93 protein-coding genes (2 of these 93 cut by a window edge) are annotated in these 115343 nt (G+C 40.1%); 65 read left to right on the top strand and 28 right to left on the bottom strand.

Annotated elements, in window-relative coordinates; genetic code table 11:
* From A923_RS0109680 to A923_RS0109615, 14 genes are all read left to right on the top strand, one after another.
* On the top strand, positions 1-530 hold the 3' portion of the coding sequence (locus A923_RS0109680) for a LysE family translocator (RefSeq protein WP_017221475.1). The gene continues 115 nt to the left of window position 1, outside the view; the window shows 530 of its 645 coding nt (coding positions 116-645); its start codon lies off the left edge, out of view; it ends in the stop codon at positions 528-530.
* Between the two features lie 94 nt (positions 531-624).
* The gene (locus tag A923_RS0109675) at positions 625-1428 is read left to right on the top strand and encodes an AraC family transcriptional regulator (RefSeq protein WP_017221474.1); all 804 of its coding nucleotides are present in this window, start codon (positions 625-627) and stop codon (positions 1426-1428) included.
* Between the two features lie 106 nt (positions 1429-1534).
* Positions 1535-2473, top strand: coding sequence for a helix-turn-helix domain-containing protein (locus A923_RS0109670; RefSeq protein ID WP_017221473.1), 939 nt, complete (start codon positions 1535-1537; stop codon positions 2471-2473).
* Between the two features lie 114 nt (positions 2474-2587).
* On the top strand, positions 2588-4735 hold the full coding sequence (locus A923_RS0109665; protein WP_017221472.1) for a TonB-dependent siderophore receptor: 2148 nt from the start codon (positions 2588-2590) through the stop codon (positions 4733-4735).
* 46 nt (positions 4736-4781) lie between these two features.
* Positions 4782-5516 carry a siderophore ferric iron reductase gene (locus A923_RS0109660; RefSeq protein ID WP_017221471.1) on the top strand — a complete coding sequence of 245 codons (735 nt, stop codon included), beginning with the start codon at positions 4782-4784 and terminating at the stop codon, positions 5514-5516.
* 7 nt (positions 5517-5523) lie between these two features.
* Positions 5524-6291: an ABC transporter ATP-binding protein gene (locus tag A923_RS0109655; RefSeq protein WP_017221470.1), complete on the top strand. Its 768-nt coding sequence runs from the start codon at positions 5524-5526 to the stop codon at positions 6289-6291.
* Positions 6285-7238: an iron-siderophore ABC transporter substrate-binding protein gene (locus A923_RS0109650; RefSeq protein WP_026006172.1), complete on the top strand. Its 954-nt coding sequence runs from the start codon at positions 6285-6287 to the stop codon at positions 7236-7238. Before A923_RS0109655 ends, A923_RS0109650 begins: the two co-directional genes overlap by 7 nt.
* A 53-nt stretch (positions 7239-7291) precedes the next feature.
* Positions 7292-9259 carry a Fe(3+)-hydroxamate ABC transporter permease FhuB gene (gene fhuB, locus A923_RS0109645; protein ID WP_026006171.1) on the top strand — a complete coding sequence of 656 codons (1968 nt, stop codon included), beginning with the start codon at positions 7292-7294 and terminating at the stop codon, positions 9257-9259.
* Positions 9260-9288: 29 nt separating this feature from the next.
* Positions 9289-9750 (top strand): GNAT family N-acetyltransferase, encoded by a 462-nt coding sequence (locus A923_RS0109640; RefSeq protein ID WP_017221467.1) that lies wholly within the window; start codon positions 9289-9291, stop codon positions 9748-9750.
* Between the two features lie 230 nt (positions 9751-9980).
* Entirely contained in the window at positions 9981-10514 is a 534-nt protein-coding gene (locus A923_RS0109635) for a type II secretion system protein (RefSeq protein WP_017221466.1), read from the top strand.
* 299 nt (positions 10515-10813) lie between these two features.
* On the top strand, positions 10814-11848 hold the full coding sequence (locus tag A923_RS0109630; RefSeq protein WP_017221465.1) for an efflux RND transporter periplasmic adaptor subunit: 1035 nt from the start codon (positions 10814-10816) through the stop codon (positions 11846-11848).
* Position 11849: 1 nt separating this feature from the next.
* Positions 11850-12965, top strand: coding sequence for an efflux RND transporter periplasmic adaptor subunit (locus A923_RS0109625; RefSeq protein ID WP_017221464.1), 1116 nt, complete (start codon positions 11850-11852; stop codon positions 12963-12965).
* Positions 12965-16039 (top strand): efflux RND transporter permease subunit, encoded by a 3075-nt coding sequence (locus A923_RS0109620; RefSeq protein ID WP_017221463.1) that lies wholly within the window; start codon positions 12965-12967, stop codon positions 16037-16039. The genes A923_RS0109625 and A923_RS0109620 overlap by 1 nt, the downstream gene beginning before the upstream one ends.
* 336 nt (positions 16040-16375) lie before the next feature.
* Positions 16376-16690 (top strand): hypothetical protein, encoded by a 315-nt coding sequence (locus A923_RS0109615; RefSeq protein WP_157532810.1) that lies wholly within the window; start codon positions 16376-16378, stop codon positions 16688-16690.
* Between the two features lie 271 nt (positions 16691-16961).
* On the opposite strand, the gene A923_RS0109610 is transcribed toward A923_RS0109615, so the two are convergent.
* Positions 16962-17876, bottom strand: a complete 915-nt coding sequence (locus tag A923_RS0109610) for a LysR family transcriptional regulator (RefSeq protein WP_017221461.1) — start codon at positions 17874-17876, stop codon at positions 16962-16964.
* A gap of 204 nt (positions 17877-18080) precedes the next feature.
* Between A923_RS0109610 and A923_RS0109605 the strand changes: the two genes are divergently transcribed.
* On the top strand, positions 18081-18620 hold the full coding sequence (locus A923_RS0109605; RefSeq protein ID WP_017221460.1) for an NADPH-dependent FMN reductase: 540 nt from the start codon (positions 18081-18083) through the stop codon (positions 18618-18620).
* 122 nt (positions 18621-18742) lie between these two features.
* On the opposite strand, the gene A923_RS0109600 is transcribed toward A923_RS0109605, so the two are convergent.
* Entirely contained in the window at positions 18743-19639 is an 897-nt protein-coding gene (locus A923_RS0109600; protein WP_017221459.1) for a LysR family transcriptional regulator, read from the bottom strand.
* Between the two features lie 161 nt (positions 19640-19800).
* Between A923_RS0109600 and A923_RS0109595 the strand changes: the two genes are divergently transcribed.
* From A923_RS0109595 to A923_RS0109575, 5 genes are all read left to right on the top strand, one after another.
* Positions 19801-20352 (top strand): cytochrome b, encoded by a 552-nt coding sequence (locus A923_RS0109595; protein WP_017221458.1) that lies wholly within the window; start codon positions 19801-19803, stop codon positions 20350-20352.
* Positions 20353-20417: 65 nt separating this feature from the next.
* Positions 20418-21005 carry a YceI family protein gene (locus A923_RS0109590; RefSeq protein ID WP_017221457.1) on the top strand — a complete coding sequence of 196 codons (588 nt, stop codon included), beginning with the start codon at positions 20418-20420 and terminating at the stop codon, positions 21003-21005.
* Between the two features lie 128 nt (positions 21006-21133).
* Positions 21134-23119, top strand: coding sequence for a diguanylate cyclase (locus tag A923_RS0109585; protein WP_017221456.1), 1986 nt, complete (start codon positions 21134-21136; stop codon positions 23117-23119).
* 160 nt (positions 23120-23279) lie between these two features.
* Complete coding sequence (locus A923_RS0109580) at positions 23280-23897, top strand: SGNH/GDSL hydrolase family protein (protein ID WP_017221455.1); 618 nt, start codon at positions 23280-23282, stop codon at positions 23895-23897.
* A 209-nt stretch (positions 23898-24106) separates the two neighbouring features.
* On the top strand, positions 24107-24340 hold the full coding sequence (locus tag A923_RS0109575; protein ID WP_017221454.1) for a TIGR02647 family protein: 234 nt from the start codon (positions 24107-24109) through the stop codon (positions 24338-24340).
* Between the two features lie 130 nt (positions 24341-24470).
* Here the strand turns inward: A923_RS0109575 and A923_RS0109570 are convergent, their stop codons facing one another.
* Positions 24471-26012 (bottom strand): wax ester/triacylglycerol synthase family O-acyltransferase, encoded by a 1542-nt coding sequence (locus A923_RS0109570; RefSeq protein WP_017221453.1) that lies wholly within the window; start codon positions 26010-26012, stop codon positions 24471-24473.
* 441 nt (positions 26013-26453) lie between these two features.
* Here A923_RS0109570 and A923_RS0109565 point away from each other — a divergent pair, with 441 nt between their 5' ends.
* Positions 26454-26681 (top strand): DUF6500 family protein, encoded by a 228-nt coding sequence (locus A923_RS0109565; protein WP_017221452.1) that lies wholly within the window; start codon positions 26454-26456, stop codon positions 26679-26681.
* Positions 26682-26703: 22 nt separating this feature from the next.
* Here A923_RS0109565 and A923_RS0109560 read toward each other — a convergent pair whose 3' ends face one another.
* Genes A923_RS0109560 through A923_RS0109545 form a run of 4 tightly spaced genes read right to left on the bottom strand, consistent with a single transcriptional unit; the run spans position 26704 to position 30757 of the window.
* Entirely contained in the window at positions 26704-27552 is an 849-nt protein-coding gene (locus tag A923_RS0109560) for a 4'-phosphopantetheinyl transferase family protein (protein ID WP_017221451.1), read from the bottom strand.
* 2 nt (positions 27553-27554) lie between these two features.
* Positions 27555-28508 (bottom strand): energy-coupling factor transporter transmembrane component T family protein, encoded by a 954-nt coding sequence (locus A923_RS0109555; RefSeq protein ID WP_017221450.1) that lies wholly within the window; start codon positions 28506-28508, stop codon positions 27555-27557.
* Complete coding sequence (locus A923_RS0109550) at positions 28508-30202, bottom strand: ABC transporter ATP-binding protein (protein WP_017221449.1); 1695 nt, start codon at positions 30200-30202, stop codon at positions 28508-28510. The genes A923_RS0109555 and A923_RS0109550 overlap by 1 nt, the downstream gene beginning before the upstream one ends.
* 6 nt (positions 30203-30208) lie before the next feature.
* A complete protein-coding gene (locus tag A923_RS0109545; RefSeq protein WP_017221448.1) occupies positions 30209-30757 on the bottom strand; it encodes an ECF-type riboflavin transporter substrate-binding protein in 549 nt (182 codons plus the stop codon).
* Positions 30758-30996: 239 nt separating this feature from the next.
* Between A923_RS0109545 and A923_RS0109540 the strand changes: the two genes are divergently transcribed.
* Positions 30997-32037 carry an oxidoreductase gene (locus A923_RS0109540; protein WP_017221447.1) on the top strand — a complete coding sequence of 347 codons (1041 nt, stop codon included), beginning with the start codon at positions 30997-30999 and terminating at the stop codon, positions 32035-32037.
* 88 nt (positions 32038-32125) lie between these two features.
* Here A923_RS0109540 and A923_RS0109535 read toward each other — a convergent pair whose 3' ends face one another.
* Positions 32126-33472: a magnesium transporter gene (locus A923_RS0109535; RefSeq protein ID WP_017221446.1), complete on the bottom strand. Its 1347-nt coding sequence runs from the start codon at positions 33470-33472 to the stop codon at positions 32126-32128.
* Between the two features lie 267 nt (positions 33473-33739).
* On the opposite strand from A923_RS0109535, the gene A923_RS0109530 reads away from it, so the two are divergent.
* The 7 genes from A923_RS0109530 to A923_RS0109500 all read left to right on the top strand — a co-directional run bounded on the left by A923_RS0109530 (position 33740) and on the right by A923_RS0109500 (position 42896).
* Positions 33740-34198 carry a c-type cytochrome gene (locus tag A923_RS0109530; protein ID WP_017221445.1) on the top strand — a complete coding sequence of 153 codons (459 nt, stop codon included), beginning with the start codon at positions 33740-33742 and terminating at the stop codon, positions 34196-34198.
* A 410-nt stretch (positions 34199-34608) separates the two neighbouring features.
* Positions 34609-35739 carry a methyl-accepting chemotaxis protein gene (locus A923_RS0109525; RefSeq protein WP_017221444.1) on the top strand — a complete coding sequence of 377 codons (1131 nt, stop codon included), beginning with the start codon at positions 34609-34611 and terminating at the stop codon, positions 35737-35739.
* Between the two features lie 10 nt (positions 35740-35749).
* Positions 35750-36616, top strand: a complete 867-nt coding sequence (locus A923_RS0109520; RefSeq protein ID WP_017221443.1) for a nitrate- and nitrite sensing domain-containing protein — start codon at positions 35750-35752, stop codon at positions 36614-36616.
* A gap of 145 nt (positions 36617-36761) precedes the next feature.
* Positions 36762-37808, top strand: a complete 1047-nt coding sequence (locus A923_RS0109515) for an ethylbenzene dehydrogenase-related protein (RefSeq protein ID WP_017221442.1) — start codon at positions 36762-36764, stop codon at positions 37806-37808.
* A gap of 35 nt (positions 37809-37843) precedes the next feature.
* Positions 37844-38566 carry a hypothetical protein gene (locus A923_RS0109510; RefSeq protein ID WP_017221441.1) on the top strand — a complete coding sequence of 241 codons (723 nt, stop codon included), beginning with the start codon at positions 37844-37846 and terminating at the stop codon, positions 38564-38566.
* Between the two features lie 116 nt (positions 38567-38682).
* Positions 38683-39762, top strand: a complete 1080-nt coding sequence (locus A923_RS0109505; RefSeq protein ID WP_017221440.1) for an efflux RND transporter periplasmic adaptor subunit — start codon at positions 38683-38685, stop codon at positions 39760-39762.
* A gap of 29 nt (positions 39763-39791) precedes the next feature.
* Positions 39792-42896, top strand: a complete 3105-nt coding sequence (locus A923_RS0109500; protein WP_017221439.1) for an efflux RND transporter permease subunit — start codon at positions 39792-39794, stop codon at positions 42894-42896.
* Between the two features lie 19 nt (positions 42897-42915).
* On the opposite strand, the gene A923_RS0109495 is transcribed toward A923_RS0109500, so the two are convergent.
* Both A923_RS0109495 and A923_RS0109490 read right to left on the bottom strand, forming a co-directional pair.
* A complete protein-coding gene (locus tag A923_RS0109495; protein WP_237716195.1) occupies positions 42916-43560 on the bottom strand; it encodes a TetR/AcrR family transcriptional regulator in 645 nt (214 codons plus the stop codon).
* Between the two features lie 6 nt (positions 43561-43566).
* Complete coding sequence (locus A923_RS0109490) at positions 43567-45171, bottom strand: wax ester/triacylglycerol synthase family O-acyltransferase (protein ID WP_017221437.1); 1605 nt, start codon at positions 45169-45171, stop codon at positions 43567-43569.
* Positions 45172-45731: 560 nt separating this feature from the next.
* On the opposite strand from A923_RS0109490, the gene A923_RS0109485 reads away from it, so the two are divergent.
* The 3 genes from A923_RS0109485 (at position 45732) to A923_RS0109475 (ending at position 47187) form a co-directional block, all read left to right on the top strand.
* The gene (locus A923_RS0109485; protein WP_017221436.1) at positions 45732-46223 is read left to right on the top strand and encodes an NlpC/P60 family protein; all 492 of its coding nucleotides are present in this window, start codon (positions 45732-45734) and stop codon (positions 46221-46223) included.
* Between the two features lie 3 nt (positions 46224-46226).
* Positions 46227-46769 carry an inosine/xanthosine triphosphatase gene (yjjX, locus tag A923_RS0109480; protein WP_026006169.1) on the top strand — a complete coding sequence of 181 codons (543 nt, stop codon included), beginning with the start codon at positions 46227-46229 and terminating at the stop codon, positions 46767-46769.
* 157 nt (positions 46770-46926) lie between these two features.
* Positions 46927-47187: a hypothetical protein gene (locus A923_RS0109475; RefSeq protein ID WP_017221434.1), complete on the top strand. Its 261-nt coding sequence runs from the start codon at positions 46927-46929 to the stop codon at positions 47185-47187.
* Between the two features lie 20 nt (positions 47188-47207).
* Here A923_RS0109475 and A923_RS22195 read toward each other — a convergent pair whose 3' ends face one another.
* On the bottom strand, positions 47208-48182 hold the full coding sequence (locus tag A923_RS22195; protein ID WP_017221433.1) for an EamA family transporter: 975 nt from the start codon (positions 48180-48182) through the stop codon (positions 47208-47210).
* Positions 48183-48367: 185 nt separating this feature from the next.
* Between A923_RS22195 and A923_RS0109465 the strand changes: the two genes are divergently transcribed.
* Complete coding sequence (locus A923_RS0109465; RefSeq protein WP_017221432.1) at positions 48368-49801, top strand: aminotransferase-like domain-containing protein; 1434 nt, start codon at positions 48368-48370, stop codon at positions 49799-49801.
* A 28-nt stretch (positions 49802-49829) separates the two neighbouring features.
* Here the strand turns inward: A923_RS0109465 and A923_RS0109460 are convergent, their stop codons facing one another.
* Complete coding sequence (locus tag A923_RS0109460) at positions 49830-50855, bottom strand: FAD-dependent oxidoreductase (RefSeq protein WP_017221431.1); 1026 nt, start codon at positions 50853-50855, stop codon at positions 49830-49832.
* Between the two features lie 529 nt (positions 50856-51384).
* Here A923_RS0109460 and A923_RS0109455 point away from each other — a divergent pair.
* Both A923_RS0109455 and A923_RS0109450 read left to right on the top strand, forming a co-directional pair.
* On the top strand, positions 51385-53625 hold the full coding sequence (locus tag A923_RS0109455; RefSeq protein WP_017221430.1) for an acetyl-CoA hydrolase/transferase C-terminal domain-containing protein: 2241 nt from the start codon (positions 51385-51387) through the stop codon (positions 53623-53625).
* A 16-nt stretch (positions 53626-53641) separates the two neighbouring features.
* On the top strand, positions 53642-54268 hold the full coding sequence (locus A923_RS0109450; protein ID WP_017221429.1) for a TPR domain-containing protein: 627 nt from the start codon (positions 53642-53644) through the stop codon (positions 54266-54268).
* An 88-nt stretch (positions 54269-54356) separates the two neighbouring features.
* Here the strand turns inward: A923_RS0109450 and nrfA are convergent, their stop codons facing one another.
* On the bottom strand, positions 54357-55793 hold the full coding sequence (gene nrfA, locus A923_RS0109445; RefSeq protein WP_017221428.1) for an ammonia-forming nitrite reductase cytochrome c552 subunit: 1437 nt from the start codon (positions 55791-55793) through the stop codon (positions 54357-54359).
* A gap of 656 nt (positions 55794-56449) precedes the next feature.
* Between nrfA and A923_RS0109440 the strand changes: the two genes are divergently transcribed.
* The 6 genes from A923_RS0109440 to nrfF all read left to right on the top strand — a co-directional run bounded on the left by A923_RS0109440 (position 56450) and on the right by nrfF (position 61717).
* Positions 56450-57055 carry a multiheme c-type cytochrome gene (locus tag A923_RS0109440; RefSeq protein WP_017221427.1) on the top strand — a complete coding sequence of 202 codons (606 nt, stop codon included), beginning with the start codon at positions 56450-56452 and terminating at the stop codon, positions 57053-57055.
* A 1-nt stretch (position 57056) separates the two neighbouring features.
* A complete protein-coding gene (gene nrfC, locus A923_RS0109435) occupies positions 57057-57743 on the top strand; it encodes a cytochrome c nitrite reductase Fe-S protein (RefSeq protein ID WP_017221426.1) in 687 nt (228 codons plus the stop codon).
* Positions 57740-58708 (top strand): cytochrome c nitrite reductase subunit NrfD, encoded by a 969-nt coding sequence (nrfD, locus tag A923_RS0109430; RefSeq protein ID WP_017221425.1) that lies wholly within the window; start codon positions 57740-57742, stop codon positions 58706-58708. The genes nrfC and nrfD overlap by 4 nt, the downstream gene beginning before the upstream one ends.
* Positions 58709-58803: 95 nt before the next feature.
* On the top strand, positions 58804-60681 hold the full coding sequence (locus A923_RS0109425; RefSeq protein WP_017221424.1) for a heme lyase CcmF/NrfE family subunit: 1878 nt from the start codon (positions 58804-58806) through the stop codon (positions 60679-60681).
* Entirely contained in the window at positions 60668-61210 is a 543-nt protein-coding gene (locus A923_RS0109420) for a DsbE family thiol:disulfide interchange protein (RefSeq protein ID WP_017221423.1), read from the top strand. Before A923_RS0109425 ends, A923_RS0109420 begins: the two co-directional genes overlap by 14 nt.
* A 60-nt stretch (positions 61211-61270) precedes the next feature.
* The gene (gene nrfF / locus A923_RS0109415; RefSeq protein ID WP_017221422.1) at positions 61271-61717 is read left to right on the top strand and encodes a heme lyase NrfEFG subunit NrfF; all 447 of its coding nucleotides are present in this window, start codon (positions 61271-61273) and stop codon (positions 61715-61717) included.
* A gap of 98 nt (positions 61718-61815) precedes the next feature.
* Here the strand turns inward: nrfF and A923_RS0109410 are convergent, their stop codons facing one another.
* Complete coding sequence (locus A923_RS0109410) at positions 61816-62739, bottom strand: polyprenyl-phosphate transporter (protein ID WP_026006168.1); 924 nt, start codon at positions 62737-62739, stop codon at positions 61816-61818.
* Between the two features lie 330 nt (positions 62740-63069).
* Here A923_RS0109410 and A923_RS0109400 point away from each other — a divergent pair, with 330 nt between their 5' ends.
* Both A923_RS0109400 and A923_RS0109395 read left to right on the top strand, forming a co-directional pair.
* Positions 63070-64407, top strand: a complete 1338-nt coding sequence (locus A923_RS0109400; RefSeq protein WP_017221419.1) for a sphingomyelin phosphodiesterase — start codon at positions 63070-63072, stop codon at positions 64405-64407.
* Positions 64407-65366 carry a hypothetical protein gene (locus A923_RS0109395; protein WP_017221418.1) on the top strand — a complete coding sequence of 320 codons (960 nt, stop codon included), beginning with the start codon at positions 64407-64409 and terminating at the stop codon, positions 65364-65366. The genes A923_RS0109400 and A923_RS0109395 overlap by 1 nt, the downstream gene beginning before the upstream one ends.
* A gap of 36 nt (positions 65367-65402) precedes the next feature.
* Here A923_RS0109395 and A923_RS0109390 read toward each other — a convergent pair whose 3' ends face one another.
* Positions 65403-65972, bottom strand: coding sequence for an NnrU family protein (locus tag A923_RS0109390; RefSeq protein WP_017221417.1), 570 nt, complete (start codon positions 65970-65972; stop codon positions 65403-65405).
* A 433-nt stretch (positions 65973-66405) separates the two neighbouring features.
* Here A923_RS0109390 and A923_RS0109380 point away from each other — a divergent pair, with 433 nt between their 5' ends.
* On the top strand, positions 66406-67320 hold the full coding sequence (locus tag A923_RS0109380; protein WP_017221415.1) for an alpha/beta fold hydrolase: 915 nt from the start codon (positions 66406-66408) through the stop codon (positions 67318-67320).
* Between the two features lie 72 nt (positions 67321-67392).
* Here A923_RS0109380 and A923_RS0109375 read toward each other — a convergent pair whose 3' ends face one another.
* The 3 genes from A923_RS0109375 to A923_RS0109365 form a co-directional block, all read right to left on the bottom strand.
* Complete coding sequence (locus A923_RS0109375) at positions 67393-70485, bottom strand: ABC transporter transmembrane domain-containing protein (protein ID WP_017221414.1); 3093 nt, start codon at positions 70483-70485, stop codon at positions 67393-67395.
* Positions 70486-70569: 84 nt separating this feature from the next.
* Positions 70570-71442, bottom strand: coding sequence for an MYG1 family protein (locus tag A923_RS0109370; RefSeq protein WP_017221413.1), 873 nt, complete (start codon positions 71440-71442; stop codon positions 70570-70572).
* 95 nt (positions 71443-71537) lie between these two features.
* A complete protein-coding gene (locus A923_RS0109365) occupies positions 71538-71987 on the bottom strand; it encodes an SMI1/KNR4 family protein (RefSeq protein WP_017221412.1) in 450 nt (149 codons plus the stop codon).
* A 253-nt stretch (positions 71988-72240) separates the two neighbouring features.
* Between A923_RS0109365 and A923_RS0109360 the strand changes: the two genes are divergently transcribed.
* The 6 genes from A923_RS0109360 to A923_RS0109335 all read left to right on the top strand — a co-directional run bounded on the left by A923_RS0109360 (position 72241) and on the right by A923_RS0109335 (position 80331).
* Positions 72241-73368, top strand: a complete 1128-nt coding sequence (locus tag A923_RS0109360) for a DNA alkylation repair protein (RefSeq protein WP_017221411.1) — start codon at positions 72241-72243, stop codon at positions 73366-73368.
* A 408-nt stretch (positions 73369-73776) separates the two neighbouring features.
* Positions 73777-75321, top strand: coding sequence for a pyridoxal phosphate-dependent decarboxylase family protein (locus tag A923_RS22190; protein WP_083849968.1), 1545 nt, complete (start codon positions 73777-73779; stop codon positions 75319-75321).
* A gap of 137 nt (positions 75322-75458) precedes the next feature.
* Entirely contained in the window at positions 75459-76679 is a 1221-nt protein-coding gene (locus A923_RS0109350) for a carboxynorspermidine synthase (RefSeq protein WP_017221409.1), read from the top strand.
* Entirely contained in the window at positions 76679-77830 is a 1152-nt protein-coding gene (gene nspC, locus A923_RS0109345) for a carboxynorspermidine decarboxylase (RefSeq protein ID WP_017221408.1), read from the top strand. Before A923_RS0109350 ends, nspC begins: the two co-directional genes overlap by 1 nt.
* A 53-nt stretch (positions 77831-77883) precedes the next feature.
* Positions 77884-79347, top strand: a complete 1464-nt coding sequence (locus A923_RS0109340) for a diaminobutyrate--2-oxoglutarate transaminase family protein (protein ID WP_017221407.1) — start codon at positions 77884-77886, stop codon at positions 79345-79347.
* Between the two features lie 165 nt (positions 79348-79512).
* Positions 79513-80331, top strand: coding sequence for an EAL domain-containing protein (locus tag A923_RS0109335; protein WP_237716193.1), 819 nt, complete (start codon positions 79513-79515; stop codon positions 80329-80331).
* Between the two features lie 82 nt (positions 80332-80413).
* Here A923_RS0109335 and A923_RS0109330 read toward each other — a convergent pair whose 3' ends face one another.
* The 3 genes from A923_RS0109330 to A923_RS0109320 form a co-directional block, all read right to left on the bottom strand.
* Positions 80414-82327, bottom strand: a complete 1914-nt coding sequence (locus tag A923_RS0109330; protein WP_017221405.1) for a methyl-accepting chemotaxis protein — start codon at positions 82325-82327, stop codon at positions 80414-80416.
* 379 nt (positions 82328-82706) lie between these two features.
* The gene (locus A923_RS0109325; protein ID WP_017221404.1) at positions 82707-84620 is read right to left on the bottom strand and encodes a methyl-accepting chemotaxis protein; all 1914 of its coding nucleotides are present in this window, start codon (positions 84618-84620) and stop codon (positions 82707-82709) included.
* A 307-nt stretch (positions 84621-84927) separates the two neighbouring features.
* Positions 84928-86841 carry a methyl-accepting chemotaxis protein gene (locus tag A923_RS0109320; RefSeq protein ID WP_017221403.1) on the bottom strand — a complete coding sequence of 638 codons (1914 nt, stop codon included), beginning with the start codon at positions 86839-86841 and terminating at the stop codon, positions 84928-84930.
* A 400-nt stretch (positions 86842-87241) separates the two neighbouring features.
* On the opposite strand from A923_RS0109320, the gene A923_RS0109315 reads away from it, so the two are divergent.
* Positions 87242-87922, top strand: a complete 681-nt coding sequence (locus A923_RS0109315) for a thioredoxin domain-containing protein (protein WP_017221402.1) — start codon at positions 87242-87244, stop codon at positions 87920-87922.
* Positions 87923-88190: 268 nt separating this feature from the next.
* Entirely contained in the window at positions 88191-89030 is an 840-nt protein-coding gene (locus A923_RS0109310) for an isopenicillin N synthase family dioxygenase (protein ID WP_026006165.1), read from the top strand.
* A 131-nt stretch (positions 89031-89161) separates the two neighbouring features.
* On the opposite strand, the gene cdd is transcribed toward A923_RS0109310, so the two are convergent.
* From cdd to metG, 3 genes are all read right to left on the bottom strand, one after another.
* Positions 89162-90055: a cytidine deaminase gene (gene cdd / locus A923_RS0109305; RefSeq protein ID WP_017221400.1), complete on the bottom strand. Its 894-nt coding sequence runs from the start codon at positions 90053-90055 to the stop codon at positions 89162-89164.
* A 101-nt stretch (positions 90056-90156) separates the two neighbouring features.
* On the bottom strand, positions 90157-91347 hold the full coding sequence (locus A923_RS0109300) for a class I SAM-dependent methyltransferase (protein ID WP_017221399.1): 1191 nt from the start codon (positions 91345-91347) through the stop codon (positions 90157-90159).
* A gap of 127 nt (positions 91348-91474) precedes the next feature.
* Positions 91475-93538, bottom strand: a complete 2064-nt coding sequence (gene metG, locus A923_RS0109295) for a methionine--tRNA ligase (protein WP_017221398.1) — start codon at positions 93536-93538, stop codon at positions 91475-91477.
* A 203-nt stretch (positions 93539-93741) separates the two neighbouring features.
* Here metG and apbC point away from each other — a divergent pair, with 203 nt between their 5' ends.
* From apbC to dcd, 3 genes are all read left to right on the top strand, one after another.
* Entirely contained in the window at positions 93742-94818 is a 1077-nt protein-coding gene (gene apbC / locus A923_RS0109290) for an iron-sulfur cluster carrier protein ApbC (RefSeq protein ID WP_017221397.1), read from the top strand.
* A 151-nt stretch (positions 94819-94969) separates the two neighbouring features.
* Positions 94970-95614 (top strand): uridine kinase, encoded by a 645-nt coding sequence (gene udk / locus A923_RS0109285; protein WP_017221396.1) that lies wholly within the window; start codon positions 94970-94972, stop codon positions 95612-95614.
* Between the two features lie 54 nt (positions 95615-95668).
* A complete protein-coding gene (gene dcd / locus A923_RS0109280) occupies positions 95669-96271 on the top strand; it encodes a dCTP deaminase (protein ID WP_017221395.1) in 603 nt (200 codons plus the stop codon).
* On the opposite strand, the gene A923_RS22990 is transcribed toward dcd, so the two are convergent.
* Positions 96237-96392: a hypothetical protein gene (locus A923_RS22990; RefSeq protein ID WP_157532808.1), complete on the bottom strand. Its 156-nt coding sequence runs from the start codon at positions 96390-96392 to the stop codon at positions 96237-96239. The genes dcd and A923_RS22990 overlap by 35 nt on opposite strands.
* A 14-nt stretch (positions 96393-96406) precedes the next feature.
* The gene (locus A923_RS0109270) at positions 96407-97798 is read right to left on the bottom strand and encodes a YjiH family protein (protein ID WP_017221394.1); all 1392 of its coding nucleotides are present in this window, start codon (positions 97796-97798) and stop codon (positions 96407-96409) included.
* A gap of 790 nt (positions 97799-98588) precedes the next feature.
* Between A923_RS0109270 and A923_RS0109265 the strand changes: the two genes are divergently transcribed.
* Positions 98589-100514 carry an AsmA family protein gene (locus tag A923_RS0109265; RefSeq protein WP_017221392.1) on the top strand — a complete coding sequence of 642 codons (1926 nt, stop codon included), beginning with the start codon at positions 98589-98591 and terminating at the stop codon, positions 100512-100514.
* A 122-nt stretch (positions 100515-100636) separates the two neighbouring features.
* Here A923_RS0109265 and sbcB read toward each other — a convergent pair whose 3' ends face one another.
* Positions 100637-102091: an exodeoxyribonuclease I gene (gene sbcB / locus A923_RS0109260; protein WP_017221391.1), complete on the bottom strand. Its 1455-nt coding sequence runs from the start codon at positions 102089-102091 to the stop codon at positions 100637-100639.
* A 143-nt stretch (positions 102092-102234) separates the two neighbouring features.
* Between sbcB and A923_RS0109255 the strand changes: the two genes are divergently transcribed.
* Positions 102235-103410, top strand: coding sequence for a tyrosine-type recombinase/integrase (locus A923_RS0109255; RefSeq protein WP_017221390.1), 1176 nt, complete (start codon positions 102235-102237; stop codon positions 103408-103410).
* A 58-nt stretch (positions 103411-103468) separates the two neighbouring features.
* Here A923_RS0109255 and A923_RS0109250 read toward each other — a convergent pair whose 3' ends face one another.
* The gene (locus A923_RS0109250) at positions 103469-103687 is read right to left on the bottom strand and encodes a helix-turn-helix transcriptional regulator (RefSeq protein ID WP_017221389.1); all 219 of its coding nucleotides are present in this window, start codon (positions 103685-103687) and stop codon (positions 103469-103471) included.
* A gap of 866 nt (positions 103688-104553) precedes the next feature.
* On the opposite strand from A923_RS0109250, the gene A923_RS0109245 reads away from it, so the two are divergent.
* The 8 genes from A923_RS0109245 to A923_RS22985 form a co-directional block, all read left to right on the top strand.
* Entirely contained in the window at positions 104554-106185 is a 1632-nt protein-coding gene (locus A923_RS0109245; protein WP_017221388.1) for an AAA family ATPase, read from the top strand.
* A gap of 4 nt (positions 106186-106189) precedes the next feature.
* On the top strand, positions 106190-109579 hold the full coding sequence (locus A923_RS0109240) for an AAA domain-containing protein (protein ID WP_017221387.1): 3390 nt from the start codon (positions 106190-106192) through the stop codon (positions 109577-109579).
* Between the two features lie 2 nt (positions 109580-109581).
* A complete protein-coding gene (locus A923_RS0109235) occupies positions 109582-111138 on the top strand; it encodes a hypothetical protein (RefSeq protein ID WP_017221386.1) in 1557 nt (518 codons plus the stop codon).
* Positions 111135-113591, top strand: coding sequence for a hypothetical protein (locus A923_RS0109230; protein WP_017221385.1), 2457 nt, complete (start codon positions 111135-111137; stop codon positions 113589-113591). The genes A923_RS0109235 and A923_RS0109230 overlap by 4 nt, the downstream gene beginning before the upstream one ends.
* Positions 113591-113794 (top strand): DUF2997 domain-containing protein, encoded by a 204-nt coding sequence (locus A923_RS0109225; protein ID WP_017221384.1) that lies wholly within the window; start codon positions 113591-113593, stop codon positions 113792-113794. The genes A923_RS0109230 and A923_RS0109225 overlap by 1 nt, the downstream gene beginning before the upstream one ends.
* On the top strand, positions 113795-114256 hold the full coding sequence (locus A923_RS0109220; protein WP_017221383.1) for a hypothetical protein: 462 nt from the start codon (positions 113795-113797) through the stop codon (positions 114254-114256).
* A 2-nt stretch (positions 114257-114258) separates the two neighbouring features.
* Positions 114259-114849 carry a 4Fe-4S single cluster domain-containing protein gene (locus tag A923_RS0109215; RefSeq protein ID WP_017221382.1) on the top strand — a complete coding sequence of 197 codons (591 nt, stop codon included), beginning with the start codon at positions 114259-114261 and terminating at the stop codon, positions 114847-114849.
* A 439-nt stretch (positions 114850-115288) separates the two neighbouring features.
* On the top strand, positions 115289-115343 hold the 5' end (the start) of the coding sequence (locus tag A923_RS22985; RefSeq protein WP_017221381.1) for a hypothetical protein. Its footprint extends 83 nt past the window's final position; only the first 55 of its 138 coding nucleotides appear in the window; it begins with the start codon at positions 115289-115291; its stop codon lies beyond the right edge, outside the window.

Raw genomic sequence — 115343 nt, 5'->3', positions numbered from 1 at the left:
TACCGCATGTTTTCGGTGCCACCGTCGCGTACGCTTTCATCATATTGTTGCTTGGTTTTGGTTTAAACCAAACGCTAGCGCAATTTCCACAAATTACCGATATTTTAAAATACCTGTGTGGACTGTATTTGTTGTTTATGTCATTCAAAATTGCCACCGTAGTACCTTTAAATGTAACCGAAGGAACAGAAACGTTAAAAGGGATGGGCGATCTTAAACATGATTCTAAAATAGAACAACCGCCAGCGTTTATCGACGGGGTATTATCACAAGGCTTAAACCCGAAAGCATGGTTAGTATCTATGTCAGGCGTAAGTATCTTTGTGTCTGTGCATGCACAATCCACATTCTATTTACTTGTGTTCACCGGGATATCATTTATTGTATGTTTTATCGGTATCGCAACTTGGGCTGCAATGGGTCATGTCATCCGAGACCGATTATCAACGCCGTCACAACAAATAAATTTTAACAGGATGATGGGGCTTTTACTCAGCGGTACTGTTGTGTCGATGTTTGTGGGTCTGTAGTAGTGATGTTAGCGAAGCCAATAGACTTGAGATAAATAGACTTGAAATAATAAGCTTGAAAAAATAGGCTTGATAATAGACAAGGATGAATGTCATGAAGCAGGACAAAGCCGTATTCTTCAAACAAAGTAAAGTGTTGCCATTTGTCGAAATGCGCCAAGCATCACGTTCGAATGCTTGTTATCAAGGACATACTCACGATGAGTTTTCATTTGGTGTGATTGATACTGGCATTGCTGATTACAACAACTTAAAGCAACATAATAGTATTGGTCAGGGCGATACAGTGACCATTAATCCAGGTGATATCCATTCATGTAATCCAGCTGAAGGTGATTGGTCTTATCGCATGTTATTTGTTGATACTGGTTGGGTTGGTGAGCTGCAAGCTGAGATCAGTGGCATAGACAGTATTGATTATTCCCCCTTTACCAATCGTTATCTACGTAGCCAACAAGCGTATGGCAATTTTGACTCGTTATTCACCAATTTATTACTCGAATCTAATCCGTTATCGGCAGAAACATTACTGATAGAATATATGCAGCGGCATTGGTTAACGAAAAATAGAGAGAAATCCGCCCCGACACATGTCCACAGAGTAAAAGAAATGATTGCTGACCAGCTTGATATCAATCATTCACTCACCGACCTTGCTCACGAATCAGGGCTAAGTCGCTTTCATTTAATTCGTACGTTTAAACAATTTTATGGTTTGTCACCGCATGCATTCCAATTAGACGAGCGAATTAAGTGTGCGAAGACATTACTTAAATCTGGGCACTCTATTATTGATACTTCCAATGCATTAGGGTTTGCAGACCAAAGCCATTTACAACGAAACTTCAAGAAACGCTTAGCCGTTACGCCAAAACAATATCAGTCATTTTTTGTTTAATGCTTTTTCAGGTTGTCATTTATTGCACAAATGAGAATTATTCTTATAATAGATTTTATAAACTCTATTTTTCCCTCGGTTATTGACCAAAGGTATTGTGCGTACGATGCAAAAAGAAAACCAAAAACAAGTGAACCGTTTTACCCGCATCGAAAAGTTGTTGGATTTTATCAATGAAAACATAGACCAACCGTTATCAGTTGAAATTTTAGCGGATAAAAGCTGTTGGTCACGCTGGCAGTTACAGCGCGTATTCCACCTTGAAACTGGATTGAACCTCGCACAATATGTTCGAGAATTGAAACTGAGTTTAGCTGCGGAACGTTTATTAGGCAGTAAACATCGGGTTGTTGATATCGCGTTAGCGCTCGGGTTTAGTTCTGAAGTGAGCTTTAGTCGTACATTTAAAAATATGTTTTCACATTCACCTATAGCGTATAGGCGTCGTGGTCAACGGCTTGGATTACGCACACCCATCAAGCTCTGTTCTCGCGTGTTAGATAGTTTTGATTTGGCGGCCAGATTATTACAAATCCGTATTGAAACACGTCCGGAATTTACGCTTCACTGTACCTCTGGTGTTATTTCAGGGCTGTTTTCATTAACGCCTAATTACCAACAACAAGTCCCGCTTATTTGGTCTGAGTTTGTCGATAACTTGCCTAAAGCTGAAATGCTGTCCTTATTGGATGGAAGTTCATCAAAGGCGGATAATATAGAGCTGATTGGTGTTGTCGGTGTCATTCAAGCAAAAGATGATATTGATGCGATCCCTTATTGGGCCGGTTGTACCGCGGATTCTTTATGTGGTTCTACATCATTAGATACGATTACTGTACCTGCACAAGAGTACGCAGTCATACCTTTCACTGGTCCAATTAAACAATTAGAACAAGTACTTGCTTGGTTGTTTTCACACTGGCTACCGGATTCAGATTATGACAGTATTGATGGCTATGAATTGGAGATCTATCCGGCTAATTATGATCCTGAAGACGCTACTTCTTATATGGAATATTGGCTACCAATCGAACCTCGACGTTAAAATAATTTGAACTTTTCAATTCTTGCACCAAATCGTTAATCTTTTTTCTAAATCTCTCTATACAATGCAAACGATAATTATTATCATTTGCATGAATTGAGATTTGGAGTCCGAATGTTATACCAACCTACTCGTATACTATCCCCTGTGGCGTTTGCCATTATCTGTGCTTTATCTAGTTCGGCATTTGCTGAGCAGTCTATTAGCGATAGTGCTAATTCTAGTACTAGTAATAATACTGAAGAAAAAATGACTGTTTTTGGGAAAGCATATAGAAATACCGCGACCAAGACGGCATTAGCGCCGATGGATACACCGCAAGCGATTACTGACGTAGACAGAGAAACGCTTGATTTACGAGGCGTGAAGTCTGTTGCTGAAGCATTGCGATATGTACCCGCTGTTAATACAGAGTTAAGAGGTGGTGCTGTTTCTCGATTGGATTTATTTAATATTCGGGGCTTCATTAATTATCAGAACTTTTATGACGGCTTACCGTTGATGTTTAACGGTTGGAATTTACAACCGCAAATTGATTCTATTGCACTTGAGCAAGTTGAAGTCTTTAAGGGACCGACCTCGGTCTTATATGGCAATATTCCCCCTGGTGGCATGGTTAACCTTATTGCCAAATCACCACAACAAGAACAGCGTACCGATGTGACGGTGACTGGTGGTAGTTCTAACCACAAAGAGCTTTCTGTTGATTCTACAGGTCAGATTGCAGATTCAAATTTATCTTATCGGGTAGTTGCTTTAGCACGAAAGAAAGAGGGACAAGCTGATACTTCTGAAGAAGAGCGTTATGTATTTTCACCTTCAGTGGATTGGCAGGTATCTGATAAAACGTTAGTTAATTTCAATGTTTATTATCAAAATGATCCATCGGCTGGTATTTACACGTCAGTACCTGGGGCGGGTAGTGTATTAGCAAATCCGAATGGCAAGCTTGATTCAAGCACTTTCACTGGTGATGAAAATTGGAATACCTATGAGCGTGAAGTATTGATGCTCGGTTATAAAATTAACCATGAGTTTAATAATAACTGGGCTTTCTTGATGAATGCGCGTTTTATGGATGCCGATGCTTACCAAGAAAATACCTATAACACGGCGTTGCAGAGCGATATGCGCACTGTTGGTCGTAATGCCTACCTTACCGATGAAACATCAACAAGCTTTGTTATCGATAATCAAGTTTCTGGGCGTTTCAATACAGGCGTTCTCGAGCATAACGTATTATTAGGCTTTGACTATCAACAACTTGATTCGCGTATTATTTATAAGGATGCGAGTGCGCCCTCGGTTGATGTGTTTAATCCTAATCATCAACAAATTGACGGTAGTTCGCTTAATTTCACTTACACCACTGATTTTGATCTAGAAAGTAATCAAGTCGGGCTTTATGTACAAGACCAGTTGGTATTAGGTAATTTAGTTGTGATTGCTGGTGGCCGTTATGATGAATATGAGCAGACATCAAAAGACCATGCTTCAGGTGCTGATACTGCCGCAGCCATTAAACAAGATAATTTTGCGTTCCGTTTAGGCGGTTTGTATAACTTTGATAATGGTTTAGCACCTTATGTTAGCTACGCGCAAAGTTTCGAACCTGTCGTGGGTGCTGATCGCCATGGTAATGCTTTTGTGCCGTCAACGGGCGAGCAGTGGGAGGCAGGTCTGAAATATGAATCTGCAGACATGAGCAAACGTTTTGTGGTGTCATTGTTCAATATCACCAAGCAGAACGACTTGACGCGTGATCCAAGTGGTTCACCGTACGATCAAGTTCAAACGGGAGAAACGCAATCTAAAGGTGTCGAAATTGAAGCTAATATCATGCTGACAGACAATATTGACCTTGCGACGACTTATACCTACATGGACATGGAAGTGACTAAAGATAGTACTGGATTAGAGGGTAAAACCCCGATTTGGGTGCCTGAGCACGCTGCTAATGCATGGTTAAATTATTATCTTTATAACGGAGTTGCTGCAGGTACGACTATCGGTACGGGCATCCGTTATGTGGGCGAAACACAGATTGATGCACTTAACACCGATCAAGTACCTGATTACACCTTAGTAGATATGTCTATTTCTTATGATCTGTCTTACTTAAGCGATAGCTTGGATGGTTCAAGTGTGTCTGTTGTAGCGAGTAACTTGTTTGGTACGGAGTATTACTCTTGTTATGACTCAAACAATTGCTGGTTCGGTGCTGAACGTAATATTACCGCCAATGTTAAATTTAGTTTTTAACCCGTAACTTCACTTTTAACCCGTAATATGAATGGAGCGAGATGCAATGCCTGAAGAACTCATGTCACTAGATCGTGATGCTGATATTCAGGCTGTGAATTATACCCAATTTTTTCAAACAGCTTTATCTATCAGCCCTTTATTGAAAGGGGTGTTGGAAAGCCCAGAAAAAGCACCGTTTAATCCACAGCTAAACAACCAAATGGCAATGACGCAGTTGTATGATTATTGGAGAAACACACACCCAGAGGCTGGTTCTGCGTATTGGTTAACGCGAGGTTGGACGATGCTGATATGGCAACCATTATACCTCGCATTCATTGGTGCTTATGGCATACAGGGAGTTCCTAAATTAAGTTTAGTCGGTCAATTTCAGGGCGGGAATGGCATAGTCGCAGGGTTTAGTTTGACTAAAAACCGATTATTTACTGGTGAATTACAGGCGCTAATTAATTATGCAGGCAGCGAGTTAACATCACTGTTTACCGCTTTACGGGAACAGTTTTCACAGCAATATCGTTTACGCCCTGGTTTTGTGGCGCATTTGTTGGCTGACAGCGTATTGATTAACCTTATTGCATTTCAGCAATTACGCACCGATTTAGATGTGTATCAACAGGCTAAGTTGTGGTTTTCAGCGCTCGAATTACCAGATAAATACTTAAATGCTCTTTATAAAGAACCTAGGTCTAACTTATGGTCAGTTAAACGAATTAGCTGTTGCATGCATTACCGTCGTGACGATGGTGAGCTGTGTGCGAATTGCCCAAAGAATAAATAGGATACAAATGTTTGAATTAAAAAACGTTGTTGTTAACCGTGAAGGGCGCGACATATTGTCGATCGATAACCTCTGCATTGATAGCAATGAATTTACCGTGATCCTCGGACACAATGGTTCAGGTAAATCGACACTTGCACAAGTATTGGCTGGTCAACTTAAGCCTGATAGTGGCCAAGTGAAGTTTTCAGCGCAAATGATGACGGAGCTATCTACCAGATTGCTTGCGCAAAAAATAGCATTTTTACCTCAACGTTTACCTGAGGTGGCAGGGTTGACTGTTGAAGAGCTTGTGCGATTAGGCCGATTTGCTTGGCGTGGCACATTTGGCCGCTACAACCAACAAGACTCAGATATTATCACCACGGCTATGCAGCAAACCAACACTGCGCATTTCAGCAAGCACACCGCGGATACCTTGTCTGGTGGTGAACGTCAACGAGCATGGATTGCGATGTTATTGGCACAGCAATCCCAAGTGTTGATTTTAGATGAACCGACCTCTGCACTTGATGTTAGTCATCAATATGATTTGTTGTCGCTGCTGCAATCGCTTAACAAAGAAACTAAACAGGGGATAATTGTCATCTTACATGACATTAATCTAGCGCTAAGGTTTGCGACACAGGTTGTTGCGTTAAAGCAAGGCAAAGTGAGTTTTACTGGCGATCATAGAGTGCTATTAGATTGCCAGAATCTATCTGATTTATATGGCACTGAAATTACATTAATCGATCACCCTAGCCGAGACGAAAAGGTTGCTGTTGTATGTTAATAAGACAAAGAATAATGCAATGTATTAAAGTATTTATGACGACAGTATTGGTCGTTTTCCCGTTATTTTCACAGGCCGAAGTAACGGTAACAGATAGCCAAGGTAATAAGACATTACCGGACTACGCCCAACGAGTCGTGGTGCTTAATTGGGACCTAGCTGAGCAGATCTTAGAATTAGGAGTGATCCCGGTTGGTATGCCTGATATTGCCGGTTATAGAGAGTGGGTTGTTCAACCAACTGTACCTAATGAAGTACAAGACATCGGTACGCGCGTTGAACCTAATTATGAAAAAATAGCCTCGTTAAAGCCTGATGTTATTATTATTGCATCTCCTCAAGCTGATTTACAAAATCAGTTAGCGAAGATCGCGCCGGTATTATTTTATCAAACATTCAGTGCCTCGCACGATAATGCGCAAGCTGCATTAGATAACTTTAGCTATTTAGCGGGCGTGGTTAATAAACAAGATATTGCTGAAAAAAAGCTTGCTGAGATGAAGAGTAAGATCCAAGCGTTGAAGTCACGCTTATTACTTGCTTATGATGGAAACTTACCCGCAGTAACCACAATGCGCTTTGCAAGTACTACATCTGTGTTCCTGTACGGTGGCAATTCAATGGCTGAGTATGCATTAGATCAGCTCGGTATAAAGCCTGCCTTAGATTTACCCTCGACTCAATGGGGAATCGTCCAAAAGCGTATTTCAGACCTGCATACCATCACCGATGGCACGGTATTGTATTTTAAACCATTTGATCAAGAAGCGGCATTATCACGTTCTCGATTATGGACTTCGATGCCATTTGTACGCGCCAATCGCGTTAATAGTGTCGCGCCAAGCTGGAGCTATGGTGGTGCTATGTCGATTAAGTACACGGCAGAAGCGATAACTGAGAGTTTATTAGAATTAGCACCTACACAGGTTGATGACGTAAACCAGTAGTGCTTAGTTTGTTTAGTATTTACTTATAAATAATTTGTTATACGGGAAGAGAGATGTTGAGGTATTTAATGACAGCGCTGGCACTTATGCTTGCGCTGTTTTTATCGTTACAGTTGCAAACTGATATGACGATCACGAAACAATACGCATTAATAGCGGGCCTCGAGCCGCTCGAATTTGTTGAAGTTGACTTTGTTTATGCCGTGCTACCAAGATTAGTTGTTGCTATGTTAGTCGGCGCAAGTTTGGGCTTAGTCGGTAGTTTGATGCAGCAATTGACACAAAACCCTTTGTTATCACCTCTCACATTTGGTACATCTTCTGGTGCTTGGCTGGCGTTAGTATTAGCCGCCGTTTTTTTCCCTGATTTAGGCGTTGAAAGTAATACTATGTTTGCCTTGGTTGGCGCGCTATCAGCAATGGCATTAGTATTATTCATCACGGGCATAAATAATCTATCGGGCTTGCCTGTTATTCTGGCAGGTATGGCGGTGAATTTGTTACTTGGTGCTTTCGCGACAGCCGTGATTTTACTTAATGATCAATATGCTAAAAACTTGTTCATATGGGGCGCGGGTGATCTTGCTCAAAATGGCTGGGATTGGGTGCAATGGCTAACTCCAAGAATGTGCGTTGGCTTCGTCATTTTAGCGGTTGCGCCAAGAGTACTCACGTTAATGCGGATTGGTCAGCAAGGCGCTACTGCCCGTGGTTTGAGTATTATGCCTCAATTTTTGCTGTTATTACTTTTAGGAGTATGGTTAGTTTCCTCGGCAATTACCGCCGTTGGTGTGATCGGTTTTGTTGGTTTATTAACGCCGAACATTGCGCGGTATTTAGGTGCTAGAACGGCTCGGGATGAGCTTTTTTACAGCTTATTATTAGGCGCTCTATTTTTAGTATTAACAGATGCATTCGCGGTTTGGTTAAGTAAATTCACGTTGGATTTCATACCGAGTGGCACGGCTGCTGCCGTTATTGGCGCGCCTGCACTAATCTGGTTTAGCCGCAGCGCAGTCAAAGCGCAAGATCAAATGGTATTTCGCTTACCTCAAGGTATTAGTTATCTTAAAAAACGTGTAATAACGGCGATATTGGTTGGCCTTATTAGTTCGATACTGCTTGCGAGTTTGTTTGTTATGAAAGAGAGTAGCTGGTTGTTTTCATGGCCTGATGCATTTTCTTGGTCTATTCGATGGCCGCGTATTTTAACATCGTTAGCTGCAGGTGCTGGACTTGCTGTTGCTGGTACTATTTTGCAACGCTTGATTCATAACCCCCTTGCTAGCCCTGATATTTTGGGTATATCTGCAGGCGCTATTTTTGCGTTGGTATTTGCTAGTATGTTTTGGGGTATTACTATTTTTGAAGCAGGCCCGTTAGTTGCTTTTTCTGGTGCGATGGGGGCGTTATTGATTATCTTGCTACTTGGCAAAAAACACGATTACTCACCACCTAAACTCATTCTTACTGGTATCGCGTTGACTGCCTTAATTGAAGCCTTTGTGCAATTTGCATTAGCGCGAGGCAATGATGATGTTTATGGCATCCTCGTTTGGTTGGCCGGCTCGACTTATAGGGTAAGCGCCGAACAGTCGGTTACACTCGCATTTAGTGTGACGCTGTTATTACTGGTCGCATTTTCATTGTCACGCTGGCTCACATTAATATCTGCGGGAAGAGATATGGCATTTTCACGTGGTTTAAATGGTTCTGTTGCCTTTGTTTTATTACTTTGTTTGGTTGCCTTATTAGTCGCGTTTGTGACAGCCAACATGGGACCCGTTGCATTTATTGGCTTACTAGCGCCGCATATGGCAGCCATGTTAGGCGCTAAAAGTGTCAAACAGCAGCTTATCGTAAGCGCCTTGATTGGTGGTTTTTTAGTACAGTTCTCTGATTGGCTAGGTCAAGTGGTGTTGTATCCCGCACAGTTAGCTGCCGGCATTTTAGTTTCTATTATCGGTGGTAGTTATTTTATTTTATTATTGATTAAAGGACGTGTAAGTAATTATAATTAAATGATTATTTATCATAATAGGGAAGTGACATGATTTTAAGAAAAGCAACGGTAAATGACATCGATGGGATAAGTCAGCTAATTTCTACGCTGGTTATACAATATATTTTTCCGACTTGCAGCAAAGAGGGCGGTCAGTTAATTTTAAATTCGATGACACCAAATAATATATTAGCTTACCTTAAAGCTGGTTATGAGTATCATGTTGCGGAGATAAACGCTGAACTCGTCGGCGTCGTCGGCATTAAAAATAACAGCCATTTATATCACTTGTTTATTGCTGACTCCCAACAGGGTAAAGGACTATCAAGAACGCTGTGGGAGATGGCTCGAGATGTGTGTTTAGCGAATGGTAATACAGGCTATTTCACGGTTAACTCGGCTTTAAATGCGACAGGGGTGTATTTAAAATTTGGCTTTGAACCTACTTGTGGAGTTCGTGAAAAATTCGGTGTTAAAGATATGCCGATGGAATTGCATGTTACTCGTTAATTGATGCGCGATGAAGAACCGTTAATTATATTACGCTTTTAGAGTATTGAATTATTTTATTAACAAGTTAAAGTATGTAACAAATTAAAGATGCGTTAAGTAAGTACTTAGCCCCTTAAAATTTTTAATTCATTTTTAATTCATTTTTAATTCATTTTTAATTCATTTTTAATTCATTTTTAATTCATTTTTAATTCATTTTTGATGAAGTCAGAATAAGTTGTTCTATTATGAGAAATAATAACGGTTTTACATTAATTGAGTTAGTGATAGTTATCATTGTATTAGGTGTTTTAGCGGCGACTGCAATTCCAAAATTTATCAATCTACAACATGATGCTAGCCGTGCTGTGGTCCAGAGTATCAGTGGTACATTAAAAACCGCGATGGACTTTGTGAATGCGAGGAAAGAAATTGATAATGCAGATTTGAAAGTCGATTATAACGGTAATACTATCACGCTGGAAAATGGTTATCCCACGCCTGATGCTACACAAATGCGCTATTTATTGGATATGGATTTACCAACTAGTAATGCATGGACATTCAACTGGTTAACAGTACCTTGTGATGACTCTGAATTTTGTATTGTTGGTAATCGTGGCGTCGGTGACCAAGTTCCTGATGCACCGGGATTTGACTCTGGAAGTGCGGTATTCTTTTGGCCAAATGGCTATGTTCTCGATAGTTGTTTTGCTTATTATGCTAACTTAGAAATAGATGGAACCGCGCCTATCATAGGTTTTGTCGATACTGGTTGTTAGAGTTTTAATTCAATAGCAATAGCAATAGCAATAGTAATAGCACTAGCCCAGACTAGTGCCTCTTTTTTACCTCATTCTTCAAAAAGTTAATCCTCAGAGAACTATCTGTCATTAAAATGGTCTGTACTGCTTATGTTGGTTATTTCCATACGTGGATTATTGGGTGTTATATATGCGTATAATAGATAAGTCATTGTAAATACTATTTTAAAGGCTATAGTTGAGTAATAGTTTATTATGACTAGTCGGCTTGTATGCAAAGCATCACTAATAAGACAGGATATTAATAGGATGATTATATGAAGGGAATTATGGCAACGGCCGTTATTACTGGCTTATTACTTTCGGGTTGTAGCGAAGAACAGGTCGTTATACCCGAACCCGATTCACGGCCAGTGAAGCTGCAAGCAGTTGATGTTGGAATTAAAGATACGTTTCGAACATTCCCCGGCGTAGTTGAAGCGGGCGATAAAGCCGTACTTGCCTTTCGCGTTTCGGGCGTTATATCGTCGATGGACGTGAATCCTGGCGAGAACGTAGTGAAAGGGCAAAAGCTTGCTAGCTTGAACCAAGACGAGTTCTCATTACAGGTAGAACAAGCCCAAGCTAATTATGAACTCGCCTCTGTTCAATTTAAACGTGATGCTAAATTACGTAAAACCAACGTTGTTTCAGAACTCGCATTCGATACTTCTAAAGCTAAGCGAAATCAAGCCCAAGCGACACTAAGTAAACAAGAATCTAACCTGAGTTATGCGACATTGGTTGCACCTTATGATGGTACTTTATCATTATCGTTAAAAGAAAATCATGAATATGTCATGGCAAAAGAAGCGGTGGTTCACATTCAGCGTGCCGGTATTATTAACGTCACATTCCAATTACCTGAACAGCTACTCGCACGTTTCAATAACGACTATAGCCGTAGCCCTACCGTTATTTTTGATACAATTCCCGGTGTAGAGTTTCCTGCACAGTTTAAAGAAATCGATACCGAAGCGAATGCGACCAATTCAAGCTATAAAGTAACTTTATTTATGGATCGCCCTGAAGGTAAAAATATCCTTCCCGGTATGGCTGGTGCGGTCCGTATTGCACTGCCAAAAGGTAATTCTGGCGCACTCTCTCCGCAAGCGCTAATGAAAAAAGGTGATACATATTATGTATGGCAGATCGATGATCAAGGCATTGCTCATAAACGCGAAATTGAATTAGATGAAAATGGACGTGTGTCTAAAGGTCTGAATGATGGTGACAATGTCGCAATCTCTGGCGTTAACGAATTACGTGAAGGTCAGAAAGTAAGATCTTGGATCAAGGAACGAGGACTGTAACATGCATAAATTACCCTCTATCGTGATGGCGCTTGGTGTGATAACCGTATTACAAGGTTGTGATAAACCGATTATAGAGCCAAGACAAAAAGTACAGTTAGTTGAAATCACGACCGTTCAGCTAGCTGAAGATTCGGCGAGATTATCGTTTCCTGCAATCGCAGTTGCTGCGGATAAGTCTAACTTGTCTTTTCGTTTACAAGGCGAGGTTATATCGGTGACAGTACGACCAGGTGACCAAGTCGAGGCCGGACAGATTCTTGCGCAACTTGACCCGACTTATTACCGTTTGGAAGTAGATGATGCTCAAGCTGAGTACGCGATTGCAGACAGTCAATATAGCCGTTCGGCTAAACTGGTTGATCAAGGTTATATTGCACCATCACAATTTGATGAGCTTAAAGCACAACGTCGTATTGCCAAGGCAAGATTGGATATCGCTAAACTTAACTTGAGTTTTACGGAACTCAAAGCACCAATCACCGGTATTATTTCCCATGTGCCGGTTCAACAATTTGAAAATGTACAAATTGGTCAACAGGTGATGAATATCCATAGTACAACGAGTGTGGATATCCAATTGCAAGCGCCGGATATTATTTACTCGAAAAGCTCAGCGACTAAAATTGAAGAATCGCGACCTGGTGCTAAGATTATTACCGCCGATGGTCATGAATATAGTGCCCATCTAAAGGAGTTCACCACTGAACCCGATCCTAATATTGGTTCATTCGTTATTACGCTCACGATGCCAATGCCGACAGACAGATTTATTCTCGATGGCATGGCTGTTGAAGTGCATGCTGATGCGCAAAAATTAAATATCTATAAGAAAGATGAGCCCTTTATACCATTCGAAGCGATTGTAAATGAAGATGGTGACGACTTGAGTTTAACGCAGAAGTTCGTTTGGGTTGTTAAGAGTGATAATACCGTGAGTAAACGTCAAATTGTGACAGAGAAAGTGGTCAACAATGGTGTGCGTTTAAGTTCTGGTTTAGCGGTTGGCGAAAAGGTTGTGATTGCTGGTGGTAATCGCTTACGTGAAGGTCAATCAGTTAAAATACTCGATGAATCAATAGCTCATTCAAACAAACCGACAGAGGCTGGACAATAATGAAACAAGATATCGCAGCCTATTTTATTAAAAATAAAGTGATCAGCTGGATGCTCACACTCATCTTCTTAATTGGCGGTTCGATGGCCTTTTTCGGTCTCGGCCAATTAGAAGATCCTGAATTTACCATTAAAGATGCAATGGTTGTTACTTCTTATCCTGGCGCTACACCGTTACAAGTGGAAGAAGAGGTGACTTACCCGCTGGAAAAAGCTATTCAACAATTAACCTATGTCGATGAGGTTAATTCCATTTCCAGCCGTGGATTGTCACAAATTACAGTGACGATGAAAAACAATTACGGCCCTGATGATTTACCACAAATTTGGGATGAATTACGCCGTAAAGTCAATGATATCAAATCACACTTGCCACCAGGCGTTGCTGAGCCATCAGTTATTGATGATTTTGGTGATGTTTACGGTATTTTACTGGCGATAACGGGTGACGGTTATTCTTACAAAGAACTGAATGATTACGTTGATTATTTACGTCGTGAGATTGAACTGGTTGACGGTGTAGGTAAAGTTTCAGTAACCGGTGTACAGCAAGAACAAGTCTTTATTGAAATGTCGATGCAGCGTTTAAGCAGTTTAGGTATTTCGCCATCGACTATTTACAATACGTTAGCAACGCAAAACCTCGTATCAAGTGCTGGTGCTATGCGCGTTGGTTCTGAATATATCCGTATTCATCCAACGGGCGAATTTACTGATGTTGATGCGCTTGGTGATTTGATCATTACCGACACGGGTGCTCAAGGACTTATTTACTTACGTGATGTAGCGACGATCAGCCGTGGCTTTAAAGAAGTCCCTGATAATCTGGTCACTTTCAATGGTAAAGTCGCGCTGAATGTCGGTGTATCGTTTATTTCTGGTGTGAATGTTGTTGAAATGGGTAAAGGCGTTTATGCGCGTTTAGCTGAGTTAAAAGAACAACAACCAATTGGTATCGATATTGATGCGGTTTATAGCCAGCCTGATGAAGTAGATAAATCAGTGAAAGGATTCCTCGTGAGTCTGGGTCAAGCCATTGGTATTGTTATCATTGTGCTGCTGCTATTTATGGGCGTGCGCTCTGGTGTACTTATCGGACTGATCTTATTGCTAACTGTATTGGGTACGTTTGTATTCATGAACTTGATGGGCATTGATTTACAGCGTATTTCACTTGGTGGGCTGGTTATTGCACTGGGTATGCTGGTGGATAACGCCATTGTCGTGGTCGAAGGTATCTTAATTGGGGTCCAGAAAGGTCGAACTCGCCTGCAGGCTGCAACCGATATTGTCACCCAGACTAAATGGCCTTTGTTAGGCGCAACCGTTATTGCTGTTACTGCATTCGCCCCAATTGGTTTATCTCAAGATTCAACGGGTGAATATACCGGAACGCTATTTACTGTTTTACTTATCTCTTTGATGTTAAGTTGGTTTACTGCGATTTCTATTACGCCTTTCTTTGCTGATATGTTCTTTAAAGGCATGAAGGTTGATGCAGATAGTGCCGAAAACGACCCATACAAAGGGATAGTGTTTGTTACTTATAAACGAATATTAGAAACGTGTATGAAATATGCGTGGACAACGGTGTTCTCATTAATCTTGATGTTAGTTGTTAGCTTGTATGGTTTTACCCAGTTAAAACAATCATTTTTTCCGTCATCAACAACACCTATGTTTATGGTTGATGTTTGGTTACCGGAAGGGACTGATATTCGCGCAACCAGCGAAAAACTGCGTGAACTTGAAATCATGGTCAGCAGCAATGAAAAAGTAGCGCATGTATCTTCAAGTACAGGTAAAGGCTCTCAGCGCTTTATGCTAACTTATTCACCAGAAAAAAGTTATGCGTCTTACGGTGAATTAATTATTCGAGTGGATAGCTACGATGACGTCATGCCAATGATGGCTGAGGTGAGCGAGAAACTCGATTCTTTGCATCCAGATATTGAATATAAACTCAAGCGTATCGCATTAGGTCCTTCTTCTGGTGCTAAAATTGAAGCGCGTTTAGTAGGCTCAGATCCAACGGTATTACGTGGTTTGGCACAACAAGCTATCGATATTATGCGTGCAGACCCTGGGGCATTTTATGTGCGTCACGATTGGCGTGAACGAACTAAAGTGATTGAACCTGTCTTTAATGAAAGTCAGGCACGTCGTTATGGTATTACTAAGTCAGATGTTGATGATTTACTGCAAATGGCATTTTCTGGCCTTACGGTTGGTCTTTATCGTGATGGCACGAGTTTATTACCTATCGTTGCTCGCTTGCCTGAAAATGAGCGTGTGGATATCAGTACGATTGAAGGCATGAAAATTTGGAGCCCAGTACTGAAAGGTTATGTGCCGTTACAGCAAGTGATATTAGCGGTTAATGTCCGTTGGGAAGACCCAATTGTCGTGCGTAAAAACCGTAAACGTATGCTTACCATTTTTGCTGACCCTGATCCATTAGGTGAAGAAACGGCTGCGACTTTACAAAAACGTATCCAACCGTTAGTAGAAGCAATGGATTTCCCACCGGGCTATTCGCTCGAATGGGGTGGTGAATATGAATCATCAGCAGATGCACAAGCATCGTTATTCCAGACGATGCCAATGGGTTATCTGTTTATGTTCTTAATCACTATTTTCTTGTTTAACAACGTGAAAAATGCGGTGATTGTATGGGCGACGGTACCACTGGCCATTATTGGTGTGACGATGGGGCTACTCGCCCTTAATACACCTTTTGGTTTCATGGCGTTACTCGGTTTCTTAAGTCTGTCAGGGATGCTGGTTAAAAATGGTATCGTATTACTTGATCAGATTGAAATTGAGATCCACAGTGGTAAAGAAAGATATGAAGCGGTTGTTGATGCTGCAGTGAGTCGTGTTCGTCCGGTTTGTATGGCGGCGATTACGACAGTATTGGGCATGGTGCCGTTACTACCGGATGTATTCTTTAAGCCAATGGCAGTGACCATTATGTTTGGCTTAGGGTTTGCGACTGTACTAACTTTACTTGTTGTACCTGTACTTTATCGCATGTTACATCGCTTAAAAGTACCTGAGGTAGTGGGTAAGTAATACCGACCATTTTCTTTAATAATAATAAAAACAAGCGCCTATATGGCGCTTGTTTTGTATGTGTGTGTCTTTTTTACTCTCAAAAGAGAGTATATGATCACCACCTCATAGAGTCGTCAAATGATTTTACCCTTGTGGTTGCCTTTAGTGGCATATTTAATGCGCCGATGAACCGGCGCAGCAGTCACAGCCTTGTCATTGTTCTGACCGCCACGGTCGCAATAATCGCCTTTTTGAGTGGCAGTTTTATACTACTTTTTGTTATTATATGAATAACAAAATAAATACATTCATACATTCATAGATACATCGGTGAGCAAAATAAAAAAATCAAAAATGTTTAACACTATCGGAACAATTCTTATTATTCTATTTGTAATTGTTTATTTAAAAACAGATTTAATTCAACAATTAACTGCATTTACGGCTTCATTTTCAGTTGCTCAGCACATGCTTGCTGGTGTGATTCTATGTGTCGGTCGATTAATATTTGGGTTTTTAACTGCTATCTACTCGTCAGTGCTTGGCGAATATACTTGGGCTGACGGTATCAACATTTTCATCCTAAGCTGGTACGACAGTGTTGTTATTGCTATTAAATTTTGGGTTCTAATGTTTGTTCTATTCATATTTAGAATCGGCACACTATAATTAATAATTAATAATTAATAATTAATAATTAAAATAACAACAAAAAGCACTCAAATGAGTGCTTTTTATATCAGAAATGTAGAATAATATTATTATTTTGTTTTTTTATCCGACATTCCACACCCCGTTTTATGCATAAATTTGTTGATATGTGGGCCCATACAATCAATAATTATTCGATTTCGCACTTTAATATTCAGCACTAATTGCTGCTCTTCTGAGACAGTTAAAATGTCGATACCTTGAAAGCAGAAGAATACCCAACGAACGCTCAAACTATGTTGTCTTCTGACAATTCTGCAGTGACAAAGTCAATGAAGTGCCTTACCTTTGAAGAGACGTATTTACGACTCGGGTAAATCAAGTAGACATTGATTTCTTGATGTTGATAGTCATTAAACAATTCGATTAATTTACCCGTTTCTATTTCATCGCCAAGATTAAAGCGAGGCATTCTGGTGATCCCGTGCCCTGCAAGGCATAAAGATAGCTCCATTTCAGAGCTGTTAGTTAGAACTCTGCTTTCGACTTGGATCTGGTGTTGCTGGCCAGAGCTATGCTTTAAAGACCAAGTATTAGGTTGTTTCAGGTTGCTGTAACTAATGATTTTATGTTGCGCAAGGTCAGCGAGTACTTGTGGCGTGCCATGTTGTTGCAGATAATCCGGTGAGGCTATTGTGACACCGTAAGAGTTGAATATTCTCTTGCTGATGAACGTTGAGTCGTCTAGCTGCGCAGAGCCTCGGATGAGTACATCAAAGCCTTCTGTGACCATATCGACTTTACGGTTATCTAAATCTAACTCGAGGTTAACTTGTGGGTAGAGGTTTAGAAACTGTGAGAATATGGTTTGCATCCGAGAATTACCAAAACTGGTCGGGCAGCTGACGCGTAATGTGCCTTTAGGCTCTAATTGACGGCCGTTTAGGGTTTCTTCTGCTTGCTCTGCATCACTCATTATCTGTTGGCATTGTAGAAAGTAGATCTCGCCTTCGGGCGTCAGGCGCAGTGAGCGAGTGGTTCTGTGCATGAGGCGCACGCCAAGTCTCGATTCTAGTTTATTAATTTCTTTACTAATATAGGAAGTAGAATGGCCACTACTTTGAGCGGCTAGAGTAAAGCTGCCCGTATTGACGACTTCCACAAATATGACCATGCCGTTGAGCAGTTGCGCGTTATAAGCCAAATCAAATCCTTTTCTATTAGTATGTGAATAACCCCCATCTTAGTCAATTAAGAGTCATATGGAAATAATCATTTGCCATTCATGCTATTAATCTTTTGCTATGCTTACTCTATTATGAACTTATCAAGTTTGCATGCGAGACAGTAGTTAAGAATAGCAAACGTATAAACCGCATTTACAAATCGAATTTTAAAAGGAATCACCATGAAAGTTTTAGCATTAGCAGCAAGTAACAGTCGTCAATCAATTAACAAGCAACTCGTGAGTTATGCAGGTGAGGTATTAACGTCAAAGGTGATCACCAATGCTGAAGTTGAAGTGATTGATATTAATGACTTTGAAATGGCGTTGTATAGTATTGATCGTGAAACAGAAAGCGGTATTCCACAGCAAGCACAAGCGTTTTACGACAAAATAGGCAGTGTTGATGCGATTATCATTTCGTATGCAGAACACAATGGTTCATATACCGCTGCATTTAAAAACTTATTCGATTGGACTTCGCGTATTGATCCAAAGGTCTATCAAGGCAAAAAAATGCTTATGTTAGCGACTTCACCTGGTCCCGGTGGCGCAGGAAGTGTATTAGCGGCTGCAACAGGATCTGCACCTTATTTTGCTGGCGAAGTAAAAGCCTCGCTTTCAGTGGGGAGTTTTTACGATAATTTTGATATGGAAACAGGTCAATTACGCAACGAAGAAATACAGACACAGCTCGAAGATGCACTTGCTACGTTAAAATAATCTGCTCGTGAATTGGTTGATATTAATCTGTGTTCGACATTTAAACGCTTGCTTATAAAGATAATAAGCAAGCGTTTTTTATTCGCGAGAAACTATATTTCTGGCTAGATTTCGTCAATCTTCTATCTAGCGTCCAAAGCAGTTAAACTTTCTAAGCGTTTAAGCAAAAATTCATAAAAACACTTCACGCGGGCGCTGTGCTTTGAATCTTTATGATAAACAAACCACATAGCCTCTTCAGAATCTGGTGAGTTTAATACCACTTGTACCAATGATGGGTATCGCTTGGCTTGATGCTCCCCGATAGGCCCAATCCCCATTCCTGCAATGACAGCTTGGCTTACATCCGGAAAGTGGCTGCTCTGAAATACAATCTTGTCTTTATCAATATGTTCAACGATATGACGCACAAAAGGGATCCGATACTTATCTGGTGTCGGCAAGACCCACTGGTGATCATTGAGTGTACTATTTGTTGTCGGTTGGCCAAATTCTTTAACGTACTCAGCAGAAGCGTAATAATTTGTTGTAAAATTCGTTAACTTTTTGACAATTAAATCTGTGCCGTTTGGCTTTGGACCAACGCGTAAAGAGACGTGCGCAGCGCCAGATTCTAATGGCACTATGTCATCTGTCGACAATAATATAATACGTATTGCTGGATAGATGTCTCTGAAAGCCTTTAATGCAGGTGCTAGCTGTGAAGAATAGGAACTGATGGTGGAGATACGTAGCTCACCGCTAATATTACTTTCTACATTCTGTAGCTGATGCTCTAGTTTACTAAAGCGGGTTATTAGGCCGGGCAATTCCGCGAGTAAGATCGCACCTGCGTCTGTCAGTTTATAACCACGCTGGTGCCGAAAAAATAATTTAACTTCCAAGGCTGTTTCGAGCTGATTAATACGTCGTAGTACGGTCGCATGGTTGATATTTAGCGATTTACCTGCTTGGCTTAAGCTACCATCAATGGCAACTTGATACGCTATTTTGTAATCATCCCAAGAAATGTTTTTCATATGACCATTCTTTGTTAAGTGGTTGTTGGCTAATTAAAAGGAGCTTTTAAATGGCTGAAAAAGTTCTGTGCATTTATGCACAATAGTTTCGCATTAATCACTATTTTTTAATAGTCACAATCACCGTATTATTAATGAACTGATGTAGGGGACATATTCGAATGTTAAAAAATACGAAAACGGCTTATGGCTGGGTAGCCATTTTATTGCACTGGCTTATGGCACTGACCATTTTTGGCATGTTTGGCCTAGGCTTATACATGGTAGAGCTGACTTATTACGATGCTTGGTACAAAGGCTCACTCGATTTGCATAAAAGCATCGGTATTCTGTTACTTGGTCTATTATTTATCCGCACACTGTGGCGCTGCATTAATATAAACCCTGACAGCGCTGATGAACATGCTAGCAAATTTGAATTGAAAAGTGCGCATTTAGTGCATCTCGGTCTATACCTGCTTATGTTTACATTAATGTTAACAGGGTACTTAATCTCGACAGCAGATGGCCGTGGTATCAACGTGTTTGAGTTATTTACGATACCCGCAATCCCATTCTCTATCGACAACCAAGAAGATATTGCAGGTGACATACACGAGATTTTGGCATGGGCGTTAATTATCTTAGCTGGCGTCCATGGGTTAGCCGCGATTAAGCACCATTTTATTAATAAGAATAATACGTTAGTACGTATGTTTAAAGTCAAAAAATAGTAACCGACTGTCACTTTACGCATTGTAAAAATCAATTAAATATAAAAATAATGAAGGATTATCAGATGAAAAAGCAAATCTTAGCCGCTGCCATTGCAGCAAGTTCACTATTCGCCGCAGTGGCACCAAACGTAGCGCAAGCTGCTGACTATAAAGTTGATGTTGCAGGTGCGCATGCTTCTGTGCAGTTTAAAATTAAGCATTTAGGTTACAGCTGGTTACTCGGTCGTTTCAATACATTTGACGGTGGTTTCTCTTATGATGCCAAGTCACCAAATGCATCACAAATCAACATGGTTATTGATACTGCAAGTTTAGATTCAAACCATGCTGAACGTGATAAACATTTAAAAAGTGATGACTTTCTAGATGTGAAAAAATTCCCTAAAGCAACATTCCAAAGTCAAAGCATGGCATTCACGGATGCACATAATGGTACAGTAACAGGTGATTTCACGCTTAAAGGTGTTACTAAAACGATTACTTTCCCTGTGACTAAGATTGGTGAAGGTTCAGATCCTTGGGGTGGCTACCGTGTTGGTTTTACTGGCGAAACGGATCTTAAATTAACTGATTACGGCATTACGACTAACCTTGGTCCAGCTTCTACTCATGTTCAAATGACATTGAATATTGAAGGTGTTCGCCAATAAAATAGCCTATTAATATAAGCCAGTAGCTACTTAAATGATAATGTAGTTACTGGCTTTATTTTATTTGGGTTGGCATGGTATTATTTATTCAATAGAATACAGGCTCTTGGTATTACTTGGCGTAGATAATGAAGATAATTAAATCGGTTAGTATTATTTTAGTCGTAGGGGTTAGTCTATTGCTATTTATGCTGCGTCCATTTGGCTTGTTCGATAATCATCTGCCTGTTGAAGCAAATACCACTGTGGTATTTTCCCCTGACGAATTACTTGCAAAATTACCTCATGGTAACACTTTACTTGAAATTCTCGATCTCTCTCGATTTGATGGTGATGAAGCGTTAATCAAAATTAACCTACTGGCTGAACAGCGCACATTTAAAGACCATCCTCTATACCAAGCTTATTATTTTATGGCCATGAATAACATCATGTTACGTTTAGGTCGTATTGATGATGCTTTCACTTATGCTACACAATTACTTCTTCTCGCTGAACAAGAAAATTTGCAATGGGTAAAAGCCAGCGCCTTATCAGAATTGGCAATAGAGCGAACCAAACGTGGTGATCTTGATACTGCACTCGACTATTTAAATGAATCAGTAAAGATTGCAAAAGAGATTAATGACGAAAAACTCTTAATCAAATCTTATAATTCATTGGGTGTGATTAGTATTCTGTCCAGCGAATATGGCAAAGCGCAAGACTATTTTCATCAAGGTTTAAAGCTAGTCGAGACAAACCCAAAGCATTTATATCATAGTAAAATTATCGGTAACTTAGCGGTTATTTATATTTACTTAGAAGAGTGGAACAAGGCAATTGCGTATATTGATCAGGCAAAGGAAATATATCGCCAAGATAAACGCTTAGAGCCTGCGATTATGTCGATCTTGTTGACGAATGAATCTAATGTCTATTTCCGTTTAGGTGATGCCATAAAAGCGCGTCAGGCTTATGTTGATGCTAAAGAAACACTCGAAAAAGATTCCAGTACAAGATTACAGGCCATCGTGTTAAACAGTCTATCCAATGTGCTTTATCTAGAACAGCAATACGAATCTGCAATCACGGAATCTGAACGTTGCCTTCATTTAGCAGGGATACAAGATTTACCCTTGCAACGCGGCCTTTGTTATAAAAGTAAAGCGCACAGTAATATGGCGTTGGGCAACTATAATGCAGCCATTGAAGATCTAAATGCCGCGATTAAAGAAAATAATAAAATAGCCCACACCGCTTATATTACCAGTACCCAGAAGCTGTTATCCGAAGCATATGAGAAGTTAGGTAATGATGGCGAGGCTTTGAAGTATTTTAAGCTGTATTATTTAGGTGACAAGGAAGTATTGTTTGATCAGCGCCAAAGCGAATTATACCTGCTCGAAGAATCGTTTAATGCTGAAACATCTCGTAATGAACTCGCGCTGTTAAAAACCAAGAATGAAATACAAGATCTTGAGTTAGAGACACAAACACTGGTGACTCGGGTTATTTTGGGCGTGACATTTTGTGTTTTGCTAGCCCTTGGTTATGTTCTTAAAAAGAATCTCGACATTAAGAATAAAAACCAATTATTGCAGTATTCAAATAGCAACTTAGTCGAGTTATCAACAAGGGATGCATTAACAGGCTTATATAACCGCCGTTATTTTGATTACTTCATACAGCGTTTAAGGCAAGGTCGTTCCACTTCTCGAGATTCAAGCTTTACCCTCGCAATTATGGATCTTGATCATTTCAAAGCGGTTAACGATAATTATGGTCATGATGTTGGCGATATCGTTTTAATTGAAGTTTCAAAACGTTTCTTGTTGAATTTACCGTCATCAGATTTAATTATTCGTTGGGGTGGGGAAGAGTTTATCTGTGTTATTGAAAATCAAGGCGATATAACAAGCCTACAAACGTTAGAAAAAGTGTGGTCGGCAATAATAGATGAACCTGTATCGACACCAGCAGGCGACATTAATATCACATTATCAATTGGTGCTGTCACTGATATTCCAGCTGCAGAGTTCATGGCTAGCCACACTGAATTACTTAAACGCGCCGACGAACGGTTATACAAAGCCAAGCACACGGGTCGTAATCAAATTATCGCCCTAGATTAAAGTCCGACATATACAGTTACCTATGCATTGGGCTTTGTATGTCGTTTCCTATATGGTTTTATGCAGAGTTTTAAGCATAGTTTTATGTATAGTGTTATAAATAGATTTGTAGTATTTTGCTTTCTCAGGTAATTACATAATACTTTCGGAGTTAGGGTACATGGCGAGCATAATTTGTTTTGGTGATAGCATTACACGCGGTGAAAGTGACGCTGTCTATGGTGGTTGGGCAGACCGTATTAAAACGCGACTAATTAAACAATTTTTGGAAACAGATCAAGACAGAGTAAGTGTTTTTAATATGGGTATTAGCGGTGAAACCACTGATGGTCTGATACAACGTTTTCAACCTGAATGTGTGACTCGGCTCAGTGCTGATAATAACAATACCGTGTTATTTGGTTATGGTGCAAATGATCTAGCTTGTGAAGACGGTGAGCATCTTGTCGTTATCGGCTCTTATATTCACAATTTAAGCCACTGTATTGAGTTTGCGCTTGAGAAAGGCGCTTCTGTGGTATTAATCAATGTGACGCCAATCGCCGCTCATCTTGATGGTATTCCCAATATCAATCAGCGTATTCGCGATGATGCAACAATCAATCATTATAATAAGGCCTTATTAGACTTGTCTGTGAAGTACGATGTGGCATTAATTGATGTTTACACGCCATTTAATGCGGATAAAGAAGCGTACCTAACGGCTGATGGTTTACATCCAAACAGTGCGGGTCACGCGTTGTTATATGAAGTCATTACGTCGTCTTTATTATCATAACCGGACTATTTCAGTATCAATTGGCGTTAAATAAACAGTAAGTGTTGTGGAATGTAGGTAATTGCTTGAATTGTGACCTACACTAATCTCAAGTGTACGTTTTATTGAGGTTTTTTTTGATCTATACCTACTTACGCTATTATTAATTTTGCAATCTTCTTTGAAGGCTCTATGATGAAACTTCTCCTATTTAAGAAAAGCGAGCAATTATGAATAATTATTCTGATACACTGTTTGAAGAAATGAAATTACTGGCTAAATTCCCAACAAAATCTCACTTAGAAGGCATTAAGGTTCACAATGAAGCCGGCCCTTCAATTGTCAGTGCTGCGAAATCACTTTTTGATAAAGGTCTTATTACACGAGACGATGGCGGTTATTTAACTGATAGCGGTATTGAAATTGCAGACCACCTACACCGTGTTTTAGCACCATTAAGCTAAAATAAATAAGGCGATTGGCTCAAGCAGTTAGTCGCTGTATATGTCGACCAACTTCTTGAGCTATCTACTTCTACTTCTACTTCTTATTTTCCTAGTTATCTATTCCTTACTTCTCACTGACTTTACTTATTTAAGCTGTTTCACATAATCGTGAGTCTTCATGGTCAATGTTAGAGCGAGAGCTTATTTTTGTCGCATTGCTGGTCATATTAGCAATCGCATGAATACTTTCTTGCTTGATATTTTGATTACTTTGCGACGATGATAATAATTGAATATGATCTGTTACACTTTCGATTGCGCAATCCAATACTTCATTTTCAAGTGCAGCAAAAGCATCTTCAATATAATCCGCTAATTCAGTTAAATCAGGTAATGCAGATCGACAAGCAACCAATCCCACGTGAATCGAACCGTTGTAACTATAGAGGGTTATGTTGAGTGACATACCCGGTGGTAATACAGAGATAGGGAAGCACTTCTCCATTTTAGCGCCCATCATGTATAAGGCTTTGCTTGGTCCTGGCACGTTAGAGATTAATACATTGCCCATTGGTGGCAAGATGGTATCTAAGTTTAGTAATTCACTCGCAGCGGCTAAACCTTGGCTTGCTAATGTATAACTGGTTAACGCTTCTTTGGTTAACAGTTTCGTTTCACTTTTCAGCTTTTGGCATGACTCTTTGACTGTCATTAATCGTGCTAATGGACGTTCACCTGCGTAGGCTAATTCAACTAAACTAATCGCAACTTGGTTATTTGATTCTGTGTCTGACGCATCACGTAAACTCATTGGCATTTGTGCAACAAGCGGTTTTTTAAGCACAATATTACGTGTTTCTAGGTAGTTATGGATCGCCATATCACAAATGGTGACTACCACGTCGTTAATCGTTGCGCCTGTGACACGACCGAGTGTTTTTACACGTGCTAATGGTAGTGATGTCATTGCTGCTCGGCGCGCACGTTTTGGACTGACTGAAAACGGTGTTTTGGGTGCCATGAAGGGTGTCGGCATATCCGCTTTATACATAGAGGTTGCTTGAAACAGTAATTTGGTTGTTAGTTTAGTCAATGACGGTATTGATTTTACGTGCCCTGTGACTAGTTTTGAAGTCTCAGAGAACAATGAAAATGCACTTTTCGGGGTACGTTCTTTTTGTCGGCGTTCTACAGCCCAAAATGCGGTCATTGGTGATTCGGCATTTTTGCTTAAGTAAGCCATCAATAGTTGGTTTGCTTTTGCACCGTCAGTAAATGCATGGTGGACCTTAACGTAGATAGCAAATTTGTTATCTGCTAAACCATCAATAAGGATCATTTCCCACAATGGACGGTTACGATCTAGCAAGGTTTCATGTTGATGTTCAACAAAGCTGAGTAGTTGATTGTCATTACCTGGTTGTGGCAACATGGCGAAACGCACGTGATATGACAGGTCGATATTATCATCTTCTTGCCAGAAATATTGGCCGGTAATTTGCTTTTTTAATTTTTGGTTGAACGGTTGTTTAATATCTTGTTGTGACATTAAGTTATCAAATAGGTCTCGACTAAAGTTACCAGGATAATTTTCTGGTGTTGAGAAGATTTGTAATCCTGCAACGTGTTTTGGGCTTGTTACTGATTCTGTGTATAAAAAACCCATATCAACTAACGTGAGTGCTTCCATAGTCATTTCCTATTTTCTTAATGTGATTGATAGTTTGCGTCCGATGAGTCGTACCGCACATATCATCACATTTGATGTTATGACTTACTGTCACGGATGTTAAAGTTATGTGTATACTACAGTAGTACTCATAAAGGAATATATCATTTTGACATTAATTTACCCAAACGACATATTTACGTGACTGATTGGCATGATTTTAACTGACTGAATCGAAAGGTTTTAATGTGGTATCTGATATGTTAATTTAATACTTTGTACTGGTTTTTCTAATAGTTAGATTAAAAAGGATTATTAATCTAACTCAGCTTGTTAAAACGGTAATGTTATGGGTAACTTCTCACTTGCTAGTTTTTAATGCTGATTGGTTATTTTTATAAATGGCATAGATTAGAATAAATGACGGCGTCATTGTCTAGGTTATAAATTGGAATAAATATAATGAAAGAAATACTAAGAAAAAAAATAATAACGGTTTGTGAGAAAAAAATAGCACAGAAGGGAACAAACGTGGGTCTATCATTTTATGCATTTTTCGCGAACAAGAATGATGATCCAGTGTTATTAATGGAAGCTGCTACATGGTGGATAATGACGCATAAACTCGATCATTTTGAGAAAGCAGTGAAGATAAAAGCCCTGGTGGAATCAGACATAGTTAATAGTTAATAGTTAATAGTTAAATGGAATTCTAATTCGCGTTTAAGGTTACGTCAGGACTAAAATCAGTTGTTTCAGTGATTTTAACTAGCGGTGTGGTGTTAAAAAATCGCATTTTATAGTGGGTATGTTGATTATTAGCTTTCGCGCGAACAGACAGTGCTACCCGATGAATGGTATTGGGGTAAAAGAGCCAACTACGCCAGATACTAGCATCATCAATACGGTGAGCAGAAAAGCTTAATTGAATGTCATCAATACAGCCACGTTTTACCTGTGGATGTTTTTCTTGCGAATGCTTATCCGGTAGAGTGAAACTGAAGTCTTTCAACGGAATAGATAAACCCAAGCCCCATGCTTTGATGTATGACTCTTTTAACGTCCAGTAATCAAAAAACCGGCTAGTTTGCTGCGTCGTTGATTGCATGAGCAAATCATTAACCTCAACATCCGAAAAAGAGTATTTAGCGATACTCAATACATCACTGGTACGCAGGGTGTTTTCTACATCACACCCTATATCATCACTAAGCATGACGGCACAAATTATCAAGTTATTGGTATGACTAATGTTAAAGCGTAATGGCAGGGGGGGATTAACAATTTCAGGTTTGTCTTTTTCACCTTTTACAAACAGCCAATCTTCTGGTGATACATCTGCGTAGTGTGATAATAAGTCACGGACAAAGGCGCGGGTAATTAGCGCACTGTGACGGTCTTTTTCAAACCGAAAACGTTGTTGCTTTGTCGTTTCGTCTGCGGATAATAGCTGACTATAAGCACGTAATAATTCAGGTTGCTGGATAGTTTGCGGATCAACTGACCATAAATGAATTTCATTTGTAGTGAGGGTGAGCTTATCTTTTACGCCGCTGTGCATAATTAGAATGGATACCAGAATAATTCGGTTGCCATAACACGCTTGATAATCGCTAGCGTTACGACCAAGACAATTAACCCCATTACAGTGTAGTCTTGCTTGGTCATTGGTTTTAAGCTGTACCAAGTACGTTTGTTGTTATGACCAAAACCACGTAGCGTCATTGCATTTGAGATCTCGTCTGCGCGATCTAAGCTAGAGAAGATCAATGGTCCTAAGATCTTGGCGACATTTTTAATACGTGACAGCACGGATACATTCTTCGATAAATCCACGCCACGTGCTTGTTGGGCATGCATGATATTGACGAAATCATTTTTAACATCCGGTAAATAGCGCAATGTTAAGCTAACCGCATAGGCAATTTTGTAGGGTACACCGAGACGATTTAAACTTGCAGCAAACTCAGTAGGGTGCGTGGTAAACACAAAAACTAATGCAATTGGAAACATACTGAAGTATTTCAGGGTGACCGTCAGTAAGTAATATAACGTTTCTTGTGTTAGGGAGTAATCACCCCATAACGGTAATAACACTGTGCTTGAGCCAATATATTCAACGCCTTGCTGTGGTGCTAACAAGAACATGAATAAGGCATTAATACTAAGCACACTGGCTGTGGCAATTAATAATGGTTTATAAACTGAAAACGGTACTTTAGTTAATTTAAGTAACGTGCAGCCAGTAATAATAAGCGCGAGTATAAGGCGTAAATCAAATGTGGTTAATACCACTGTTACCCAAGCTAAAAACAATACAAACTTAGTGACCCCATTAAGCTGATGCAGAGCTGAGTTGGTATTGACATAGTTAATACCAAAATCAATTTTCTTGGTTTTATTAATACTACTTTTATGCTTTTTCTTAATGTCGTTATTAACTGTGTTTTTATTCATATTGCTTTTATTAGCAGCGCTTTTATTAAGTGTGCTTTCGCTATTAGTGTTGTTCTGCATTATGACGGTGCCACTTCAGATTTAATAAATTGCTGCATAAAACCATCTGTATTTTCGATACCGACCGCATTAGCGAGGGTATACAGACTGGTTATTTTTAAATTCGCACGGTCAAGCAGAGTAGGGTCACTGAACACTTGTGAAACAGGTGCATTGGCAATCAACTTACTTTCTGCGATCACAACTGAACGCGTGGTGTACTCTAATACGAGGTGCATATCATGAGAGATAATGAGTACTGTAATGCCCAGCGTTTTGTTCAGCGTTTTAATGAACGACAGCATCGAGGTATAGTTACGATGATCTTGTCCCGCTGTTGGTTCATCTAAAATCAGCAATTCTGGCTCGAGTGCTAGGATAGATGCAATCGTGACACGTTTTTTCTGACCGTAACTTAGCGCTTCAATTGGCCAATGACGATATTTCATCAGACCGCATAAACCCAGTACGTGCAGTACTTTCTCTTGAATAAATGCGTCATCGTGGCCACGGTTACGTAGACCAAAGGCTATTTCATCAAAAATCATGTGATTGGAGATCATGTGATTTGGGTTTTGCATCACCACGCCGACCTTTTGAGCCCGCTCAAAGATAGAGAGGTCAGCGATATCTTCACCGTTCAGCTTAATTTGACCCGCATCAGGTGCTATAACGCCCATGATCAACTTAGTGATGGTTGATTTACCCGAACCGTTCTTACCTAAGATAGAAACAAATTCACCGCGATTAATACTAAATGAAATCTCTTCAAGGGCGTTCTTTTCGCCAGTGTAAGAATACGTTAAATCATTTATTTCAAGTAATTTATCTGCTGCTTGTGGCTGCACGATAGGTGCTTGTGCATTAAACCAATTGGTTAATGGTGTTTGGTATTGCTGTAGATCCATTTTTTCGATATAAGCTGGATTATCTGCAACGGTAATAGGGCAGTTCGCCGCTTTTAATGCCGAGATATACAGTGGTTCGCGGATACCATGAACCTGTAGTAAGGGCGATACGATTAATTCATCAGGCGACATATCGGCAATGATTTGGCCACGTTCCATTAAGATCACGCGGTCGACATGACAGTGGAGTACATCTTCGAGACGATGCTCGATAATGATAACCGTTTTGCCTGTGTCTTTATGCAACTGGTCGATAATCTCGATGGTTGCTTTACCTGTTTTTGGATCTAGGCTGGCCAATGGTTCATCAAATAACAAGATGTCAGTATCGTCAACCAGAATACCAGCGAGTGATACGCGCTGTTTTTGACCACCAGATAATGCATAAGGTGAATGATCGAGTAAATCATCAAGATCAACCATCGCGGCCGTTTTCTGTACGATAGGTAACATTTCGGCTTGAGGAATCATGTCATTCTCAAGTGCAAATGCAATATCTTCACCAATACTTAAACCAACGAATTGGCTGTCTGTGTCTTGCAACACAGTGCCTACCGATTCGCTATAGTCTTGCATGCGTAACCCCGATACAGGCGTATCATTAATGGTTAAGCTGCCAGACATCTCGCCTTTTATAGCATGCGGAATCAGGCCGTTTAAGCATTGTCCAAGGGTCGATTTACCACTTCCACTTGGACCAATAATGACAATTTTCTCTCCTTTCTCTATCCTTAGATTTATGCCGTTGAGTGTCGCTTTATCTTGCGAAGCATATTTAAAAGAGAAGTCAGAAAATTCGATGGTCATTGTTGATTAACCCTCGGTCAAATTGCGGCTTTGTTTCTTACGCTTGGCAAATGCAGTCAGTAAGATGTAGCCAACAACAGCGATTAATATCGTGTTACCTGCAGCAATAATGGTTAATTGCGTCATTACTTTGGTAAACGGTTCTGCATAAAGCACTGTATCGAGTAGTGCGGATACACCGTAACCGACAGTGTTACCGACTAAAGCAAGTACAACAAAGAGCGCCATGTCTTTCATCGAAAACTCGCCTTTCTCTAAACGACCTTGTGTCAGTTTAGGGAACAAACCGATGATAAGACCAACGATACCTGAGCCTAATACCCACGTTAACCAAACACCCCAGCCAGAGAATAGATCTGTAACCCAATGACCGATAAAGCCTACTAAGAAACCAACTAATGGACCAAATAAGACCGAGAAGAGTGCAAGCACTGCCATCGCAGGTTTAAGTGTCGTGTTTGCAAACACTGGAATACCAAACATTGGTAGTCCGCCGATGCCATATAAAGCAGCACCAATTGCAATCACAACAACGGTTTTAGCTGAAAGATTCATAAAAAGCCTTGGGGTAAATTAATACGAAAAATTAAAGGTGCGAATTATAGCGGAATACAGGTTATTAAGGAAATAAACTTGAGGTGGTTTAGTCTTTATAGGTACTTAACCTTCGGTACTGTTTAGTTATACGCCAATAATGCCGCCTAAATATTGGTTATTTAATAATGACAATAAGGGGGTTATGATTGAAGCCTATGATATTCAACTGCTGTAGCTGGATCTGTAAGGGAGTAAACATGAATTTAAAACCAATAAAAACCGCTATTATAGGTTACGGATTTTCTGCAAAAACATTTCATATTCCTTTTGTTAGTCACTTGGCTGAATTTGAGCTAACTGCAATCAGTAGCAGCCAACGTGAAGCGGTTACAAACGATTTTCCTGAAGCTGAACATTTCTTAACAGCCGATGCCTTATTACAAGAGTCAGATGCGGAATTAGTGATTATCACTGCGCCAAACGATGTGCACTTTTCATTAGCTAAAGCGGCGTTGGAACAGAACAAACACGTTATTATCGAAAAACCCTTTGTTATCGACGTCGCAGATGGCGAAGCTTTGATCGCATTAGCGGCAGAAAAAGGGTTGATTTTAAGTGTCTATAATAACCGTCGTTGGGATGGAGACTTCCTCACCGTTAAAAAGCTAATTGAAGACGGTAGTTTAGGCGAGGTTAAATGTTTTGAATCCCATTTCGACCGCTTTAGACCGGAAGTACGTCAGCGCTGGCGTGAACAATCGAGCACTGGTGGCGGCATACTATTTGATTTAGGCCCGCATCTCATTGACCAAACATTGCAGTTGTTTGGATTACCCAATGCGATCACCGCGCAATGCTTAATCATGAGAGAAGGCTCTACAAACATAGATTACTTTAACCTTGTATTGCATTACCCAGACCACATTGCCACGTTACATTGCGATCTGTTCAGTGCTGCACCCAATAAGCGTTTTAGTGTCAAAGGCAATAAAGCGAGTTATGAAAAATACGGCTTAGACCCACAAGAAGATCGTTTAAAAGCAGGCGTTGTGCCGGTCGATGCAAGCTGGGCAGATGAAGCACCTGAGCAATATGGTCATTTATATACTTTAGATACAGTTGCAACGGTGCAGACTGAACGTGGTGGTTATCAACATTACTTTCAGGCAATGGCAGCCGCTATAAATAGTGAAGGCCAAGCACCAGTGAATGCTGAAGATGCGTTGTGGAGTATTAAGTTGATTGAATTGGCGATGGAAAGTAGTCGCTTAGGTCAGACTTTAACTGTGCCGAGATAGGCTTAATTATTTTGATGTTGACGGCGCCATACCGATACTTATTCATAGTTATCGGTATGGCGCGTTTAGTCTGATTTCGAATGGTAACTTATAGCAGTAAGATAGTCCCCAATCCTAAGAACACCACAAAACCCATGATGTCAGTCACTGTTGTCAAAATAACAGAACCTGACAATGCCGGATCAATTTTCATTTTATCTAGTGCCACGGGTACTAACACACCAGCGAATGCGGCAGTAATGATATTCGCTACAATCGCTAAGCCAATAACGATACCGAGCATGACATCGTTAAACCAGTAAGCTGTCACTAAACCAATCACTAATGACCACAGAATACCATTGAGGATTGCGACTTTGAGTTCCTTGAATAACAAAGGCTTCATGTTCGCCATCGAGATATGCCCCAATGCTAAACCACGGACAATCAAGGTTAAAGTCTGGCTACCAGCGATACCGCCCATGGATGCAACTACTGGCATTAATACTGCCAACGCAACAACTTGCTGGATCGTCGCTTCAAACATACCGATGAACCAAGATGCTAAAAATGCGGTTAGCAAGTTTATACCCAGCCAAATAGCACGATTCTTAGCACTTTTACGAACGGGTGAAAATAGATCTTCGTTTTCATCGAGACCCGCTGTTGCCATTATTTGTGATTCAGCATGTTCGGCTTGCAGTTTATAAGCGGCGCCAATATCTAAACGCCCGATGAGTAAACCGCCAGTCGTAATAACGGGTAATGCGGACTCATTACTTTGCGCCACTTTGTCTGCGGCAATGTAGACATCTTCATTGGCGTTTAAGGTGAGATAATCCTCTTCAATTAACTCTGCCACGCGTAATAACGGATCTGCACCAAACAATTGATTGATACGAACCACCCCCTGCCAATTACCGCGGTTATCAACGAGAAAAACCACGTTACAATGTGATGAACTGCTACGGCGAATTAATCTTAATACTACTTTTATTTTGGTTTTAGCCGGAACAACAAGTGGCTGATGATCACACCAATGTCCCACTTCGTCATCATTAAACTGTTGTGCCGCCGAGTAGTGCGATAGCTGAGTTTCATCCATCTTCGCCAGCACGGTTTCAAGATGGTGATCGGGAATGATATCTTGTAATTCAACTAATGTGTTGGCATCAATATCAGTGAAAAGTGTCAGTAATTCTGCATGTGTTAATGAATCAACAATAGACTCACCCGCATCTGCACGCATCTCGACTAGTATCGGCAGTTTTATATCGGCAGATATTTGTGCCCAGGTTTCTAAACGTTCTAAAAAGGGCAGAGATTCTAACAATAAGGCCATATCGACAGGCGACGTTTCATGCTCAAGCTTTTCAATAAAAGCTTGCTGCGCTGATGTATCAAGATTATTTGTTAGGAGTTCTTCAACTGCATTTTGAACGTCATTTTCTGGCATCGTCCGACCTTATATGTCGATGGTATGGTTATATTAGGTGGGATTATCAACCTTAAATGATTATAGGTAAATAGTTTTTGTATAAAGTTTCATTAGGATACATAAACGATGTTGATGAATTATATCTGCAGTATTTATCGAATAGAACAAAGTAGCGGCTGTTATAATTATTAAGTTTGCGGGGAGCAAACTATACTTTATTTGCCATAAACAGGATTAAGTGGAATTAACGTCTGTTTTGTCGAACTGTAATCGGAGTACCATAATATGAAATATTTATTATTAAGTATGTTAACAGCCGCCGCGTTAACCCTCAGTGGTTGTGAATCAGGTGTTGACTCGCCAAGTGGATTTAGTCTACCTGAGGGGGATGCTGACAGAGGTCAATCAGTGTTGGTAAAATATCAATGTTTATCATGTCATCAAATGGAAGGTATTACACCGACCGATGTTGTAGATAACCCTGAGTTATCCGTTAAGTTAGGTGGTAAAACAAGTGGCATTAAAACCTATGCGGAACTTGTTACTTCAGTTATTAACCCGTCACACAAAATCGCCAAGGGTTATCCAAAATCCACATTACAGGTGGATGGGGTATCAAAAATGAAAAGCTATAATGATGTGATGACCGTCGGTGAATTAGCTGATCTGGTGTTTTTTCTGCAGTCTAGCTATGAGTTGACCCCGTATCCAAGAACGCAATATCGTTATTACGAAACGCTGTAACGTCGAAACTGAGTTTGCTTATCTCCCACCTAACTAGCGGTGTTATTGTATGCACTAGTTAGGTGACTCTACCGGGCTGTCATTCCTGTTAGGAAGGATAGTTATCTAACCTCTTACACCATTCTCTTGCACTATTTTCATGCACTCTCTTCATGCACTATAAATGTTTTCCATTGCACCATTATGGCTCTCGCGACAGCATGTCTTACAATATCGGTGACACAATGTCATCTTAATCAGCTGTATATTTCGCTAATTCATCGTTAAAACACCGTTCAAGGATAAGTTAAGCTATTAATTACTGTTTGCTTTAGATCCTTTATCGAATAAATATTTTTCTAAAGCTGGTATCAATATTGCTGTGTTAATAGTGTATTCATCGCGATTAAATCATATTTAGAAGGCGCCCTATGAAACTCTTACTTTCCGGATTTTTCTCCAATAACATGATTGTCTCAACTGCATTGTTAATAGGTGCAATACTGTTATTTAGTTATCAGTTTTTTATTGCTGGCTGCTTATTACTTGGTGGCGGCATTTGTATTCATGTTTTGTTATTTCAACAAATTAAGCAAGAGCAAAAGGTGCTGCTCACTGTATTAGCCGTTAGTCAGCAAGGTCAAATGAATACAGGTATAAATACGTTGTTAGCCGACAATAATATCGTCATGTTCTTACCCATATTGACGGCCATTATTGAGTTTAACAAACAGAGAAAACGTGATTTCAACGAGGTAAATAATCAAAATTTAGAAATTGGATATTCTGCTAAAGAGCTAGCGAAGAATGCAGATGAAACAGCGAAACAGTCGGATGTTCAACATCTTAACTGTTTAACAACAGCTACTGCTACAGCGCAGATTAATGTGAGTTTAACGGATATATCACGACGAATTGAAGATATTAACCATGCCGTGATAGACGCTAAAGATAATTGTCAGCACAGTTTTAAAACCTTGGTTGATAGTAAACAGCAAGTCTCGCAAGTGAATGATGTCATCATCCATACGCAGCAGAGCTTGCAACAACTTAAAGAAAAGTTAGATACGGTGATTTTGATGTCGAGTGTGATTAGCGAAATGGCCGCACAAACGAATTTACTGTCAATCAATGCCACGATTGAAGCCGCAAAAGCAGGGGAATACGGTAGGGGATTTTCTGTTGTTGCCGGTGAAATGAAAATGTTAGCGCAGCGTAGTCAAACATCAGCGCAGACTATTACTAATAAGACCAAAGAAGTAACCGAAAATATGCACGCTGTAGAAAGCTATATGCAAGATGCTATTGGGCATATTGATCAAAGTGGTGTTCAGGTTGAGTCTGCTTGTGAACATCTTAATAATATCGTCAACATGACCGAAAATATGGCGGTTGATATTGACGGTGTTGCTGTTGCAACAGAGCAACAAATGTATGCGCTTAAGGATATTACTCAGGCGGTTGAACAACTTACGGAGCTTGCTGCACAAAACAGTCATATGTCGATACAGCAAGCTAATGTTGCTAATCACCTTCATCACATCACTCGCATTATTCAATAAGGAGATTAATATGAACAATACTATTCTGATTTACGGATTAACTATATTAGTCAGTATTCTACTTATTGCTATGAGCATTTATTTGATTAAAGCTCATCAATGTAATGCATTACGGAGCCAACAAATAACGGGCTTTAATATAGTGACTCGGTTACGTGAATTACTCTCGCATGTACAGCAGCATCGCGGTATCAGTAACGCGTTACTGAACGGTGATGTGAGTTTGACCAGCAGATTAACGCCGTTAACGTTAAAAGTAAGTAATAGTATTGACGGTATTAACAAAGAATTTAAAGCCGGGGATGTTGACGAACAATTACAACCCTTGCCACGATGGGAATCGATTACAGAGCATTGGTCGCGACTATCGACAAAAACGAATCAATTAACGAGCGCAAATAATTTACAACAACATAATAAATTGATCCTTAATATATTATATTTTATTGATGATATTGCTGAACAACATCAAATATATAAAATTGTTGATGCGCAAGGTGAAGCGATGCGTCACATGTGGTTGGAGCTCTTGTTTACGGCAGAGAATATAGGCCAAATCAGGGCCATTGGTACCGGTGTGGCGGCGGCGAATACATGTACGAGCGTTGAACGTATTCGGCTAAATTATCTGTGCCATTCATTACAGCAAAGTTTGGACGATGGACTAATGTTAGCAAACAGCGAACAGATACGGCAATTATTACACGTTGTCGTACAGCAAGTTACTATCGCGGTACCGAGTATAAAGGCGGAAGAATTCTTTAATCTTGCCAGTATTTGTGTTGAACAAATATTGCAAGAATTTGATAAACAGTTGCAACAATTTGAACAGATAATAATGCCTAAAAACGAAAACAGAACTACTGTCCGCGATTAGATATTGGGGTTCTCTATGGTGACAGTTTGATTCATATCAAGAAGCATTGGATTATAAATCATCGTTAAACGGAACCGCTATTTATCTACTTATTATGAACTATGCTTTTAGTAACATTTTGTTTAGACATAATAAGGAAAGTAACATGCGCTTACCTCTCTCTTTCTTATCTATTGCTATCTCTGCAGTGTTGTTTACACCGTCTACCTTCGCTAAAGTTGTCGGTACGCTCAATAATGTCGAAACGGATGCTTCCATTCTGATTGATGGTGTTGTCGATACCGCATGGTCAGTAGCGCCTATACTAAAGGTTAATATCAACAAAATACCTTATCAGCCTAACAACGGCTACGAAGGTATCAAGCAAACCACGTATACGATCCAGTCAATGCGCAAGCAAGGAGATATCTACTTTCTTATTCAATGGGATGATCCGACAGAAAGTGTGAATCGCTTTCCATGGATGCAGCAAGCTGATGGTAGTTGGCAACAACTGATGAATAAAGATGATACTGGCCATGATAATACTTATTATGAAGATAAAATGGCCATCCTCTGGAATATCAACCTAAAATCTTTTAAGAAAAAAGGTTGTGCAGCCGCTTGTCATATGGCGAAAGATGGCATGCAGAAAGGCATTGCTGATAAAGCGCCTGGGCGTAAATATACAAAAGCTGGCACGACGATTGATATGTGGCATTGGAAAGGTGTGCGCTCAAACCCTGTTGGCCAAGCGGATGACCAATATATTCATGATAATACCGACCCGAAAGCCAATAAAAATTGGGGGCGTTCTGGTGATGCAAAAACCGGTGGTGGTTACAACAATAATGTCAAAGATGGCCAGCCGATGTTTGTACAAACCGACCTAACGAATGAATCAGTTGTGGTTCTGGATGCTAAGAAAATGCCGCTTGATTCAAGTTGGCAACAGACAAACCGTATCCCAGGTATTGTCACTGCGCCGTTTACAGGCTCGCGGGGTGATTTAACGGCTAAAGGGGTTTGGAGTAATGGCATGTGGACGTTGGAGATACGCCGCGCTATGGTGACGATAGGTAATAAATCGAGTATCCAAGATGTGCAATTTACCGATCTTTCTAAAGCCTATGATTTTGGTGTGTCAGTATTTGATAACTCGCAAATTAATCATGTTTATCACGACGGTGTACTGCAAATGCGCTTTAAATAGTGGCGTTATGCTTACTGATAAAATGAGGAGTTGATGTGGATATTAAAGCGTTGAATCTAGCCTCTCGATTAGCTATTTCTGGATTATGTCTATCCATTTTATACGGTATATTGTATGCCGCGATGGCCATTTCACTTAGTACGACGGGTCAGATCGCTCAAATTCCTAGTCTGAACACGGTGCAGCAAAAGTACGCAGGCATTGCTATTGTTAGTGCAATGAAAGGCTCAATGTATGATCATGTTTCTGATGATGATTATATTGAGGTCGTGAAGGACTGGGTTGAAGCTGGTAGCTCGCAGGCGCTCTATGATACTGACATCGCGCCAATTATGGATGAAGACTGTACAGCTTGTCATAGCCTAGGTTCAACCATGACAGACGCGATGACATCGATGCCATTAACAACTTATGACGAAGTAAAGGCGTTGACCAAAAAAGGTATTCCTTGGAACAAGCTCGCGGTGGAAACGCACACTCACTTATTCGCGATTAGTATGATGGTGTTTATCCTTAGCATGTTGCTATCGATGACACATGTCTTCGATTGGATAAAATACGTGTTGATAAGTGCTGCATTCCTTGGCTTGTGGGGCGATGTGTTATTTTGGACGTTAGCTAAATTTGTTGGCTTTGTTGGTTATTTAATTCCGCTGACCGGTGGATTACTTATCAGTGGACTAGGGGCGATGGCGGTCGTGGTTTTAGTCGATTGCTGGTTCAGGGTGCCTTGGATTAGTAAACGCGAAAACAGTTAAATTTGTGTGCAGAGAGAGTGCCGAGAGAGTGCCGAGTGTATGAAAGAATGTATGAAAGAGTCTTCGAGTTATATTTTTCTGAGTTGACGACGATTTAGATTGATAGGGGAGTGGCAATGCGATTTTACTTTTTACCGTCATCCTTGTATGTTTTATTACTGGTATTACTCAGCCCTGTCATACTCCACGCAGCGCCTGACAAAGAGCCCGAAACCCAAAAGTCAGGGCCGCCACCTATGCTGGTGGAAGTTAGCCTCATTACCCGTGGGACTGCAGAGCCGATGGTCGAATTAGTCGGGAGTATTCGTTATGCGCGAGTCTCTCGGGTCGCTGCCGAGATTGGTGGCATTGTCGAAACGATTCACTTTACCGCCGGCGCTAGAGTCAAAGCGGGCCAGCCTTTGGTAAAACTGCGCTCAGACTTACTTGAAGCTAGGCTTGCTGGGACACGTGCCAATTATCGTCAGGCTCAGCTTGAACTCGAACGTGCGGATAAAGATTTACGTCGTATCAAAGCGTTATTCGCCGATAAATCTGTTTCCGAATCCCTCTATGATGAAAATTATTATCGCGTACTGGCGCAGAAAAAACGCGTCATCGCCCTCAAGGCAATACTTGACTATCAGCAGTTACAGATACAAAAAACCCAAATCAATGCACCGTTCGACGGCTTGGTTCAAGCAAAACTGACAGAGCAAGGAGAGTGGGTTGCTGCCGGTGGTAAAATTGCCGTGATTGCTGATGATCAACAGCTAGAGGTTGAAGTCGATGTACAGCGACATCTGCTAGACTTTTTAGATACTGGTCGTCAAATTGTAGTTCGCAGTGCTGGGCAAAATTATACCGGCTTGTTTATGCATTTTCTACCTCAAGGTAATGTCGCGACACGGAGTTTCACTGTCAAACTAAAGCTAGAGCAAGCGCGAGGCTTAATTGCTGGTATGCAAGCATACGTTAGTTTACCCAGTGGCTCTAAAATCGACAGTTTGCTGGTGCCAAGGGATGCGGTTATTAATCAGTTTGGTAAACAGGTTATTTTTCTAGCCGTTGATGGAAAAGCCAAAATGGTTACGATTCAGATCTTAGGTTATCAAGGCATGCTCGTTGCTATAAAAGGGCCTGAACTTACAGATTTACAGCACGTGGTTACCAAAGGTAACGAACGCATACACGACGGTCAAGCGATACGTTTTTAAGCTGAGCGCCCATCACACAGAGATCGTTTATGGATATTATCCGCTTCTCAATGCTAAAACCTGTCACCATTCTTGCTGGTATTATCATGTTGCTCATGTTTGGCGTCATCAGCCTGACACGCTTACCTTATCAATTAAGTCCTACGGTGATCGAACCAGAGATACAAGTAAAAACCAGCTGGCGTGGGGCAACGCCTTACGAGATTGAGCGTGAGATCATTGAAGAGCAGGAAAATACCCTCAAAGGTTTGCCCGACTTAATCGAGATGGAAAGTGAAGCGCGCAACGGTCAAGGCAGTGTTACTTTACGTTTTAAGGTCGGCACCAGTGTTGAACAGGCGTTGTTGCGCGTGACCAACAAGATCAACGAAGTTGCCTCTTATCCTGCCGAAGTCGATAACCCTGTGGTGAATGCCTCGGGAGCGACAGCGTCTCCGGTGATCTGGATGATCCTGAAAACAAAGGAGGGTAATCGACGCCCAATCCAAACTTACAAAACCTTTTTTGAGAATGAAGTTCGACAGCATATTGAACGAGTTAAAGGAGTATCTGAGCTGTTCATTGGTAGTGGTACCGAAGAGCAGATGCACGTTATCATCAGTACCGAAAAACTCGCCGCTTACGGGTTGACAATCAACGCCGTGATCGAGGTGATCCAGAGTGAAAATACCAACGTATCAGCAGGTACGTTGGGGGTCGGTCGGCGTGACTTTCGTATTCGTACCACGGGTGAATTCAAATCGGTCGCAGACATTGCGGCAGTGGTATTACGCTCGACTGGGCAACAACGGGTATTACTTAGCGATGTCGCTGAGATCCGTCAAGACTACGCCAAGAAAAATTCCGTGGTGTTGCACAATGCGATACCGGGTATAGCCATTGGTGTACGTCCGGAAACTGGCACTAATATCCTTGAAATGACCAATCTGGTGGAAGCGCGTTATCAATGGTTGAATGAAAATAGCCTTGAATCAGAAGGGCTTTATCTCGAGTGGGTTTACGATCAGCGTTTCTACATTAACGGCGCTATCGATCAGATCCAACAAAATATCATGTTTGGTGGGCTACTTGCTATAGGGGTGTTATTGCTCTTTTTACGCAGTGTCCGCGCCACCATTGTCGTTGCTACGGCTATTCCAATCAGTATTATTGGTACTTTTATCTTTCTTGATTTTTTGGGGCGTAATCTCAATGTCGTCAGTCTTGCCGGGATCGCTTTTGCTGTTGGTATGCTGGTGGATAATGCCATTGTCGTTATCGAGAATATTGTGCGTCACCGCCTGATGGGCAAAACAGCATTCGATGCCGCCTTATATGGCACCAAAGAAGTCTGGGGCGCAGTGCTCGCCTCAACCATTACGACTGTTGCGGTATTTTTACCTGTGGTGTTTATTGAGGAAGAGGCTGGGCAGCTATTTCGGGACATTGCTATCGCTGTTGTTGCTGCGGTGTCGTTAAGTTTGTTTGTATCGATATCGGTGATCCCGATGCTTGCCTATCGGTTGTTCCGCGGTCAAAAGCAGGTAGCCGTCAGCAAGCGAACGTTACTTGATAGGCTAGGTCAATGGCTGTCAAACCGAGTGATGGCGCTGGTTACACAGGCAATACGTAACTGGATGACGCGGCTGACGACTATCTGTTTACTGACTGGATTGGCAATCACATCAGTTTGGCTATTAACACCGAAAATGGAGTACTTGCCACAAGGAAATCGTAATCTAGTACTTAATATATTGATACCACCACCTGGGTTATCGACAGCTGAGCGGGTTGAAATAGGCGAGCATTTGTTTGATATGGCACTCCCGCACATCGGGGCTGATATCGATGATGTGCCAGCGATCAAGAATATGTTTTACGTCGGTGCCGAGGGATTTATCATTTCAGGGGCTATCAGTGAACACTGGGATCGTGCCAGCGAACTGCTGCCTTTTTTTACCGAACTGATCTACAGTATTCCAGGCATGTACGGCGTGAGCTTACAACCCGGGGTATTTGAGTCTGGACTAGGAGAAGGGCGAGCAATCAAACTTAATGTTAGTGGTAATGATTTGAACCAAATTGCGACCGCGTCAGCGACGCTGTTTAATATGATTAATACTCAATTGGCAGGCAGCCAGATTCGACCTATACCGTCTATTGAGCTCACATATCCAGAAGTACAAATTTTGCCAGACCATGATCGTTTACGTGCTAACGCTATGTCGACGCGTGATTTGGGGGTCGCATTGGATGTACTCATGGATGGTCGCGTTATCGGGGATTACAAACAAGAAGGCAAAAAGAAGATAGACCTGATCATGAAAGCAGATGACGGTGAGTTTGTTACTCCAGAGGCGCTTTATCAGGCGAATTTAGCCACACCCAAGGGTAAGGTCGTACCGGTGTCTTCATTAGCTAAATTGCAGCAAACCACAGGCATGGCCTTGATCCGCCATCTAGAAAGGAGCAGAACCGTTACGCTGCAAATTACCCCGCCGAAATCAATGCCACTACAAACTGCGATGGAAATCATCGAGCAACAGGTAATTCCTGATATGAACAGTATGAACTTACTCGATGGTTTGCTCGTCAATATGAGCGGAGCTGCTGACAAGTTAGTACAAACTCGTGAAGTATTGCAGTGGAATTTTCTATTGGCCATTCTTATTGCATACTTACTGATGGCGTCGTTGTTCAGTAATTTTATTTACCCGCTGATTATTATGCTAACGGTACCACTGGCCAGTGCTGGTGGTTTTATCGGTCTTAAATTATTGAATATCTTCATCGTACCGCAACCAATGGACGTATTAACCATGTTGGGTTTTGTTATTCTTGTCGGCGTGGTGGTTAACAATGCCATCTTGATTGTTCATCAAGCACTGAATAATTTTCACTCGGGGAGAATGGACTATCAGCAAGCTGTGCTTGAATCTACCCGCAGTCGTCTGCGCCCTATCTACATGAGTGCGACCACCAGTATTTTTGGCATGTTACCGTTAGTATTGATCCCTGGGCCGGGGTCAGAGCTCTATCGTGGTCTCGGTAGTGTTATTCTCGGAGGGTTGGCGGTTTCAACTATATTTACTATTTTCGTCATTCCTGCCATTTTGGTGTTTGTGATCCGGATGGAAAAACGCCCTAGTGAGTAAATACCGACTAGGGCTATTATTAGCTAAACAAACTCGTTGCTTCTACCGGGTTTTGTTCCACTTCATGCAGGTATTTAACTTTTGCTTCGCTAGAAAAATAAGGTTCAACTAACATGATAATACGCAATACAATACGCTGAGTTATCACTTGTAGATCGTAATCTTCTTCCGCTAATTGTGTATCCAACGAATTTGTCGCAATCAAGCAGATGGTATCTGCCATCGCGTTTTGCTGCGCTTCTGACATCTTGATTTCACTGCTGGTGTTTAACGACGTTAGCATCTTTAAGAAAAAGCTATGATGGTTATTGACCAAACGCATAAAGCGACGTTTCAACAGTTTGTTCTCATCGAAGATAACTTTCATATCACGATAGAAGAATGAATATTGTTGAATTAAACCGACATATATATTCAGGTATGCCCAGTAATCTTCAAACGCTTGTACATCATCTTCATAGAATGACATGAGCTTATTAATTGCCGCTTCATACTCATAAAACAACTCAGTTAATAACTGGTCTTTACCATTAAAATGATAATACAAATTACCAGGGCTTATTTCTAACGCATTAGCAATTTCAACTGTGGACACTTTTACGTGTCCGTACTGGCTGAACATCTCTAAACTACACTGTAAAATCCTGTCACGTGTTTTCATCATTTATCCCTAAGCTGATGCTGGTACAGTTTTGCTTGTTGTATCAGTGGTGATTGTGTTTTTCGCTGATGTATTCTTTACAGGTTGAATTATTTTTGTATCTAAGACTGGCGTTTTAACTTCATCTTGCTTTTCAGTATCCGCTAATATTTGTTCAATAATAGCTAAACACTCTTGTTTAATACCCGAGTTACCATTGGGCATAGTAAGCAGTGCTATTTGTTCTGTTACAGATGTTGTTGCACTTGTTAGTACTTCATTTTCAAGCTCTGTGAACGCAGAGTTTACATATTCAGCGAGGTCTGTTAAATCAGGTAACGCAGAACGACATGAAACTAAACCAACATTAATTAAGCCGTTGTAACTGTACAGCGTAATGTTCAGTGACATGCCTGGTGGTAATACCGAAATAGGGAAGCATTGTTCCATTTTTGCGCCCATCATATATAACGGTTCACTAGGACCCGGTACATTTGAAATTAGCACGTTACCCATTGGTGGTAATATGGTGTCTAAGCTTAAAAATTCGCTAACAACAGCAAGGCCTTGGCTCGCCATGGTATAGCTTGTCAGTGCTTCTTTAGTCAGTAAACGTGTTTCTTTTTTTAATTTGATACACGAATCTTTAATTGTCATTAGGCGTTCAAGTGGCGATTCACCACGGTAAGCAAGCTCAACAAGACTAATTGCTACTTGGTTATTGGTTTGCATATCACCAGCTTCACGCAAGCTCATTGGCATTTGTGCAACAAGTGGTTTCTTTAGATTGAAGTTCTTGTTTGCAAGGTAGTTGTGTATTGCCATATCGCAGATCGTGACAACGACATCATTGATCGTTGCCCCTGTCATCTTACCAATACGTTTAACACGTGATAGCGGCAATGCAGAAACAGCAGCACGACGAGCACGTTTAGGGCTGACGGAAAAAGGCGTTTTGGGTGCCATAAACGGAGTCGGCATATCTGCTTTATATACATTTGCAGCTTGGAATAACAACTTAGTTGTGAGTTTAGTTAGCGATGGAATCGATTTAACTTGATCTGATAGCTTCTTAGATGTCTTGGTAATTGACGTTAGCATGCTATCGAGCTCTTTTTCTTTGTGCTCGCGTTCAATATTCCAAAACGCCGTCATCGGTGCGTCGGTCTTTTTACTTAAATAAGACATTAATAGTTGGTTAGCTTTGGCACCGTCAGTGAAGGCGTGGTGGGCTTTTAGATAAATGGCGAATTTATTATCTTCTAAGCCATCAATCAATATCATTTCCCATAATGGTCTGTTTCTGTCTAACAGTGTTTCATGTTGATGTTCAACAAAATGCAGTAACTGACTTTCATTGCCGGGTTGCGGTAGCATGGCGAATCTTACATGGTAAGACAGATCGATATTGTTATCTTCTTGCCAGTGATATTGACCGGTAAGTTGCTTCTTGAGCTTCAAATTAAATGGCTGTTTAATTTCATCCTGCGACATTAAGCTGTCAAAGAGATCACGCGTAAAGTTACCTTGGTAATTTTCAGGTATCGTAAAAATTTGTAATCCGGCTACATGTTTAGGACTGGCAACTGTTTCTGTGTACAAGAAACCCATATCAACTAGCGTTAGTGCTTGCATGTTATCTAATCCCTATGCGGTAAATCCATAAAATAAAGTGTTTAGATACTAAGCTCTACTTTTAAGTTCGTTCTATATCTATATGGGTATATGTTAGTTTGTTGTTTTGTATTTGTAAATAGTGACAAGGTGTTAAATGTACTTTTAAGAGTATGAAAATAGTATTAAATATATTATAGATCTTGTTACTTAACTATTTTATTGCATTTTTTGTTAAATTTTTAAAATCAGAGATGTATAGAAAAAGCTTTATAAACAAAGAGGTCTGACCTGTTGATGTTAATTACAGTATGTCATGTTGGCGGTAACTTTGGTGTTATTTGTAACAGTGTTTAACAGCAGATAAAGGCCATATTGATGCATTATTATTTAATTTTTATTTGTTTTTTAATTTTTTATTCATTTATCTTGTCAATTTTGGCACAGGTTGTGAGCATTTTAACTGAGATTTTAGACAGAGAGTCATAAACGGGTTGTTATGCGCTGAAGCGTAAAGGTAGAATATCGAGAATTAAATTTAGGATTAAATATAGAGTGTTAAATACTAAGGGATACATCTCATGTTAGTTAAATCGTTTTGTTGTGCTCTATTGTTACTGTTAATGTCTGGCTGTAGTCAGAATAGTGCGATAAAACAACCCGCAAGCCCCCCAAAAATCAATGTTCCAACGGCCGAGCTTGCTTATGTGCAGGGGTTGTTGTTATCACAATATAAAGACTGGCGTGGTACGCCGCATAAATGGGGCGGGATGAGTAAGCGCGGTGTTGATTGTTCAGGTTTGGTTAAACTTACTTTTGAGCAGCAATTCGCCTTATCGCTACCGCGGACAACCGCAGAGCAAGTAAAAGTAGGTCGCTCGATCAAGCGTCAGCAATTGCGCACGGGTGATTTAGTGTTCTTTAAAACGGGTGTGAACGTTCGGCACGTGGGGATCATGGTTGATGAATTTCAATTCTTTCATGCATCGAGTAGTCGTGGCGTGATCATATCTCGTTTGGATAATCCCTATTGGCATAGCCATTACTGGCAATCAAGAAGAGTTAATTTATAAATGATGGCACAAAAATTAATTAAAGTTGTGGTTGGATCGAAGAATCCAGTGAAAGTTAACGCGTCACGTAGTGTGATTGCGCAATTGTATCCGGACAGTATTGTCGAATGTGAGGGACTAAACGCACCTTCTAATGTACCAGACCAACCAATGAATGCAGCTGAAACCCGTGACGGTGCGATTAACCGTGTTAAGTATTGTCAGCAGCATGCTGAGGCTGATTTTTATATTGCGATTGAAGGCGGTGTCGATCTGCTTGATGACGGTCCCGCTACATTTGCATACGTTGTCATTGCGTCTAAAGAGCAGCAGTCTGTCGGCCGTAGTGCTGCATTACCTTTACCTGCGCCTATTTACCAATCGTTACTTGACGGTGAAGAGTTAGGACCGGTGATGGACAAGTTATTCAAGACGGTTAATATAAAGCATAAAGGCGGGGCGATTGGCTTGTTAACCAATGGCCATGCCACACGTGAGAGTAACTATACCCAAGCGCTGACATTAGCCATGGCACCCTTTTTATACCCAGATCTTTATGATCAATAGTACGGGTCGCCAATAACGCGATGCGCTTGTAGTTTCAGGCTGTTATTTGAACGCTTTGTAATTTAATGTAAAGGTTTTTGATAAGCCCTATTGATAATAGTTCTCATTTGTGATTATTATTAGCATATAGTTTATAAGCGTTTATAGGGATAGCAGTATGGCGACCAAGGTTAATTTAAGTATATCAACACATAAACTGGCAGAGTTGATTCAAGCGGGTCACTTGTGTGTAGCAGACTTGAACTGTTTAGATGCTGAATCTAAGCAGCAAGTTTGGCAGTTGTGTTTATGGAGTTGTAACAAACGCGTGCATTGTTCTAAACCTTGTACGCAGCAATGTAACAGCGGTTATTGTGCCGATACTACAGAGCGAAAGACTGATAAACACTCAGCATTAATTGAAATTAATGCTGAGTGAGGTCAGATATTCTGTTTCAATTACTGCGATTTTATTTTCAGTCTTAGTGACTTCATAAAAGGTGCTAGTAACGGTGTGATTAAAGGTACTATCAGTGGTACTACTACACCTGCCATAATCAATGAAAACGCAATTATTTTGTTTATTTCTAATTGCTCATCATAGAAAATAACAGACCCCAATAATGCAAAGATTGGCACTAATAGTTTAAACGGACTCATCACGCTGAGCGGATACTTAATCAGCATTTTATTCCATACCCAATAGCCTAATAGCGTTGTTGGATAAGCCTGAAATAATACCGAGGCGAATGCAGTTGAGTTGAGTGAGGTGGTTAATTCGTCATAAAGATTAACGCCATTGACTAAATATGCCATTGCAAACAACGGCAGTGGTGCAAACAGACAAGACCAGGCCACAAACGCAAACATATCTTTAATCGCCAGCTTTTTAACCATTAAGCTAATGCTACTAAAGCCTATTGCCCCAATGAATGCAAATATAAAGCCCACCAAGGTAACTGAGCCGTCAGTAATATTGGCAATAAAAACCAGCCCAACTAAGGACAAGGCCAGACCAATTTTGAGACTGGTACTGATTCGTTCTTTTAGAAAAATTACGCCCATCAGCACACTAATGAAAGCACTTAATTCTAAGATGATACTGGCTATGCCTGCAGATAAGCCGGTATATATAGACATCGACATCATGCCCCATACCCCAACACCAAAAATGATGCCATAGAGTGCAATATAGAACCAACTTACATCAGGCTTACGCACAAATAGGATCGCCGGAAATGCGGCAAAGGTGAAACGTAATCCGGTTAAGACGTAGGGATCTATGTTGTCGACACCGGCCTTGATAACAGAGAAATTAAAGCCCCATAAACACGTTATCGCGACAATGATGATTAAGTGAATCGGTGATATTACTTTTCCGTATGTAGGTGATAAAGCACTTCCGTGCTTAGGTGATATTAACTTTTCGTTCATAATCATACCTCGTCGTTTTAGTGTTTGACTAGTATGTCGTGTTGCTAAATAATAAACAGATGCACTTTTTACTTATTTTTAGGGTACAGTTGTTTTGTAAAGGGTTCGGTAAAGGATTTGATAAAGGGTTTAGTAAACAAGGTTGGTTTAATCGACATCGTTCCAATTGATAGGGAAGAGAGAACATGGCAGCGCGTTACATTACAATTTCGGATAATATTATTAACGATATAGACAAGGGGGTATTACTTGTCGACCAACGCATGCCGTCGTTAAGACAGTTTACGCAGCTACATGAAGTGAGCATGACTACCGCCAATAACTGCTATCAGCGTTTACTCGATTTAGGCTGGTTACATGCAAAACCACAAATTGGTTACTTTATTACTCAGCCGCTGAATAAACAAAGCACGCCGATATACCCCCAATTTAATGCGCAAATTAGTAAGCCAAAAACCAGCCAATCCATTGACCAAGGGTTACGTGGTCCATTTTATACCGCGCAGCTGCCTGTTGAGTTATTACCTCAAGATACCTTGAGTCGCTGTTTACGCCGTGCGAGTCTGCGTGCAGGTGCAGAACTGTTTGCTTATCCCGATTATCAAGGTGATATTGCATTGCGAACTGCATTAGCCGGGCACTTTACACAACAACACTTTCCGTTAAAAGCTGATAATTTAGTGATCACTAATGGCTGTATAGATGCCGTTCGCAGTGCCATCGAAATCACCACGAATCCAGGGGATAGCATTGCTGTATCATCACCTTGTTTTAGTGGATTGCTGAACTTATTAGAGAACATGGGTAGGTTGGTGGTTGAGATCCCTTGTTACAACGCTCAGCTTGATTTAGTGCAACTTGAAGCGCTACTTCACGGCAAACGTATCGCTGCTTGCCTATTCAGTGCCAACCATATCAATCCACAAGGTTTTTGTTTGAGCAATCAACAGAAACAAGGTATTGCCGAGCTTGCCCAGCGTTACCAAGTCCCTGTGATTGAAGATGATATCTACTTGGAACTAAGTTATTCGCATACCACACCGTTACCGATTAAATATTGGGATAAGTCGGGTTGGGTATTGTGGTGTAGCTCGGTATCGAAAACCATTGCGGCGGGGTATCGTTTGGGGTGGTGTGAACCTGGTCGATTTTTTGATGCGTATTTACAGTTGCGTAATGTGCAATTTTTTGGCGTTAATAATATCGTCCAGCATACGGTGTGCGAGTTTATTAATACTGGACAATATGCCAAACACTTGAAGAAGTTAACCACCACATTAGCAGCCCATGCGCGACAGTACCACAGTGTGCTACGAGAATTACTGCCTGAAAATACCAAGATAAGTGTTGCCGAAGGCGGTATGGTTATCTGGTTACAGCTCGAAAATATGCACAGTCAAACCGTCTTTAGCGAAGCCTTAAAGCAAGATGTGCCATTCCGTGCTGGAGGTGAATTTACCACGCTTGAATATTATCAAAACTGTCTTAGGTTAAACATTGGCTGGCCAATCGTGGCGAATGAAAAAGACACGCCTGACCAACAAGCAGAAGCCCTGGCGTTAAGGGCTAAGCTGGTTATTTTGTGTGAATTGATTAACGCCAATGTTGCCGTGAAATAAGCGAGTCGATTCCTTACCGTTATCACGGTTATGCTTCGTTCAGTACATCCGTGGCAGTGCCAAGATACATTTCAGCAGCTAACAATATTGATTCATGCAAGGTTGGATGCGCATGCACGGTATGCGCAATATTGTTGGCTGTAAACTTGTTGTGTATGGCTAAACACACCTCACCAAATATCTCATCAGCATTGTTACCTATCATGCCACCACCAATTAACGTGTGGTCATCGGTATTAAAGATTAACTTGGTTATGCCATTGGTGTTGACGTCTGTATTAGCGCGACCGAGAGCGCGCCAAGGCAGATTAATCACCTGGTAATTTAACGTACTACTGGCTAATTGCGTTTCTGTCCAGCCTAACCATACAACAGTCGGAAAGCTGGTGGCCATAAAGGGCCGAGTTAATCGATCATGTTGCGAATCGGTATCGTCAGTGTCTGCGATAAATACCGCATCATAAAGGCAGTCTGGTAATGCCTTCTTTTTACTCGTGACCGATAACTGCACTTGGTTATCAATGAAATTAAAAGCACTGATTTCTGCTTGGGGTTTGATTTTGAAAAGCCGTTTCACATAACGCTGAAAGGTTTTATTGATGTCTTTGTCTAACTCTGGGAATACATCATCGCCAGTAATGATGATATCAACCGTTGCGCCTAAAGCTTGGTAGATAGTCGCTATTTCAATCGCCGCAATACCTGCACCAACAACAGCCAGTTTAGCAGGAATAAAGGGCAGGGAGATGGCTTCATTATAATGCCAAACGAGCTTGTTAGGCGCTAGTTTAAGAACATTATTATCTTGTTTTTTTTCATTTGTTTTAACTACACTATTTTGGCTGCCCACATAACGCTGACTATTAAAGTAATATAGACATTCTAGCTGGTCGAGTTTATGTTGGATGGCAGCAAGGTCGATGGTCGGTTCGCAGTAGCTAACACCTTGTGAATTTGCACCTCGAATACTGTGAATTGATTTAGCCATATGGAGTAGGGCGTGAGTTCGGACTATCGTCGTTTCGACTTTATGTGGTTGTGTTATTGCTTTCATAGCAACTCTCGTTAGCACGAAGAAAGTAATAATTTAACACATGGTTAATACCTATTTATAGGTGTTACCCTGTTATTTGTTATCCATGTCGCAATATGATTATGCTCATATGCATATCAATAACAGATAAGTATGCTGAATAGTTAAATTTAAGTAGATTTTAATAAATTATTTGGAAATTAGTTGAACGATGAAGTTGATTAACTCAGGTTGTCAGCGCATACCTTCAATAGACTACCACTTGGTTGATTTATTTTATCTGATTTAAATCAATTATTTATCGTGTATGTATGAATGTTTTATTTTCATCCCATTTGAAGGTATTACTCTCACTTTTATCTCAAAAACAGCACCTTAAACACAAATGATTCATTAACTAAGGTGTAACATTCTGTTATCAACGTTTTTGAAACAAGCGTGAAGCTTTTACTCTAAATATGACTTGCTGTTATGTTTGATTAGTCCTAGCATTATACTAATTAGGTATTTTATGGAAGCCTAATATTGCCGCTTATTAAAGGATGTGATAATGCCTGTATTAGACATTGAAGCCAAAAAAATATCAGATAAACCAGTTTTTAATTCAAATAAAGCCACCAGTAAACCTGACGCTGTTAGATTAAATGATGTTGAGAAATTAGTTGATGCGGTACTTGCTGAAGTTGGAAACCATATTGTCTTGGGACTGCCGATAGCAATTGGTAAAGCTATTACGTTTAGCAACGCGTTATATCAACGAGCAAAGGCTGATCCTAGTATCACATTACAAATTGAAACGGCTATATCGTTGGAAATCCCCAGGGCTAAAACAGATCTTGAAAATAAATTTCTTGCCCCATTTGTCAGTCGTCATTTTGCTGATGTGCAAGAACTTGATTATATGAAAGACATTAGAAACAAAACGTTACCAGATAATATTACGGTTTTTGAATTCTTCTTTAAAGCGGGTAGTTTTATAAACAACGCACAGCAGCTCAATTACACAAGTACCAATTATACCCATGCGGTTCGAGATTTAATTGATAAAGGTGTTAACGTTGTTGCGCAACTTGTTGCGGAGCGACAAGTTGATAATGTCACGACATATAGCCTTTGCAGTAACTCAGATTTAGCATTAGATATGATCCCTGTGTTAGAAGAGTTAAAGGTGGCAGAGGGCAGAAAGTTTGTCTGTGTAGGTGAAGTTAATTCTAATATGCCATTTATGCGCAACGATGCCGAAGTCAGTGCTAATACCTTTAATTTTATTTTAGAAAGCCAAGAAAAAGACTATGCATTATTTGCTACCCCTGAAGATGCGATTTCAAACGCAGATCATATGATTGGATTTTATGCGAGTAGTTTGATTAAAGACGGTGGAACACTGCAGCTTGGCATTGGTTCACTTTGTAGTGCACTAAGCTATAGCTTGCTACTCCGCCACCAAAATAATGAAGGTTATAATGAAATTTTTAATGATTTAAAAATTGCAGATAAATTTCCTATCGTGGCAAAAGTCGGCGATAGAAGTATTTTCAGCCGGGGTTTATATGGTTGCAGTGAGTTAATGGTCGATGGCTTCATGCATTTGTATCGAGCGGGGATCTTAACTCGCCAAGTCTTCTCCGATGTTTTATTACAATCGTTGCTGAATGACGACGTTATAACGACTGATGTGAGCATAAATACACTCACCACATTACTTAAGCATAAAGCCATTTCAACCGAACTAACCAAGAAGGATCTCGCTTATCTACAAGAATTCGGGGTATTTCAATCGGCAGTCACTTTGTATCAAAACAGGTTATACAGTAATGGCGAAAGTTGCACTACAGATTTGGGTCAAGCAGGTGCCCTTTTATGGGTTGAGCTGCATTGTCTCGGGGATAAACTTAAAGGCGGTATTGTTATGCATGGCGCCTTCTTTATTGGCCCTAAGACATTTTATAAAGCACTGAATGAAATGACTGAAGAAGATCATGCTAAGTTTTGTATGACAAGTGTGAAGTATGTGAATGATCTGTACGATCATTTCTTGGGTGATCAAAAAATTAAAGCGATGCAACGTAAAGAAGCTCGCTTTCTAAACTCTGCAATGATGGTGACACTGGATGGTTCAGTCGTCTCGGATGGCTTAGAAAATGGTCAGGTGGTTAGTGGTGTGGGCGGGCAGTATAATTTTGTCGCTCAATCTCATCAAATGAAAGACGCCCGATCGATTCTTAAATTACGCAGTACGTGTGTACGCAATGGTGAACTGCAATCCAACGTATTGTTCAACTATGGGCATAACACTATTCCTCGTCAGCTACGTGATATTGTGATCACTGAATATGGCATTGCAGATCTACGCAGCAAACCCGATCATATTGTTTATACCGAGTTAATTAAAATTTCTGATTCTCGATTCCAGCCACAATTGCTTCAACAAGCAAAAGACGCTGGCAAAGTGGCTGCTGATTACCAAATTCCCAGCGCATTTTGTCTTAATTTACCTGAAGCAATAACTGGTCTTTGTAACAAGTATAAGCAGCATGGCGTATTCCCTGAGTATCCACAAGGCAGTAGCTTTACTGATTCGGAATTAAAGTTGATGAAAGCCTTAAAATCGTTGAAGAATAAGGGGACGTCAAAACACGGAAAGCTTAAGTTATTGTTACAAGGTCTTACTGGTACGCAAAAAACGGCTGAAATTGAACACCTGTTAAGTCGTATGGATCTAACTAACCCCGTGCAATTTTCCGAACGTATGACCCATAATTTACTGAGTAAGGAATTAAAAAACAACTAAGTAATAATAGGTAGAAATGTTAAACTGTCCACAATCATTATCAGCAGATGAAAAATTGACTATGAGTAGACGATTGTGGACACCGTTAATATCTTCCATACTAATTGCGGGTAGTTTAGGGGGCTATTATTTATTGAGCGATTATCAGCGACTAGCGATGCAGCAAGCCGCCATCACTGATGCCCCTTTTAAACAGCTTTCTGCTTATGAAATAAGTGATAAGCGAATTCTAACGCTTCAAGACAAGCTCTATGATGATAAGCAAAATGCCAAACTTTGGTTTCAACTTGGTAATGCTTACATGTACAACGGTGAATACGATAATGCGTTGTTAGTGTTTGATTACTCTGTCCGATTAACTCCCGAGCCCACGGCAAATCTTTATTCAGCCAAGGCTTCTGCATTGTATTATTCGCAAGGTCAGCATCTCACTGGTGAAGTTCAAACATTACTGGAACGCGCATTATCACTTGAACCCAACAACCAAACTGCATTAATGATGTTAGCGGCAAATGAGTTCATGAATGTGCGTTATCAGCAAGCTATCGATCTTTGGGTACAGTTACTTGATTCAGGGCAGGAAGGTTTAGATAGGGTGTCGATTATTAATTCAATTAATCAAGCAAAGCAGTTCATTCGATAATGTCACCATGCTTATAAATAAACAATGCCGACATCACGTCGGCATTGTTATTACGTTACAGCGGACTAACAAGTCGCTTCATCACTAACTAATAAGTCGCTTCACGTTTTTCCGCTTCAGCTTCCCATTTTGGTACAAGTGTCTTCAAGAATTCTGCTTTCTCTTTGTTCATCTTGTCCATGTCCATACCTAGTGCCTGTTGTGCAAGTTCTTTGGTTGAGATATCTGGTATCTCGATTGGATCGGTAATGCCTTTTTTCGCAAGTAGACGAATTAATTGAGTTCGCGCATCTGTTGCACGGTCTAAAGCGGTGCCTAATACACGCAAGGCTACTTCTGGCGCATGCATATGCACACCATGAGATGCAATTGCATAATCCCAACGCCATTGTGCATGGCGGATATTGAGTTGGATCTCATCCATTTCAGCTTGCGTTGCGCCTGCGTCCCATGCTGCTTTTGCTTCAAAATGTGCTGCAATGATTTGCTTTTCAGCCAACAACTTCATCTCTGTTACTTGCTCTTTACGTGTTTTAACTACATCTTGGAGCATTTCTTTACTCTGTGTATGGCAGGTTGCACAGGTATCTTCGAAACGATCAAACGGGTTACCCACTTTATGATCGGTGAATACCGTACCATCAGCATTTTTCACTTTCGGCATATGGCAATCAACGCAGGTGACGTTGTTTTTACCGTGGATGCCTTCACGCCATGTTTCATAACCTGGGTGTTGGGCTTTCAACATTGGCGTTTTAGACACTGAGTGCGTCCAGTCTTTGAAGCCAATTTCGTCATAGTACTCTTCCATTTGATCAACCGTGGTGCCTTTATCCCATGGGAATTTAACGGCTTTGGTTGGACCGGTGAAGTAATACTCAACATGGCATTGACCACAAACTTGTGCTTGTTTATCCAAACGACCTTGCTCCGAAAACGGCTTGCCAATGGTTTCCATTGCACGTTCTACGTGTGGGCGGGTCAGTTTAAGTGCCGGTTCACCATTTTTGAATGCGTCGCTACGAGTATCATGACAATCAGCACAACCAATCGCATTCACCACTTCAGCACCGCCTTTAGCCCATTTACCGCTAAAGTAAGCATCTTCACCATTTTCTTCGATAAAGCGTGCTACATCAGGGCCTTTACAGCTCCAACAAGACATAACCATAGGGCCATTTTTAGCATTCGTTGGTCCGCCTGTACGCAGAGTATTACGAATATCATCGATGGCATAGAAATGCCCACGGGCTTTATTATAGTCTTTAGAAAAGCCATAACCAGCCCACATGATGACCATATTGGGATCACCTTGTAGTGCGTCTTCTAATTCTTTACTTTCACTGGTCGCTTTCCAAGTCTTGTATTGATCCGGGTGCGCTTGTTGAAACTTTTCGTTACGAGGTTCTAATTTTTCTGTTACTTGATCTGCAGCAAACACAGATGTACTCATACTAAGTAACAGTGTTGCTAATACAACGACTGCGCCTGACGTTGGTTTAAGCGTTTTATATAAACTAACCATGTTGTCTCCAATTTATAATTATTTAGATTGACCAAGCGTTGTGAGAGAGGCAATAAATAAAAATCGGAACGTAATTATATTTTTTAATTTAATCTTTATGTTCAAGTTAGACTGATACTTTTTAGATATGATTAAATAATATAAATACCGTATTTAAAATATCTTAAAATTGCTTCTCTATATATATTATTCGGTTATTACTGGCGCGTTTGTTGTTTTCGATCAAGTTATGAAATCGGTATTATTCGATTAATAAAAATTGCATGAAATTAAACCTATAAAGTGTGATCTATACACTAGATGACACGTCTTGACATTAACTTACATTTTAATAACAACTCATAATCTTTCTAAAACAGAATCTTATGCGTTTGTTGACGTATATCTCAAATATCATATTAACTCATTATGAGTACTCATCTAGGGGTGTCATATTTACACGTTTTAAAATATAGTGGCGTCGTTAAGCGTTGTGGCTGGCATTGTAAATAAGAATTATTATTAATAAGAATTAGTGTTACTCAGAAAATAAATAATAGTTAAGTTGAAATGATATTTAATTTAATAATTATTTTGTCTGAATAATTAAACTAACGAAAATTAAAATGTGTTTTTAATTAATACATATTTTTATAATTCTCATAGAAGGATGCAAAATGGGTAATGTAAAATTAGCCATACGTACAACGATTAGCTTTCTGCTCATCATATGTATCTATGGTTTGAATTTCAGTGTTGCTGCGGAGTCGTCAGACCACGATGCGTTAACTACAAGCGCTGATAGTCGACACCAAGTGACGTTTATTCGTGATAGTGATAATGCGTGTACGCAATGTCATAAAGACTCGAAAGAAACACGCCAAGGTACGCACGGTGAAAAAGCCACCGTTAAACTTGGTCGAGATCTTAAATGTGTTGAATGCCATAACACGATTGGTCCTGACCACCGCGAAAATGCCTCTCAAGTAACCACGTACTCTGCAGCGCAATCTGAAGTCGGCACGCATAAAAGCTTGCTTGATTTTGATGCGATCTTAAAAGCAACGGGTAATTGTACTGAATGTCATACATCAGAACGCCTACAAGAAAAAACCTGGGTACACGATGTACACGCTAAAAAAGCCACCTGTTCGTCTTGTCATGTGATCCATGCCGATGGTGAGAAAGAAGGCATGCAAGCGCTAGAACGTAAGGCTCAAATTGCGCAGTGCGTTGATTGTCATAAAGACTTTAACTTGATAAAAAAAGATAAGGGAGAATGACATGGCCTGTTCTAGACGTAATTTATTAATCGGTGCTGGTGCGGTGATTTTCACTACGGGTGTCGCTAAAGTCGCTTTAGCCAAAAAGTCATTAGTTGCTACGCAAGACGTTGGTGATAAACGCTACGGTATGGTTTTTGATGAAACCGCGTGTATTGGTTGTACTGCGTGTACAGATGCATGCCGTGAAACCAACAATGTACCAGAAGGTGTATCCCGTTTAACAATCGAACGGAGTGCGCCGATGGGCGAGTACCCTAATGTCGATTACACATTTACACGTGTTTCTTGTCAGCATTGCGATAATGCACCTTGTGTCACGGTTTGTCCTACGGGCGCTTCGTATGTGGATCTGAAAACCGGCATTGTAGATGTGCATAGTGATAAGTGTGTTGGTTGTGGTTATTGCTTAGCGGCTTGTCCGTATCAAGTACGATTCTTCCATCCGGAAACAAAATCTGCAGATAAATGTAATTTCTGTCGTGATACCAACTTGAAAGCCGGTAAATTACCAGCCTGTGTTGAATCATGCCCGACAAACGCATTAACCTTTGGTGATCTAAACGATCCGACGAGTGAAATAAACAAAGTCATTGCCAGTAATGCCGTTTATCGTTCGAAAATCGAGTTAGGTACCGAGCCAAAGCTGTATAAAGTGGCGGACACAAAAGGGGAGATAAAACGATGAATACATTTGTAAGTGCGTTTACGTTTGATTCTTTGGTCTGGGATTGGATCATTGCTATTTACCTATTTTTAACCGGCATGTCGGCAGGCATGGTATTAATTTCGATACATTTGAAGCGTAAGGTTATTGAAGGTAAAGCGTCTGCTAACGGTATTATCAAAGCAACGGCAATCTTAGCGCCGTTAGGGATCATCTCAGGTTTAACCATTTTGATCTTTCACTTAACCAAACCCTTGGCATTCTGGAAGATTTTAATTTACTTTAATACCAGTTCTGTCATGTCGATGGGCGTGATCTTGTTCCAAGTTTATATGATTATTTTATTTACTTGGATTGCCATTATGTTCAAGGATGAACTCGCTAACTTGCTGCAGAAATTATTCAAAGGTCGGTTGGCTTTTGTTAATCCGATTGTCGATAAACTAGCGAAACTTGAGAATGCAGTAGAACTATTGTTAGCACTGTTGGCTATCATGTTAGCGGCATATACTGGCTTTTTATTATCGGCATTGAAAACCTATCCGATGTTAAATAATCCGGTATTACCTGTGCTGTTTATCTTCTCTAGTGTGTCATCGGGTGCAGCGGCTTGTTTAATGCTAGGTATTGTTGGCTTCAAAGAATCGTTTCACAGTAAAAGTGTGCAATGGATCCACAGTATAGAACGTCCTGTTGTGGTGTTTGAGCTGTTTGTATTACTGACATTTTTTACAGGCCTTATCTTTGGTGGTGGTCAGAATGAAGTCGCAGCAATGGCCGCAATTGGCGGTGGATTCTGGGCAACTTGGTTTTGGTATGGTGTCGTTGGTGCGGGTATGTTAGTGCCACTGGCGCTTAACTTTTTTGTACCGACTCAAGCCCAACATAACAAGGCCTTTGTGTTATTAGTTACCTCGTTAAGTCTTGTTGGTGTATTAATGCTGCGTACATTTATTTTGTATGCTGGACAAATGACGGTTGTTTAATTAACGCTAAGCAAATAGTTTAAGTATTAGTTTAACTCTATGATAAGAGGGTCCATTAGGGCTCTCTTTATTCTTTATGATGAATGGATCCCTTTATGATCCCAGAAATTGGATTGTTTTCACTTATTCTTGGTACGTTGTGCGCTATTTTAGGTGCTGCTATTCCGCTGTTTGGTATTTTTACTAAACGACCACACCTTAATCGGTATTCGTGGGCATTAAGTTATGGTGCATTTGGCGCTGTGACGACGTCTATCTGCCTGCTCGCTTATAGCTTCACGCTTGATGATTTCTCTGTTACTTATATTGCTCAACATTCAAATTCTCAGTTACCGTTTTTTTTCAAAATAGCAGCGGTATGGGGCGGGCATGAAGGCTCGTTGTTATTTTGGGTATTCTCATTGTCGTTATGGTCGGCGGCGATAGCCTTTGTTAACCGCAACCATAATCAAGCATTTATCAGCCGAGTTCTCATTGTTCTAAGTTTATTAACCGCCGCGTTTGGGCTATTCACCTTATTGGCTTCGAACCCTTTTTCACGATTATTTCCGGTACCAATGCAAGGACGAGACTTGCATCCGATGTTACAAGACGTTGGGCTTATTTTTCACCCGCCGCTGTTGTACTTGGGTTATGTCGGATTTTCGGGCGCATTTGCTTTTGCTGTAGCAGCGTTAACGATGCCTGATATTAATATTCCTTGGCCACAGTGGAGTCGAGCTTGGACACTTGCAGCTTGGGTTATGCTCACCGGTGGTGTCGCACTGGGTTCTTGGTGGGCGTATTACGAACTGGGTTGGGGCGGCTGGTGGTTCTGGGATCCAGTAGAAAATGCATCATTGCTACCTTGGATAACAGGTACGGCTTTACTGCACTCTTTGATCGCCAGTGAAAAGCGGCAGGCGTTGATTAACTGGAGTTTGCTACTGTCGATATTTACCTTTAGTTTGAGTTTACTAGGCACCTTTGTCGTGCGCTCAGGGATCTTAACGTCTGTACATGCGTTTGCGGTAGATCCAACACGTGGACTCGTGCTGTTAGTTATCTTAGCCATTTGTGTGGTCGTGCCATTAACCTTGTTTATGCTACAAAGCGGGAAGATTAAACCGTTGCGGTTACAGAGCCTAGTCAGCCGGGAAGTGCTGTTTTTGGTTTTGAATAGTGTGCTAGTGGTGGCGACATTATCGGTATTACTCGGGACTTTTTATCCGATGATATTCCAAGTCTTTAATCTTGCAAGTATTTCTGTCGGTGCGCCTTTCTTTAACACTGTATTCGTGCCTCTGGCGCTATTGTGTTTTGTATTAATGACCATCGCGCCTTTCATTCATTGGCAAAAAACCAAGTTGGAAGGTCTAAAGGTTAAGTTGTTATTGGTGTGGATTTTGGCGGCAGTTGTCGGATTGCTCGCGAGTTACTTATTTAATGATAATTCGTCTGTGTTTGTCTCTTTGGTATTGATATTGTGCGCAGCTATGGTTACGTCGGCCTTTGTGGGAGGCGTGAGTATAGGGCATTTAGCCATGACGGTTGCCCATATTGGCGTTGCGGTCACAGCGGTTGGTATATTGCTTGTTAGTTATAATTCAACTGAGGTGAGCGCTAAGATGAGCCCGGGTAGTACAGTGGAACTTGGCGATCTAACCATTCATTACCGTGCTACAGAATGGCTGGTTGCGGCTAATTACACGGCTGAACAAGCGTTACTCGATGTCGTCGATGCAGACGGTAATATCGTCCAGTTGAAACCTCAAAAACGTCATTATCCAGTGCGGGTGATGAATATGAGTGAACCCGCGATCCATTCAACTTGGCTGCGCGATATTTATATCACCATGGGTGAGAAAATTGGCCGCAATGCTTATGCGATACGAATACAGCATAAAGCATTTATAAACTGGCTATGGGCTGGCAGTCTAATGATGATGCTTGGTGGTATTTTAGCGATAGGACAGCGTTATGAAAGAACATAAATTAATGCTAATAATACCGAGTCTGATAGGACTGTTGTTTGTCGCTTCAATGATGTTCGCGCTAACGGCTCAAGAAAGACAAGTAACTCCCTCGGTGTTAGTTGGTAAAGCGATGCCCGAGTTTAAGGTAAGAAGTTTAGAGTCTAAAGCTGATTGGCTAGACAATACTATCCTGAAAACGGATAAATCGTTCACCTTGCTAAATGTCTGGGCTTCATGGTGCGCTGTGTGTCAAAGCGAGCATGATTTTTTGATGAACCTAGCCAGTAAAGATAATATCCGTATTGTCGGTCTAAATTACCGTGACGACAGGGACGCAGCGAACCATGTTTTAACCATGCTTGGCAGTCCTTATGTTGCAACTATCTTTGATCCGCAAGGTCATTTAGCACTGGATATAGGCGTTATTTCTACACCCGAGACCTATCTATTGGATAAGCAAGGCATCGTGTTGTTTCGTTATTCTGGTGCATTGGATGAAGCGGCTTGGCAAGATTACTTCAAACCGTTAATTGTAGATCTAAATTAACCAAGCACTCAATCAATTAAGCAATTAACTAAACAAGCAGCAAAGTAAGGAACAAGTGAAATGAAGTTGTCATCGGTGTATGTTTTTATTGTCGCGCTGTTCGTGGTTTACCCTTTATCTGCGCAGAATCAAAGAGAAAGTAGCAGCTTATCTGACACTGAATCAACGCAATCGGTAGAGATATTTTCGTTTGATTCTATTGAGCAACAAAATCGGGCGATACATTTAGCGCGCCAATTGCGTTGTCCTCAATGTCAGAATCAGAACTTAATGGAATCGAATTCGCCGATAGCCAAAGATTTACGACTAAAAGTATATTTAATGGTGAGCGAGGGGAAAACAGATCCACAAGTGATTGATTTTATGACTAGTCGTTTTGGTGATATGGTGTTGTATAAACCTAAATTTGAACCACGAACGTATGTATTGTGGCTCGGACCTGTGTTTCTGATGTTGTTATTTGGTTGGTTAGGTTATCGTAAAGTCACGGCGTCGATAGTGGATTGATGCGGGGCTTAGTTTAGATTGATTAGTGTCGATTTTTAACGAACACCCAAATTATAAGGTTATTTGGGTGTTCGTTATGATTTTAGCCGTTATCAAAACTAGTTAGACAGTGATTTACTTGCCGTCTTTTCAAGCATTAAGATAAGCGCAATTGCAGCAAGCATAGCAACGATAGCATAAGCTAATAATGCCGGTTGGCCGGTGACTTGTTCGAAGCTAAATGGCGACAGATTACGCTCTAGCAATGGCACTTCAAGCCCACTTGAGTTCGTACGCCACGTTAATGTCTCTTTCCACGGCCATACTTTACCCAGCGTACCGATCATTAATCCAGTTAAAAACGTCAACGCGATATCGCGGTAATGTTTTAGTACCCATGTCAGCACATGCGAGAATGACAAAATACCAATGGCACAACCAGCAGCAAACGTACCCAGGGTGATAATGTCGAGAGACTTTGCTGCAGCAAGAATAGGGGTGTACATCCCTAACATCAACAGAATAAAGCTACCTGAAACGCCCGGTAAGATCATTGCACAAATGGCAATTGAACCTGCAAGTAAGATATTGATTGATGTCGGTTCAAGGTTAAGTGGTTGCAGCACGGTAATGCTATAAGCAAAACCAATACCTGCAAGCACAGCCACAAAACGGCTGACTTTCCAGAACTCGACCTGTTTAAACATGTGGTTGACCGAGATGATGATTAACCCGAAGAAAAAAGACCACAGTGGAATAGGGTGGGTGTTTAGCATCCAAGTAATAACGCGCGCTAGTGTTAAAATACTGGTTAGAATCCCTGCCAATAATACGATCAAGAATGTACCATTGATATAATCAAACGCAGCTTTTAGACCATCATTGCGGATCATACCGATAAGGCTAGGGGTAATACGACTAATACTGCCTAGCAGCGTATCGTAAATACCGGTAATGAAAGCGATAGTACCGCCTGACACACCTGGAACCACGTCTGCAGCGCCCATTGCCATGCCTTTTAGAAAGGTAGAAAATTTACTCATGATTTTACGTCTACTTTATTGATTAAAGGATAAATTTGACAGCATTATAAACTGTTTGAGTGAAAAAAATGTCATAACAGTAAATACTTTTTTGCATTTAATGAAAAGAATCTTAATCTCGCTAAATAACGGCTCGGTCATAAAATGCTTGCTGACAGCTTGAATGCCAACTTTAATTACTAATATAGCATTTACCATCAACCATCACACTTATTGCCGTTATTTTTACCCAACTGTGATATCAACTAAATATTTAATAACATTGTATATTAAATGTCATATTCTTCAATTAACCTCAAATCCGCTATATCAATAATCAAAGGATTTGATGTGAATATACTAAAAAATGTCATAACAACTACTTGCTTCACTTGTGTGATGAGCGCTACTGCTCTTGCCGACAGTGATATCTATCTGACTAATAATTCTAATCAAGCGATGTCAGTTACAGTCAACCATACCGGTTCTGATTTACTCCAAGAAGGTTCTGAGTGGCAACAACACGCACAGACACTTAAACCGTGGGAAACCAAAATGGTGCTAAGTTTTAATCGCTGGGAAGGTATAAAGTCAGGCGATAACTACCAGTTTGAAACGTTAGTGACCAATGAAAATGGTGAGTCGCTGTCTTTATTACAACAAGTGAAAGGTTATTGGTACAAATCGTCACTCGAACACGGCGCGAGTGCCAATGATCTCGCGTTGAACTGGGCGGATGATCGCGATACTTACCGCTACTTATCTCAATATAATAGCAACAGTACAAGCACTGAAATTGCGTTTAAAGCCAGTGCCACGGGGCGTTATGATGATATACATTATACGATCACGCCGCAAAAAATGGATGAGCAGCCTGAACATGATGGCAACGCGCTGAAAGTGATGTCATATAATGTATGGGCTCTGCCTGTGATAGCGTCGCATATAGGCAAACGTTTGCAGGAAATACCTGAGCATGTGAAAGGTTATGATGTACTGATGCTACAAGAAGTATTTGCTGCTGGTCGAGGTGCTTTCTTACGTGATCTTGCCAAGGAATACCCGTATCAAACCAAGATGTTAGATAAATCTGGTGTAAATGTTTACGACGGTGGCGTCACTATTGTAAGTCGCTATCCGATAGTTAACGAAGGGCAATATGTTTACCCTGACTGCTCTGGCACTGATTGCTTTGCCGACAAAGGCGTAAATTATGCTGAAGTGATCAAAAATGGTAAGGCTTATCATGTTTTAGCAACGCACACCGCGTCGTTTGATACCGATACCGCACGTGATTATCGTCAACGTCAGTTCAGTCAGATGCGTGAGTTTGCTCATACACAAAATATCCCAGTCACAGACACCGTGGTTTATGGTGGTGATTTTAATGTGAATAAACGTAAATTCCCTACGGACTATCAACAGATGTTTGTGAATCTTAGTGCTGATGAACCGGAATATGCTGGTTATACAGAGTCAACATTTGACCCTCGTATCAATGCTTTTGCTGGCAGTGCATTATCGGGTGGTAAAAATATTGAATACCTTGATTATATCGTCGTAAGCAATGAATTTGCGCAGCGTAATGAAAACATAAACACAGTGAAAGTACCCCGTACCACGGTCGCTAGTTTATGGGAACATTGGAATTTGTCCGATCATTTCCCCGTTAAAGCGGAGATCCGTTAATGCGGGTTCGGTTATTTTTGGTAAGCGCTGCCTTTGCTGGCAGTGTTTATTTTTTCATTTCGAGTGAAAATGAACTGAATGGGGATAAGCAAAGTGAAGCGGCTCCGTTATCATCTGCTCTCGCCAATTCAACATTAAAACAGCCTGGTGTAGTATCAAATACAACAAGTAAAAACATAAAATTAAGCAGTATGAAAGCAGAAGCGGCTTCGTTACTGCAATCAGCACAAGGGCAAACGTTAATAACAGCGTTAACGGCATTTTGGCAGCAATGTAATCAGGAGCCTCATTGTGATGACATGTTACTCCAACAGCAGTTGTTACTTGATGAAGATCGGTATCAGTTATTACTTAATTTTCCTGAATCTTTGCAAGAAGAACAACGCTTGATGGGTGCGTCGTTAATCAGTCACGATACTAGCTTGGCTGATAAAATAGCCAACGTTCAAGCCATTCGTGAACAAGTATGGGGTGAAGATGCAGCCTTGTTATTCAAGCAACAAGATGATTATTATGATTACCGCTTGTCGCTATTGGATCCTGATAGTCGTTTCAACCGGAGTCAGGATGCTGATGACTTTATTAGCGAATACAATAAAATGTTGGTAGAACAAGGCGATGACTTAACTCGCGTTGCTTTAAGCACTGATACCGCTAAGTATGAAGAAGCGTTGAAATTAATCCCTTCGACAATGCCAGAAGATCAAGCTGTACGTATTAAGGATGAGCTGGGGTCGCAATACCTGACTGCTAACGAGCAACAATCTATTCGTCACCGAGAGCAACAAATTGATGCCCAAAACCAGGACGTAACAGATTACCAGCAAGGATTAAATCAACTTCAGACGAACCTTTCTAATGAACGAGACACGACTAAAAAACAGATGACTAGTGCAGATTGGCACGCTTATAAAGCGGAGCAGTTGTATCAATATCGACTTAATTTTTTTGGTCCTTAAGTGCTAGGTAAACATCTCCGCCACATTCAGCTTTGCTCAAGCAGCCAATGGTATGCCGATCAAAAATTGGTGTAAATAAAGTATAAATGCACCAGTTAATACTCCGCCAACAATGATCGCGATAATGTCGTTTATGCCGTTCGGTTTAAGTCCTGGGATAACGCGTGATGTTCTCTTTTTCATCGAGATCCTCGCTGCTGCTGCCCAAATGATGAATGCGCCGAAAAGTATAATATCGGCCAACATACCGTTGACGAGTAGATGACTTAATGCCCATAATTTTACCGCGATGAGTTGAGGATGCTTGGTTACTTGTTTTATTTTTCCGGGAAGGTAAGGCGCGACAAAAAGTATCATCGCTGGCAACATCAATAAGTAAGTCAGATGCTTAAACCAATAAGGTGGAACATAGAGAAGTACAGGCTCTAATCTAAGGGCTGCATAGCCGTTGGCGATAAGTACGATACCTACAACTGATATGAGTGAGTAGATAATTTTCCATCCATTTTCGCTTTTGGTGGCCATTCTGTTTCTGAAGTCTTCGGCAATGATTGATATTGAATGAATTCCGAGAAATAGGAATAAGCCTGTGATTAAACTGAACATAAAATATTTCCTTTTAAGTTTACAAATTAAATTTCACGATAACCTTGTTTAAGATAACTAACATTGTGTGAAATCAAATTGCGCGCAATTAAAGTGAGGTGGGTTACTCATCGCAGTATTTCTGCCCGTTACGGTTGTGACAAAAGTAGCAAAATCCACAATTAAAATTAGTTTAATTTGGTGTAACTTTACATCACTTATTGGAAAGTGTATAAATGTTTTAAGTGTAGAGTCATTACTCTAATTTACGCGCTGTAAAGGAATGACAAGTGAATAAAATAAAAACACTCTTAGCTATCGTCGCTGTCTTTGCTTGTGTATTGATTGGTAAAGTGAATGTCTATGTTAAATTTATTTAATTAAATCAATAAAATAACTTAATTGGTCTTGTTAAGTAGAATTTCAAAATGAAAAATAAAATACAAGGATGCCCATGAAAAAAATTATAACCAGGTTATTGTTGATTGTACTCGTTGTACTTTCTCCCATTCTCTATGTTCTTTATACATTTGCTTTTACCGGCCCTATATCAGATGAAGAATTTCAGAAAAACCTTCCTGAAATAGTAAACAACCTTGAAGTTAAATTTGACGGTGAAGGTGACGAGACCTTAGTGTTTATTCACGGTTATCCTGACAGTTTGGAGCTTTGGGACAAACAGGTCGAGTATTTAAAAGACGATTATTCGATTGCTCGATTCACTCTTCCTGGGTTTGAGTTAGAAGATAATGGAGAAAGACCGCATTATAATATCAAGCAGATCAGAATGATTATAAACGCTTTCATCAAAGGTTTAAATAGAGACAATGTCACTGTTCTGGCCCACGATTGGGGTGCTGTTTATGCTTCTCAGTATCTTAAGAAAAATGACCTAGTCGATCGACTGGTATTATTTGATATCGGTAGCTTTGGAGCAGAAAAACGCCCAACGATCAATGTTAAATATACTTTTGCACTTGCTGTTGCTTGGACTTTACCTGAGTACCTCGGAGATAAGTTAGCATTGTATACGGCTGATAAAATTTTAAAAATTGAAGATGTAGATCCTAATAAAACCATCGCCGATTTGCGTTCAGATCCCCGTATGACTTATCCATACTGGCATTTATGGAACTCTGTATTGACGAAAAGTACAACAAAAGCGACAAAGATAGAAGATTATGGCACGCCTTTCTTGTTTATGTACGGAAAGGACAAAAAAGTCTGGTTCCATGCTAAAAGCTGGGAAGCACAGTTACAAGAACAACATAAGGGACAAGTTGAAGTTCTACCTGGCGGTCATTGGTTTATGCAATCTTCGCCTGACCTGGTTAATAAAAAGCTCGAAAATTGGTTAAACTCTAACTAAAGAAAAAATAGCTGGCCACTTGCTTACTCATTTATCGATGGTTTTGCAGTGGCGCAGTGAATTAACTTAATCCTAATCCTTTTTATCTAATTCACTGAAATCGATACCGCGTTCAATTGCAAATGCACGCATTGCACGTAGGTTTGTCGCATTTTCTGATAGATGCGCAGCAACCGAGCGTAGTAGGTTTGCTGCAACCATTGCATCATTTTCGATTACGGCGATTAACTCACTGGCACCTATGCGTAAAAATACGCTGTCTTCTATCGCAATCAAATCTAATAGACGTGGCGCGTTGTGGATGACGGCTAAATCACCGATTAATCGGCCTGGTAAAATTGCGGTTACCAAACGTTGCTCGACTGCCGTTGCTGGCCAGTATAAACCAGCGGATCCCTTAACACAGAGGTAAGAAGCATCAGCTTCTTCTCCCGCACTAAAGATCACTTGGCCCGCTTTTACTTTGTACCATTGCGCACTAAAGGCGAGTAGGCGTTGCTGTTTTAGATCAATCTTAGCAAATAATTCTGTCTGCGCGACCACCCGTATTTTTCGGTTTAAATCCTGACGCGCATCTTCATCTTGTAGATCATCCTGACGCTGTGCACCATCAATTCGGCCATCAACAATTTCAACAAACAAATCGAATTTTTCTGGATGATGAAATGTGTTTTCAATGAAAATAATGGTGGTATCAGGCATCAATTTACTAATACGTTCACGCGTCAACGCGCGGGCATCAGCATCGTGGCTCGCCAATGCACTTCGAAGGATCAGCAGATCAGGTTTTTTGATCCCCGCGCGGCTGAACGCCACACGTTCTCTGAACACTGCCGGTAAGTTTTCTCCACCTTGCGTTGTTGCCACATCATATATAGATTGTGCGACCAACCGTCTTAGACCATGTTCTGTCAAGACATCAACAACTGTATCCTCAACTAACTTTGCTCGATTACCGGCCAAACTCGAAACGCGACCATAAATGGCATTGCCAAGAACAGACATAACAGGGAAATATTGTAGCGGGTCGATTGGAATGAACAAACCACCGAATTTTTCGACCATGTCTTTAGAATTCTTTATTCTAATTTGCAAAATCTGCTCTTTAAATGCATCTGTGAACCCTGGGCCAATCTGCTCGGCGGAAAACGCAAAAGATACCGTCAGCATTAGGGAAAAATCTTCAGGGGCTAATCCGCTGTCACCAACCAAGCGTCTTTTCGCTACAATCACTCGGAGGCGATGATAAAGGTCTTCATCCATATTCAAACGGCGAAACAATGGATGGTCAGTACCGTCGGTACCAAACGTAGCTGAAAGCCCTTCGATGACAGTGGCAGACATTTTTGCAAGATAGTCAGCAATGCCTTCGTCTTGTAACAGTTGAACAAAATTATCCTCTTGTGACAAGGTTACTTGTGTCAGCACTTTTGTCGTCACAGCATAAAGCAAGTTGCTACCTAAAGGGGACACAGGATTGAATTTTTCAGGGTCAAAGGCATGCACGATATCATCGACACCTGCTTGCGTTAATCGCTTGGCTATTTCTGGGCGTAAACGCACGATCGCTTCTGCGAGTTCTTGCTGGGATTCAGGATCAAGACGCGATTGCAAACCTCGGCGCACAATTATATCGTCAGTCCCCATTGCTTCTACCAACTGGAACCACCAATCTTTAATCTCATCACACGACTGAAACCCGGCTATTTGAGGCGCTATCCAGTCCGATTCAAACGGGTCGACACTGTTACCTGCGCGTGCAGACTCTTGTTGCCAATCTGTCATATCAACCGAAATATCCGCGCCTAATGCAGGCTCATAATTAAAGGGCATTAACAGGTTTTCACCGAGCGTGCCTTGAAAAATGTGCGGATTGGAATTGGCATAGCCGATGCGATTGGCGAGTACTGTTTGATGTAAGTCATTCATGTTATGACCTGCTATCTGCACCGACCCCCTGTATGGGATTACTTCACGGGTTAATATATCAGCAAACGCAAGCGCCGCAGACTCGCTGTTGGTCTGAATCGCAACGCGTGCGCCTTTGGGGATGCTTAAGTTAATATCTTCGAGTACTGAATGGTTAAGGTCGTCACGCACAGTTACATTCTTCAGCTCAATGTCACCATGAAGACTGGTAAACGTATCAGGTTCGCCATCAAATAACGCATCGTTCACTAACGTTTTTGACGTGAAGCGTTCGGTGACGACTTCCCAGCGTAACGCCATATCTTGAGTTTGATTGTAATAAGTCAGTAATTCTTTCCAAGGTGATGATAGATCTTTGTATGCTGCAAGTGCGGCCACGAGAGCACCGACAGTGATCTCCCCTTGAATTGCCAAATAACCACCCACTGAATAGAAAAAGAAGGGGGTTAATTGATTGATGAAGTTGTTTAAGAACTTCATGAAGAATTTCTTCTGATAAATTTCGAAGCGGATACCGAACAATTTACCTAAACGATTGGAGAACAAGGACAGTCTATGACGTAATCCACCGTTAGTACGAATATCACTGACGCCAGCAGCCGTTTCGCCAATATCTGCGGCTAATTTACGTATTTCCTGAATTCTAGCTTTATTTAATAAATTAATCTGACGTTGTAACTTAGGAATTATCCATGCCTGTAAGGGAATTAGGGTGATGGATGCAAGGCCAAACCAGAAACTTTGTGCAAATAAGAAGGCAAGAATAGTTAACATCTGCCCAGCTTGAAGGATAGGGCGTGACAACATATCGCCCATCAATGATCCCATTGGTTCCGCTTCAGAAGTTACCATCGACACGAGCTCACCTTGGCTGGTGGTGCGGAAATATGAGCGAGGGAATCTTAAAATTCGAGTAACCATTTGAAAACGAAATCGTCTTAATAAGCGCTCAGCTAAGACCCCTTTCAAGGTGTTTAGCTTCATCTTCAATAAACCATTGGCTAATACTGCAATTAAAAAGCCAACACAAAGCACCATTAAAAACTCGGTTTGACTGAGTATCACACCGAGTACTGTGACATCTTCGCCCGTGCCACCAATCGCATCGTTGATGATGCGTTTAGGGAGCTCCAGCGATATGTAGAGGATCGGAAACGTTAGGAGCGTGACAGCTGATAGAATCAACTGATTTCGTTTTGAATATTTCCAGATAAACTGAAAAAGGCTCTTTTCCATTTTCGATCTCCTCTTGATGGGTTATTTATGAAAATGCTTTAATTAGTATTTTAATGGCGATGAAGCTATTATTTATCGAACGTCTTATTTTGCTTGAAGTGCCATTGTAGCCATTTTCATGATGCTTTCAAATGACGCTGCACCGGCAATAAATAAACCGTTATGGCAGAACATCGCATCATCAAGACCCGTTACGTCTTTAAACGCCTGTTCTGATAAACCGGCCCATGGTTTCGGCAGTGACTTTCTATCTTCGAATGAACCGAGTTCAACCGGTACTGCTTGAATAGTCCATTTACCAGACTGAGATGGATAAACCATGAATAAAGCTTCAGGCGCTAAGTTTAAAACCGTTGTTTTCCACGGTGTATATTGCGTTAATACAATTACTTTTGGATCGTTGGCGTTATTAATCGCTTCAGCGACAATATCTTTTGCATTAATGCCACCTGCAGCAGATGCAATGAAGCGTGTTAAAATACGCGATGCAAAAGCAACGGCTTCATCAAAACAGCCATCAAAATCACCTTCTTCTTGCCACGTAGGGTTAAACATTGAAATCGTTTGGCTAAGGCTAATGCCTTGAGCAACACCTTCAACATGACCGCAATCGATGGCGTCAATCGTAGAGACTAAACCGGCGTCGACAGAATCGGCGATCTCTTGGTTGCCTTGACATATTTCTAAGCCATATTTCTGCCAAACTAACCCAAAAGAAGAGTAGGGAATACCATTTTCGCGCTGGCCTGCACCACCACGTTGATGATGATCAAAACGACCGGTATCAGGATCATATTCACCACCGACATCGATCACAATATCAGCTTCGCCAATCACGCTTAAATCACGTGTACGGACGAGCTTGAAAGAAGGAAAAATCTGCTTCAGTGTTGCGATACTGAAAACATCATCTGCATGAAATTTACCGTTGTGAGTTGCTATTGTTTTATCATTCATTTTTATAGTGTCATTTTAGAAAGGGATAAGGAGATGTTGCACATTATATGCAACATTAAATTTTATTAAAGCTCATTAAACTATAGCCCGTTAAGCTAAAGTTCATTGAATTGGTCTAGCCATTCGGTAAACGATGGTGATACGTGCGTCACGGTACCAGCGCTATAGTCAAAAAACCATACCGGCGCATCTGCGTTGTTACGCTCACAATCGCTAAGCTTGAAACAAAACATGTTGCCCTTACAATCAGAGGCAAACAAAACATGGCCCTTTGGCATGCCACTCATTTCATACAGCTGTGAGAGTGACGCTACATCGTCTAGGCTTAAGAAGTCTTGTACTTCAGAAACATCTGAATTTAAATCGCAAATTTTAGTCAGCACATTAGGTGTGTGAACCAAGCCATAAGTAGATATTAAATACTTATATGAGTCTGGTAAAACACCTTTTAATTTTAGTTCAAGCTCTGCAATATCATCAATATTTATTGGTACCATGGCGTTTTTACTGCCCCAGTTTTTTACAAATTGATCAATGCTATTCATTTAGAAATACTCCAAGACCGATAAGGCTTATCACCGTAATTGACGATGAAAACTGTCTTATTTTTATAATAAAAACAAGATACACAGGATAGTCATATGATTCAATTAATTATTGATTTATCGATTATTTGAAAGCTGCAATCTAGAGATAGTTTAAATTTCAGTACACTTCCTATATAGTTTTATCTATACCGCTTTATTTGTATCGTTTGAACATTACCACATTGATTACCACTGGAATGAGAGTTTACTTATGGCTGAGTTATTTAAAGACGTTTATTGCCCTGCATTTTATGATCAATTTTCGGGGGTATTAGCTAAGGTATTACCTGAGTTTGATACGGTGAAGTTTAACCAGTTAATCTTTACTGACGACTTTGTAGAGTATGAATTAAAGCAGCGCATGCATCATACCGCCGCAGTCTTGCATCACTTTATGCCTGTTGATTTTAGTATCGCCGTAGACGAACTTAAAAACATCATTCAGGAATTGCGCAAGCAGGGGATTAAAGAGCAAAGTCTCGAATATATGTGCTTGCCTGCTTACATCGAAATGTATGGACTTGATGATTACGACAGCGCAATTGATGGCTTTGAATTTGTCACGCAATATACCAGCTGTGAGTTTGCCGTTAGACCTTTTATCATACGTTATACCGAAAAGATGTTAGCGCAAATGTTGGCATGGACAACACACGAAAGTCGTCATGTACGCCGATTAGCCACTGAAGGTTCTCGACCTCGACTGCCGTGGGCGATGGCATTGCCTGCATTAAAGAATGATCCAGCGCCTTTACTGCCTATTTTAACTGCATTGAAACAAGATGACTGTGAAGTAGTGAGGCGCAGTGTGGCGAATAACCTTAATGACATTGCCAAAGATAACAGTGATGTCGTGGTCAAAATTGCAACGCAGTGGTTAGGAAATAACACCCTGACAAACAAACTCGTGAAACACGCGTGCCGCACTTTACTCAAACAAGCCCAGCCTGAAATTATGGCGTTGTTTGGTTTTCAACAAGACCTGATAAAACTCACTGCAATGGCCATCACGACACCGGTCGTTAAGGTCGGAGATAAGCTTAATTTTAATTTTTCGATTGAAAATACCAGTCATAACGCCCAGAAGTTACGTTTAGAATACGGCCTGTATTACCTGAAGAAAAATGGCAGCTTAGCGCGGAAAGTATTTAAAATTAGTGAACGGGTGATAGCCGCGAACACGCAAGAACAGATTAGCCGACACCAAAGCTTTAAAGTGATTAGCACTCGGGTATTTCATTTAGGGATTCACAAACTGACTATCATCATTAATGGTCAAGAATGTGGGGTCGGTTCACGTCAAGAGGCATTACATAGTTTTGAACTAATAGAAAGTTAGCGTTCAAAAAACGTAAATATCTTTATATTTTGTTATTTATACGGTTGTTATAACCAAATAAGACTGTATTTACAGATTAATTTATAATAACCGTGATATAAATCGCTTGCATCCAAATTACATTTAAATTACATTATCGCCACTAAATCGAGCTCCTCGATTATTTTGTTTTTATATGGACTTTAAAAGACAGTGATACAAATCATTAATCACACATTTCGTATTTGCCTACCGTACCTCTGATCTCTGATTAGCGCGAGCACTTTACAGTTTCGCCTAAAATCTAGCTTTTTCTCTCGGTTGCCCTGCGCAACTAACTTGTTCGTTTGTTCTGTGCTCCGCTTTTAGATTCTGCTTTTAGCGCGACTTAGCTCTCGAATATGCATTTTTTTATTTAAAATTTGAAGAATGATGAAAAACTCAAACCAAAATTCAAATCACAACAGTGATTGGTCTGATGTATTTGTACATCTAGATCCGCAAGCACAGCCGCATTATCTAAACGCTATCGAGCATTCTGCCCGCGAATTATCTGCGATGTTTACCGCGATTAACGCGCCGTATTCTGGACTTGAACCTGCGCAGTTAAACGCACAAATCATGGCGATGCCGATTGGTAAAGCGCCGATTGCACCGCTGGCAGCCATCATCACCAACAATGTTAATCTGATTGGTAAAAATTCAATTATCGTGCAACACCCGCACTGTATTGCTCATTTACACACGCCGCCGTTAATCCCTGCACTGGCTGCTGAAACTATTATTTCGGCACTTAACCAATCAATGGATTCATGGGACCAAGCATCTTCTGCTACTTATGTAGAACAGAAAATGACAGATTGGTTATGTGAGCTATTTGGTTATGACCTTAAGCAATCAGCGACCAACAATGGCGCTGATGGTGTGTTCACTAGTGGTGGCACGCAAAGTAACTTGATGGGTCTGTTGTTGGCACGCGATCGCGCTGTCGAGCAAATCTCAGGTGAAAGCGTTCAGAAAGACGGCTTACCAAGTTACGCGAAGAAATTACGCATTCTGTGTTCACACACAAGTCATTTTACCGTGCAAAAGTCAGCCTCGTTAATGGGCTTGGGTGAACGTGCAGTGATCACTGTCGCGACTGATGAATTCGGTTGTTTAGACATTAACGCACTGAATGCAACGATTGCTGACTTACAGTCACAAGACTTGATGCCGTTCTGCGTGGTTGGTACGGCTGGCACCACAGACCTTGGCGCGATTGATGATCTGCAAGCGATTGCGGCGATTAGCGAACAACACAATATGTGGTTCCACGTTGATGGCGCTTATGGCGGCGCATTGATCTTAAGTTCACACAAAGATCGTTTGGCTGGTATCGAGTTGGCTGATTCAATCAGTACTGATTTCCACAAGTTGTTCTTCCAACCGATTAGCTGTGGCGCATTGTTGATCCGTGATAATCACAACTTCAAATACTTATTACATCACGCTGATTACTTAAATCGTGAAACTGATGAACTACCAAACTTGGTGGATAAATCAATTGCCACGACGAAACGTTTTGATGCGTTGAAACTGTTGATGTCTATGCAAGCCTTGGGTACGGATAAATTTGGTGCGATGTACGATCACCTTATCAGTCTGACTCAAAATGTCGGCGCGTTAGTGACTGCAACTGACAAGTTTGAATTGTTGGCTCAGCCACAACTAAGCACTGTGTTGTTCAGATATAACGATCTAATAACAAGCAGCGCTGTAAGCACTGAGCGTGAAGAACAAATTAGCATGATCAATCAGCGTTTACGTTTAGATCTGTTAACAGCAGGGCAGGCGGTATTAGGCGAAACCAAAATTAATGGTTATACCTGTCTAAAACTGACGATTTTAAATCCATGTTTACAGTTAAGTGATTTTGAAAGTTTGTTTAGCAAGATAGCTGATTTTGCTGCAGAGCAAGATTATATCAAATAGCTTAAAGTTTATAGAAAGTAGCTTAAAGTCATTTAGAAATAAATAGGTTTAGAAATAAATAGAACAGTGGTTGATGTGTTTCGAATAGATCAGCCATTTATAAAATAACAATTAAAGAATAAGTTTAAGGAATAGATATGTCTGTATTACAAATTGGTGCTGGTGGTGTTGGTTGGGTTATTGCGCATAAATGTGCTCAAAACAATGACGTGTTTGGTGACATTACAATCGCATCACGCACAATCGCTAAATGTGACAAAATCATCACCAGTGTTCATCACCGTGACAACTTAAAAGACAAGACTCGCAGCTTGGTATCTCGTCAAATCAACGTTGATAACAAAGATGAACTAATTGCACTTATCGAAGAAGTAAATCCAGACCTAGTAATCAACGCCGGTCCTCCGTGGGTAAACGTAGCGATCATGGCTGCATGTGTTGCGACTAAAACCGCTTACCTAGACACATCTGTTGCAACTGATTTATGCAGCGAAGGTCAGCAAGTACCTGAAGCTTACGATCCACAATGGGCATTCCGTGAAGACTTCGTAAAAGCCGGTATCACAGGTATTCTTGGTGCTGGTTTTGATCCAGGCGTAGTAAGCGTATTCGCAACATATGCATACAAGCACTTATTCGATGAAATCGACAGCATCGACGTAATGGATGTAAACGCAGGTGATCATGGTCAACGCTTTGCAACTAACTTTGATCCAGAAACAAACATGTTAGAGATCTTAGGCGACTCGTTCTACTACGAGAACAAAGAATGGCATCAAGTGCCTTGCCACAGCCGCGTAATGGAATTTGATTTCCCGGTTGTTGGTCAGCAAAAAGTTTACTCAATGGCGCACGATGAAGTACGTTCATTAGCTGAATTCATTCCTGCAAAACGTATTGAATTCTGGATGGGTTTCTCTGATAACTACCTTAAATACTTCAACGTAATGCGCGACATTGGTTTATTAAGCCAAGTGCCTGTTACTACTACTGACGGTATTACGGTTGAACCACTGAAAGTATTAAAAGCGATCTTACCCGATCCAACATCACTAGCGTCAGGTTACACGGGTAAAACATGTATCGGTACATGGGTTCGTGGTACTAAAGCAGGCAAGCCACGTAGCGTATTCGTTTACAACATTTGCGACCACGAAGAAGCATATAAAGAAGTTGAGCATCAAGCGATTTCTTACACAACTGGCGTACCTGCAATCACTGCAGCACTACTTTACTTCCAAGGTAAGTGGAGCGATGTTGGTTTGTTCAACGTAGAACAACTTAACCCAGATGACTTCTTAGACTTGATGCCGCGCATCGGTCTAAAATGGGAAGTTCAAGAGCTGGACTGCGAGTAATGTCGGCGCTTCTAAAAACACCGTATTTCATGATCCATGAAGATAAACTGCTGCGCAATCTTGAGATCTGCAAGCAGTTAAAAGATCTATCGGATGTGAAATTGGTATTGGCATTGAAGTGTTTCTCTACATGGGGAACATTCGATACCATCAGCAGATATTTAGACGGTACAACCAGCAGTGGTCCGTATGAAGTGCAGCTAGGCCACGAGACGTTTCCCGGTGAAACACATGCTTACAGCGTGGGTTACAGCGAAGATGACGTGATCGCGGTACGTGATATTGCCGATAAGATTATCTTTAACTCGGTATCACAACTAGAACGTATGCAACCTTTGTTGCCTGCTTCAAGCAGTGTTGGTTTACGCATTAACCCTGAAGTGAGTTATGCAGGGCAAGATCTCGCAGATCCTGCACGTGCTTATTCGCGCTTAGGTGTTAAAAAAGCGGGACTAACAGTTGAAACTGTCGCTAAACTTGATGGTTTGATGTTCCACATGAATTGTGAAAACAAGGATTTTGTTGCTTATAACACTATTCTTAACACAATTTCAGAGCAGTTTTCAGCGCACTTAGATCAAGTATCTTGGGTGAGTTTGGGTGGTGGGTTGTTCTTCACTTATCCGGGTTATCCGGTTGCTGAATTAGCATTAGCACTGAAAGCCTTTGCTGAAAAACATCAAGTTCAACTTTACCTTGAACCAGGTGAAGCGGTTATTACGGATACCACAGACCTTGTGGTATCGGTATTAGACGTTGTTGAAAATGATAAGAAAACCGCAATCGTCGACAGTGCGACTGAAGCACATCGTTTAGATACGCTTATCTATAACGAGCCTGCGAGTTTTGCTGAAGCAACAGAAGATGGTCAGCATTCTTACATTATTGGCAGCTGTTCATGTTTGGCAGGGGATATATTTGGTGAAGCCAATTTCCCACAGCCATTACAAGTCGGCGATCGTCTAACGATTAAAGATTCAGCCGGTTACACCATGGTGAAACTGAACTGGTTCAATGGCCTAAAAATGCCAAGCATTTATTTTCAACGAGCGGCGATTGACGACGCTAACGGTAAACGTGTTGAAGGTAAAATAGAAACCCTGAATCAGTTTGATTATCAGGATTTCAAAGCGACATTAGGCAAAGTTTAATCTTGCCGAATGTCAGCAACAATATGAATGATACCTTTCACAGGGTGGCAATTATGAATAAAAGATCAAAGAAGGTTGAAAACGACGTGAGCGAAGTTTTAAATTATGTGACTGAAATGAATAACGATAAACCAGTGACGCGCGCAGTAATACCTACCGCGTTAAACTTGGATTCGTTTCTTAGTCAGCCAGCACGTGTGCTAGCGACTAATAGCTATTTACAACGCCAAGAACAGCGTGAGTCAAATGCTCGCAGCTATCCGCGTCGTTTGCCATTTGCGTTAAAACGCGGCCAAGGTATCTTTGTTGAAGATACTGAGCAACAGATCTTTATTGATTGCTTAGCTGCTGCAGGTACTTTGGCTCTAGGCCACAGTCACCCCGATGTAACCGCTGCGTTGATAGAAGCTGTGCAGTCTGAAATACCAATGCAAACGTTAGATCTAATGACACCAGTCAAAGATCAGTTTATGACGCAGCTATTGGATCTACTACCGGGTAACATGGCTGCAAATGCACGCATTCAAATGTGTAGCCCTTGTGGTTCAGATGCAGTTGAAGCGGCGTTAAAGCTGGCTAAAATTGCCACTGGTCGTCGTTCTATTTTAGCATTCTCGGGTGCTTATCACGGCATGACGCATGGCGCGTTAGCGATGATGGGTAACTTAGGGCCTAAATCTGCATTAAGCATGACGGGCGCGGATGTGCAAATCATGCCATTCCCGTATGCACCTCGCTGTCCCTATGGCTTAGGTGAGACCGGTATTAAAGCCAGCCTTTACCAGTTAGAAACAATGCTAACTGATCCAGAGTCTGGTGTTGCTAAACCTGCGGCTATAATCGTTGAAGCAGTGCAGGGTGAAGCAGGTTCATTACCGGCAGATCCAACTTGGTTACGCGGTTTACGTGATATAACTAAACGTCACGGCATCTTGCTTATTATTGATGAAATTCAAGCGGGCATGGGTCGTACGGGTAAAGTATTTGCATTTGAACACGCAGATATTGAACCGGATGTTATCGTGGTGTCTAAAGCGTTAGGCGGCGGTCAACCATTAGCTGCTATTGTCTATCACAGTGACTTTGATAAATGGCAGCCAGGTGCGCACGCGGGTACGTTCCGTGGTAACCAACTCGCAATGGCCTCTGGGTTGGTGGTGATGCGTCACCTTGCTGAAAACCAATTACATTTGCATGCAGGTGCGATGGGCGCGAAGTTAAAGCATGATTTAGAAGCGATTGCCTCAGACGTTATTGGCGATATTCGTGGCCGTGGTTTGATGTTAGGTATCGAGATTGTTGATCCTAATGGCGAACGTGATGTGCTAGGTAACTTGCCACAAGATGGCGTTCGTGCCAAAGCGATTCAACAAGCGGCGCTGCGTCGTGGTTTGATTATTGAATTAGGCGGGCGTTTTGGTTCGACTATCCGCATGTTACCACCGTTAATCATTCAACCTGCAGAGATTGATGTGGTTGTCGCTATCTTAACGGATGCGATTAACTCTGCTGTTTAGGCTGTCAAGTTTCAATAAATGATGAAATTGCTTAACTGCTAATAATTCAGCGTTTAATAAAAAGGCCTTTAGTACTGTATAAAACAATGATAAAGGCCTTTTTTGTGGCCTTTATCACACTTTTGAAGATTTTTAACAAGAAAGTGATATTGAGAATCATTACTATTGAGTGTTAGTATACTTGATGTCTTTAAGCTAGAGTTAATGGATTTGACTAGTATAGCGCCAGTTCTACCACCTAAATTACTATTATATATTTTAAAATCAAAGAATTATGGTGTTGAATACCAACCTATCGTAGCGCTTGATACACTTGAAGTATTTGCTTATGAAGCTTTATCACGTTTTTATGATGATAAAAATAATCCCATTGCCCCAGACCAAGTTTATAAGGCTTTGCATCACAACCCTCTGTCATTATTTCAAGTGGAATTCGCACAGAAAAGGTTACAGCTTCAACATGCCCCGAAGAACTTCAAATTATTCGTTAACTTAGATCAAGATTCTTATTTTGCTTATGGTGATGATATCGTAGAGCAGTCGCTAACAGCGAAAGAATTGAATCCTTTCATTCAGTTGTTTTTAGATCATAAAGACAATGAGGTAGTTGTAGAGCTGATTGAAAACTCCGAGATAATCGATGCCAAAATGAGTCTTAACATGATCAAATTAATGGCGTCATACAATATAAGAACTGCAATTGATGATGTCTGTAACGAACAGTCGATGCTTTCAACCGCAGTATTAGAGCAAGTTAATTTTATTAAATTCGATCGTTTTGTGGTATTGAATAAGCATAACGCAAAATTTTTATTATTGATTCGAGCCTTGATTGCTTATGCTAAAGCTGCAGGCAAGAAGACGATTTTGGAGGGGGTTGAAACAGGTGAGGATCTAGCGTTTGCAAAAGCTTTAAATATTGATTATGTTCAAGGTTTTTTATTTAAACCGCAGTTTGTCACTGCATATAACACCGAAAGTTAATACGTCGACCCTCAGATAAGTAAGGGTCGACGCTGGAGTAGCATAATAAGCTAGATAAATAATAGCTTGTGATTATGCGTTTTTATTTCAGTTTAAACTGACCAACAATTGCGACTAACTGCTCGTTTGAGCTGGCTAGTTCACGGGTACTGTCCATGGTTTTTTGACCATTATCAGTAAGCTGATTAACCATGCCTTGGATCATCGTCATGTTACGGTTGATTTCTTCCGTTACCGAACTTTGCTCTTCAGCGGCAGTCGCAATTTGAATACCAAGGTCATTAATTTGCATCACAGATGTCGTCATTGAATCAAGGTTATCATTCACACTTGCTGTGGTTGCCGCTGTTTGTTGACAACTCGCCTTGGTGATATCCATCGCACGTACAACAGTGTCTGCACCATTGCGTAAGCGTGAAAGCATCTCATTAATCTCAGAAGTACTTTGTTGCGTTCTTGCTGCAAGGGTACGAACTTCGTCAGCAACAACGGCAAAACCACGACCTTGCTCACCAGCACGCGCTGCTTCAATTGCCGCGTTCAATGCCAGTAGGTTAGTTTGGTCGGCAATTTCGCCAATCACGCTTAATACTGTGCTTATTTTGTGGGTATCTTCATTCATTGTTTGAATGTTCAATGCCATCGCTTCAACTTCGTTTACTAAGTCTGCAACACCGTGTACAGCGCCTTCAACAACCGCTTTTGATTTATGTGCTTCATCGGCTGATTGCTGGGTAAAGGTTGCAGATTGCGCTGCATTTTGGGCAACACTGTCGGCAGTTGAACTCATTTCAGTCACAGCAACAACAACTTGATCGGTTTCGCTAGCGTGATCAACCAATACCGTGTTGTTGTGTTCCGTTTGCGATCTTAATTGCTCAATACCAGATGAAATATGGTCTGTTGATTGCGATATTTCTAACATCATATCTTGCAAGTTGATCACGAAGCGGTTTACTGCTTCGGCTATCTGACCTAAATCATCGTTACTTGTTACAGCAAGGCGTTGGGTTAAATCGGCATTACCATGGGCAAGATCAACAACGGTCGATTTTAACGCTAGAATAGGGCGGTATAATTGGTTAAGTGCAGCATATACAATCGCAGATGCGATGATAATAAGTAGTAGGGCACCAAATAGTGTCTTTTCTAATAACTCTTTTACAGTCGCGTAATGTGCTGATTGATCTACGGTAATGAGTAAATGCCAGTTCATTGAATCATCAAGTTTGATGCTTTCAAAGTAACTTACTTTATCTGCGCCATTGACACTGAATTCAGTGACACCTTCATCATTATTCAACATTTGTTGTTGCAGTTGCGCATAACCCATGTCGTCAGCTAGTTTGCTTTGACCTGGATTATTAATTTGTACCGTCGATGCGATTGTCGTGCCTTGGTTGTCGTATAAACTTGTTACCGCATTGGCAAATGCCGAATCACGTACCATGTCGTTCAGTACACCTAGCTCGATATCAGCAAGTAATACACCTTCTAGGCGACCATTGTTATAAAACGGTTCGGCAATACTAATAAGTAACTGTTTAGTTAGCGCATCTTTATACATGGCCGTAACGATCGTGCCACGTTTTTGTTGTGCTAGGGTATACCAATCACGGGTACGGGGATCATAACTGGCTAAATCGCGTTTGCCACTTGCAGCGCCATAAGAGCGACCATCGGCAAAACCAACCACAATATCACTGGCCTTTGTTGCCGCTGTGATTTGTCGAACCATTAAATGTAACTGCTCGTCATCACGTGCTTGTGAGAAATCTGGCGCAGTGGCGATTAAACCTTCTTTAATCGTTTGAAACCAAACGTTGATCTTCGCCGAGGTAGTATCAACTTTTAGTATAGAGTAATCATTGATATTACTCGACATAGAAGAAGATAGTTGGCGATAAGAAAAGAAGTTAGAAATAGTTAAAGTTGTGATTAAGAGTAAAATAATGACAGAGATTATTCGCCCTTTAAAACTTGATAGAAAATTCACGTGAATCAGTACCCTTTAATGGTTATAAATGTCGCGATTTAGCTGATTTGTGGATATATGTTCAGCTTGTTTGCAATTTTTACATATCCTAACATTCATATGAAAGTTGGAGTAGGATTTTGTAAGCGATTGTAACGTAAATTTTGGTGGGAAGTGTTTGCTTATTAACAAATAACCAGACTTTACATCTATAAAGTGATATATAACAATATAAAGTCTGATATTTAATTTTATGGAATTCTAAGCGTTGACCTGGTTATTTTAGTTTAAATTGGCTAATAATAAGCGTGAGCTCATCATTACAATTTGATATTTGATGGTGGAAATTGTCTTTGGCATTCAATTAATACCAAAGACAAAGGCATTATAAGCAGATTTTTTAGCTCAATTTGAATTGGGACACAATGGTAACAAGTTGTTGATTTGAACTTGCTAGCGTATGGGTACTGTCCATGGTTTTTTCACCGTTTTCAGTTAATTGCGATACCATATTCTGAATCATCGTCATGTTACGGTTTATTTCTTCGGTGACTGAGCTTTGTTCTTCAGCTGCTGTAGCAATTTGAATACCAAGGTCATTAATCTGCATCACTGAATTGGTCATCGAATCAAGACTGTCGTTGACACTGGCTGTGGTATCCGCTGTTTGCTGGCAACTTGCTTTAGTGATATCCATTGCACGGACTACTGTATCTGCACCACCACGTAAGCGCGTTAACATTTCGTTAATTTCTGAGGTACTTTGCTGTGTTCTTGCAGCAAGTGTTCGTACTTCATCAGCAACAACTGCAAAGCCTCGGCCTTGTTCGCCTGCGCGTGCCGCTTCAATTGCTGCGTTAAGTGCGAGTAGGTTGGTTTGATCGGCAATCTCACCAATAACGCTTAAAACAGTGCTGATTTTATGGGTATCTTCATTCATGGTTTGAATGTTTAGTGCCATCGCTTCTACTTCATTGACCAAGTCGGCAACCCCCCTTACAGCGCCTTCTACAACGCTCTTAGATTGGTGTGCTTCATCCGTTGATTTCTGCGTATAAGTTGCACTTTGCGCTGCACTTTGAGCAACGCTGTCAGCAGTCGAACTCATTTCTGTCACAGCCACCACTACTTGATCTGTTTCACTGGCATGATCGATTAACACGGTATTGTTATGCTCTGTTTGTGAGCGCAGTTGTTCAATGCCAGTCGAAATGTGCGTTGTTGATTGTGATATATCGATCATGATCGTTTGCAGGTTCGCAATAAAGGTATTGACGCCTTCTGCTATCTGGCCTAAATCATCTTTACTTGTAACATCCAATCGTTGCGTTAAATCGCCGTTACCTTGTGCGAGATCTTGGATTGTAGATTTTAATGCAATGATTGGTTGGTAAAGTTTATTAAGGGCAACATATATCAGTAGCGATACCATAATAATCAAAATAATAGCGGTGATTAATGAATCTTCTAAGCTATCAGCAATAACAGCGTGATGCGCTTCTTTATCCAAAGTCACTAATATGTTCCAGCTTAATTGATCATCAAGTTTCACAGACTCAAAATAGTTGATTTTTTCTTTACCGTTAGCTGTAACAGTCACTTTACCACTTTCTTCTGCTAACATTTGTTGTTGTAATTGTGCAAATTCGACATTGTCTGCAAGTTTTGACTCACCTGGCTTGTCTATTTTATCTGTTGACGCAATGGCAGTACCATGCTCGTCAAATAAGCTCGTTGTTGCATGTGCAAATGCCGATGCTTTTACAATATCTTCAAGAATATTCAATTCGATATCGGCAAGTAATACACCCTGTAATTGACCATTTTTGTAGAAAGGTTCAGCGATACTCACCAATAAATTCTGGGTGAATGCATCTTTATACATAGGGGTAATAATGGTTTTACCTTGGCGTTTTGCCTCTTTATACCAATCACGTCCACGTGGGTCGTAATCATTCACAAAGCGCTTTCCTGACAGGGCGCTGTATGAACCGCCATTTTCAAAACCAACAAGGATATCTGTTGCTTTGGTTGATGCATTGATTTGTTGCACCATTAGGTTAATTTGATCGTCATCGCGGGTGACTGCAAAATCGGGCGCCGTACCAACCAAGCCATCTTTGATCGTTTGGAACCACGCGTTGACTTTATCGGATGTACTGCTGACTTTCAGGGTTGAATAGTTATCTATGTCGCTTTTCATCATGGTAGATAGTTGGCGATAAGATAGAAAATTCGATATTGCTAGCGTCGTGATGAGCAGTAACATAATTACTGTAATTATCCGGCCTTTAAAACTTGATAAGAAATTCACGTGGGTACATCCTTATAATAAATAAAATCGAGAGCGTATACTCGCGTTAAACAGCGATAACACTATCGCAATTACATTGTTATTAGCTTATCGGCAGTAAATTGTCATATCGCATTTAAAGTTATCAATGAGTGATCTCCATCACGAAAATATCCTGCTTCTAATCATTAAGTAATAAACTATGATAAAGACGCGGATGGACTATCGTTCGATTTAGAGTTGTTGTTCGATGATTACTGATGAAGCTAGAAAGTAGGCGTTGACCCTAAGTTGAGTAAGGGTCAACGTATTTATGGGGAAGGGGGGCTTATTTAAGCTTAAACTGGCTCACTATAGACATCAAATGAGTATTGTTGGTCGCCAGTTCGTGCGAGTTATTAAGGGTCTTATCACTGTTATTTGTTAATTGGTGCACCATGGTTTGAATTGATGTCATATTACGGTTAATTTCTTCTGTTACTGAACTTTGTTCTTCAGCTGCAGTGGCAATCTGAATACCAAGGTCATTAATTTGTAATACCGATTCAGTCATTGAATCTAAACTGTGATTGACACTTTCCGTTGTTTCGGCGGTTTGTTCACAGCTTGCTTTCGTTGTATGCATTGCTTTAACTACAGAATCAGCGCCGTTACGTAAACGCGTTAGCATGTCACTAATTTCTGCTGTGCTCTTTTGTGTTCTCGCTGCCAAGGTTCTTACTTCATCGGCAACAACGGCAAAGCCTCGACCCTGTTCACCTGCGCGAGCAGCTTCAATAGCTGCGTTAAGTGCGAGTAAGTTAGTTTGGTCGGCAATTTCTCCAATGACACCTAGTACTGAGCTGATCTTATTGGTATCTTCATTCATTGTTTGAATGCTGATAGCCATGGCGTCAACTTCGGTAACTAACTCGGCAACACCATGAACAGCGCCTTGGACTACTTCTTTAGAGCGTCTAGCTTCATCGGTTGATTTTTGCGTAAAGGTTGCAGACTGGGCTGCACTTTGAGCGACACTGTCAGCAGTTGAACTCATCTCTGTGATCGCTACGACAATTTGTTCGGTTTCACTTGCGTGCTCTAACAGCACGTTATTATTATGCTCTGTTTGCGAACGGAGTGCATTAATGCCATCGGATATGTAATCTGTTGACTGAGATATCTCTAGCATCAATTTTTGTAAATTAGCTGTGAATTTGTTTACTGCTTCTGCTATTTGACCTAAGTCATCGTTACTATGTACCTTAATACGACGGGTTAAATCGCCGTTACCTTCAGCCAAATCTACAATGGTTTCTTTCAACGATAGAATAGGTTTATACAAGCGGTTTAGTGCAACAAAAATGATGATACAAGCTAAGATGACAAGGATCAGCCCCGTGATAAATGCACTGTCTAAGCTATCGGCTATTTCGATGAAGTGAGATGATTTATCTACTGTGATAGCTACTTTCCACGAAATATGATCATCTAGGTTTAATGTCGTAAAATAAGCAAGCGTTGTTACCTGTCCTTGGTTAAATTCAAATGTACCTTGTTGATTATTTGACAGCGTGTTTTTAAATGGTGTAAATGCGGCATTAGCCGAATCCAGAGGCTTACCCACAACTTGACTATTATCTGTTGACGCAATAGTCATACCTGTCATGTCATATAAATTAAGCGTGGTATCTTTAAACGATGAGTTCTGAATAAAGCTGCTTACGGTCTCCAGGCGGATATCTGCTAATAACACCCCTGTAAATTGGGCGTTATAATAGAAAGGTTCAGCGATACTGATCATCAATCCACCGGTTGTCGCATCACTGTAAATACCCGTGATGATTGTCGAACCTTTTTGTTTTGCGTCTTTATACCAGTCGCGGACTCGTGGGTCATAACTGTCTAAACTTAGTTTACCGTCGATTGCGGTAATTGCGGTACCGTCTTCATAAGCAGCTAATATATCGTTTGCGTCGGTGGCAAGGGATACTTGTTTCACCATAAGCAATAACTGTGCGTCATCATGTGGTACTGCAAAGTCTGGTGCCGTCGCGACAAGGCCTTTTTTAATGCTTTGAAACCAGCTGTTGACTTTATTTGCGGTGCTATCAACTTGCAAGTGTGAATATTTATCAATATTACCGACAATAGAGGTAGATAATTGTCGATAAGAAATGAAACTGGCAATCACCAGCGACGAAATAACAAGCAGCATTACAACTGTAATAATACGTCCTTTAAAACTAGATAAAAAATTCACGTTACTTAATCCTTCAGAGCATTATTTGAAAGTATGCTTATGGAGTTGCACAGATTGCTGGATGATAGCTATAAGGTTATTTATTGTATATTTGTTTATATAACAACCTGTATCTAGATCACCTTTGTTGAGAAGTATATTTATCGTTTATTCTCTGTTTTTAATAAATCGAGTGATTAATGACCAGTTATGGTTTACTGCTTAGTTTTATTGTTCTTTATGCATGCTTATGGTGGTGTGTTATTTTGTTGTTTATAGAATTGGATATTACCGTATTTCAACTTAATTGATCTAAGTCATAATGAAAGTAAAGCTAAGTAATATTATTCGACAGTGACAATCTATCATTATACGCTCCTCAACTTTTAAACCTCCTTCTTTAACTTATGGTTCTCTATTTATGAAATCTATTTTTAAACCGCTGTTCTTCGTTTTTGTGTCTTTGTTTGTGCTTGCAGGCTGCAGCGAAGACAGCAATCCCAAGGAAGGCAGTGAATACACTGTTATCCCAACGCCAATGTCTGACTTACCCGATGTTGTCGAAATTTTCTCTCTGGCGTGCGGTAATTGTATGAACATGGAATCTATGATTCCTACAATTGAGAAGATGACTAAAATTGAGATTGCCAAAACCCACGTTACCTTTAATGAAAGTGCGCAACGTTCTGCTTATGTTTATTATGCTGCTGCAATTCAAAATGGCGGTAAACCTAGTCATGAAATGATGACCGACTTATTTGCTTATACGCAAAGCGGTGCTGGTGCAGATAATCATGACCACGGTGAAGGCCAAGCGGAAGCAGAAGAACCTGCAGTTGCGATGACGCCTGCAGAGAAAAAAGCAGAGATGATTGCCATCTTCGAAAAATACAATATGAAAAGCCCAATTGATCTAAGCGAAGCACAGCACGAAGCGGTTTATCAACAGATGGTAAAAGCAGAGACGGTTGTAACAAATGCTAACATTGCATCAGTACCGGCTTTCTTAGTTCAAGGTAAATACTTAGTTAATTCAGCTGCCCATAAAACACTAGAAGACTTAGCTGCAACAATTACTTACCTGAACACTTTAGATAAATAGTTTAGATAACCACTTAGATAAGTCGTTGATATGAATAAGCGCTAATATATTTATAGTGTTAATCCTAAAAGAGCTATTGTGAATTATTCACAATAGCTCTTTTTTTATATCAACTTTCATTCAAAAGTAGATCGTATCGTTTGTGAACTTAAATAAAGATATTTGTAGATTGATTGATAAATTATTGAGTTGAATTAGTTGATAACAGTAGACATTACAGCGAATGAATTTTATGATCGCTAAAATTTTCGATAAAGAAGTATACATAATGACATTAGCAGCAATTGATTACCGCGCTGAAAATAGTGCTGAAGCGTTTGTAAAATCACTTCGTGAAACCGGTTTTGGTGTATTAACCAATCACCCGATTAATCCCGCGTTAGTTCAAACCATTTACACTGAGTGGCAAGCATTCTTTGAAACGGAAGAGAAACACGGATTTTTGTTCAAACCTGAAACGCAAGATGGCTTCTTTCCTGCGACAGTGTCTGAAACAGCCAAAGGTCACAGTGTTAAAGATATTAAAGAGTATTTCCATGTATATACTTGGGGCCGTATCCCTGAGTCATTAAAAGAAAATATTCTCGCGTATTACGAGCAAGCGAATGCACTTGCTGCTGAGCTACTTGACTGGGTTGAAGCGTTTTCGCCAGCAGAGGTATCGGCAAATTACAGTATGCCTTTATCAAAGATGGTTGAAGCAAGCACGCGTACGTTATTACGTGTTTTACATTACCCACCAATGACTGGTAATGAAGAAGTCGGTGCTATCCGTGCTGCTGCGCATGAAGATATTAATATGCTTACCGTGCTACCAGCGGCTAATGAACCAGGCTTACAAGTGCTTAAGCAAGACGGTACTTGGTTAGACGTACCGAGTGATTTTGGTAACATCATTATTAATATCGGTGACATGTTGCAAGAAGCGTCTGGTGGTTATTTTCCATCAACGACACACCGTGTGATTAATCCTGAAGGTGCTGACATGACGAAAGCGCGCGTATCATTGCCGCTATTTTTACACCCTAAGGCTGAAGTGGTTTTATCTGAACGTTATACTGCTGATGAGTATTTGACTGAACGTTTACGTGAGCTTGGTGTGCTGTAATCGTTTGTAGTGAAAATATTTAACTTCTTATTTAACTGATAACTACTTCTCTGATAGTGACTGTTATTTATAAAATAATCATGAAAGCATCCATTATTTCTCTGGTAATTGATGCTTTCATTTTCAACTATTTATTGTGCAAACAAATGCTGATAGTTGTTAATACCCATCTCTGATACAAGCACTTGTGTCGCTTGTGCATGACTCATCTTAGTCTCTGCTTTTTCAACCAAGATCATTGCTTCTATATCAGTTAATGCAAACCCCGCTAAATTTAAATTAATCAGTACTGATTGCAGTGGTGATAACGATGGATTAAAGGCGGCGTTTTCAATATAACGGCCAGTAATGACAGTACCCGTTGTTGTTTTTAACGCAATGCCAGCATGGCAATGGCTGTAAGGTGCATAGCTGGTATTTGCAGCTTGTAGTGCAGCTTGTACTAGCGATGAAGCGTTTTCTTGCTGCAAGGTTAAATTAACTGGTTTAGCGGCTAATAGTGACTCGCTAATACCGAGATCAATTGGACCGAAAGAATCGGGTAGCAAGGTAGCTAGGGTTTTAACACCTGTTGCTTTTAAGTTGACACTTAACGTTGGTGCACAGTGTAACTCATTCATGAATTGGCGGCAGTGACCACAAGGGCTGTCGGTAACCGTAATATCTAAAATAGCCGATTCATGATGACTAAAGGCATTATTAATAGCGGCTTGTTCAGCATGGACACTGTTAAATAATGCTTGATGCGTAAATTCATAATTGGCACCAAAATACAAGTTACCCGAACCAGCTCGTGCAATTGCGCCGACATAAAAGTCAGAGATTGGGGCAACAGAATAGGCTGCGGCTAAGGGTAATAAGCTGAGTAATAATTCAGGTGTTTCTAATGCAGAATGTAGCTGTAATAGATCAACATCATCAGCGCTAATAACACCTTTAAAATCAGGTTTAGATATTATAGGTAGCAAATGGCTTTGAAGTGATTCTGGTAAGCACGAAAGTGCAGTAAGGAGATTTTCTTTCATAACGTTGGCCTTGTTAAAAGTGGCACTGAATAGAGAATTAAATTCTATCTGAGTACCACTTTGCAACTAAAACCGACTTATTACAAGGACAAAGCTCTAAATTATAGAACTTTTAGTACTAAACCGTTTAGATAATAACCTTCTGGATAGAAGCTAGCCGTTGGGTGATCGCCTGCTTGTGATAAACGCTCTACGATGTAAGCGTCACGGCCTGCATCGAGTGCTGCATCAGCAACGATTTTTTGGAATAAACCATCTTCCATTAGGCCTGAACATGAGAATGTTAACAGTGTGCCACCAGGCTTAAGTACTTGCATTGCTACGAAGTTAATGTCTTTATAACCACGACAAGCACCTTTCATTTGCGCTTTACTTTCTGCAAATTTAGGCGGATCAAGAATGATTGTATCAAACGTACGACCTTCTTCACGGTATTGGCGTAAAATTTTGAATACGTCAGCACGTTCGAAAGAAGCGTTTGATAGATCTAGGTCATTATGCTCTAAATTACGTTTTGCAATATCTAGCGCAGGTTGCGATAAATCTACGTTAGTAATTGATTTAGCGCCAGCTTGCAGTGCGTAAACACCGAAACCACCTGTATAGCTGAAGCAGTTAAGTACGTCTTTGCCTTTTGCATATTTTGCAGCAGCTTGACGGTTGTCACGTTGATCCAGATAGAAACCAGTTTTGTGACCATTTTTGATATCAACTTCAATTTTGATACCGTTTTCTTCGATAATCACAGTTTCAGGTGGCTCTTCGCCTTTAAGAACGCCTTTAACTAGTTCTAGGCCTTCTTTTTTACGTACTGCTACATCTGAACGTTCATAGATGCTGCATTCTGGGTAAAGTACGCTTAATGCTGCAACGAGTGTGTCACGGTGGAAATCAGCACCGGCTGATAATAGCTGACATACTAAGAAATCGTTGTAACGGTCAATCGTGATACCTGGAAGGCTATCTGATTCGGCAGCGATTAAACGGTAACCAGTTAAGCCTTTCTGTTCGATTAACTCATCACGTAGCGATTGTGCTTGCTTGATGCGTTTTTCAAAAAATGCTTGATCGATTGCTACGCCACGGTCGTAATGCCATACACGTACACGTATTTGAGATTCAGGAGAGTAGCTACCAGTTGCTAGCCATTCGCCGCCTGCACTCATGATATCAACAGTGCCGCCAACTTCTACTTCGCCTTTTACTTTCTGTACTGCGCCAGAGAAGATCCAAGGGTGTCTACGTTTAAGTGCTTTTTCTTTGCCTTTAGCAAGGATAATTTGAGCTGTCATTTCAATCTCTTATCGTTTTAAATTTAGTTATAAACTATACGTTATATAACAGTAAAGGGACTCAGTTTGAGTCCCTTTAAAAGTCAGTTGTAAAATAGCTTAATCGCTATTCGATAACTGCGCTTAATTACATTACGCGCATGCCAGGTTCAGAACCTTCATCCGGGTTTAGTACGAAGATATCGCTGCCGCCAGGGCCTGCAGCAAGTACCATACCTTCTGACATACCAAATTTCATCTTACGGGGTGCTAAGTTAGCAACCATAACCGTTAAGCGACCTTGCAGTTGCTCTGGTTCGTAAGCTGACTTGATACCAGCAAATACTTGACGCGTTTCGCCGCCCACATCTAAGGTTAGCTTAAGTAGTTTCTTAGCGCCTTCAACATGTTCCGCTTTTACAATTTTAGCAATGCGTAAGTCAACTTTTGCGAAATCATCAAATGCGATCATTTCACCAATTGGCTCTTCTTTAAGGTGCTTGTCAGAAGCAAGATCAACAGGCGTTTCTTCAACGACCACTTCAACTTCCTCTTCAGCAACCACTAAGTTTTGCTTAGATGCTTCAACCATCGTTTCAACTTTGTCCATTTCTACACGTTGCATTAACGGTTTGAATTTGTTGATTTCGTGGTCTGTTAATACTGTTTTGTAGCTTTCCCAGTTGAATTCATCGTTTAAGAATTTTTCAACTTCAGCAACCATCTCTGGTAATACAGGTTTCAAGTAAACCGATAAAATACGGAATAAGTTGATGCCCATAGTACAAACAAGATGGGCTTCTGCTTCACAGCCTTCTTGTTTGATTAATTGCCACGGTGCTTTGTCGGCAATGTAAGCATTGGCTTTATCAGCCAGTGCCATAATTTCTTTAATTGCTTTGCTGAAATCACGCGTTTCGTAGTACTGTGCAATAGTATCGCCAGCAGCAACAAACTCAGCCAACAATGCTGGCTCTGAAATTTCGCTTGCTAGTTTTGCATCAAAACGTTTGTAGATGAAACCAGCAGTACGACTTGCAAGGTTAACTACTTTACCCACAACGTCAGAATTTACGCGTTGGGCAAAATCTTCTAGATTTAAATCTAAATCAACAATCTTATTGCTTAGTTTTGCTGCGTAGTAATAACGTAGGTATTCTGGGTTTAAGTTGTCTAAGTAAGTACGCGCCATGATAAATGTACCGCGTGACTTAGACATTTTCTTGCCGTTTACAGTAACAAAACCGTGTGCAAATACGCCCGTTGGTTTACGGAAACCCGTACCTTCAAGCATTGCAGGCCAGAATAGGCTGTGGAAGTTAACGATGTCTTTACCAATGAAGTGATAAAGTTCAGTCGTTGAATCTTTTTTGAAGTATTCATCAAAGTCTAGGTCATCGCGACGATCACATAGATTTTTGAAACTACCCATGTAGCCGATTGGTGCGTCTAACCAAACGTAGAAGAATTTACCTGGTGCATCCGGGATCTCAAAACCAAAGTAAGGTGCATCACGGCTGATGTCCCACTGCTGTAGACCGGCTTCAAACCATTCTGCTAGTTTATTAGCGATTTCTTCTTGCAATGTACCTGAACGTGTCCATGCTTTTAACATGTCACCGAATGCTGGTAGATCGAAGAAGTAATGCTCTGAATCTTTAAGTACAGGTTCAGCACCTGATACCACAGAACGTGGTTCGATCAGATCTGTTGGAGAATATGTTGCGCCACAGTTGTCGCAGTTATCGCCATTTTGATCTTCGCTCTTACATTCTGGGCAGATACCTTTAACAAAACGATCTGGTAGGAACATTTGTTTTTCTGGATCAAACAGCTGTGAGATTACACGTGTTTTGATATGACCATTGTCGCGTAAACGCGTATAGATCATGCTTGCAAGTTCACGGTTTTCATCACTGTGCGTTGAATGATAGTTATCAAAACCAACATTGAATTCAGCAAAATCCGCCATATGCTCAATTTTAGTTTGCGCGATCATTGCTTCCGGCGTGATGCCACGCTCTTGCGCTTTAAGCATGATTGGCGTGCCGTGTGCGTCATCTGCACATACATAAGTACATGTGTGACCACGTTGCTTTTGGAAACGAACCCAGATGTCAGTCTGGATATACTCAAGCATATGACCTAAGTGAATAGGACCATTGGCATAGGGTAATGCGCTTGTTACTAAGATTTTGCGTTCTGATGTCATGAAATCTGATTCATCTTGTGGTTAAAAATAAAGTTGTCCGATGTTACCTGATACAGCTTATAAAGCATAGATGTTAGGCTAAAAACCCTGCTATTTTTAGCGTATTTATTTGTGATTCTTTGCTTTATCATTGATATAGTAGATTAATAAAGTAGAAATGCTTAAAAGCTAAACACTTAAAATTCAAAAATGAAGAGGCGGTTATGGATATAACAAAGATCACTCAGCTTGTTGGTATTTTTCAGCCAAAAGGTTGGTTGAAAAATTTAGCAGACAGTAATGTACTCGAAATAGTGAATAACAAGGATGGTTGTGCTGAGGTTGCGTTACGTTTACCTTTTCCTTCTTTAGATTTTGAACATGAACTTGATACCAAATTAACGCCCAAAGTGATGTTAATGAAAGGGGTGGATGCCGTTAAGTGGAACATTCAACTTGATATTGCCACCTTAGCGCGTTGTAACGACGCAGCTGCTATTCCTGGCGTTAAGAATGTGATTGCTGTCGCGTCAGGTAAAGGTGGCGTAGGCAAGTCAACGACAACCGTTAATACAGCGCTGGCATTAGCAAAAATGGGTGCGAAAGTCGGCATCATGGATGCGGATATTTACGGACCATCAATCCCGCTTATGCTCGGTGTGAGCGAGTCTCGTCCAGAAGCGTACGATGGTAATACCATGCAAGCGATTAACGCGCATGGTTTAGCTGTTAACAGTATTGGTTTTATTGCTTTAAATGACCAAGCGATGATTTGGCGTGGGCCAATGGCGAGTAAAGCGTTAATGCAGTTGCTTGGCGAAACACATTGGGGAGAACTCGATTACCTGTTTATCGACATGCCACCAGGCACGGGTGATATCCAATTGACCTTGAGTCAAAACATTCCGGTAACAGGGGCGTTAATTGTATCAACCCCGCAAGATGTTGCACTCGCGGATGCAGCGAAAGGCATCAGCATGTTTAGACAAGTAAAAGTGCCGGTTTTGGGTGTTGTCGAAAATATGAGTACCCATATTTGTAATAATTGTGGTCACGAAGAAGCCATCTTTGGTACTGGCGGTGTGGTTAAAATGGCAGCACGTTTTGATACCGAATGTGTGGCTCAGCTACCGCTACATATTGACTTACGTGCGGATGTTGACGCGGGCATTCCAACGGTTGTTGCACAGCCTGATTCTGTGTTTTCAGCTGTGTATGCGCAACTTGCAAACGACATCGTCAGTAAGATGTTCTTTCAAACGCACACTATATCAACAGAGATCCCAATCAAGCTTACCTAATGTTGCGATTTTTGTTACTAAACCTTGGTGTTTACTAACTTATTGTGGGTATTTCCTAACTTATTATAGGTATTTTTAGGTTTACTCTAGAATGACGGCCTATAAATTTCTATAATAACGGCGTCTTAAGCCCTAACGGATCATTTAATTAATGAATAATACATCTAACTCTTGTGTGATCATCGCAATCGCAGGTGCTTCTGCATCTGGTAAAAGCTTATTTTCTTCAACAATCTATAGCGAACTTGTTGCAGAATTTGGTGAATCTCAAATTGCAGTAATTACTGAAGATTGCTATTACCGTGATCAAAGTCACCTCGAGATGGAAGACCGAGTTAAAACAAATTATGACCATCCACAAGCGATGGACCATAAATTATTGTGCAGTCATTTACAGGGTTTGAGTGACGGCCAAGCAGTAGAAATTCCAACGTACAGCTATACAGAACATACGCGTATGGCTACAACGACTAAATTGACGCCGAAGAAAGTGATCATTTTAGAAGGTATTTTATTACTGACAGATCCAACTATTCGTAACATTATTCACGCAAGTATATTTATGGATACCCCGTTAGACATTTGTTTTGTTCGTCGTTTACAACGTGATGTTGCAGAACGTGGCAGAACAATGGAATCGGTTATTGAACAATACAATGATACGGTACGTCCAATGTTCCTCCAGTTCATTGAACCATCAAAACAATATGCAGATCTTATTGTGCCACGTGGTGGTAAGAACCGTTTTGCGATTGATACATTAAAAGCAAAAATTTGTCAGTTATTAAACGATTAATATATTCGTCAAATAACGATAACAACGCGACAGCATCTATTAAAGAGAGAAAAAATGCGCCTGTGCGATACCGATATTGAAAGATATTTAGATGATGGTCGAATTACTATCGAACCAAAGCCTGATCAAAGTAAAATTAGCGGCGTAAGTGTTGATGTTACCTTAGGCCATGAATTCCGAGTATTCCAAGCACATAATGCGCCTTATATTGATTTGAGTGGCCCTAAAGAAGAAGTGGCGATCCAACTTGATAAAGTCATGAGTGATGAAATTGTTATACCTGACGGTGAAGCATTTATTTTACACCCAGGTGAATTCGCTTTATCGGTGACATTTGAAAAAGTAACGCTACCAGCAGATATCGTTGGTTGGTTAGATGGACGTTCGTCATTAGCGCGTTTGGGTCTGATGGTGCATGTAACTGCGCACCGTATTGATCCAGGCTGGTCTGGTCGTATCGTACTTGAATTTTATAACAGTGGTAAATTACCGTTAGCATTACGTCCTAAAATGACCATTGCAGCGTTAAACTTTGAAACACTGACTGCACCGGCTGCGCGTCCTTACAACCAACGTAAAGATGCCAAGTATAAAAACCAGCATGGTGCTGATTCAAGTCGTATTAACCAAGATGATAACGACAATCAAAGTGCATAGTCATCTCTAAGCATTGTTCTTTAGTGAATGCTTGATATCGTGTTAATGCAAATGCAAATGCAAATGCAAATGCAAATACAAAAATGCCCATCACTGTCATAGTGATGGGCATTTTTTTCATCTTACGTTTTCTATCTAAAAGATAAGGTGTGCTACACCAGTAATGATAGGTAATGTGATGAGGGTACGTAGTATGAAAATAGTAAACAAATCGACGATGTTGACAGGGATTTTACTGCCCAATAATAACGCGCCGACTTCAGACATATAGATAAGTTGTGATACTGATACACCGGCAATAATGAATCGAGTCATATCGCTTTCCATTGATGTAGCAAGAATACTCGGTACAAACATATCGGCAAAACCAACCACTAACGATTCAGATGCAAGCGCAGCTTCTGGAACGTTCATGAATTCAAGGTAATACATGAATGGTTTACCCAGTATCGCGAATATAGGGGTGTATTCAGCAATAAGCAGACCAATCGTACCAATCGCCATGACCACTGGCAGGATACCAAATACCATATGCGTCGCATTTTTTAGGCCTTCGACAAACACTGTGCTGTATGACGTTACTTTTGATGCGCGGTCAACGGCTTGATTAATACCCCATGAGAAAACCGTATGCTCTGTAGGAATTGACTCTAAGTCGTGGTTTTTTGGCGTACCATCAATATAGATATCTTTTTTCCAGCAAAGTGGCGGTAGCTTAGGCACGATGATTGCTGCAACGATACCAGATAAGGTAATCGCCATGTAGTAAGGTAAGAAGTATTGCTCTAGATTAACCTGAGCAATAACCACAAGGCTAAAGGTAATTGATACCGCAGAGAACGTGGTGCCAATAACAGCCGCTTCACGTTGAGTATAAAATTTCTCTTGGTACTGTTTATCCGTTAATAGGATACCAACGCTGCCATCGCCTAACCAAGAGGCAATACAGTCAACCGCTGAACGTCCAGGCAAGTTGAAGATAGGGCGCATGATTTTAGTACATAGCGCACCACACAATTCTAACAAACCAAAGTTAAGTAGCAGTGGGAGTAACAAACCTGCAAAGATAAATACCGCAAACAAGGTTGGTAATAAGTCGTTTAGTACTAGGCCACCGGTGTTTTCATTCCAAATGTATTCTGGACCCACTTGAAAAACAGTTGCGATAGTAAAGGCGCAGCTGATCAGTCTCACGATGAGCCAAAGTGGCGTCGGCATGAATAACTCTTTCAGAAAGGCACGTTCAGTGATAAATGTCGGTTTGATCAGGACGGCCAATGTGGATGCCACAGCCATGAATGTAATGATGGTGGTGATGATGTTGAGTAAGTAACCGTCCAACAGTGCAAGTAAGGCTTTGGCTAATATCGCCACTGGGATCGTCATTTGACCTTCATAGGTCATCGGCGTCATGAATAAAAACAAGCCGATTAACGAAGGTATTAGAAATCGAAGTAGTGACTTATTACCTGTGCTGGTTTGATTTACATTTTGTGGAGACTCTGCACAAACGTTAGTATCTTTCATTAAATTATTCCCTTTTTTATAGCGTGAGAAACAGCATCAAGTGAATGCTTATCTTCATCACTAAATATTCCATATTCAATCTTACCTAAGGTCATAAGCTATCGAATCATCATTAATTTGATGTATTAAATCCTGATATCTTATTTCAGAGTAACTTAAAACGCTGTTGCGACCTCGATTGCTGGGGATAGTAACTGTGAACATACATGTGAGAAACATATTATTAACACCCTGTGCCGAGTGTCATAAAAATAAAATAATTTATAGTACTTTAAGTGCGGGGAGTCACAAAAATAGACTTTTATGGAGGATGTTTGTGTTGGTCGTGGTGTTTTTTTGCAGTTTTATATCTCGTTAAATAATAGATATGCAGTAATTATGATTAATGTTTCGCGTTTCTGTTATATAAGTGAATATTAATTAAATCGTTGGATTCAAATTCCGTTTGTTTTTTAAGCTGATTATTGATTTTACGCTGAATATAATTATTTAGCGTCTATCATTTGATAACAAGATTGTTACTAATTTGTATACGAATGATGTTGTTTGTATCTGAAAGCACGTCTTTATTGTAGAGGTATTATTTACATTTCAATTCCATCTTTCTAAGGTTTGTTGATTAGTTGTTACAGCCGCATAGCTATTAGGGTTGGTATTTTCTGGGTTATCTTCTGCCATTATTGTAATTACATGATATTCTTAGGGTAGATGGTCTAAATTTAGTTCTCAACGCCGTGCCCTTGCTGTTCAAGGCCATTGTTATGAGTAATTGTTAAAAGGTGGTTTCAGGATGAAAAAAGTACTCCTTGGTATAGGTGCATTCATTGCAATTATTATCGTAGTAGGGATTGTTGCAGTTAAATTTTTGGTCAATGAGGAATTGATTAAAGATAATTTGATTGAACAAGCGAAACAATTTACGCAACAAGATGTTGCCATTGAAGGCGATTTGAATCTCACTTTCTATCCCCAAATTGGTTTTGAGCTCGGTAAAATAACCTTATTCAATAAGCATGCATATGCAGACTCAAAACAAATTGACGTAAATAACGTGCAGGTTGCAGTCGAGTTAATGTCATTATTTACTAAGACTATCGTGGTCACTAATGTGGAAGTGGATGGTTTTACTGTCAATATAGAAACACTTGCTGATGGCCGCAATAACATGGACGAATTGTTAGCGACATTAGTACCAGCCGAAAAACCTTTATCAAATGAAGATATTCAAGCGATTAAAGTGACGCCAGAAGGCGAGATCGCGCAAAGTGAATATAAGTTTGTGGTTAAAGGTGTGAATATTAGCAACGCTCAATTATCGTTAAACAATCGTCAAGATGGTACTTATCATAAACTGTCTGACAGTAGCTTAACGGTGGGTGAGTTTGCTTTTGACAAGCCGGTTGATATTAAGCTAGCGGCGAATTATCGCTCTAACGAGTTAACAGCTAAGTTAAATACCAGCCTAACACTGACGGTTGATGAGCTGTTTAATGAAATTAAATTAACCCAGCTTGATAATAAATTAACGTTAACAGGGTCAATGCTACCACGTCCAGAAATGAACATTTCACTGCAAGGAGATGTGACATACGATATTGCTTACAAGACAGTGAAAGTGGCAGGACTTAAATTAGCTGTTGATGAGCTTATTATTACCGGTGATTTGTCTGCAGATGTGTTTGCCAAACCAAGCTTAGAATATAATTTGGCAATGAATACCCTGGTTGTTGATGACTGGTTGCCTAAGACGGACGCGACGAATACAAACGATGCAGTGAAAGGATCGAGTAAAGGCACTGGCAGTGCTAAGAAAGCCGCAGCAAAGCCAGTGGCTGAAGTTGAACCAGACCTGAGTGCGTTATCAAGTGTGGATCAAAAGGGCACATTAACCATTACTAAAATTAAACAAGGCGACTATGTCTTGGATAATATTAAGCTACAAAGTGAGTTAAAAGACGGTGTATTGCAACTCACCAAGTTATCTTCCGATTTATATGAAGGTAAGTTAATGGTAAAAGCGTTATTAGACAGTAACAAAAAACCCGCGACGTTCAACTTGAACAGCACCCTAGAAAAAGTACAGTCAGAGCAATTGGTCACTATCGCCGCCGGTAAGAAAATGTTAACAGGTTTGGTGGATGTAGACGTACGTTTAAGCGGTAAAGGCTTGACGATGACGAAGCTTAAATCTGTGACCAAAGGTACTATTAATACCAGCTTCACCGATGGTGCAGTGTTGGGTATGAACGTCGCTCAAGAAGTGCGTAAAGCGATTGCCATGTTTAGCAGCAAATCAGAGACGACTGCTGATGAAGCTGAACAAACAGACTTTAGTGCAATGGTGGCAAACTTCAAACTGGGTTCGGGTAAGCTTACATCAACGAAAATTGATTTGGCTTCACCTGCAATTAAGGTTGATGGTAAAGGTTATGCAGACTTGATGCGTGAGAAGCTTGATTTTACGTTCAATGGCTCGGTGGCTGAGAATATTGGTGGCCAATCGAGTTCAACAATGGAAGAAGTACGTGACTTACGTTTACCTATTGATGTAAAAGGTAGTTTTGCAGCGCCAAGTATTAAGGTTGATTTTGGTTCGATTACCAAACAACTTGCTGAAAAGGAAAAAGATAAACTAGTGGACAAGTATCTTGGTTCAGATGAGAAAAAAGATGAACTTAAAGGTAAGTTTTTTAAAGAGCTTAATAGACTCTTTTAATATTTAACTGTTCGTTACCATAAAAAAGCCTGTTAGCTAACTTATTAAAAGTAACTAACAGGCTTTTTTTTCATCTATTTTCTACATAATGTTTAATTTCGATACTTAATTTTTATCTACCGTTAGGCACCAATGATTTTCTGACCATAGAGATACAATTGTTGCAGCAATTTCATCTTACGTTCGTCATGGCTGTTTTCAATAGCGAGTGCATCTAATCGTGCAAAATAGCGCGGAGCACTGTCTTCTAATACTGTACGACAATGATTAAGCCATTTTTGTTGCTCAGGCATTGACAGTAAATGTGGGAAGTTACGTGCACGATAGCGGAAGAACAACTCGTTAAAACGCTCATCACTAATTTTCAGCTTCAATCCTGCTAATTGCTCTGGTGCTGTTTCACGTAATATTTCAAAGTTAGCTTTATCACCCGCGCTGAAGAAACCATCGTAGATCATGGCATCGACGTTGTTTGATTTTGGATATTCACGGTCAACTTGATACACACCAACGACATTTTCACGTAACGTTTTACTTTCTTTCAAGCGTTTTAGGTTGGCTAAACAAGCGTTACGATCTATGCCTAAACGTTCTGCATTTTCAGGTAATAAGGTCTTTGCGGGTGCGAGCACTGGGCACTTATTGATATGAATAAGCTTCAGTGGGATCGGGGCTAGATCACCAAGATCTTTTTTCGGTGTATATAAACGCTCACGCAGTTCATCAGCGCTTAGTTCTAATAGCGGCGTAATGTCTTGGGCTAAGTCAGCCACAATTACGGCGTTATTGTTGGTTGGATGCCAAGCCAGTGGCACAACCCAACTGGTAAAGCCACGCGCAGCGCCAAACATACCACTGACATGTACTAAGGGTGTCATGTTGATTATGTCGATCAATGATTCAACTTTACGTTTGTTCCGTAGGTTAAATAAGAAATCAAATAACTTTGGTTGTTTGTCTTTAACCAGTTTTGCCATTGCGATCGTTGCGTATACATCTGATGTTGCATCATGGGCATTCGCGTGTTCGATGCCATTGGCTTTGGTTAGTAGTTCAAGACGCATGCTTGGTAAGCCATCATCATTTTCTGGCCAGACGATACCTTCTGGACGGAGTGCATAACAAGCGCGCATTAAGTCAATAATATCCCAACGCGAGTTACCGTCTTTCCAGGTGTGTGCATATGGGTCGTAGAAGTTACGATAGAAGATGTTACGTGTTACTTCATCATCAAAACGGATGTTGTTATAACCAATGATACAGGTGTCTCTCTGGCTAAACTGGGCTTCAATTCGTTGACTGAACTGCGCTTCATTCATGCCTTCTGCTTGCGTTTTTTGTGGCGTAATACCGGTGATCATGGCAGCTTCTGGCGAAGGCAGGTAATCATCTGATTGACGGCAATAAAACATGTCTGGTTCGCCGATCACGTTAAAATCCATATCAGTGCGAATACCAGCAAATTGAGAAGGGCGATCAAGCGATGGGCTTAACCCAAAAGTTTCATAATCGTGCCAGTAAAAAGTGGGTTGTTCACTTACGTTATTAGTTGTTGTTTTTTGTAAGTCTTCTTTCATCTTAAACCTTGTTTTAATTGGTTTTAATTGTAAATTGTTAAGTTTTATGTTTATTTTTGTTTTTTCTTGTTATGCTTTGTTAGGGATATTTCTTGCATCACAGATTGCATCATATTAACACTTACTTTGCATCACGGCGGCCTATGAGTATTACTAATACTGAATTACGCAAAATCAAAGCTCCATATACAGGGAAGCCTGAAATAACAGATACAAACGGGTTAACAGTTCGTATTACTAAAAAAGCTGTTATAACGTTTAATTTTCGTTTCCAATGGTTTGGAAAGCCGCAACGGATGTCCATTGGACGATATCCTGAGGTTATGTTAAGTGAAGCTAGAGCGCAAGTTATAAAGCTAAGAAGGGCCGTTTTTGATGGTGATGACCCTCGATATTTGGGTGAAGTTTACACTGAACAATCTCTGTTTGGTAATATTGCCAAAGAGTATTTATCGTTAAGAGTTGATAAAGATTTAAGCCCAAAATCACAAACACTTTATCATTCAACATATAATAAATACATCAAACCGATGGCAACAATTAATGTTGAAACATTTAGTTATAGGCAGTGGATTTCTTATTTCGATAAAATTAACCATGATACAAGCCCTGCAAATGCCGGAAGTATTTTAAAAAGATTTAAGACACTTATCAGATGGGCCAAATCGAGAGGAAGAATCAGTAAGTGTTCGCTTCTTGATATACCAACCTCTGCGGTAGGATGTGCCCAAGGTCAAAGAGAACGGGTTTTGGAATGGCATGAATGCGCTCATTTTTGGCGTGAAGTTGAGATGAGTCGAACTACACTGGCAACGAAAACCTGCATCAAATTATTAATGCTAACATTTGCTCGAAACAGTGAGATTAGAGAAGCATCAGTGTGTGAATTTGATTTAGAGCGAAGAATTTGGATTCTACCAGCAAATAGATCAAAAACTAAGAAACCTGTTAGACGGGCGCTATCAGATCAAGTGATAAGCTTAATTAAATCATTAGATCCTATTTATGGAAAATCAAGAGCGTTATTGATTCCAGGACAGAAAAAAGATAAGCCTCTTTCTGCACATGCACTTAATCGCTTTGTACAAAGATTGAATGATAAAATGAACGTTGAACAATTTGTACCACATGACTTCAGAAGGACGGGTGCAACACGTTTAAGTGAAAACGGAGTAATGCCACACGTCATAGAAAAAATGCTTGGACACGAACTCGGAGGCATTCTCGCTATATATAATAAGCACGACTGGATTGATGAGCAATTAGTTGCTTATACTCTATTTTCAAAGATATTAAATGATAAGTTGCAGCAAGATTAAATTGTAAGGTATTGAGCAGTGTTGATATCGGCGACTACTCAATAACTTAGGCTGAAATTCACATCATTTTTCGACTATCTATGAATTTCAATACATCACTAAGTTTGTATTTTGCTGCGCCATTTCCGTATAGGCGGATCGGAGCGGCAATATCATGAAAATTTGAGTGAGGTATTAACTTTTGACTGATATAACCTCTGTTGACTCCTAGTATTTTGGCAATTTCATTAATATTGATTAGACGATCAGTATGTTGTTCGAGTGTTGTTTTGTTCATTTTTGACACCTTTTGATGTTCTTATTTTTGTGTATCATCGCATGAAAAAATGAGAATGCAATGTTTTTATTTATGTATATCAATGATTTATAATTTGTCAACCAACTCGTTCATCGAAATAAATGATGTACAATCAAATAGTTATATTTTATGAAATACTCATAATTTATTTGTAGTTTATTATGGTTGATATTGCAGATAAGACTTTCTTTGTCGACCGTCCTTAACAGGACGAAGTAAACCAGTTGTTTGTACCAACTAATTAACCTGGTGTTAATTCGCGAAGCGGACCAAGAAAATTAAGCTTTGATTTTGTAGGATCTAGTTACCGAATTGTAATCATTATTTGCCTCAATCTAATTTACATCCGAGACTTACTCACAGTACTTGAGTCATGTTTATCGTATCGATATAGCATGAGTATTACCTGTCCTTGAAGGCTCGTGTAAGGCGTAGAGCAACTTAAAAACCGATCTATCCAGAACATAATGGAACAGTGCTTGGTTGTACTGCGACAGTTACTGATTTTACCTTTGATTATTCCCGTAATGAACTCTCTGATAGTCCATTTAGAAGATCAACTCTCCCATAAACAAAAAGATTCAATCTATTTAGGCTATGAGGTCTATTACTTCTATAGCTTTACTATATAAAACAGTTGGTTGAGTTTATCAATTGTTATATGTAAAAGTATAGAAAGGTTAAAACTCAACCATATAAATAACTATAAATAAGTACCTATATAGGCGTATAGTCTGAACTTATCATAAAACAAGTTATTACTCACTTTTTAAGCCAACTATTAACTAAGTATTTTAAGTTTAAGGTATTGTTAACTATGTATTTTAAAATATAGTGAAATTATAATGGATTCGTTTTCTCGAGATCTCAAGGTCAATATTCAGGCTGGCGCACCAATTATTCAAATTATTAGCCACGATACATTACGTCTTCAAGCAGAGGTTATTGAGGCCGGTGAATCTGATGGTATAAATCGCCAAGTTTATTTTTGGAATCGAACTGAAGGATTACGCTGTTATCAGGATGGTTCAATAGATGACACAATATCCTCAGTAGATGCAGTGTTAGATTGGTTTTTATCTATATATAATAATGATGATTTTTCAGATTCAAATATGGAACCTGAAAACAGTATTTTACTGTTAGACGATATACGTCATGAGCTTGAAGGTGATAACCCAGATTTATTCAGTAAACTTCGCCTGTATGCAATAAAAAAAGGTAGTGGTGAGAATCTTGATCGTACGTTAATGCTTTCTCAACCCGTGCCTAATTTACCTATTGAGCTAGAGAAAGATACCCATATTCTACACTTGCCTTTACCTGATAGAGCTACACTAAAAACGCTCTTAAATGCAACTAAAGAACATTATGACATCCTGGATCGAAACTTTGATGAAAGTAGTCGCCTAATTGATGCAGCACTTGGGCTATCAAGTTCAGAGGCACAATTAGCATTTGCTAAGGCCGCTGTTACTCGATCTCGATTGACAGAATCCGAGGTTGATATTGTTGTTGCTGAGAAAGAACAAGTAATTAAAAAATCAGGCTTACTTGAATACTTTCACCCTAAAGTCGGACTTGATGACTTGGGTGGTCTGAAAAATTTAAAGGAATGGCTTGACCGTCGAAAACACGCATACACAGACGATGCTCGTGAGTTTGGGTTGGAATATCCTAAAGGGATTATGATGTTAGGTTTACCTGGCACAGGTAAAAGTCTTGCTGCTAAAGCAGTATCAAGTAATTGGCAATTACCCTTATTACGTTTGGATATGGGTAAGGTCTTTGGTGGTATTGTTGGCCAATCAGAAGAAAATATCCGTAATGCCTTACAGCTAGCCGAAACAATTTCACCTTGTATTTTATGGATAGATGAGATTGAAAAAGGTTTATCTGGACTACAGGGTTCTGGCGGTAGTGATGGCGGAACAACTGCACGTGTTTTAGGGACATTTTTAACTTGGATGCAAGAAAAAACTAGCCCTGTATTTGTTTTAGCTACAGCGAACCATATTGAAATGCTACCACCTGAATTACTACGCAAAGGACGTGTAGACGAGATATTCTTTGTCGATTTACCTGTACTTGAAGAACGAGTTGAGATTTTAACTATTCATCTCAAGAAGAGGAATAATCGACATGAGATGTTCACCGAAGACGAACTTCTAGAACTCGCTAAATTGAGTCAAGGATTTACAGGTGCTGAATTAGAGGAAGCCGTTAAAGAAGCTCTATTTATGGCATTCAGTGATTCGAAAGATATTGATGCCATTTTTATAAAAAAAGCAATTGAATCAACCTCCCCATTATCAGTCACTATGCATGAAACGATTAAAGACACTCGAAACTGGATAAATGGTCGTGCTGTACCAGCAAGTAATGCAAAACCTGAGCCTCTCAATTCAAATACTGACAATAAGCAGCCAAAGCTAAAACAAGAAAGTAAAAATCCATTTATCAAGTCTCAAGGATAAGGTAATGACCAATCCTTATATTACTGCGCTAAACGACCAGGTTTATAACGGTGCACAAGGTGCTAAAGCGATTGATGATTCATTCGAACCTTTTCGCCGTTATTTAGATAATGCTCAACGAGCATTGGAAAAAAAAGAAGTAAGCTGTGAATGGCAAAAACTTCCATCTCCCAATGCAGTGTTATCATGTAAACAGTCTGTATTTGAAATAAAGCCCCATACGTTAGTTGAATTTGACCTGATGGATGAAGGTTGGTTTGAGATAATAGAAGATTTATATGAAGAAGCTCCATTGTCTGATGATTTTGATCCAGATCTTAATGAATCAATCAGTATTGGTCGTGGTAAATCTAGAACAAAAATAACCTTAGACAATGATGACTTTAAACAAGAATCACAACGGTATTATATAAAGCTAGGCAACTGTGAAGAGTCGACAATTTCATGGACAGGCTACTCGTTAAAAATTCAGCCCTTATCTACTTCATTACCTTCACAGCTTGAATTATTACAACAAGGCCAAACTTATCAAGCAAAGAAAGTAGATAATGCAAGATACCGTTTAAACGGACTACCGGATGCAAACAAAACTATTTTGTTCGGCGATAAAAAACTAACCTTTAAAATTGTGTCTGATTTTAACTACCCAGACAATGTAATTCATATCGATGGTTGCAGCTATGTTGTCGCAGATAAAAAACCTAATATTGCTAATGCAGATATCGATAACATGACGAAAAACTGGCTTGCACAGATATCCCTCGCCAACTTATTAGATGAAAACAACAACACGCTACCCAATGAATGGTCTTTGGGTTTGCATGAAGGCAAAGTGACCTTAGATACACTTGACGATACTTGCCCTAAAACCTTGCGACATGAACAATTAATCAACTTAGAAATACAATGTAAACAAAATACCAGTGACGTTAATTGGATCCAACTCGTAAGCCTCGATCACGGCGATGACACAGGCACGAGTCAAGATCCCTTAGAGTACTTTTTTGAAGATCAAATAGATATTCTTGATCAGAATGAGAAAGCACATGCTAAAGCAGGCTATCGCATTTTAAAATCACGCCCTGAAGAGCGACAAATCCTGCTTTGCCGTAAGAATGATGGCAAAAGACAAGCTGTTTTACCGAAGAGCAAACAGTTAAAAGTAAAAGTTAATACGCAAGCACTTTGGCGCCAGAAAGAAGCGATCACTAGCTTAAAGCTATCGCCGGCAATAGATCAAAAGCCATTGCTAGATTTATTGAAAAATAGAAGACAACAACGATGGCCTGAATTTATACCTGTGAACTCCGATACATTGGAATGGTCGGTCCTTACTAATACCAAGTTTGATGGTTGTGATAAACAAAGGGAGTTTGTAACAAAAGCTCTTGCTACGCCAGATTTTGCCATTTTAGATGGACCTCCAGGTACAGGTAAAACAACAACAATCCTAGAATTAATTATCCAATTAGTACGTCAGGGAAAGCGTGTATTACTTACCGCTTCAACCCATGCTGCTATCAATAATGTATTAGAACGCGTCGATGAAAATCATTTAGACAATGAAATATTTCCACTTCGGATTGGTGACGAAAATAGAGCGGTGGGTGTTGAGCATTATCAATATGATAATTTAGCAGATACATTTTCGAGTTCATTAAGCGGTAATGATCATGATCAACTACTGGTTGATTCGTCAAACCTTGTCTGTGGAACAACAATGGGTATTTTACGTTTATTTAATAACAAAAATTTATCCTTTGATACAGGTGAGTCGCCATTTGATGTGATGGTTATTGATGAGTGCAGTAAAACTACATTTGCTGAATTTCTTGTACCTGCACGTTATGCTAAACGCTGGATTTTAGTTGGTGATGTGAAACAGTTATCACCGTTTACAGATCGCGAACAGATCACGGCTAATTTAAAACAGTTAGTTTTAAAGCATAAAAGTCGCGATAGAAAAGAAGAGTTACTCACCGCTGAAACTCAACGCGCCTGTTTTCTCTTAAGTGAATTAAGATCGTTAAGTCAAAATAACAATGGTCCTCGAGAATGGGGCTACCATGACAAAATTATAGTGCCAGTAACAACACTAGAACTTGCTGCACTCGAAGCTGAAATATTAGCGCGGTCCACAAATAAAAGCGTACAAACAACCTTTGAATCAGTGTGCCTTATAGGTGTTAAAACTGCCTGTCAGGGGGTTAATGGCTTAACACAAAAGCAATTACAAATTAAACCATGGTTACTCTATGAGTTCAATTTACTCTTTTGTGAAGAAAAATTATTACTATCCGCTCAAAATTCGATGCCTGCGGATAGCGTCATTTTAGATCCCAAATGGGGCTTGTCCAGTCATGGGTTTCGTCACAAAGCAAGGTGGGATGGGGCTCATCACTTTACGATAAAAAATGGCAACCCAGAATCCAATGCCACAAATATAAATAGCCAATGGCTAAGGTATAATAAAGAAACTAATTGGTCAGAAGAAGTTGTTTGGCGTTTAGAACGTGAATATTGGTTACGCTTTTTAAAAGTCGGTGCAGGGAAAAATGGCCAAAATAAAGCGCAAGGTATTCGCAAGCAACTAGACCAGCTATTTCCTCAATCACTTAATGCTACAGGGCGAATTTATGGTATTAGAAATATGGCCTTTCCTTCTGTATTAGAAGCACTTTCAGGTTCTGGCACATTAAAACAAAAAAATGATGCCGAAAATACCTTAAATATTGGCTTTAATCATAATGAAAAGCAATGCCGACATACAACGTTAACCTATCAGCATCGCATGCACCCTGATATATCACAATATCCCCGAAAGCAATTCTATTCAGATGATAATAGCCAAATATCTCTATTAGATGGTCGTCAAACAAAAAACGCAAGAGAGTGGCAATACAATCGATACGATAAACATGCGGTGTGGTTGGATGTAAATGGCAATACACATGGCAATGCCAATGAGCAAGAAGCCAAAGTAATTATCAATGAGCTATCTGCATTTTGTGATTGGGCATCTCAGCAAGATAAAAAATACAGCGTCGGTGTTTTAACCTTCTACAAAAAACAAGAAAAATGCTTACGAGATAAATTACAGGCTTTAACCGGCGACAAGCGTTCTTTCGCAAGATTTAATTTTAAGAATGTCGAAATAAAACTGAGTACTGTTGATTTTTTTCAAGGACAAGAAGCCGACCTTACCTTCCTCTCGATGGTTAATACATGTCGTGATGGCTTTTTAGACAGTCCAAATCGTTTAAATGTCGCTATTACACGGGCTCGTTTTCAATTAGTTGTTGTCGGTCAACATGCTTATTACCGAAATAACTCTAGATCAAATGAATTAAACGTATTGGCACAAGCATTGCCAATACGAAAAAGCAAAGGGTAACCATGCAAATCACATTACAACGCCAAGTTAAAGCTGTTTGCCACCAAGTACTCGCAACAGTCAATGTAGAACAAGAAAGACCGGATCTTCAGCGTATTCTTAAGCAAGTTGAAGATGATATTGGTCGTTTACCTCCTCGACTCATCGATTATCTTGAAAAGGAAAAATTGACGAAAAATAATAGCTTAACAATGTTAGGCGGAGAAGTTATTGATAGTGGGAAACATTCTGCTACAGAGCGAGGCCTTTACCAAATCTGGTATTTACAAGATGACGCATATCTTACGCAAGAACCTCTTTTGATGCAGAGGGTTGTAGCGTCAAGTACACGTAAAGGGGGTTATCAACAGCGTAATCAGTTTTATGAGTGGGCGGAAACAGAAAAAATAGGTAGAGAAAGCAAGTTCCATTGTGAGTTTGAGACTGTTCTTTTTAATGACGGTACAAAGGTACAAAAAAATAATATCAGTAACTTATGTGTTGAAGTATTAAATACAGGTATTAAAAATAAACAACAAGATATAACACTGACACTTACTTATAGCCTAGATAAAGGTACATTTCAGGTTGATTTTAAATTAACAGGCAATCTGCCAACTAAAATTAATGAACGTGAGCAACTTGTTGAGATAAATAATGCCTATTCGGATGAACATAATGATGACTTTATGTCGAGTATTATCGAAAGTATTGGTATGCAGTGGGAGGATTCCTCATTAAAAGCACTGTGTAACACACCTAAAAGTCATGATGCTTTATCTTCATTTATTATGAGTAAACAAAACTTATCTGCAATTGATACATGCTTTGGTTATTTTGATTCAGGTGAAATTAAACTTTTACCAATCAAGCCAAAGGATGTTGTTACCGCTAAAGAATGGCAAATACAATCGTTAAATCGGTTGTTTAAATCAGGTTACCTCTCGGTACCTCAGGCTAATTACAGCCAACAAATATGGCTTGCTCACCTGGCGGTTAAGGATTATAAATTACCATTATTGCAAGGTGATGAGCTACTGCATGCGTTAGACCGACAGCAAAATCCAATGAGCTATTGGCATGCATCAACAGCAAACTTTCTTATCCCTACGAATACAAAAACGCCATTACCAAGTGTGACGTTTAAACAAGGTCAAGTATTGAATATAAATGATTTGCTTAGAACATTAGTGTTAAGTGAACCGATCAAACATATCATTTATTCTGACCGTTATTATAAATCAGCACTGCATGCTCGAAATATGCATGAAATAGTCCGAATTAGCGGCGCAAAATCAGGCGTGATTTATAGTTGCGAACCCAATGCTAAAATACCTGAAGATTGGTCGCTTGAAGTAATGCAAAATAAGAAGGATAACCATGATCGCTATTGGATCATTGAAACCATGAATCGTACGATTATATGGAAGGTTACAACAAGTCTAGATTTTATTGATTTTTCCCATAAAACGCCAAAAATACAATCGCCTACAACATTTGTACAACTTGAACAAAGTGATCTTCCTGATTATTTACAACAAGCATTGTCAACGAATATCGCTAAGGAAGCTATCGCATGATCACCTCATATGACGCAGAATTCACTATTAATTACGGTGAAGAGCATTTAAATAATATTTTTGTATATCAAGATAATAAATCCGGCTTAGGTGAAAACTTTGATGATGATGGATTTCATATTTGTACTGAATTCAGTTGGGTTGAATACCTAAATAGTCTTGAAATAGACAAAAGTTTACTGTTATCTACCAGTAAAATAACAAGTGATGATGCGATTAGATGTTTACAAAAACTAGCTGATGACAACATTCAAATATTCTTATTATTAGATAATGATGAAGTCAATCGCAACGCTATTGAAGTTTTATCTGGGCGTTGTTGTATTCGAATCGGCGTGGCTCAGCAAGGGTCATTGATAATAGCAGACCATCAACAAGATGAATTTAAACAAGGCGTTATCTTTTCTAGTGATGTAGTTGATAATGTGAATTTATCTTATCATATAGATTTAGAAGAAAATCAAGTCGATGATTATTATCGTTTGTTCTGTTATTTGTTCTGGACTAAATCGACAAGTGAATATTTAATTCAAGGCAAAAAGCAATCTTGTTCAAACGGTGACTCACCAGTCAACTATATTGATTTACCACATCAACACGTATTATCAGAGAGCTTATTTAATCACCTTAATACTGCAATAACTTATCAGAGCTCAGTGATAAGTAATGGACTCTTATTAGAACAACTATCACAAAATAAAACTGCTACAAATGTCTTGATGACATTAGCGCAGGCAGCAAAGCAGCCATTATTAAATTTAATTAACGCGACTGACCATATTCAATTATTTGAAACAAAAGCATTACCTCAGGTCATTTTATCAAAAGATGAAGCTTGGTTATTGCCAACAACAAGTGATGTCAATAGCGTTAATTGGGCGCTCAAGTTAACCAATAACCAACGCTGTTCTGTTGAAAATTATCAAAATGAGTTATTCAATACTGGCTATTGGGATCTGAATAAACAAATTAAGCTTAAAGACATTTCATCAACAGTGCGATTTGTTGACAAAATTGATCATGAGATTAATTACGAAAATGAAATGCATGTTTCACTCAACAATACCGAATGTAAAAGCTTCACTGATTTTGAGGATAAATCAGCGCTTAAGATTGCTGATGAACTTAACCTCACCAAGTTCAATGACGAAAACTTAGCCAAGAATATCCATTACTCAATGACAATAAGCCCCCCTTATCTAACAAATAATGCCAAAGAAGACCCTTTACATCAACATTGGCGAGATCTACAGCAGCACTGGGTTGATGAAGTTGAGCTTTTAGATCGTAAGCAAACTCAAATAGAAAAAAGTAAAGATACAGTCAGCGACAATGTAAAACGTTTTATGAATAACTTCTTAACAGGTCAATTAAATAAGAAACGAACTCAAACTAGAGAGTTAGATAAATTGAAAACGATTAATTTATCTAACCTTTCGTTACATGAAAGAACCAAAGCTGAAGAAGACATTAATGAACTTATTTTATCACTCTCATCATCAATGGATAAGGTTGCAGAAGCAACTGATATTGCAGAACAAGAATTAAAGTGGGATAGAGAAAATTCAAGACTTACGCAAATCTTAAATGCAGCAATAAAAAATAGCTCTCAAGTTATAAACGAACTAGAACAATTTAAATTAAAATCTGTTGATGAGACGAAAGAAAACAATATCGCACTATCAGATAACTGGCAGCATTGGTTAGTCAAATTCTGCAAGACAGACTTTGTAGATAACGTTGCTGAGTATCCTATAACGAAGATTAATGAATTTAGAGCTGAAAACACCAACAACCTGAAGGAATATCTCCGTGTACACCTTAATGACATGCCTAATGAACAATTAATTATGGGATGGAATACGTTAATTAATACTTATAAACAAAATCCGCACCTAGAAAAAGAGTTACCTCAAACAGCGGATGATATTCGAGTATGGTTAAATTTCCATGCAAAAAGTGCGACCAAAAAATTGAAACAAACAATCAAAAATCTAATCGATGCTGACGTAAAAAATAACAAGCAAGTACTTTCCGAAGAAACAAAGCGCGTTGAATCTGCAACCGTTGCTTTTAAAAAAATGTTCTCCGAATATGAGCAAAAAGAGAATGGGTTAAATAGGGGACATAAATCACTGACGAATAAAGTGGAACAATTAAAAAACAAAAAAAATAAAGCTTCATCTGACTTAAACGTACATAGCACCAATAAGAACATTAAAGTTAAAAATAAAGATTCGGTTCTTGCAAAGTTATTTGGTAAGAATTCAAATAACATCAATAAGTCATTTGTTTTGAATTGGCCTAAAGAAGAATTACCTGATGTTGGTAATTTGTATACATTCCAAAAAAATCGCTACCTTGCGATACGCTACAAAACTGATATTGAATTAGCAAAACAAGAGGCAACGAGATTGCACGCTAACCTCGTTGTAGAAAGGAATAGTAAATAATGGCTGAGCAGAAAATTACTTTAATTATTGATGAGGATGGCGCTATAAGTGCTAAAACTCAAGGGTTTGCTGGTAACACTTGTCTGGATGCATTAGATGAAATAATGGATGTTCAACCTGTGACCAGCATTCGAACGACAGATGAGTTTAATCAAAATGTAGTACGTAATGTAGCTAAAAAAGTAACGCAGGGACGGTCATAAATGAGTGTCGTAATCAAAACTTTAACACCGTTTACTGAGTGCGATGTACTTATTGAAGCACTGACGTCGTTAAATGTATCAACAACAGTAAATGGCGTAAACATTATAACTGATCGACATGATTATCAAGGTCAGCAATGCTTTGTTTGGAATGGTGATACTTATTTGTTTCGACATGATTCAGATGAACTAAATGGACGCATTGTAAATAATGCTATACATAGACAGTACACCCCAACGAGACAGTTTTTATCTAAGTTGGAGATTGCGTACAAGACTGCTTATCAGCTACATTTAGCTCGTTTAGCTGAAGCGGAAAGACTGCGCTTAGAGCAAGAACGTCTTGCCCGTGTTGAAGCCGTTAGAGTGAACGCAATTGCGAAAGCAAAAGCCCAGGGCTATCGAGTTAAAGAACAGAAGAAAAACGGTAAAATACAGCTCGTTTTAACAAGAACCATTTAGTCATGTTTGGTACTTGTTTTAACTTAGCTAATATTGAACCATCAAGCAACATTTACGGTCCTGGAAACAGATTTGTGATTTGGCTGCAAGGATGTACGCTTGCATGTAAAGGTTGCTGGAATACAGCTATGTGGCCCCACAAAGAGAATGAATTGATTGAGCGGCAGAAGTTGTTCAATCAAATAATGGATGCACCAGGTATCGTTGGTGTGACTTTTCTCGGTGGTGAGCCGCTACAGCAAGCCGAAAACCTTCTTTGGTTAATGAAACAGCTATCAGAGGAGGGGCTTGATATCATGCTTTATACTGGTTATGAATTTGCTGAAATACAGTTGTGTAGCAATAAACAAGGTATCTTTAATTTTGTAGACATTTTAATTTCAGGTCGTTACCAACATTCTTTACGTAATACCAACCTATTATGGCGAGGGTCTGAAAATCAAAAAGTTAACTTTTTAACAGCTAAATATAATGAAACAACAGTCTCTGAATGCAATCAAGTTGAAATTTATATCGGAGAATTCGGTGAACTTTCTATATTAGGGTATCCAGAGCAGGAGCTAATAAATGCACTGAGTAAACCTGGCTATTAAAGAGGGCTGGTGATAGTTCGCGAAGCGGACCAAAAAAAGAGTTGGTGTGTGGTGTGTAATTGTGTAGCTAAAATGGTTGAGTAGTAATCTTTTAAAATGCATATTTTAATGAATTAAGAAAAAGTAAATTTCGTTATAATCGTAATTCACGCTACCACTTCATATCAGTTTGCCATTGATTTACTCTTGTGAGAAGGGCTGTCACATTGCAACTGCTTACATGATCATACCAGACACTGTTTCCTTAATAATGACCCGCCCGAAGACAAGGCGGAAATGAACCAGTTGATGGGAGTAAGGCTACAGGGGCTTTGCCAATAACTGGGTCATTATTCGCGAAAGCGGCAAAAGAAGCCTTATATTAAATGCTGTATGTTGTGCATGTTTTTCATATCATATAAGATTGAAAATTGTTTGATACTGTTAGAGGATCGTTACTATGACTCAGGTCGTCAGAAGAAAAGCGCGTAAAGTACATAGCGAAGCTAGTGCTG

This window comes from Moritella dasanensis ArB 0140, from assembly GCF_000276805.1.
Classification (GTDB): Bacteria; Pseudomonadota; Gammaproteobacteria; order Enterobacterales; family Moritellaceae; genus Moritella; species Moritella dasanensis.
Note: the sequence above shows the minus strand (reverse complement) of the source record. Positions and strands in the feature narration are given on the sequence as shown.

Excerpts from the sequence above, each read along its gene's own strand:
- A923_RS0109525 (WP_017221444.1), top strand. The coding sequence starts at position 34,609 with ATGAAACTCTTACTTTCCGGATTTTTCTCCAATAACATGATTGTCTCA.
- A923_RS0109540 (WP_017221447.1), top strand. The coding sequence starts at position 30,997 with ATGAATTTAAAACCAATAAAAACCGCTATTATAGGTTACGGATTTTCT.
- A923_RS0109495 (WP_237716195.1), bottom strand. The coding sequence starts at position 43,560 with ATGATGAAAACACGTGACAGGATTTTACAGTGTAGTTTAGAGATGTTC.
- A923_RS0109655 (WP_017221470.1), top strand. The coding sequence starts at position 5,524 with ATGTTTGAATTAAAAAACGTTGTTGTTAACCGTGAAGGGCGCGACATA.
- A923_RS0109640 (WP_017221467.1), top strand. The coding sequence starts at position 9,289 with ATGATTTTAAGAAAAGCAACGGTAAATGACATCGATGGGATAAGTCAG.
- A923_RS0109570 (WP_017221453.1), bottom strand. The coding sequence starts at position 26,012 with ATGGAAGCACTCACGTTAGTTGATATGGGTTTTTTATACACAGAATCA.
- A923_RS0109420 (WP_017221423.1), top strand. The coding sequence starts at position 60,668 with ATGAAAGAACATAAATTAATGCTAATAATACCGAGTCTGATAGGACTG.
- A923_RS0109615 (WP_157532810.1), top strand. The coding sequence starts at position 16,376 with ATGTTTAACACTATCGGAACAATTCTTATTATTCTATTTGTAATTGTT.
- A923_RS0109390 (WP_017221417.1), bottom strand. The coding sequence starts at position 65,972 with ATGTTCAGTTTAATCACAGGCTTATTCCTATTTCTCGGAATTCATTCA.
- A923_RS22190 (WP_083849968.1), top strand. The coding sequence starts at position 73,777 with ATGATGAAAAACTCAAACCAAAATTCAAATCACAACAGTGATTGGTCT.
- nrfC (WP_017221426.1), top strand. The coding sequence starts at position 57,057 with ATGGCCTGTTCTAGACGTAATTTATTAATCGGTGCTGGTGCGGTGATT.
- A923_RS0109340 (WP_017221407.1), top strand. The coding sequence starts at position 77,884 with ATGAATAAAAGATCAAAGAAGGTTGAAAACGACGTGAGCGAAGTTTTA.
- A923_RS0109240 (WP_017221387.1), top strand. The coding sequence starts at position 106,190 with ATGACCAATCCTTATATTACTGCGCTAAACGACCAGGTTTATAACGGT.
- nrfF (WP_017221422.1), top strand. The coding sequence starts at position 61,271 with ATGAAGTTGTCATCGGTGTATGTTTTTATTGTCGCGCTGTTCGTGGTT.
- A923_RS0109580 (WP_017221455.1), top strand. The coding sequence starts at position 23,280 with ATGGCGAGCATAATTTGTTTTGGTGATAGCATTACACGCGGTGAAAGT.
- A923_RS0109565 (WP_017221452.1), top strand. The coding sequence starts at position 26,454 with ATGAAAGAAATACTAAGAAAAAAAATAATAACGGTTTGTGAGAAAAAA.
- A923_RS0109410 (WP_026006168.1), bottom strand. The coding sequence starts at position 62,739 with ATGAGTAAATTTTCTACCTTTCTAAAAGGCATGGCAATGGGCGCTGCA.
- A923_RS0109575 (WP_017221454.1), top strand. The coding sequence starts at position 24,107 with ATGAATAATTATTCTGATACACTGTTTGAAGAAATGAAATTACTGGCT.
- A923_RS0109475 (WP_017221434.1), top strand. The coding sequence starts at position 46,927 with ATGGCGACCAAGGTTAATTTAAGTATATCAACACATAAACTGGCAGAG.
- udk (WP_017221396.1), top strand. The coding sequence starts at position 94,970 with ATGAATAATACATCTAACTCTTGTGTGATCATCGCAATCGCAGGTGCT.
- A923_RS0109545 (WP_017221448.1), bottom strand. The coding sequence starts at position 30,757 with ATGAATCTTTCAGCTAAAACCGTTGTTGTGATTGCAATTGGTGCTGCT.
- yjjX (WP_026006169.1), top strand. The coding sequence starts at position 46,227 with ATGGCACAAAAATTAATTAAAGTTGTGGTTGGATCGAAGAATCCAGTG.
- A923_RS0109490 (WP_017221437.1), bottom strand. The coding sequence starts at position 45,171 with ATGCAAGCACTAACGCTAGTTGATATGGGTTTCTTGTACACAGAAACA.
- A923_RS0109265 (WP_017221392.1), top strand. The coding sequence starts at position 98,589 with ATGAAAAAAGTACTCCTTGGTATAGGTGCATTCATTGCAATTATTATC.
- A923_RS0109605 (WP_017221460.1), top strand. The coding sequence starts at position 18,081 with ATGAAAGTTTTAGCATTAGCAGCAAGTAACAGTCGTCAATCAATTAAC.
- A923_RS0109245 (WP_017221388.1), top strand. The coding sequence starts at position 104,554 with ATGGATTCGTTTTCTCGAGATCTCAAGGTCAATATTCAGGCTGGCGCA.
- nrfD (WP_017221425.1), top strand. The coding sequence starts at position 57,740 with ATGAATACATTTGTAAGTGCGTTTACGTTTGATTCTTTGGTCTGGGAT.
- A923_RS0109670 (WP_017221473.1), top strand. The coding sequence starts at position 1,535 with ATGCAAAAAGAAAACCAAAAACAAGTGAACCGTTTTACCCGCATCGAA.
- A923_RS0109315 (WP_017221402.1), top strand. The coding sequence starts at position 87,242 with ATGAAATCTATTTTTAAACCGCTGTTCTTCGTTTTTGTGTCTTTGTTT.
- A923_RS0109650 (WP_026006172.1), top strand. The coding sequence starts at position 6,285 with ATGTTAATAAGACAAAGAATAATGCAATGTATTAAAGTATTTATGACG.
- A923_RS0109225 (WP_017221384.1), top strand. The coding sequence starts at position 113,591 with ATGGCTGAGCAGAAAATTACTTTAATTATTGATGAGGATGGCGCTATA.
- A923_RS0109515 (WP_017221442.1), top strand. The coding sequence starts at position 36,762 with ATGCGCTTACCTCTCTCTTTCTTATCTATTGCTATCTCTGCAGTGTTG.
- A923_RS0109215 (WP_017221382.1), top strand. The coding sequence starts at position 114,259 with ATGTTTGGTACTTGTTTTAACTTAGCTAATATTGAACCATCAAGCAAC.
- A923_RS0109635 (WP_017221466.1), top strand. The coding sequence starts at position 9,981 with ATGAGAAATAATAACGGTTTTACATTAATTGAGTTAGTGATAGTTATC.
- A923_RS22990 (WP_157532808.1), bottom strand. The coding sequence starts at position 96,392 with ATGAAAAAAATGCCCATCACTATGACAGTGATGGGCATTTTTGTATTT.
- dcd (WP_017221395.1), top strand. The coding sequence starts at position 95,669 with ATGCGCCTGTGCGATACCGATATTGAAAGATATTTAGATGATGGTCGA.
- A923_RS0109270 (WP_017221394.1), bottom strand. The coding sequence starts at position 97,798 with ATGAAAGATACTAACGTTTGTGCAGAGTCTCCACAAAATGTAAATCAA.
- A923_RS0109350 (WP_017221409.1), top strand. The coding sequence starts at position 75,459 with ATGTCTGTATTACAAATTGGTGCTGGTGGTGTTGGTTGGGTTATTGCG.
- A923_RS0109585 (WP_017221456.1), top strand. The coding sequence starts at position 21,134 with ATGAAGATAATTAAATCGGTTAGTATTATTTTAGTCGTAGGGGTTAGT.
- A923_RS0109360 (WP_017221411.1), top strand. The coding sequence starts at position 72,241 with ATGGCTGAGTTATTTAAAGACGTTTATTGCCCTGCATTTTATGATCAA.
- A923_RS0109600 (WP_017221459.1), bottom strand. The coding sequence starts at position 19,639 with ATGAAAAACATTTCTTGGGATGATTACAAAATAGCGTATCAAGTTGCC.
- A923_RS0109660 (WP_017221471.1), top strand. The coding sequence starts at position 4,782 with ATGCCTGAAGAACTCATGTCACTAGATCGTGATGCTGATATTCAGGCT.
- A923_RS0109375 (WP_017221414.1), bottom strand. The coding sequence starts at position 70,485 with ATGGAAAAGAGCCTTTTTCAGTTTATCTGGAAATATTCAAAACGAAAT.
- A923_RS0109455 (WP_017221430.1), top strand. The coding sequence starts at position 51,385 with ATGCCTGTATTAGACATTGAAGCCAAAAAAATATCAGATAAACCAGTT.
- A923_RS0109555 (WP_017221450.1), bottom strand. The coding sequence starts at position 28,508 with ATGCAGAACAACACTAATAGCGAAAGCACACTTAATAAAAGCGCTGCT.
- A923_RS0109500 (WP_017221439.1), top strand. The coding sequence starts at position 39,792 with ATGGATATTATCCGCTTCTCAATGCTAAAACCTGTCACCATTCTTGCT.
- A923_RS0109505 (WP_017221440.1), top strand. The coding sequence starts at position 38,683 with ATGCGATTTTACTTTTTACCGTCATCCTTGTATGTTTTATTACTGGTA.
- A923_RS0109255 (WP_017221390.1), top strand. The coding sequence starts at position 102,235 with ATGAGTATTACTAATACTGAATTACGCAAAATCAAAGCTCCATATACA.
- A923_RS0109220 (WP_017221383.1), top strand. The coding sequence starts at position 113,795 with ATGAGTGTCGTAATCAAAACTTTAACACCGTTTACTGAGTGCGATGTA.
- A923_RS0109675 (WP_017221474.1), top strand. The coding sequence starts at position 625 with ATGAAGCAGGACAAAGCCGTATTCTTCAAACAAAGTAAAGTGTTGCCA.
- apbC (WP_017221397.1), top strand. The coding sequence starts at position 93,742 with ATGGATATAACAAAGATCACTCAGCTTGTTGGTATTTTTCAGCCAAAA.
- metG (WP_017221398.1), bottom strand. The coding sequence starts at position 93,538 with ATGACATCAGAACGCAAAATCTTAGTAACAAGCGCATTACCCTATGCC.
- A923_RS0109380 (WP_017221415.1), top strand. The coding sequence starts at position 66,406 with ATGAAAAAAATTATAACCAGGTTATTGTTGATTGTACTCGTTGTACTT.
- A923_RS0109370 (WP_017221413.1), bottom strand. The coding sequence starts at position 71,442 with ATGAATGATAAAACAATAGCAACTCACAACGGTAAATTTCATGCAGAT.
- A923_RS0109595 (WP_017221458.1), top strand. The coding sequence starts at position 19,801 with ATGTTAAAAAATACGAAAACGGCTTATGGCTGGGTAGCCATTTTATTG.
- A923_RS0109395 (WP_017221418.1), top strand. The coding sequence starts at position 64,407 with ATGCGGGTTCGGTTATTTTTGGTAAGCGCTGCCTTTGCTGGCAGTGTT.
- A923_RS0109450 (WP_017221429.1), top strand. The coding sequence starts at position 53,642 with ATGTTAAACTGTCCACAATCATTATCAGCAGATGAAAAATTGACTATG.
- nspC (WP_017221408.1), top strand. The coding sequence starts at position 76,679 with ATGTCGGCGCTTCTAAAAACACCGTATTTCATGATCCATGAAGATAAA.
- A923_RS0109520 (WP_017221443.1), top strand. The coding sequence starts at position 35,750 with ATGAACAATACTATTCTGATTTACGGATTAACTATATTAGTCAGTATT.
- A923_RS0109485 (WP_017221436.1), top strand. The coding sequence starts at position 45,732 with ATGTTAGTTAAATCGTTTTGTTGTGCTCTATTGTTACTGTTAATGTCT.
- A923_RS0109625 (WP_017221464.1), top strand. The coding sequence starts at position 11,850 with ATGCATAAATTACCCTCTATCGTGATGGCGCTTGGTGTGATAACCGTA.
- A923_RS0109460 (WP_017221431.1), bottom strand. The coding sequence starts at position 50,855 with ATGAAAGCAATAACACAACCACATAAAGTCGAAACGACGATAGTCCGA.
- A923_RS0109300 (WP_017221399.1), bottom strand. The coding sequence starts at position 91,347 with ATGACAGCTCAAATTATCCTTGCTAAAGGCAAAGAAAAAGCACTTAAA.
- A923_RS0109365 (WP_017221412.1), bottom strand. The coding sequence starts at position 71,987 with ATGAATAGCATTGATCAATTTGTAAAAAACTGGGGCAGTAAAAACGCC.
- sbcB (WP_017221391.1), bottom strand. The coding sequence starts at position 102,091 with ATGAAAGAAGACTTACAAAAAACAACAACTAATAACGTAAGTGAACAA.
- A923_RS0109235 (WP_017221386.1), top strand. The coding sequence starts at position 109,582 with ATGCAAATCACATTACAACGCCAAGTTAAAGCTGTTTGCCACCAAGTA.
- A923_RS0109425 (WP_017221424.1), top strand. The coding sequence starts at position 58,804 with ATGATCCCAGAAATTGGATTGTTTTCACTTATTCTTGGTACGTTGTGC.
- A923_RS22195 (WP_017221433.1), bottom strand. The coding sequence starts at position 48,182 with ATGAACGAAAAGTTAATATCACCTAAGCACGGAAGTGCTTTATCACCT.
- fhuB (WP_026006171.1), top strand. The coding sequence starts at position 7,292 with ATGTTGAGGTATTTAATGACAGCGCTGGCACTTATGCTTGCGCTGTTT.
- A923_RS0109665 (WP_017221472.1), top strand. The coding sequence starts at position 2,588 with ATGTTATACCAACCTACTCGTATACTATCCCCTGTGGCGTTTGCCATT.
- A923_RS0109530 (WP_017221445.1), top strand. The coding sequence starts at position 33,740 with ATGAAATATTTATTATTAAGTATGTTAACAGCCGCCGCGTTAACCCTC.
- A923_RS0109230 (WP_017221385.1), top strand. The coding sequence starts at position 111,135 with ATGATCACCTCATATGACGCAGAATTCACTATTAATTACGGTGAAGAG.
- A923_RS0109590 (WP_017221457.1), top strand. The coding sequence starts at position 20,418 with ATGAAAAAGCAAATCTTAGCCGCTGCCATTGCAGCAAGTTCACTATTC.
- A923_RS0109550 (WP_017221449.1), bottom strand. The coding sequence starts at position 30,202 with ATGACCATCGAATTTTCTGACTTCTCTTTTAAATATGCTTCGCAAGAT.
- A923_RS0109535 (WP_017221446.1), bottom strand. The coding sequence starts at position 33,472 with ATGCCAGAAAATGACGTTCAAAATGCAGTTGAAGAACTCCTAACAAAT.
- A923_RS0109630 (WP_017221465.1), top strand. The coding sequence starts at position 10,814 with ATGAAGGGAATTATGGCAACGGCCGTTATTACTGGCTTATTACTTTCG.
- A923_RS0109440 (WP_017221427.1), top strand. The coding sequence starts at position 56,450 with ATGGGTAATGTAAAATTAGCCATACGTACAACGATTAGCTTTCTGCTC.
- A923_RS0109465 (WP_017221432.1), top strand. The coding sequence starts at position 48,368 with ATGGCAGCGCGTTACATTACAATTTCGGATAATATTATTAACGATATA.
- A923_RS0109620 (WP_017221463.1), top strand. The coding sequence starts at position 12,965 with ATGAAACAAGATATCGCAGCCTATTTTATTAAAAATAAAGTGATCAGC.
- cdd (WP_017221400.1), bottom strand. The coding sequence starts at position 90,055 with ATGAAAGAAAATCTCCTTACTGCACTTTCGTGCTTACCAGAATCACTT.
- nrfA (WP_017221428.1), bottom strand. The coding sequence starts at position 55,793 with ATGGTTAGTTTATATAAAACGCTTAAACCAACGTCAGGCGCAGTCGTT.
- A923_RS0109250 (WP_017221389.1), bottom strand. The coding sequence starts at position 103,687 with ATGAACAAAACAACACTCGAACAACATACTGATCGTCTAATCAATATT.
- A923_RS0109560 (WP_017221451.1), bottom strand. The coding sequence starts at position 27,552 with ATGCACAGCGGCGTAAAAGATAAGCTCACCCTCACTACAAATGAAATT.
- A923_RS0109310 (WP_026006165.1), top strand. The coding sequence starts at position 88,191 with ATGACATTAGCAGCAATTGATTACCGCGCTGAAAATAGTGCTGAAGCG.